This window comes from Bacteroides oleiciplenus YIT 12058, assembly GCF_000315485.1.
In the GTDB taxonomy this organism is placed as follows: Bacteria; Bacteroidota; Bacteroidia; order Bacteroidales; family Bacteroidaceae; genus Bacteroides; species Bacteroides oleiciplenus.
The window spans coordinates 654,910-770,252 of the sequence record NZ_JH992943.1; the positions used below are offsets into that span (position 1 = coordinate 654,910).

Annotated in this window: 89 protein-coding genes, 1 tRNA gene and 1 pseudogene (2 of these 91 only partly in view); 13 read left to right on the forward strand and 78 right to left on the reverse strand. The window is 43.2% G+C overall.

Annotated elements, in window-relative coordinates; all coding sequences use genetic code 11:
• The 17 genes from HMPREF9447_RS18950 to HMPREF9447_RS19030 form a co-directional block, all read right to left on the reverse strand.
• Positions 1 to 147, reverse strand: partial view of a dihydroxyacetone kinase subunit DhaK gene (locus tag HMPREF9447_RS18950; RefSeq protein ID WP_009131390.1) — the 5' end (the start) only. It extends 861 nt beyond the left edge of the window; 147 of the gene's 1,008 nt are visible here — the first part of the coding sequence; it begins with the start codon at positions 145 to 147; the stop codon falls past the left edge of the window.
• Between the two features lie 18 nt (positions 148 to 165).
• Positions 166 to 483: a VOC family protein gene (locus HMPREF9447_RS18955; RefSeq protein WP_009131391.1), complete on the reverse strand. Its 318-nt coding sequence runs from the start codon at positions 481 to 483 to the stop codon at positions 166 to 168.
• A 21-nt stretch (positions 484 to 504) separates the two neighbouring features.
• Complete coding sequence (locus HMPREF9447_RS18960) at positions 505 to 1,185, reverse strand: cupin domain-containing protein (protein WP_009131392.1); 681 nt, start codon at positions 1,183 to 1,185, stop codon at positions 505 to 507.
• Positions 1,186 to 1,218: 33 nt separating this feature from the next.
• Positions 1,219 to 2,379, reverse strand: a complete 1,161-nt coding sequence (locus HMPREF9447_RS18965; RefSeq protein ID WP_009131393.1) for a chorismate transformation enzyme, FkbO/Hyg5 family — start codon at positions 2,377 to 2,379, stop codon at positions 1,219 to 1,221.
• 15 nt (positions 2,380 to 2,394) lie between these two features.
• Entirely contained in the window at positions 2,395 to 4,227 is a 1,833-nt protein-coding gene (locus HMPREF9447_RS18970; RefSeq protein WP_044138385.1) for a YncE family protein, read from the reverse strand.
• Positions 4,228 to 4,373: 146 nt separating this feature from the next.
• On the reverse strand, positions 4,374 to 8,483 hold the full coding sequence (locus HMPREF9447_RS18975) for a hybrid sensor histidine kinase/response regulator transcription factor (RefSeq protein ID WP_009131395.1): 4,110 nt from the start codon (positions 8,481 to 8,483) through the stop codon (positions 4,374 to 4,376).
• 69 nt (positions 8,484 to 8,552) lie between these two features.
• Positions 8,553 to 10,595 carry a glucosidase family protein gene (locus HMPREF9447_RS18980; protein ID WP_009131396.1) on the reverse strand — a complete coding sequence of 681 codons (2,043 nt, stop codon included), beginning with the start codon at positions 10,593 to 10,595 and terminating at the stop codon, positions 8,553 to 8,555.
• Positions 10,596 to 10,825: 230 nt separating this feature from the next.
• Positions 10,826 to 12,994 carry an alpha-galactosidase gene (locus HMPREF9447_RS18985; protein ID WP_009131397.1) on the reverse strand — a complete coding sequence of 723 codons (2,169 nt, stop codon included), beginning with the start codon at positions 12,992 to 12,994 and terminating at the stop codon, positions 10,826 to 10,828.
• 34 nt (positions 12,995 to 13,028) lie between these two features.
• Entirely contained in the window at positions 13,029 to 15,176 is a 2,148-nt protein-coding gene (locus HMPREF9447_RS18990) for a glycoside hydrolase family 31 protein (RefSeq protein WP_009131398.1), read from the reverse strand.
• Positions 15,177 to 15,217: 41 nt separating this feature from the next.
• Complete coding sequence (locus HMPREF9447_RS18995; RefSeq protein ID WP_009131399.1) at positions 15,218 to 17,164, reverse strand: glycoside hydrolase family 97 protein; 1,947 nt, start codon at positions 17,162 to 17,164, stop codon at positions 15,218 to 15,220.
• Positions 17,165 to 17,186: 22 nt separating this feature from the next.
• On the reverse strand, positions 17,187 to 18,560 hold the full coding sequence (locus HMPREF9447_RS19000) for a glycoside hydrolase family 28 protein (RefSeq protein ID WP_044138387.1): 1,374 nt from the start codon (positions 18,558 to 18,560) through the stop codon (positions 17,187 to 17,189).
• A gap of 20 nt (positions 18,561 to 18,580) precedes the next feature.
• Positions 18,581 to 20,761: a DUF362 domain-containing protein gene (locus tag HMPREF9447_RS19005; RefSeq protein WP_009131401.1), complete on the reverse strand. Its 2,181-nt coding sequence runs from the start codon at positions 20,759 to 20,761 to the stop codon at positions 18,581 to 18,583.
• 117 nt (positions 20,762 to 20,878) lie between these two features.
• On the reverse strand, positions 20,879 to 22,453 hold the full coding sequence (locus tag HMPREF9447_RS19010; protein ID WP_009131402.1) for a DUF362 domain-containing protein: 1,575 nt from the start codon (positions 22,451 to 22,453) through the stop codon (positions 20,879 to 20,881).
• Between the two features lie 11 nt (positions 22,454 to 22,464).
• Positions 22,465 to 25,284, reverse strand: a complete 2,820-nt coding sequence (locus tag HMPREF9447_RS19015) for a hypothetical protein (RefSeq protein ID WP_009131403.1) — start codon at positions 25,282 to 25,284, stop codon at positions 22,465 to 22,467.
• Between the two features lie 16 nt (positions 25,285 to 25,300).
• Positions 25,301 to 26,698, reverse strand: coding sequence for a polysaccharide lyase 6 family protein (locus HMPREF9447_RS19020; protein ID WP_081589788.1), 1,398 nt, complete (start codon positions 26,696 to 26,698; stop codon positions 25,301 to 25,303).
• A gap of 214 nt (positions 26,699 to 26,912) precedes the next feature.
• Complete coding sequence (locus tag HMPREF9447_RS19025) at positions 26,913 to 27,518, reverse strand: OmpH family outer membrane protein (RefSeq protein ID WP_009131405.1); 606 nt, start codon at positions 27,516 to 27,518, stop codon at positions 26,913 to 26,915.
• 29 nt (positions 27,519 to 27,547) lie between these two features.
• A complete protein-coding gene (locus HMPREF9447_RS19030) occupies positions 27,548 to 27,781 on the reverse strand; it encodes a hypothetical protein (RefSeq protein ID WP_009131406.1) in 234 nt (77 codons plus the stop codon).
• A gap of 227 nt (positions 27,782 to 28,008) precedes the next feature.
• On the opposite strand from HMPREF9447_RS19030, the gene HMPREF9447_RS19035 reads away from it, so the two are divergent.
• Positions 28,009 to 29,469: an aminoacyl-histidine dipeptidase gene (locus HMPREF9447_RS19035; RefSeq protein WP_009131407.1), complete on the forward strand. Its 1,461-nt coding sequence runs from the start codon at positions 28,009 to 28,011 to the stop codon at positions 29,467 to 29,469.
• Positions 29,470 to 29,562: 93 nt separating this feature from the next.
• On the opposite strand, the gene HMPREF9447_RS19040 is transcribed toward HMPREF9447_RS19035, so the two are convergent.
• The 16 genes from HMPREF9447_RS19040 to HMPREF9447_RS27875 all read right to left on the reverse strand — a co-directional run bounded on the left by HMPREF9447_RS19040 (position 29,563) and on the right by HMPREF9447_RS27875 (position 44,485).
• Positions 29,563 to 29,973 carry a HepT-like ribonuclease domain-containing protein gene (locus HMPREF9447_RS19040; protein WP_009131408.1) on the reverse strand — a complete coding sequence of 137 codons (411 nt, stop codon included), beginning with the start codon at positions 29,971 to 29,973 and terminating at the stop codon, positions 29,563 to 29,565.
• Positions 29,957 to 30,247: a nucleotidyltransferase family protein gene (locus HMPREF9447_RS19045; RefSeq protein ID WP_009131409.1), complete on the reverse strand. Its 291-nt coding sequence runs from the start codon at positions 30,245 to 30,247 to the stop codon at positions 29,957 to 29,959. Before HMPREF9447_RS19045 ends, HMPREF9447_RS19040 begins: the two co-directional genes overlap by 17 nt.
• 117 nt (positions 30,248 to 30,364) lie before the next feature.
• Positions 30,365 to 31,309 carry an MraY family glycosyltransferase gene (locus HMPREF9447_RS19050; protein ID WP_009131410.1) on the reverse strand — a complete coding sequence of 315 codons (945 nt, stop codon included), beginning with the start codon at positions 31,307 to 31,309 and terminating at the stop codon, positions 30,365 to 30,367.
• A gap of 97 nt (positions 31,310 to 31,406) precedes the next feature.
• The gene (locus tag HMPREF9447_RS19055; protein WP_009131412.1) at positions 31,407 to 32,303 is read right to left on the reverse strand and encodes an NAD-dependent epimerase/dehydratase family protein; all 897 of its coding nucleotides are present in this window, start codon (positions 32,301 to 32,303) and stop codon (positions 31,407 to 31,409) included.
• A 202-nt stretch (positions 32,304 to 32,505) separates the two neighbouring features.
• Positions 32,506 to 33,582 carry a GDP-mannose 4,6-dehydratase gene (gmd, locus tag HMPREF9447_RS19060; protein ID WP_009131413.1) on the reverse strand — a complete coding sequence of 359 codons (1,077 nt, stop codon included), beginning with the start codon at positions 33,580 to 33,582 and terminating at the stop codon, positions 32,506 to 32,508.
• Positions 33,579 to 34,337: a glycosyltransferase family 2 protein gene (locus HMPREF9447_RS19065; protein ID WP_009131414.1), complete on the reverse strand. Its 759-nt coding sequence runs from the start codon at positions 34,335 to 34,337 to the stop codon at positions 33,579 to 33,581. The genes gmd and HMPREF9447_RS19065 overlap by 4 nt, the downstream gene beginning before the upstream one ends.
• A gap of 13 nt (positions 34,338 to 34,350) precedes the next feature.
• The gene (locus HMPREF9447_RS19070) at positions 34,351 to 35,565 is read right to left on the reverse strand and encodes a glycosyltransferase (RefSeq protein ID WP_009131415.1); all 1,215 of its coding nucleotides are present in this window, start codon (positions 35,563 to 35,565) and stop codon (positions 34,351 to 34,353) included.
• Positions 35,566 to 35,567: 2 nt separating this feature from the next.
• The gene (locus HMPREF9447_RS19075; RefSeq protein WP_044138391.1) at positions 35,568 to 36,407 is read right to left on the reverse strand and encodes a glycosyltransferase; all 840 of its coding nucleotides are present in this window, start codon (positions 36,405 to 36,407) and stop codon (positions 35,568 to 35,570) included.
• 247 nt (positions 36,408 to 36,654) lie between these two features.
• Positions 36,655 to 37,782 carry a glycosyltransferase family 4 protein gene (locus tag HMPREF9447_RS19080; protein ID WP_009131417.1) on the reverse strand — a complete coding sequence of 376 codons (1,128 nt, stop codon included), beginning with the start codon at positions 37,780 to 37,782 and terminating at the stop codon, positions 36,655 to 36,657.
• An 11-nt stretch (positions 37,783 to 37,793) separates the two neighbouring features.
• Positions 37,794 to 39,158, reverse strand: coding sequence for an O-antigen polymerase (locus tag HMPREF9447_RS19085; protein ID WP_009131418.1), 1,365 nt, complete (start codon positions 39,156 to 39,158; stop codon positions 37,794 to 37,796).
• Between the two features lie 273 nt (positions 39,159 to 39,431).
• A complete protein-coding gene (gene tnpC / locus HMPREF9447_RS19090; RefSeq protein ID WP_009131420.1) occupies positions 39,432 to 41,213 on the reverse strand; it encodes an IS66 family transposase in 1,782 nt (593 codons plus the stop codon).
• Between the two features lie 87 nt (positions 41,214 to 41,300).
• Positions 41,301 to 41,645 (reverse strand): IS66 family insertion sequence element accessory protein TnpB, encoded by a 345-nt coding sequence (tnpB, locus tag HMPREF9447_RS19095; protein WP_009131421.1) that lies wholly within the window; start codon positions 41,643 to 41,645, stop codon positions 41,301 to 41,303.
• A gap of 1 nt (position 41,646) precedes the next feature.
• Entirely contained in the window at positions 41,647 to 42,015 is a 369-nt protein-coding gene (locus tag HMPREF9447_RS19100) for a hypothetical protein (protein ID WP_009131422.1), read from the reverse strand.
• Positions 42,016 to 42,034: 19 nt separating this feature from the next.
• The gene (locus HMPREF9447_RS19105) at positions 42,035 to 42,913 is read right to left on the reverse strand and encodes a glycosyltransferase family 2 protein (protein ID WP_009131423.1); all 879 of its coding nucleotides are present in this window, start codon (positions 42,911 to 42,913) and stop codon (positions 42,035 to 42,037) included.
• A 100-nt stretch (positions 42,914 to 43,013) separates the two neighbouring features.
• Entirely contained in the window at positions 43,014 to 44,180 is a 1,167-nt protein-coding gene (locus HMPREF9447_RS19110) for a polysaccharide pyruvyl transferase family protein (protein ID WP_009131424.1), read from the reverse strand.
• Between the two features lie 155 nt (positions 44,181 to 44,335).
• A complete protein-coding gene (locus HMPREF9447_RS27875) occupies positions 44,336 to 44,485 on the reverse strand; it encodes a helix-turn-helix domain-containing protein (protein ID WP_007664324.1) in 150 nt (49 codons plus the stop codon).
• Between the two features lie 120 nt (positions 44,486 to 44,605).
• Between HMPREF9447_RS27875 and HMPREF9447_RS19115 the strand changes: the two genes are divergently transcribed.
• Positions 44,606 to 45,655, forward strand: a complete 1,050-nt coding sequence (locus HMPREF9447_RS19115; protein WP_009131426.1) for a hypothetical protein — start codon at positions 44,606 to 44,608, stop codon at positions 45,653 to 45,655.
• Positions 45,656 to 45,710: 55 nt separating this feature from the next.
• On the forward strand, positions 45,711 to 47,744 hold the full coding sequence (locus tag HMPREF9447_RS19120; protein ID WP_009131427.1) for a bifunctional DNA primase/helicase: 2,034 nt from the start codon (positions 45,711 to 45,713) through the stop codon (positions 47,742 to 47,744).
• Between the two features lie 113 nt (positions 47,745 to 47,857).
• Here the strand turns inward: HMPREF9447_RS19120 and HMPREF9447_RS19125 are convergent, their stop codons facing one another.
• Positions 47,858 to 48,115 carry a DUF4248 domain-containing protein gene (locus HMPREF9447_RS19125; protein ID WP_009131428.1) on the reverse strand — a complete coding sequence of 86 codons (258 nt, stop codon included), beginning with the start codon at positions 48,113 to 48,115 and terminating at the stop codon, positions 47,858 to 47,860.
• 207 nt (positions 48,116 to 48,322) lie between these two features.
• Between HMPREF9447_RS19125 and HMPREF9447_RS19130 the strand changes: the two genes are divergently transcribed.
• From HMPREF9447_RS19130 to HMPREF9447_RS19135, 3 genes are read left to right on the forward strand one after another with little or no spacing between them, the layout of a single operon-like run.
• Positions 48,323 to 48,856 (forward strand): HU family DNA-binding protein, encoded by a 534-nt coding sequence (locus tag HMPREF9447_RS19130; RefSeq protein WP_009131429.1) that lies wholly within the window; start codon positions 48,323 to 48,325, stop codon positions 48,854 to 48,856.
• 37 nt (positions 48,857 to 48,893) lie between these two features.
• Entirely contained in the window at positions 48,894 to 48,998 is a 105-nt protein-coding gene (locus tag HMPREF9447_RS28540) for a smalltalk protein (RefSeq protein ID WP_009131430.1), read from the forward strand.
• 4 nt (positions 48,999 to 49,002) lie between these two features.
• Complete coding sequence (locus HMPREF9447_RS19135) at positions 49,003 to 49,446, forward strand: N-acetylmuramoyl-L-alanine amidase (RefSeq protein WP_009131431.1); 444 nt, start codon at positions 49,003 to 49,005, stop codon at positions 49,444 to 49,446.
• 110 nt (positions 49,447 to 49,556) lie between these two features.
• Here HMPREF9447_RS19135 and HMPREF9447_RS19140 read toward each other — a convergent pair whose 3' ends face one another.
• From HMPREF9447_RS19140 to HMPREF9447_RS19180, 9 genes and pseudogenes are all read right to left on the reverse strand, one after another.
• Complete coding sequence (locus tag HMPREF9447_RS19140; RefSeq protein ID WP_009131432.1) at positions 49,557 to 50,480, reverse strand: hypothetical protein; 924 nt, start codon at positions 50,478 to 50,480, stop codon at positions 49,557 to 49,559.
• Between the two features lie 19 nt (positions 50,481 to 50,499).
• Positions 50,500 to 51,942 (reverse strand): MBOAT family O-acyltransferase, encoded by a 1,443-nt coding sequence (locus HMPREF9447_RS19145; RefSeq protein WP_009131433.1) that lies wholly within the window; start codon positions 51,940 to 51,942, stop codon positions 50,500 to 50,502.
• A gap of 129 nt (positions 51,943 to 52,071) precedes the next feature.
• Positions 52,072 to 53,814, reverse strand: coding sequence for a thiamine pyrophosphate-binding protein (locus tag HMPREF9447_RS19150; protein ID WP_009131434.1), 1,743 nt, complete (start codon positions 53,812 to 53,814; stop codon positions 52,072 to 52,074).
• Positions 53,815 to 53,829: 15 nt separating this feature from the next.
• Positions 53,830 to 54,687 (reverse strand): SDR family NAD(P)-dependent oxidoreductase, encoded by an 858-nt coding sequence (locus HMPREF9447_RS19155; protein ID WP_052315214.1) that lies wholly within the window; start codon positions 54,685 to 54,687, stop codon positions 53,830 to 53,832.
• Between the two features lie 68 nt (positions 54,688 to 54,755).
• Positions 54,756 to 56,102, reverse strand: coding sequence for a hypothetical protein (locus HMPREF9447_RS19160; protein WP_009131436.1), 1,347 nt, complete (start codon positions 56,100 to 56,102; stop codon positions 54,756 to 54,758).
• A gap of 47 nt (positions 56,103 to 56,149) precedes the next feature.
• The gene (locus HMPREF9447_RS19165) at positions 56,150 to 57,685 is read right to left on the reverse strand and encodes an oligosaccharide flippase family protein (RefSeq protein WP_009131437.1); all 1,536 of its coding nucleotides are present in this window, start codon (positions 57,683 to 57,685) and stop codon (positions 56,150 to 56,152) included.
• A gap of 91 nt (positions 57,686 to 57,776) precedes the next feature.
• Positions 57,777 to 57,905, reverse strand: a pseudogene (locus HMPREF9447_RS19170) (Coenzyme F420 hydrogenase/dehydrogenase, beta subunit C-terminal domain); the annotation flags it as partial.
• Positions 57,906 to 57,940: 35 nt separating this feature from the next.
• A complete protein-coding gene (locus HMPREF9447_RS19175) occupies positions 57,941 to 58,420 on the reverse strand; it encodes a UpxZ family transcription anti-terminator antagonist (protein ID WP_009131439.1) in 480 nt (159 codons plus the stop codon).
• A 36-nt stretch (positions 58,421 to 58,456) separates the two neighbouring features.
• Complete coding sequence (locus tag HMPREF9447_RS19180; RefSeq protein ID WP_009131440.1) at positions 58,457 to 59,005, reverse strand: UpxY family transcription antiterminator; 549 nt, start codon at positions 59,003 to 59,005, stop codon at positions 58,457 to 58,459.
• A gap of 644 nt (positions 59,006 to 59,649) precedes the next feature.
• Between HMPREF9447_RS19180 and HMPREF9447_RS19190 the strand changes: the two genes are divergently transcribed.
• Positions 59,650 to 61,080: a hypothetical protein gene (locus HMPREF9447_RS19190; protein ID WP_009131441.1), complete on the forward strand. Its 1,431-nt coding sequence runs from the start codon at positions 59,650 to 59,652 to the stop codon at positions 61,078 to 61,080.
• 13 nt (positions 61,081 to 61,093) lie between these two features.
• On the forward strand, positions 61,094 to 62,155 hold the full coding sequence (locus HMPREF9447_RS19195; RefSeq protein WP_009131442.1) for an endonuclease/exonuclease/phosphatase family protein: 1,062 nt from the start codon (positions 61,094 to 61,096) through the stop codon (positions 62,153 to 62,155).
• Here HMPREF9447_RS19195 and HMPREF9447_RS19200 read toward each other — a convergent pair.
• Positions 62,152 to 63,321 carry a mechanosensitive ion channel family protein gene (locus HMPREF9447_RS19200; protein WP_009131443.1) on the reverse strand — a complete coding sequence of 390 codons (1,170 nt, stop codon included), beginning with the start codon at positions 63,319 to 63,321 and terminating at the stop codon, positions 62,152 to 62,154. The genes HMPREF9447_RS19195 and HMPREF9447_RS19200 overlap by 4 nt on opposite strands.
• A 251-nt stretch (positions 63,322 to 63,572) precedes the next feature.
• Between HMPREF9447_RS19200 and HMPREF9447_RS19205 the strand changes: the two genes are divergently transcribed.
• Positions 63,573 to 64,199 (forward strand): hypothetical protein, encoded by a 627-nt coding sequence (locus HMPREF9447_RS19205; RefSeq protein WP_009131444.1) that lies wholly within the window; start codon positions 63,573 to 63,575, stop codon positions 64,197 to 64,199.
• Between the two features lie 158 nt (positions 64,200 to 64,357).
• Here the strand turns inward: HMPREF9447_RS19205 and HMPREF9447_RS19210 are convergent, their stop codons facing one another.
• The 3 genes from HMPREF9447_RS19210 to HMPREF9447_RS19220 form a co-directional block, all read right to left on the reverse strand.
• Positions 64,358 to 65,575 (reverse strand): bromodomain-containing protein, encoded by a 1,218-nt coding sequence (locus HMPREF9447_RS19210; RefSeq protein WP_009131445.1) that lies wholly within the window; start codon positions 65,573 to 65,575, stop codon positions 64,358 to 64,360.
• Positions 65,576 to 65,740: 165 nt separating this feature from the next.
• The gene (locus HMPREF9447_RS19215) at positions 65,741 to 66,427 is read right to left on the reverse strand and encodes a response regulator transcription factor (RefSeq protein ID WP_009131446.1); all 687 of its coding nucleotides are present in this window, start codon (positions 66,425 to 66,427) and stop codon (positions 65,741 to 65,743) included.
• Between the two features lie 45 nt (positions 66,428 to 66,472).
• Positions 66,473 to 68,023: a sensor histidine kinase gene (locus HMPREF9447_RS19220; protein ID WP_044138466.1), complete on the reverse strand. Its 1,551-nt coding sequence runs from the start codon at positions 68,021 to 68,023 to the stop codon at positions 66,473 to 66,475.
• A 192-nt stretch (positions 68,024 to 68,215) separates the two neighbouring features.
• On the opposite strand from HMPREF9447_RS19220, the gene HMPREF9447_RS19225 reads away from it, so the two are divergent.
• A complete protein-coding gene (locus tag HMPREF9447_RS19225) occupies positions 68,216 to 69,085 on the forward strand; it encodes a GLPGLI family protein (RefSeq protein ID WP_009131448.1) in 870 nt (289 codons plus the stop codon).
• A gap of 133 nt (positions 69,086 to 69,218) precedes the next feature.
• Complete coding sequence (locus HMPREF9447_RS19230; protein ID WP_044138394.1) at positions 69,219 to 71,759, forward strand: carboxypeptidase-like regulatory domain-containing protein; 2,541 nt, start codon at positions 69,219 to 69,221, stop codon at positions 71,757 to 71,759.
• Between the two features lie 19 nt (positions 71,760 to 71,778).
• On the opposite strand, the gene HMPREF9447_RS19235 is transcribed toward HMPREF9447_RS19230, so the two are convergent.
• The 22 genes from HMPREF9447_RS19235 to HMPREF9447_RS19340 all read right to left on the reverse strand — a co-directional run bounded on the left by HMPREF9447_RS19235 (position 71,779) and on the right by HMPREF9447_RS19340 (position 96,333).
• Positions 71,779 to 72,447, reverse strand: coding sequence for a phosphatase PAP2 family protein (locus tag HMPREF9447_RS19235; RefSeq protein ID WP_009131450.1), 669 nt, complete (start codon positions 72,445 to 72,447; stop codon positions 71,779 to 71,781).
• A gap of 14 nt (positions 72,448 to 72,461) precedes the next feature.
• The gene (locus tag HMPREF9447_RS19240; protein WP_009131451.1) at positions 72,462 to 74,339 is read right to left on the reverse strand and encodes an LTA synthase family protein; all 1,878 of its coding nucleotides are present in this window, start codon (positions 74,337 to 74,339) and stop codon (positions 72,462 to 72,464) included.
• Positions 74,340 to 74,452: 113 nt separating this feature from the next.
• A complete protein-coding gene (gene fsa, locus HMPREF9447_RS19245) occupies positions 74,453 to 75,109 on the reverse strand; it encodes a fructose-6-phosphate aldolase (protein WP_009131452.1) in 657 nt (218 codons plus the stop codon).
• A gap of 319 nt (positions 75,110 to 75,428) precedes the next feature.
• Complete coding sequence (locus tag HMPREF9447_RS19250) at positions 75,429 to 76,274, reverse strand: FAD/NAD(P)-binding protein (protein WP_009131453.1); 846 nt, start codon at positions 76,272 to 76,274, stop codon at positions 75,429 to 75,431.
• Entirely contained in the window at positions 76,267 to 77,280 is a 1,014-nt protein-coding gene (locus HMPREF9447_RS19255) for a 4Fe-4S dicluster domain-containing protein (protein WP_044138467.1), read from the reverse strand. The genes HMPREF9447_RS19250 and HMPREF9447_RS19255 overlap by 8 nt, the downstream gene beginning before the upstream one ends.
• 8 nt (positions 77,281 to 77,288) lie before the next feature.
• Complete coding sequence (locus HMPREF9447_RS19260) at positions 77,289 to 78,089, reverse strand: 4Fe-4S binding protein (protein ID WP_009131455.1); 801 nt, start codon at positions 78,087 to 78,089, stop codon at positions 77,289 to 77,291.
• Complete coding sequence (locus HMPREF9447_RS19265) at positions 78,082 to 78,543, reverse strand: hydrogenase iron-sulfur subunit (protein ID WP_009131456.1); 462 nt, start codon at positions 78,541 to 78,543, stop codon at positions 78,082 to 78,084. The genes HMPREF9447_RS19260 and HMPREF9447_RS19265 overlap by 8 nt, the downstream gene beginning before the upstream one ends.
• 13 nt (positions 78,544 to 78,556) lie before the next feature.
• Positions 78,557 to 80,557, reverse strand: a complete 2,001-nt coding sequence (locus tag HMPREF9447_RS19270) for a CoB--CoM heterodisulfide reductase iron-sulfur subunit A family protein (protein ID WP_009131457.1) — start codon at positions 80,555 to 80,557, stop codon at positions 78,557 to 78,559.
• Positions 80,545 to 81,411 carry a CoB--CoM heterodisulfide reductase iron-sulfur subunit B family protein gene (locus tag HMPREF9447_RS19275; protein WP_009131458.1) on the reverse strand — a complete coding sequence of 289 codons (867 nt, stop codon included), beginning with the start codon at positions 81,409 to 81,411 and terminating at the stop codon, positions 80,545 to 80,547. Before HMPREF9447_RS19275 ends, HMPREF9447_RS19270 begins: the two co-directional genes overlap by 13 nt.
• Positions 81,408 to 81,971 carry a 4Fe-4S dicluster domain-containing protein gene (locus tag HMPREF9447_RS19280; RefSeq protein WP_009131459.1) on the reverse strand — a complete coding sequence of 188 codons (564 nt, stop codon included), beginning with the start codon at positions 81,969 to 81,971 and terminating at the stop codon, positions 81,408 to 81,410. Before HMPREF9447_RS19280 ends, HMPREF9447_RS19275 begins: the two co-directional genes overlap by 4 nt.
• Before the next feature lie 111 nt (positions 81,972 to 82,082).
• Entirely contained in the window at positions 82,083 to 82,514 is a 432-nt protein-coding gene (locus HMPREF9447_RS19285) for a hypothetical protein (protein ID WP_009131460.1), read from the reverse strand.
• 208 nt (positions 82,515 to 82,722) lie between these two features.
• On the reverse strand, positions 82,723 to 84,471 hold the full coding sequence (locus HMPREF9447_RS19290; protein ID WP_009131461.1) for a sodium:solute symporter: 1,749 nt from the start codon (positions 84,469 to 84,471) through the stop codon (positions 82,723 to 82,725).
• Positions 84,472 to 84,508: 37 nt separating this feature from the next.
• Positions 84,509 to 85,525, reverse strand: coding sequence for an inorganic phosphate transporter (locus HMPREF9447_RS19295; RefSeq protein ID WP_009131462.1), 1,017 nt, complete (start codon positions 85,523 to 85,525; stop codon positions 84,509 to 84,511).
• 17 nt (positions 85,526 to 85,542) lie between these two features.
• Positions 85,543 to 86,190 carry a DUF47 domain-containing protein gene (locus HMPREF9447_RS19300; RefSeq protein WP_009131463.1) on the reverse strand — a complete coding sequence of 216 codons (648 nt, stop codon included), beginning with the start codon at positions 86,188 to 86,190 and terminating at the stop codon, positions 85,543 to 85,545.
• An 18-nt stretch (positions 86,191 to 86,208) separates the two neighbouring features.
• Positions 86,209 to 86,841, reverse strand: coding sequence for a DedA family protein (locus HMPREF9447_RS19305; RefSeq protein WP_009131464.1), 633 nt, complete (start codon positions 86,839 to 86,841; stop codon positions 86,209 to 86,211).
• Positions 86,842 to 87,451: 610 nt separating this feature from the next.
• Entirely contained in the window at positions 87,452 to 88,642 is a 1,191-nt protein-coding gene (locus HMPREF9447_RS19310; RefSeq protein WP_009131465.1) for a BF3164 family lipoprotein, read from the reverse strand.
• Between the two features lie 3 nt (positions 88,643 to 88,645).
• Positions 88,646 to 89,848, reverse strand: coding sequence for a 6-bladed beta-propeller (locus HMPREF9447_RS19315; protein WP_009131466.1), 1,203 nt, complete (start codon positions 89,846 to 89,848; stop codon positions 88,646 to 88,648).
• 160 nt (positions 89,849 to 90,008) lie between these two features.
• The gene (locus HMPREF9447_RS19320) at positions 90,009 to 91,160 is read right to left on the reverse strand and encodes a tetratricopeptide repeat protein (RefSeq protein ID WP_244267648.1); all 1,152 of its coding nucleotides are present in this window, start codon (positions 91,158 to 91,160) and stop codon (positions 90,009 to 90,011) included.
• Positions 91,161 to 91,352: 192 nt separating this feature from the next.
• Complete coding sequence (locus HMPREF9447_RS19325; protein ID WP_044138468.1) at positions 91,353 to 92,804, reverse strand: ATP-binding cassette domain-containing protein; 1,452 nt, start codon at positions 92,802 to 92,804, stop codon at positions 91,353 to 91,355.
• A 614-nt stretch (positions 92,805 to 93,418) separates the two neighbouring features.
• Complete coding sequence (pulA, locus tag HMPREF9447_RS19330) at positions 93,419 to 95,416, reverse strand: type I pullulanase (protein ID WP_009131470.1); 1,998 nt, start codon at positions 95,414 to 95,416, stop codon at positions 93,419 to 93,421.
• Between the two features lie 45 nt (positions 95,417 to 95,461).
• Positions 95,462 to 96,031 carry a crossover junction endodeoxyribonuclease RuvC gene (gene ruvC / locus HMPREF9447_RS19335; RefSeq protein WP_009131471.1) on the reverse strand — a complete coding sequence of 190 codons (570 nt, stop codon included), beginning with the start codon at positions 96,029 to 96,031 and terminating at the stop codon, positions 95,462 to 95,464.
• Positions 96,028 to 96,333 carry a DUF4286 family protein gene (locus HMPREF9447_RS19340; protein WP_009131472.1) on the reverse strand — a complete coding sequence of 102 codons (306 nt, stop codon included), beginning with the start codon at positions 96,331 to 96,333 and terminating at the stop codon, positions 96,028 to 96,030. Before HMPREF9447_RS19340 ends, ruvC begins: the two co-directional genes overlap by 4 nt.
• Before the next feature lie 112 nt (positions 96,334 to 96,445).
• Between HMPREF9447_RS19340 and HMPREF9447_RS19345 the strand changes: the two genes are divergently transcribed.
• Positions 96,446 to 96,519: transfer RNA gene (locus HMPREF9447_RS19345), tRNA-Ala, on the forward strand.
• Positions 96,520 to 96,578: 59 nt separating this feature from the next.
• On the opposite strand, the gene HMPREF9447_RS19350 is transcribed toward HMPREF9447_RS19345, so the two are convergent.
• The 6 genes from HMPREF9447_RS19350 to HMPREF9447_RS19375 form a co-directional block, all read right to left on the reverse strand.
• Positions 96,579 to 99,152 (reverse strand): alpha-L-arabinofuranosidase C-terminal domain-containing protein, encoded by a 2,574-nt coding sequence (locus HMPREF9447_RS19350; protein WP_009131473.1) that lies wholly within the window; start codon positions 99,150 to 99,152, stop codon positions 96,579 to 96,581.
• A gap of 13 nt (positions 99,153 to 99,165) precedes the next feature.
• Complete coding sequence (locus HMPREF9447_RS19355; protein WP_009131474.1) at positions 99,166 to 100,098, reverse strand: glycoside hydrolase family 43 protein; 933 nt, start codon at positions 100,096 to 100,098, stop codon at positions 99,166 to 99,168.
• 122 nt (positions 100,099 to 100,220) lie between these two features.
• A complete protein-coding gene (locus HMPREF9447_RS19360) occupies positions 100,221 to 101,738 on the reverse strand; it encodes a RagB/SusD family nutrient uptake outer membrane protein (protein ID WP_009131475.1) in 1,518 nt (505 codons plus the stop codon).
• A 23-nt stretch (positions 101,739 to 101,761) separates the two neighbouring features.
• Positions 101,762 to 104,878: a SusC/RagA family TonB-linked outer membrane protein gene (locus tag HMPREF9447_RS19365; protein ID WP_009131476.1), complete on the reverse strand. Its 3,117-nt coding sequence runs from the start codon at positions 104,876 to 104,878 to the stop codon at positions 101,762 to 101,764.
• Between the two features lie 284 nt (positions 104,879 to 105,162).
• Entirely contained in the window at positions 105,163 to 109,116 is a 3,954-nt protein-coding gene (locus tag HMPREF9447_RS19370; protein ID WP_009131477.1) for a hybrid sensor histidine kinase/response regulator transcription factor, read from the reverse strand.
• A gap of 194 nt (positions 109,117 to 109,310) precedes the next feature.
• Positions 109,311 to 109,994 carry an energy transducer TonB gene (locus HMPREF9447_RS19375; protein ID WP_009131478.1) on the reverse strand — a complete coding sequence of 228 codons (684 nt, stop codon included), beginning with the start codon at positions 109,992 to 109,994 and terminating at the stop codon, positions 109,311 to 109,313.
• A gap of 563 nt (positions 109,995 to 110,557) precedes the next feature.
• Here HMPREF9447_RS19375 and HMPREF9447_RS19380 point away from each other — a divergent pair.
• A complete protein-coding gene (locus HMPREF9447_RS19380) occupies positions 110,558 to 111,196 on the forward strand; it encodes an HU family DNA-binding protein (protein WP_009131479.1) in 639 nt (212 codons plus the stop codon).
• Between the two features lie 146 nt (positions 111,197 to 111,342).
• Here the strand turns inward: HMPREF9447_RS19380 and HMPREF9447_RS19385 are convergent, their stop codons facing one another.
• The 3 genes in view from HMPREF9447_RS19385 to HMPREF9447_RS19395 are tightly spaced (at most 31 nt apart) and all read right to left on the reverse strand, a layout consistent with a single transcriptional unit that may run on beyond the window.
• Positions 111,343 to 112,419, reverse strand: coding sequence for an MBL fold metallo-hydrolase (locus tag HMPREF9447_RS19385; RefSeq protein ID WP_081589789.1), 1,077 nt, complete (start codon positions 112,417 to 112,419; stop codon positions 111,343 to 111,345).
• Between the two features lie 25 nt (positions 112,420 to 112,444).
• Entirely contained in the window at positions 112,445 to 113,833 is a 1,389-nt protein-coding gene (locus tag HMPREF9447_RS19390) for an aldo/keto reductase (protein WP_009131481.1), read from the reverse strand.
• A 31-nt stretch (positions 113,834 to 113,864) separates the two neighbouring features.
• Positions 113,865 to 115,343: the 3' portion of a 4Fe-4S binding protein gene (locus tag HMPREF9447_RS19395; RefSeq protein ID WP_009131482.1), read on the reverse strand. The gene runs 27 nt beyond the window's last position; 1,479 of the gene's 1,506 nt are visible here — the last part of the coding sequence; its start codon lies beyond the right edge, outside the window; its stop codon occupies positions 113,865 to 113,867.

Sequence of the window (115,343 nt, forward strand, 5' to 3'; positions counted from 1 at the left end):
GACGGCAACTTTGTCTTCTGCCTTTGCATGCGCACGCACTATAATATTTTCTCCACCAATGGCTACCTGATTGCTGTAGGCCATCGCATATCCTTCCAAGAGTTCCGCTGTCAGGTTATCCGGATCGTTTATGAATTTATTCATCATGATTTCTTTTGTTTTTAGTTATTTATCAAACTGCATTAATTCCAGAGCAATACCTTCTTCTTCAATAAAAGCAATTGTCAGATTCTCTCCGCCCGGCATCGGTTCCACCAGCACCTTCGCGCCTTCCAATTCAGCCGCCAGGTCATCTACTTCGTAAGCAATATGCGCCACCTTCTGAATCAATTCCGGCATCCAGCTTCCTTCGTCGAAGCGCAGGTATTCTATCTTGTTCGGGCTTTCATTAAAATTAGTCAGCCATACTTTCAGTCCTTCCGCATATACTTCACCGGGTTGCGGCGTGGTGGTAGGCACTCCAAAATGATTTATCTTTCTCATGGTATTCAATTTATTCAGGTTTTACAAAGCTGCTTGACTATTGGTGAAACGCAGACCATCGTTGTCATGGTAACAAGCCCATTCATCAACAATGGCTCCTTCAGGACCGGCCATCATGAAATGGAAAGTTCCCAGTTCTTTCAGACGTAGAACATCGCCCACATTCTGTTTCACAAAATTCGTACTCTTGATAGGACCGTGAGATTCCGGAATAGCAGGAGCGTTCGGAGTCGCATCGCCTACTTCGGAGAAGTTATATACCCAACCGTGATTCACCATCCACGACTCGTGCTTGGCAGGGAAATTGGTCTTCACATGAGCATGTTCCGGAATCATCTGTCCCGGCAACAGATAAATGGCATGTGCAAAGTAACCGTATTCGGGATCGTTCACCCAGAAGATGCCACCCATACCCACATTCTCAAAATCACCCAAACCGAAATCTGTGAACCAGATATCCTTCTCCATCAATGGAGTGTAGGGCACACCATAAAATTCAAACATGTCGAGGAATGCTTTCTTGGCAGCTTCCTGGTCAAACTTACCGTCCTTGTAGAAGTCAGCATTCGTGTACTTCTTCTGATACGCAGTCTTTTCCTGTGTCATAACTTGTTCTGTTTTTTTAGTCTCTGCTGTGCAGGAGGCAAGCCCCGCACCGCAGATGGCAATGAATGCCAAGGTTAATACTTCTTTCAATTTCATACGTTCATCTATATTAATGGTTAATAATCGGCCTCAGCGGAGAATACCCATTCCCTCTATCTCTATCAGCAACTCTGAGCGGCACACATCGGTCAGCGTATAGATAGCGGGTAAATCAGGGTAGCGTTCTGTCACCGTCCGCTTCGCCTCCTCCATGTCTTCCCAGTGTTTCACATACACCCGGAAAGTGATAAGTGCGGCATCTTCCGTTGCTGGAATACCGGAACGGTTCAGGTTCTCACGAGATACCAGATACTCAATATTCTCCAGTGTCGTCAGCGCTTGTTTTGCTATCCCCACTCCTTCCAGACTTTGCTCGCCACGGATGGCTGCCGTACCGGAGACGTAGACAAAACCGTGATCTTCTTTCCACACCGCCTTGGCACGCTCAAACTTGGGAGTTGTCTTTCGCAGAAGAGCCTCGTCCGCCTCTCCCAACAACACTTCCTGCGAATAGGCATGGGCGGCCACCTGCAAGGGATTATCCACACCGCAAACCTGAACACTTTTATCCTTACAGAGCAATGCATCCAAATCTATCATGATGCCTCCCCATTGCGTACCGATACCGGTAGCTGCCGGATAACCGGTCGTCCACTCTACCCCGTGATAGAACAGAGAACGGGCGTCATTGAAGTCCTGATAGTGCTGATGACCGATTGCGTCATACGCTGTTATCTTCTCAATGTAATTCCACTGGCGTATAATGGTAGAAACCGACATACACTCTGTTTCCAGCACCCGGGCTATCTTTGAGAATACCTCGTGAGACTGTTCGCGGATAGTCTGGTGCAGCACATCCCCCGTCACTCCGCTCAGAAACAAACGCTTGCATCCTTCCCTTTCGATGGTAATGTACAGCATTTCTTCCTGATTCCGATATTCAATTCTGTCCTGTTCAGCATTGAGCAGCACCTCGTGCACTTCCATTGCCAGCCCCATTGTCTGAGGTGGCTGTGCCACATAACTCACCAGAGGATGATTTTCTCCAAATGATTCTTTCACTGCTTCCCTGATACGGACAAAACGGGCTACGTACTCTTCATTTCCTATCGGTGCACCGAATATCACCACACGCACAGGGATATAAACCGGCTTGTATTCTGTCAGCAAATCCGTCAGCATATCCTCGAAAGGAGCTTGAGCCACCTGAAAGAAACGATGAACGATTTCTATATTTTCATGTATAATCATGGTCTTAACTTCATTTTAAAGTGAATTCACATACTCCGCGAGTTCTTCGGCTTCTTTGGCTGATATCTTCTTTTCAATGCCATGTTTATGCACTGTGAACACTTCTTCCATGGTGGCAGCCCTTCCGTCAAACAAATAAGGAGCCGTGCGCCACACTTCGCACAAAGTCGGAGTGTCCCAGCCATTTTCAAACTCGATATCTTCACCAATGCGGTGCATCTTCATATCCGTATAGTAAGGCCCCGAATGGCATTCGTCACAATTGAACTTTTCATAGATTTTGCGTCCCCGCTTCGCCTTTTCAGACAGTTCACCATTCACCAGATAAGGACTGGGAACCGGCTTCAACGAAATCAGATATTCATCCACGCACTCTGCAAACTCCTCGGGCAAATCAGAAAACTGGATATGTGTAAATCCGGCACGAACAGCAATCTCAGCACGGGCACGGATGCCGGAAATCATACATGGTGGTGTGACATGAGAAAACAAAAGGCTCTTGCAGTTCTTTGAGTTGCCTATACCGTCATTCATCAAATCCCAATTCATGGCATCCATCCGCCCATCTCCCGGATGACACCCGTTGCACGACTGCCAGTTCTGGAAGCAATGTTCCGCGTCATTGAAGTATTTCTCCCCCCGTTGTATCCGGCTTTCCACACGGTTCTTTACCATAGCGATAGCCCGGACATGAGTCGTATTCAAGTCCACCACGTTCAGCGTATCTGAGAAATAGGTAGGCACCACAGCCTCGCCGTCTTTCAACATTATGCTGCGCGGCCCGTTTCCCTCCAAAGCCACACGTTTGCGAAGGCCATACAGGAATCGCAGGTCATATGCCAAAGCATCCTTTTGAGGATACGCCTCAAACTTCCGGATGAACTCCGGATAGTCTATCACACTAATTTCATGCGTGCCGGAGTGACTGACGACTATTTTATCGTCCGTACATTTCACATCCCAAATACCCGCAGCACCACGTTCCGGTTCATCCAGCAGCACAGCACCCTCGAAGTTCAGAGTGGACAAATTGACAACACTTATGGCACTGGTATTCATCCAGCCCTGTTGCAACTGTGAAGTCGGAACCTGAAAACGTCCCAAATTATGAGTAACCAATAAATAGCGCCCGTCAGGAGAAAGAGACATCCCCCGCAAAGCGTTACTTCCATTGGCCAGTTGTATATCTTTTATCTTACTGAAACTCCCTCTATCAATCACCGAAACGCAAGCGGTCACAGTGTCTACATCTGCTCGTTGCATAGGCAGGAAATTGGTAACAAACAGGTATTTACCCTCTCTATCAAAGACGGCAGACTTCGGTTCACGCAATACTTTTACTGTTCTTAATACGACTTTCCCATTCCTGTCCAACTCCGACACTGTGCCGGCAAACTGATTACAGACGTAAAGCCTATCATCATCCACCAAGGGGGCACAAGCACCGGATGCCGTCTCTACAAAAGTCTTTTCCGAAGGATTGGAAGCGGACAGGAAATAAACTCCATTCTTATGTTCGCCTGCCACTGTTGCATAAATACGGTCTCCATCCGCAGTGATTCCCGTGGGCACTTCATCCAACTCCCACTCTTGCAGGCGTTCTTTATAATCCGATGAGTAAATAGATACTTTACGGACTCCCTTCTGAGAAACAATCATTCCGGATTTATAAGGTGCGATACCCGTGATAAACAATGGACTTCCTTCCGGTTGTTCTGTAGTGTGAGTAGTGAATGCAAATAGAGATACCACTAATAATATTGGTATCATGACTGTTGTGATGCTACGACTTTTATATCTCATAGTGATTAAATTTAGCTTGTTTTTCACATCACAAAGATAGGGCATCACCCGTCTGAGGGGTATAAATAGTGTATCATTGACTTGTAATAATGTCTCAAAATGAACTGAGCAGTTTTTTTGAGACGATGGTGAGAACCGTTTGAGACAAAAAAGGCGGAAACTCCTTTCCGCCCGAAATATAACTTTTACTCTTATATCTTCTCTTTACCCGCACTATTCATCTGCACAAATTCCGTAGGGGTAAATCCATAAAATGCCTTGAATGAATTGGAGAAATAGGAATGGCTGTTGAATCCTAATAAAGTGGCCACTTCCGAGACACTCATATTGGTGTCCTTAAGATAACGCAAAGCCACCTCCAAACGTTTATTCCTTATTAATTCTGTTGGCGAGAGTTCGGATATAGCTTTTATCTTGCGGTAAAGATTGGCACGGCTGATACCGATCTGTTCGCACAGCATCTCTATTCCCAGATTCTCATCGGAGATGTTTTTCTCTATAATCTCATACAGTTTCTGCGAGAAGCGTTCGTCCGCCGAGTTGGTACTCACTCCTACCACTTCGGGCGAGAAGCGTTTGCCATACAACCGTTTCAGTTGTTCCCTCGACTGCAACAGACTCTGAATGCGGATGCGAAGCACGTCCATGCTGAAAGGCTTAATCACATAGTCATCCGCCCCCGCCTGGAAACCTTCCTTTATATGCACCACCATAGAGCGTGCAGTCATCAATATCACCGGAATATGCCCGATACGAATATCATTCTTAATCATGGAGCAAAGCTCAAGTCCGTTCCGTTTAGGCATCATGATGTCGCTCAACACCAAGTCCGGAAAGAATTGTACTGCCTTATCATACCCCTTTATGCCATTCGACGCTTCTATGACTTCATACTCATCTTCCAGAGACTTATGCAAATACTCCCGCACGTCCTTATCATCTTCTACCAGAAGAATCACCGGTTTTTTAGGCACAATGCCTCCAATAGTAGATGCCTGTGACTTTTCCATCGGCTGCGCAAAAGCCGTGTCACCGATAATTTCCATAGGTATGGAATCTGCTTCTTCCTCCGTGAAGGCCTCACGCGAAACGGGAAGCAAAATGATGAACCGCGTCCCTTCCATGCCGTCTTCACGGTCTTCGATACGAATAGCTCCCTTATGCAGTTTCACTATGGAATATACCAGACTGAGCCCGATGCCAGTCCCCGGAATATTGACTCCCGACGTCTCGGGAATCCGGTAGAAAGGCGTGAAAACCTTATCCCGTTCCTGTGGCAGAATGCCACAACCGGCATCTATAACTTCCATCCTCATATACATGGCGGAAGGAGCCACTTCCCTGCGATACTCTTCTTCCAATTCTCCGTCAGGGACATGCCCTACCGACATACGTATGTCCTTGCCGGAAGGAGTATACTTGAATGCATTGGACAGTAAATTGAACACAACTTTTTCAAGCAATGCTTTATCATACCAGGCCCGGAACTCCCGGTCTTTACAATCCAGCGTAAAAGAGATTTCATTGGTCTGCGCTATCTGGTTAAAGGCACAATATATCTCCGTGACAAACTCATAAACATTGTTCTCCGTAACCTTCAGTTCTATCGTGCCGCTTTGGTTCTTCTGCAAATCCATCAACTGGTTGACCAGCAAAAGAAGACGCTGCGCATTCTTATAGATAATGCCCAGCTTGTCCCGCAGCTCCACCCCCATATCCAGCCGTTTCATCAGTTCCTCAAAGGGGGTGATAATCAGTGTGAGCGGTGTGCGCAACTCGTGGGCGAAGTTGGTGAACAGATGCATCTTTGCCTGATGAAACTCTTCCTGTTGCTGCTTCTCTTTTTGCTCCATCCGCAACTTCTCCCTCAAACGGCGACGGGCATTGAAGTAATGGACTATCGCATAGACCACCCCTATCAGTAGCAGACCATAGAGCAGGAAAGCATACCAAGTGGCCCATAAAGGCGGGGCAATGACAATCCTCAAGGTCTTTCCCTCTTCGTTCCACACGCCATCATTATTGCACGCTTTCACCCGGAAAAGATAGGTGCCCGGACGCAGGTTGGTATAGTAAGCCGTACTGCGCTCGCCTACATTGTTCCAGTCTTTATCATACCCTTCCAGTTTATAAGCATACTGGTTCATCTCCGAATTAATGAAGTTCAGCGCTTTATAACTGATAGACAGATTATTCTGATTATGCCGCAAACTGATGGATTTTGTTTCATTGAGCAGACCATCCAGTATGCCTGTACCGTCGTCTGCCTGTACCGGATGATTATTTACCAACAGTTCTTCCAATACCACCGGCGGCACGAAGCGATTCATCGGCATATCCGGCGTATAGAAAGTAATGAAACCATCGTTACCGGTTAAGCAAAGCGTACCATCGGGCATAGCCACCCCACCCCGGTAAGTGAATTCACGCAGATGAATACCGTTGTTAAAGGGGAAGTTTTTAATCTCCCCTGTCGAGGGCGAATAGCAAGAAATGCCCTGCAACGAACTCATCCAGAGATTCCCATCCGCTCCTTCTAGAAGTTTACAGATGTCTCCGCCCATCAATCCGTCTTTCTCTGTCACCCAACGAAGTACGCCTCCCTGTTTATCCAACTGAAAGATGCCACCGCCATAAGTGGATACCCATACATCACCGGACTTGACAGGCAGTATGGAAGATATGTAATTGCTCGGTATCCGCCGCTCCCGCTCCAGGCGGGAAGAATTGAAGTTCGTCACTTCTCCTGTACGTGTATCGTAGCGATGAAGCCCTGCGGAACGCATGCCTATCAACAATACACCGGGACTTTCCTCTGCCAGGCAACGGATGGAAGAGAAATGGAGTTTTTCTCCCTTCAATCCTCTGAACTCGGTCTTCCGTTCGCCCGAAGGGGTAAAACACGTCAATGCATATCCGCCCTTCGAACTGCTCACCCACAAATTGCCATCCGCATCACGCACAATGTCATATAGAACAAGTTCCACCGGATATTTATAGAACAAGGAGAAACGGCGGGTAGCAAGGTCGAATCGATAAACCTCACCCAATGCCGTGCCGCACCAGATGCAATCATCTTCGGCATATACGGTCTTGATGACATTGGAGTTATGGACGGAATAGCTCGTTTTATCAATCAGATAGAATTCTGCTTCACCGGTGACAATATCATATTGCAACAGTCCATACCCTTCGGTAGCTATCCACAGACGTTTTTGTTTATCTACACAGGCTGAGCCGTAGATGCCGGTTTGCAAGTTCAGCGCTTTACCCGGCGCGTGATGAATGAAACGGTCGGTGAGAGAACTTAACCAGGTGACACCTCCTGCATACGTACCAATCCACAAGGTGCCGGTGTGGTCCAGACAAAAGGAATAGACCGAGAAATGCCCCAAGGCACGTCCCGGTTCATCATAGCTGGTGACCTTGTTTATCTGGTCAGTCAGTGGTGCATAGGCATAGATGCCATCGAAAGTGCCAATCAGCATCTCACCTCCCCACTCGGCAAGGCAACGGACATAGTTATTCTTCAAGCCGCTATTAGAAGAAGTATAAGAGGTTATTTTACTGTTGCGGACATCAATCCGGCTCAACCCGCCTTGCTGGCAGCCCACCCAGATGCGATGATAAGAATCTTCATAAAGAGTGGAAATGCTATTGTCCGGCAACCCTGTCCGGCGGTCGTAATGATTAATCATCCGCATCTGCTTGTTGCACTGATACACTCCGTTCGTCACCGTACCTATCCAGAAGTTTCCTGCTTTATCCTCCATCAAGGTAGTGATGGAACCATTGAAATCTCCTGCAAAGTCTACTCTTTCGAAGCGGTCCTGCTCCGGGAGGTAACGGCAAAGTCCACCACGGGTACCAATCCAGACTCTGCCGGAAGTATCGGTCAGCAGAGAAAGAATACCCGCATTAGGAAGCCCGTCGGGGACAAAGTAGTTGCGGATGTGCTCGGTGCGGAGGCACATCCGACTTAGTCCACGGCTGGTGGCAATCCACAGGTAATTCTCCCGGTCTTCACAGATGTCATTGATTTCATTGTCTGCCAAACTGAGAGAATCGCCGGGATGGTGGCGGAAGACGGTATATCCAGTGCCGTTATAGCGATTCAGTCCGTTGCGCGTGCCCAGCCAGAGGTATCCGCGAGTATCTTGGCAAATGGTCATGACAGAAAGCTGGGAGATTCCTTCGTTAAGCTTCTGGCTATAGTAGAAGGAGTATTTGGGGTGTCCTGCCCATACACTGAAAGTGGATAGGAGGCAGAGAAACAGGAACAGAAAAACTTTCGATTTCATTAAGATAGAGATATTGGTCGATGCAAAAATAAGAAAAGGAAAGAGATAATGAGGGATGGAGAGGAGAAATTACAGTTTCACCTTCAACACTGTTCCTTCCGTTATATTCTTCTTCACCACCACCTTTCCGCCTTTCAGTACTTCCACATGCAGCTTCTTCCCTGCACGGGACACGCGAATGTCAAAGTCGGAGTTGAAGGCACGAACATGATTCAGATTCATATATTCCCATTCTTGCGGCAAACGGGGTGTCATCTCGAAGCTACGCAGACCGGTGGGACGAATACCGAAAAGCCCTTCCGTATAGATACGGCAGTACAGTCCGCTTTCGGCAGAGAGATGGCGTTGGTCACCTTCGGGCCATGCTTCGATGGCATAAGGCACGTGGTCGCCTAGCAGACGGCGGTGTGAGTATTTCTTGAGGAAACTCATGCCTTTCTCCACTTCTCCGGCGGCAATGGTGCCACGCAGGGCATAGAGAGTACTGCGGTCCCAGAAGGTTTCGGTACCGGCTTGCGTCAGCAGTCCGTCGTCCGTCCAGAGGCGGGGAGAGAAAAGGGCGTCGATGGTGCCTTGGGCACGGGTGTAAATGCCTGTAACGAGGGGCATGCAAATCCAGGAACGCAGGATATCATTGCCATCATAATAACGATAGCTGTGAAAACCTTCTATCTCGTAGCCGAAGTGCTTCTCTATCGCCTGTTCCAGATTGCGGGCTTGTTCGCGATAGGCGGTCAGTTGCCGGGCAGGTACACCCAGTTCGTGCCCCAGCATAATGGCAGAGCGCAAGGCATCATAATAGAGCGTGGAAGTGCAGAGATTCGCATCGCCGGCCGGGAAACGGTTCTCCAATTCATCCGAATTGGAAGCGACTACGCCTGCCGGGGTGAGTTTGCGGTGGCAATATTCCAGACACCATTCGATGAGGGGCCAGAGTTCACGCGCTTCTTCCTTGTCTCCACGAGCCAGGGCGTAGCGGGCGGCACCATAAGCAATCATGGCACCATCTCCCCTATCCTTCGCGCCATGCCAGAAACTGACACCTTCGGAGATGATGGAGCTTGGAATAGGTTTGTATTCCGGATTCATGTAGCGGGCAAAGTGACGGAAGGAGTTCAGTGCCGACTGGTTGCCTGTCTCATAGCCCAGAAAGGGGAAGAAAGGATTGATATATTCCGCCTGGTCGTTGGCCCAGACTGCAGCATAATAAGCCTCACCACCGGGACCGTGCATCAGTCCGCCCTTGGTGCGATAGATGCTCTCGGCACCACGCAGTTTGGCAAAGGCGAACATACGGTTCAGCACGGGATCGGGGGTATCGAGCACGAGGTTCTGCCACCACTGGCTGATAAGGGCTTCGCGTGCGGCACGCTCGTTCCGGATGTCGATACGGGCAAAGGCAACATCATTCAGAGAAGACGAAACGTCCGCCAGTTTTCTACCGGAAAAGAGGGCGAAGAATTCAAGTGTCTCACCTGGTTGTAAGACGAAAGTACCCTTCTTGGAGAGCCCGGCTTCGATGCAATAAGCACCATATACACCGGCTTCTTCGGGGGTAGTATAGGCTACACGCCATTCAGGAACACGAAGGGTGATCTGGTTGGGACTGCTGTTCCTGAAAGTATACTCTTCGCAATAGTATGCGGCATTGGCCGAGGGATAGAGCACACGGGTCAGTTGTACGGTATCCCGCAGTTCCTTGCGCCGGTGGACGTAGCCGAAGCTGCTCTCTACACGCATCGTGCCATTAAAGGTGACGTCGCGCACCTGCTCGTTCAGCAGGGTTTGGTCATCCACTGTTACCAAAGCGGGGATGTTGACATCAAAACGTTGTTTCAGGTTGTTCTGTGTCTTGTTGGGTTGCATGCGGAGCATGGGGAAGACGAGGCTGCGGTTCAAGTGAAAGCGCTGCTGTGCATCCACACCATAACGGAGGACAACAGAGAGTTGCTGACCGCTCATCTCCAGATGGTCGGCGTGAGGGATATTGTTATGGATATTCCAACGGATGGAACCATCCTCAAGGATGGTCCAACGGTCCTTTGTCTGCGCCGCAGATAAGAGGCTGACAAGGATAAAGGTAAAGGATAACAGGATTCTTTTCAGGTCCATGAGATTGTTCTGTTTAGTGGTTAGTTACTATTAAAATACTGTTTGCTGACGTTTATACCTTTCTGAATGTTTATGTTCCAGTATATGAGGCTATTCTCACAGATATACTTTGCCAACCTTTTGCCACCGCATTGGCAAAGTCTTGCCATAGGCTTGGCAAAGTCTTGCCACTGCGATGGCAAAAGTTTGCCAATGCGGTGGCAAAAGGTTGGCAATATATACCCTTCCCGCTAAGGCAGTATATCTACCATCAGCACTGCACTTTCGAATTGTGCATTCAGTGGATTCTCCAATCCTTGGTTCATCAATTCAGCACCCGTCAGCACCTTGCCGTTTGCCGGGAAACGGGAAGCCACACCTATAGGCAGGCTCACTTCTTCAACGCGATACTTCTTATCGGCATCCAGTCCGCCGAGTATTACGCGGGGTTCATGTCCGTCTTTCGTCTGATAAAGATAAACCACCGCTTTCTGCTTATCCGTAGAAACATAACTCAGCGATGCCAACGGGGACTCGTAAGGAGATACCAATCGGTAAAGCTCGCCACGCATCACCAGCGGACGGATGCGCTCTTTGTAAAGTGCCACTGCAGCGGCTATCTGTGCACGTTCCTCGGCTGTCGCCTTGTCCAGTGCCAGGTCTATGCCGAATGCTCCACTCAGTGCCACGTCTATCGCCATCTTCAGATGACGCTTGCCCATGCGGGTGACGTGAGCCGAAATGGTATTTGCAGGGAAGAAGTGCGAAAAGCCCCACTGTATCTTGATGCGTCCCAACGGGTCGGTGTTATCGCTGGGCCAGAAAGAATGGAAATAAGGCATTGCGCCATAGTCCACACGTCCCGAACCGCCGGCACAAAGCATCGCCATCACGTTGGGGAAGCCCTTGGCAAAGCGGTCCATCAGGCGGTAGAGCGCCCAGTTATAGTCTATCCAGAGATGGCTCTGGTCGGTAGGCAGAAGATATGACGAACCCGGCTGAGTGATGTAGCGATTGCAATCCCACTTCACATATGTGATGTCCGGATTGGGGCGCAAGGTTTTGTCTATAATGTCCCATTCGTAGGCCTGGACTTCAGGACGGGTCAGGTCGAGTATCTCCTGATGGCGGCCGAGTATGGGTTCACGCTTGGGCTGGGTAATGATCCAGTCGGGATGTTTCTGATAGAGTTCGCTCTGCGGATTCACCATTTCGGGTTCGAGCCAGATACCGAAACCTACTTTACGTTTCAGGGCTTCGCGGGCAATGTACGACAAGCCGCGGGGCAACTTCTTAACGGAAGGTTCCCAATCGCCCAGACCATGTTTATCATCGTCGCGGGAGTAAGGACCGTTACCGAACCAGCCATCGTCCAAAAGAAAGAGTTCCGCACCCGTCTGGCGGGCTCCGTCAAAGAGTTGTTTCAGGCGGGCCTCATCGAAATCGCAGTGCGTAGCCTCCCAGTTATTCAGCAATACGGGACGGTCTTTTTCCGCATCACGTACGGCATTCGCCATTGCCCAACGGTGGAAACGGCGACTGGCTTCTCCCTTGCCTTGCTTGCTATACGTATAGAGAATGGCAGGTGTGATAAAAGTACCTCCACGCTCCAGATTATATTGCGAACCCAACGGATTCATACCGGTGAGCAGACGCAGGTTCTTGTTCCAATCTACATCGAAAGCAAACTGGAAGCTGCCGCTCCAACGCAGCGAAGCGGACAGCACTTCCCCTTCATTCTCCCGCGCCTGTCCGTCAAGGGAGAGGATGAAGGAAGGAATACGCATTTGGTGGGCGCGGATGCCTAACTTAGAGTCCAGTATCTTGACGCCTTCCGAAAGGCGTTCTTCACTCAGGGTTGCTTCACGCTTATAGTTGCCTGCGAATTGGGTAAGCCAGTATTCCTTTGCCTTTACTATAGGAGAAGCGGAGGCGAAGCGGTGCAATACGACTTTTCCTTTCTCGTTGTGGGAAACGGTATTCCATATCTCCATCATACTATTATCTGCATAGCATTTAATGTAGATGTCTACTGTAAACGGATAGGCAGGGTCTTTCAATGAAATAATGGTTTGCTCTACTCCCGGTGCCAGCGTTTCGGTGCGATGGCCTGTGTAGTGGAGCTCGGTAGAAGTGTTCCCATCTACGTGGGTGGCCTGGATAGCAGGTTCCGTCAGTACGCCATTTCCATAAGGGGGCAAGAACTCCCATTCGCGTGAAGGCATTTTAGCGGGAGGTGTTACCTCACGGGCAGCATCGCCAAAGGCCAGTTGGTAAAGTCGGTCGTCCGCACCCACCATGAAGGTAAGTTTCAATTCGCCGGATGTCACGGTGAAGAGTTTCTTCACGTTTGGATTATCTGCCGCACGCACCGCGAGGAGGCAGCAGAGGAATAAACAGGTAGTTAATAGGTTCTTCATTCTCTTTCGTAGTTAATTTTCTATGACTTCGTTATTATTCTTCCGTCATAAACTTCCAGGTTACATTGGCAACATTATTCGGCTTGCCCTTCTCCGCTTTGGAGATAGTGCCTTTCAGTTTTCCTTTCTTATCACGCGTCACCTTGATATCACGCCAGGAATAAGCTCCCTTTTCGTAGTCGAACGTTTCGCCATCATCATCATACAGACGATAAGCTCCATCCGCTTTTCCATAATGACGGATTTCCAGATTCACCTTTTCTCCGGCTTTCGGCGCATGCAAGCGTGCTTCCATAAACGGCAGGATGGCACCATCCTTCACATACACCGGAATACGGTCCAGCCCCGGAGTGACGGTGATTTTCTCACCATTGCCTACGTATTTACCGGTATAGAAATCATACCAGTCTCCCTTCGGCAACACTACCATGCGCTCCGTCTGTCCTGTAAACATCGGAGCCACCAGCAGATATTCACCCGCCATATACTGGTCCTTAATCTCTTTAGACACCGCTTCCAGATAAGGATTGTCTTCCAGATGGGCATCGGATAACTTCGCAGTGCTTCCTTGTTCGGGGTTGAAGCCCGGTTCCAGACTCATGGCACGGAACGGAGGAATACCATCGAAGTGGTAACGGGCAAACTCCGAATACCAGTACGGCATCATCTGCATACGCAACATGGCATATTCCTTTATCTGATTCTCCACTTCGGGGAATGTCCAGGGTTTCGTCCCGCTTGCCCAAGCATTAATCATTGCCATCGGCGAGAAGACAACAGACTGGAAGCGACGCAACCAATCTTCAGACGATTTGGAGCTACGCACTTCCGGAGTCCAGAGTACACCGCTGAAACCGGAGTTTATCAAAGCAGTGATGAAGTCCTGATGACTGTAATAGTCATTATAAATCACGTAGGGGAAAGAAGCGGCACCGGCATTGGATGCACGAACCAGTCCGAAGGTGCGCTGGTTGCGCTTCTTATACAATTCCGCAGTGGTGCGTTGCACCCACAATCCGTAAGTCTGGCGCATTTGTTCGGCGGCAATTCCACTGGGGAAGGTTGCCACATCCGGCCAGACGTAGCGGTCGTATCCGTCCACTTCATCCACTTTATAACCACTGACACCGATGCTCACATGTTCCTGTTCCAGCTTATCCATCCAGATTCGGCGGGCTTTCTCGCCTGCCAGGTCGGGCACAATGCCACACCACACCGTGTGCGAGCCGCTGACCGGATACATATCTTTATAAATCTTAGATTCGGGAGATACATACGGATTGGTCCACAGGTTGATGCGTACGCCCCTATCCAGCATCTCTTTCACGAAACCGGCGGGATTGGGGTAACGGGTAGCGTCCCATTCAAACGTACAAGGATATGCCTTGCTTTGCCAGCCCGGTTCCAGACCGATGAAGTCCAACGGGAAACCCCGTTGTTCAAACTCGTCCGCTTCTTTCTTCACATCTTCGGCCGTATAGAGTTTCTTTGTGCGTTGAGTGAAGCCCAGTCCCCAGCGTGGAGGCAAGGTACCGCCACCGCAAAAGAGATTATAACGACGAATGACATCCATCGGAGTGGGCCCGGCAAACAGGTAAATCTCTGTGCCTGGAGCAGGAACCAGAATGGAAACAGCATCCGAATAGGGAGCCGATGTCCACGTTTTGTCCAGGTTACGGTCTTTGGCAACCGGAGCGTTCGGACTGTCCTTGCGGGCGCCGCTGCCTGCATACACCGTCAGGTAACGGGCTGAGTTAATGAGCACGCCATATCCCTGACTGGAGATATAGAAGGGCACCGGGGCATGCGTGCGCCCGTTGTCACGTCCGCCGTAATGGTCTACATGCAGGTTCAGTATCTTTCCGCGCTGGTGCACGGTCTGGAAGTTCAGGCCGAAACCGTACAGTTGTTCCTTACGCTGCAAAGGAATGCGAAGGCTCGTCTTGCCATCCTGTATCGTACCTACAATTTCATTCGCCAGTCCGGGCAACGTCACTTCCGGCAGGCGGCTGAAACCTTCCTTCTGAGGCGTAACACCTGCTACACTCAATAACGAATACTCTTCGGGAGTACCCACAATTCCTTTCCAAACACCGGGTTCCACTTGTTGCCAAGCAATCTGTGCCTTGGCAGGGAATAACATCAACAGGGCCATCGCCCCTAAAATCAATCTCTTTTTCATTCTCTTTTCACTTTGTTATTATAGCATTACTATCGTCACTCTCATCGGATAATGCCGGCGAAGCCACCATTCGGCAATACTTTCACCTTCACTGTCCCATCCATATTCTCTACGGGCATATAGCCGAAACTGTCTTTATCCCCTCCGTCTGTAATCATCGTAAATGAACGGCCTGTACATCCGGCAGGCAGAGTAAATTCTATTTCGCGTTCTTCTTCCTTACCGCTAATACCGCCAATGTACCACACGTCGCCTGCACGACGCGCCACTACAGCATAATCTCCTGGATAACCGGCCAACAGGCAGCTTTCATCCCAGGCAGCCGGAACATCTTTCAAGAATTGTTTCGGTTGCTCCGGCAGCGAGAGATAAGATTCCGCCTTATCCGCCAGACATTGGAAACCGGATTCGAAGACAACAGCCAGCGCCAGTTGATGTCCCATGGTCGTCTTGCGTATAGCAGGTACACCCTGGCGAACTTTATCGGAGAAAGTCACCGGAGTATAGTCCATCGAGCCTACTACATTGCGTGTGAAAGGAACGGTGGCATTGTGCTGGGCAGCCTGGTCGCAACGCTCCTGACGCCCCAGAGTTTCCGCACCCCGGATAGCTTCGGTAGTCAGCATGTTCGGATAAGTGCGTTCAAAACCACGGGGCAAAGTAGCACCGTGAAGGTCAACCAGCAGATGATTGTCCGCCGCATCTTTCAGCAGTGCCGGATAAAGCTGGATAATCCGTTGCTTGTCCGTATCAAAGAAATCGACCTTGATACCTTTGACTCCTATTTCACTGATACGCTTCATCTCAGCACGACGCTGTTCTGGGTCACTCATCAGGCGATGCGCCGGTAAGGAGTCGTTGTCACGTCCCGCACCGGAGTGATACCACAACCAGACACCGACACCTTTTTGCTGCGCATACTTCACCACATCTTCCATAGTGCCACCATTGCCCATGCGTTGCCATCCGGCATCAATCAACATATATTCCCAACCCATCCCGGCACTGAGGTCTACGTACTTCAACTGTACCTTATAGTCGCGGGGAGTGCCACCATTGGACCACCAACTCCAGGAGGCGCGTCCGGCTTTTATCCAGGATTCATCCTCTACTACCGATGCAGGATTCAGATGTGAAACCATCTGCGTTTGGAATATCGTATTCAGGTTATCCCCTACGATAATAACCCGCCAGGGAGTAAACCAAGGCAATTCTGATACCGGTTCTACCGCATCCGGAATAATCGGTTCTTCTATTTCGGGGAAACGGATTTTATAGGCCTTGTCTGTTCCTGCATTATCAATATGAGTGGCAGGATATGTGCCATCCAGGTGAGCTTCTGTTATCATCATCCAGACTCCATTGGTATTGAACAGCATAGGGAATGCCCAACCACGCCCGTGTCCACATTCCGAACGGATGTCTATTTCATTTCGACAATACTGTTCATAACTCGGCTTGTGGCGTTCGTTCCAGTCATAGGGATGTATCCATGCTTTCCCATTCACGGGCACGGCAAATTCTGTATGCTCTGTCTGAATGGTATGCATCTGTCCGTCAGCTTCCGGAAATCCGTAACGAAAAGCAATGCCGTCACTGTATGCCCGCACAATAAGATTGAACTGCTTTCCTTCTTTGCTACGGAAAGTAAATGTCTGTTCACGACATTCATCTGCAGTACTCAGTTTCTTACCGGATTTCAGTTGGTAAGCGTCATGGATGTCCTTTACTGTGGAAGCAGAAACAAATTGCGCGGCTTTTCCATATTCGCAATTATCCATCATCAACCCCAAAAGAGATTTTTCCACTGCCACCGTGTCCTTATAGTAGACAGAATAGCTAAGATTCGCTTCCCCTTTCTCCTCTCTGTTTTCCAGAACGAAACGGATATTATTGTCCTTCGACACCAGCTCCCACGTATCAGGAGCCGTACAAGCGGTCATCAATACCGCAAACAGCAACATCGCTGTGTTCAATAGTTTTCTCATGGTATTCATTATTATTCACTGATTATTTATAAATCTGCATATCCCCATCTTCACAAATGATTTCCGGACGGGCATCCGGGTTCTTCAGTTCGAACGTAACGTTCTTCAATTTCAAACCTTTCACGTGACGCGCCCACACTCCGTAAGCCGGAATCTTAGGACCGAACGTTTTTACTTCGGGATACTTATCTATTGCTTCCGGAACCTGGGACAAAGCATCTTCGGGCGTACCCGTGCCCAGCAAGCGGATATGTATATTCTCCAAAGTCAGGTTTGTGATGTAATGTCCGGGAATCCCTGTAATCAGAATACCGGAAGGAGGTGTCAGCTGTGCCTTATCGGCAGCCACTGCCTTTACATTACGGATGACTACATTCTCAAAGACACCGATAGGCTGCTGAGTATCTTCATGCTTGCGGAATACACTCAGACGGGCACCTAAACGGAATAACATCGGAGTACGCACTTCGTCCATCGTAATATCGGAGATTTCCACATTACGCAAATGGGCCCCATCCACAGAGAAGAGTTTGATTCCGCCATTCTTTGTATCGTAGATATGGCAGTTACTGATTTTGATATTCTCAAATCCCCCCATGGATTCCGTTCCCATCTTGATTCCCGCCTGATTACTCTTCAGCTTCATATTCGTCACAATAATATCATCACATCCCATCTTACTGGAAGTAGTCTTGAAACAAAGAGCATCGTCACCGCTGACAATATCGCAATTGCTGATGCGCACATGCTGGCAACCGTCAATATTGATTCCATCATTGTGAGCCACACCAAAGCTGCGGATGGTGATATTATGAATATTCACATTGCGGCATTGGAAATAGTGGGAAGTCCAGGCACCTGCATACTTCAGAGTTACCCCTTCTACACGTATATCCTCACAACGCACCCAACGAAGCAGGAAAGGGCGCAATCCCCAACGTTGTCCTTCCGGACGAGTGTCAATCTTGATATGGCGTTCTTTCAAAGCCGAACCTTGCCCGTCGATGACACCCTCGCCTTCTAAAACCACATTCTTTGCATCTACCGCCACCAGCAATGCCCAACCTACATCAATGCCCAGACCTTCGGTGAAAGGATCAAGATTATCGTATGCTTTGTAGTCGGTGGTTCCCAGGATGAGTGCATCCTTTTCCAGATGCAAGGTTACATTATCTTTCAGTACAATGGTAGCCGACAGATATGTTCCAGCAGGAACGAGCACCGTGCCACCGCCCGCTTTATGGCAAGCGTCAATCGCTTTCTGAATAGCCGGTGAGTCCAGCTTCTTGCCATTACCCCGCGCACCATATTTTTTCACATTGAATGTTTCTGCTTGCAAGGCGAAGGGCAATGCAAACAACATTAGTAACAATAATAAGTTTTTTTTCATTTTCATGGTTATTAAATCTAAGTATTCTATTTAATCTCTTTCGCTATGTTCACCGAATATATTTTATTACTACGCCGTCCCGGATGTTCCAGACGTAATTCATTGGTACCCTTTGTCAGCATTACCGGAAAAACAAACTCCCTACGATTATCTCCGGTTGTAACCAGATAACCAATATTCTCACTAATTTTCTCTCCATTAATATATAGATAGGAAGGAACCGGATTAGCACCTGCATAAGATACTACCAGGTAATATTCACCTTTATGCGGAAGATTCACTTTCCAGTTCACGCTGCCCTGGGAACTCCCTTTTTCACCTTTGAATTCCACCGAACCGTCATCATTCAGCGAAGCTGAACCGTCTCTTTCCATATCCTTCGCCTGGCAAACATCTACATTCTCCAAACGGCGCACCACTACATGCTGTGAAGAGGTTACTTTCCCGTTATTCAAAGTCTCCAGACAAAAGCCGGTCGTTTTATTTACGGATAAAGAAACGATACCCTCTGCATCTTCCAACCGTTTACCATTCAATCGTACTTCATCTGCATTCGTAGTTTTATAATGTAGAGCATTCCCGTCTGCATAGAAATATTCAATTGCCGGACGCTCTTCGTCCAGTGGCACACGATACAATTCTATACCCTTACCCGTACCCAGATTACGGCTATACATCCGCTCTGTCGGATTATTCCAGTGCTCATGTACACCCAGGCTTTCTTGCTCCTTCCCGACATAAGCTATTCCGGAAGGCGGATTACCGATATTTGCAGCTTCATGCAGGAAGTTGTCAGCATTAGCACACAGGGGAAGTTCAGAATAAATAAAATCGAGTACCACGGACTCAATGGCAACCTGGTCATTGGAAGCCAGAAAACTGGAAGCCCAGCCGTCATTGAACGGAGGAAGCCGGAAGCGTACCGCTTTGCCATTATGCTTTGGGGTTACATACATGGCATCCACCAGATATACCAATGTCTTTCCTCCTATACGCTCATGAGCCATTAAATCTACAATAGAATTATAGGTTCCCATACCACGGAAGGAAGACCAGTCACGAATAGAAAGATGCAGGGGAGGCACATTGCCAATAGAGCCAAACTGATTCTTTCCGGTAGCTGTAATAGCCGTCTGCCCGGCGCTGTCACGCCATTTATCCATCGGTTCAGAATGTCTTTTCATCAACGCCATGTTAATCATATAGTCAGCTTCATAAGCCGCGCGCGCCAGACTCCTGGCACCGGCATCGGTAATCTCACTGGAGTAACGGATTACATCGGGCACAAATCCGCCCCAATTCTGATAATGGACATCAGGATAAAGCGGTTGCACATAGTCATATACGGCAGAAATACCCCGACGCTGTGCATCATATACCGTTATACAGTTCTGGGGAACTTCCATTATATCAATCAACTGACGCAATAAAGAATATACGGATTGCGGAGTAGCATCAATGATATTGGTTCCACCATTATTATTCAGATTGATTTTAATAGCAATCTTCTCTCCTTTCTTATATTCCACCGCTCCTTTACCTTTCTTATAATTAAAAGTGCGGAACAGTTCATCCCATGCTTTATCAATCGTGTTCTGGCGAGTCAGGGCGATAATAGCTCCTTCCATCATATCATCTACACGCGTCTGGCTGTTATTATCCGGATCAGAATAAAGTCCCCGTTCGCCATCCCAGGCAGCGGCCTTGGGGTCATGCGCCCATGCCACCCGCCCCGGGTGAATACCTTTTGCCACCCCCATCGGAGCATTCGGAGCATCAATAGGTGTAAAATGTCCCATATCCGTGCCATTGTCTATCTGCTGGCGTATCACTTGTCCCATCAAAGAATTATCAACGGACATTATATATAAGGTAGCGGATAACAACACACCAACCGCCAGTACAGACAATCCCATATAGAACCGGCGGGAATGCCACAAAGTCTTGAAGCGCTTCCACGCACCAACCCCCACCAGTGTGCTACTGATAAAAGCCACAAAAGATAAAGCGATAGGAGCAGCAACTTGCTGGCAAGGATATTCCATCCGGGAAGGTTTCGGCACAACGCGTATCAAAAACCATACTAAAGCAGCAAAGCCCAACAGGGGGAAGCAAATCTTCAACACAACATTCTTCTTATTTATTCCGACTATCCGGCCGCTCTTCGGACAAGTCTTAAAGAACCATTTTTTTATACTTGTATTCATCCCTATTAGATATAAAGTTTTGTTTTTCCTGGTTACAAAAATAGGGATATAAAAAAGAGACGATTATCAGTATTCCATCAAATACTTGAAAAATCGTCTCACGCAGCAAACAGAATATTATTTATGCAAGTAAACCAGTTCTATTCCAACATCTTTACCCATATTACGGCTATATTTCTTTTCTTCCGGATTATTCCAATGTTCCAGAACTCCGAGACTGACAACGCCCGTTCCATCCCTTTCCGGATCATAGAAGGTACCGGATAAGGCGTGGTCTGCCAAGGCGGCTTCTACCAGATACATATCGCAATAATCCACATCTGCCATACGCGGAAACTCCGAACTCAGGAAATCAACGCCTACTGCATCAATGGCTACCGGATCCTGCGAAGCAAAAAGCGAACAAGGCCAGTTTCCATTGAATGGTGACATCTTCCATTTGCCGGAAGGTGCGCCGTTCACCTTTTCCGAACCGTACAAGCCGTCTATCAGGAACAGCATCGTCTTCTGCCCCAAATCCTTATGAGCCATATAATCGGTAAAAGTCATGTAACGGGATTTCCCACCGCGGTCTTGGTTAAAGTTATTATGCTGGTTCTTACGGAAATCCCTGTTAATATCCGTCACCCCGTACCAGTTCTTGGCACATAGTGTCACTCCTTGTCCACCATGTCCTTTCAGCAATGCCATGTTAATCAGGTAATCAGCTTCAAGAGCACAATTTGCCAATCCCTTTGCCAGGCGACCGTTATCGGCAGAATAAGGAATGGCATCTGCCGTATAAGTCGACTTGGTACGCCCGTTTCCTCCTTCATTATCCAGATAAATGACATTCGGAAATTCCGCATGACATTTATTATAGAGGGCATCGGTTATAAAGCGGCTGGCATCAAAAACGGTGATTTGTTCCTGAGGCACTCCGCCATCATATACCAGACTACGAAGCAAAGCAAGTGTAAGGTGGGGAGAAGCATTCAATTGTTCACAATCCTCATGAGAGAAAGTATTATTCTGGTTTATCTTGATAGCAATTTTCTCTCCTTTCTTATATCCATGTTTCCCCTTTCCATGCTGTTGGTTGAAGTAAACAAAAAGAGCTTTCCAGGCAGCTTTTCCTTTCTTCTCTCCTGTCAATGATAACAGAGACTGGCCTAATAACCAGTCTGCATCCGTCTGATTGTTCCAACGGTCTTCAAACCAGAGCCCCTCTCCTTTTTCCCAGACAGCCGCACCCGGTGCATGTGTCCATACTACCCGTCCCGGATAGATTCCTTTTGCCTCTCCTACCGGATTATTCTTGCCCCATGCCATACGGGGTTCTTTCGCCGGAAGAAAGGTTTGGGCCAGCAACTCCGTACTGTTTTCTACCAGCATCAAGGTTCCGCAAAAGCAAAAAGCAACAAAAGCAAGAGCTCCCACCACTATTTTCCGATCCCGAAGTGCTTCGCGCAACTTACGCAAGCTCACCCAAGCCCCCGTAAATGAAAGCAAATACATGACGAATGCAGACATCAACGGCGCTGCAGTCTGCATACACGGATAACTGGCACGGGAAGGTTTCGGAACCACCCGCACCAGAAACCAAATGGTTGAAAAAAGACCAAGCCCCCAGAAAAGAAATATCCTCATAGCTCTGGAGGTAGACTCTCCTTTCTCGGTCTTTTCTTTGAAGTATAGATAAATACGTTTCATATCTTGGGAATTTATTTAATAACAACATCCTTACTACGGAAGGTCTTTACATGCTCCTTATCCGTAACGCCTTCTTTCACTTGCAGATTTTTTATTTCCGCACCAATGACATCATCCAGTACCACTGCATAGCGTCCATCTTTCTGTTCGGCATCTATCTTACAGTTATCCAATACAAAACCTTTCACGTGCCGTGCCCAAAAGCCAAAAGAGGGTTGGATTTTCAAATCACCTACATTATAACGTCCCACGCCTATTTCAGGTGGATAAGCTTCCGCATCCTCTGTGGGATGTCCGCCTTTCACCAGCAAATTCACATCATGGAACTGTACATTTTTTATATAACCTGTATGCTGTCCATTAGGCAGGCAGAACGTCAATCCGCCCTCTACTACCTCCGTATCCGGCAATTTGAAACCTGCAATAATAGGAGTTGCCTCATTTTGAGAACCATCATATGCTTTCCAACGGTCACCACGGAAAGAACTTCCACCATAAACTTCATCAATATCCACACCACAAATCACAATGTTCTCCACCTGGCCGATATCTGAATTCGTCACCAATAATTCTTTCCGCACACTCCCGTTTTCTGTGAAGGTAAAAGAAGCTACATCTGCCCCCAACACACGACCTCTATTGGAGATGGAAATAAAGAACGGGGCACGGGTGCGGTGCATTACCGAACGGGAATGTATCGTACCGGTCTTTCCGCTATTCAGGTAGACATTCTTGATATGTCCGCCATCGTTGGTAGAGATAGAGAACCCGGCTTTATTGGCACCCAGCACATAGATATTATCCACATACAGGTCCTGAATATCATCAGCCGTCTCCGAGCCTATCTGGAACAGGTTGCAATTGGTATCACCCACAATATTGCGCACCATATAATTACGTGCCGGGCGGGTAAAACCCAATGAACAGTCCGAACCCGGCTTTACAATATCATCCGAACTGACGCGCGAATAGATATTCGTCACCGTCACATCGTTGCAAGCCATGAAATCGTAGATATCACGTGCATTCTTGGTATGATGTTTGGCAAAATAAGTATCATGTACATGAATACCGTCCGTGCCCGTCGCCAACAGAACGAAGTGACCACCCTGATCTATATGCAGCATATTGCCGACATCATAATTCTTCTGATTATCCGATTCAATATAATAAGGTTCATCCTTCTGCGGGTCATACCACATATCTTTGCTTATATCCCAACCACCTATTTCAATATTGGTGCAGAGTTTCAAAGAAAACATCTTGTCACAACGCTTATCAGGTGCATTGTTCATCACCTTATCGGAAGTAACAAGGCTGCCATTGCCCGTGATGCGGCCTGTGCCGACAATCTTCACATTATCAATACGCTCTCCAAAGAACATTGCATTACGGAAGAACGTATGTCCCACATCCTGTTTTGTCAGATAGTTTTCCGGATCAGCATAAGGACGCGGGTCTGTAGGAGAAAGCCCCGAACGGTATGCACGATCACTAAACCAGGTGGTTTCAGGAGCATCACCACCCGGAAGTCCCTGAATCACAGCATCTGCATCCAGATGCAACCAGACATTACTCAAAAGATGGACAGTCCGCACATTATAAGTACCTGCGGTAAATCGTAAAATACCGCCGCCAAGTTCATTCATTTCTTGAATAGCCTTATTGATTGCTTCCGTATCGTCTACCAGGCCATCCCCTTTCACACCTGTAGCCTTGATGTCTTGTAAACCGGAGTAAAACCATACGACATTCGATTCACCCGGATTATCACCACCCTTTACCAGCAATTTAAATGCATATAGTTGATTAGGTTGTAACCTGCCGGCAGTAGTAAAATCATCATCCGGCAATATTTCCACCCTTACCGGAATCCAGGTCTTTCCTTTATCCTCCGATTGCAACAGAGTTACCGATTCCGCATTGCAGGGAGCTGTCCAATGAAAGGAGCAAAATGATAAATCCCAGTCTTTTTTATAAGTAAATGCACGCAAGGTATTCCGGGTTAAATCTGCCACAGTCGTCACTCCTTCAAGAGTAGCTGTAGCAACCGGACTATGAAGTTGCTCCGGTTGAGAAGTCACATAGTTTGCTTCAAATGTATAATTTCCTATTGCAGGGACTACTACACCACGAAAGCAAAGATGAATATCCGGTCCATTGGAGGGACGGAAATCCAAATCTTTAAAAAGCAACAGAGTACCTTTTTTCTCCTCTCTACGGATTTCCACATCGCCCACTTTCTTATAAGAATAGTTGGTTCCGGTCCGTCCAATGGACTGTTTGGGTAAGTCACGCAGAAGAACCTCTCCGCGTCCGATGATATTTACGGTGGTATTATCCAGCGTTACATCAATTCCTTCGGGTATACGGATGGTGACAGTAGTCATCGGGCCGCGTTGCCCTGCATAAAAATCAAGAGTCAGGGTTCCCGCAGTCTTCACCGTAAATGCACTTCGGTCCAACTCTACCATTGGAGGCAATGCTCCTTTGCGCACTCCTATGGGCAAACGCTTTTTAGCAGTCTCCTGCAAGTAGTCTCCACTTGCAGGCATGCCCTTCGTTTTTTCTTGTCCCTTTGAAGTAAAAAGACGGAAAACACCCGAACAGGAGCGGACTAATTGTTCTTTCAGCTCCGCTACCGATGGCAAAGTAGAAACCAGCCCTTCATTCTCAGCAGTATCTACCGTATAACGATAAGTCGTGCCTTCAAACAACAATAAAGAATCGCGAGTCAACTGCCAGGGATATAATTCTCCGGCCTGTACATAAGTTCCTGCCACTCCAAGTAGTAATGAAACAAGGAAAGTTTTTGATAGTCTGAATTTCATGTCTGATTCTTTAAGGTTACCGATACGTATCTATATAACTCACATTTTCTTTCATAGCCTCATACCAGGCAGGACCGACAGCATAGATACAGGCATCTATCCGTTCTTTTTCCTTTTGTCCCAAACCGACAGGGGTATCAACAGCTTCAAATCCACTTCTCACCTGTTCATAGGAAACAGCCGAAAGGGAGTTAGCATCAGGAAATGCCCACTGATTATCCAGGAATACAAAACCGGGAAGGACTTCATCCGCCCTCACAATTTTCAGTTCAGGACTCTGTCCTGTAAACAAGTTATGGGCGAAGCGTACATTGCGAGGCATCTTTTCCCCACGTCCCGAACCTAATTCCAGCGAACTGTTCAGGAAGGTATTATAAGCAATGTCCACATTCTCTACCCGATGATAAGAAGTCAACGGTTCCTCCTTCACATTTGTTTCTGCCGTGGGACGTTCATAAACTCCCACACGTACCAGCAGACCGAATGATTCTACATCCTTAATATAATTATCATAAACCGTATGTCCTTGGTTAATGATGCGGATACCCGCAGTTCCACGAAGATTGTGACCGATGAAAGTATTCGACTCTATAACATTATAGTGTCCGTGACGGCAAACCAGCCCACCGGCAGATTCATAAAACAGATTTCTGCGCAACACATTATGACAGGACTTTACGGAGATGATTTCATTCTCACCACTACACCTGAAGAATACGTTGTTCTCAACAATAGTACGGGACTCCAACTGAGACGACCAGGAGTGTCCGATACGAATAATTTCCGCTCCGTTACCACCATAGGGTTGGCGTTCGCCAAAGAAATTATGGTCTATCAAATGATTGTTCAAATGATTATCGGCACTCAGCCAAACTTGTAGAATCAAGCCTCCTACTCGCTTATTAGCAAAATAACAATGGTCTATCCGATTATTCATACCCCGCAATCCAACCCAATATTCATCCCCCTCATTAGGACGCATACCTTTCCCGGGATCATTGCACTCGTCAATTACACAGCCGGTCATCCGGCAATAGGATGCGTATACGCCTTTCTCTTTCTGGAAATCAATCATATCATGCCCTATTGCCCACGCTTTGTAGAAGAGTAAATCTTTCAGTTGCAGATGCTCCCCATATATCTTTAATCTCAACTTACCGGAAATAATAGCTCTACCGGGATTTTCAGCCCGCCAAGTTATGGGTTTACCGAAAACGCCTTTACCGGTAAAATGTATTTCTCCCAGATTATTGTACGTTCCATCTTTCAGTACGATGGCATCTCCCGCTTGCAGGTTTCCACTGCCCAACAACTGCTTCATAGCCGGAATGTCTTCCGGTAAAAAGGTATACTCCCTAGCAGTAGCAAAAAGGGAGATAGATAAGAGTAAGAGAACACAGAGTTTTTTCATCATGCTTTTCTGATTAGAATTTAAAAATTACAAGGCAAATATAAGTGATTAAAACATGAAGAGAAATAGGTTGCTTCCCGCCGGATGCAGTTTGAGAAGATAATTCAAAAGATTGGTACGCTTTTATAAACTCAGACGACAGAAAAGAAGTCGCCCCCTTGCATTGTGATTAAAATCACTCTGCAAGGGGGCGACCCTTATCTAAATAGAAACCTATTTATTTCTTTACCGGAGAAGAATAACTTGCATTCAGTCCTTCTACAATTTCCTTCGTAATGTTATAGATGCTGTCAGCATACAACAGGTTATCGAAACCGGTATTGCTGATAATCATGCTATATCCTTTCGTCTTATTATATTCTTTCAGGAAAGCATTGATAGAATCGCGCAACTGCAAACTGTTCTTTTCGTTCTCGCTCATCAATTCTGACTGCAACTTATTGCTCAGAGCCTGTAAGTCTTGTTCCAGCTTAGCAATACGGTTGTATTCCTGCTGAGCTCTTTCCTGAGACAGATAAGCATTGTTCTGCACCTTCGTCTGGAAATCCTGCTTCTGCTTGTCCAATTCACGAGCTTTCTGATTCAGTGTCAAACGAACGTTCTCACTCTTCTTTACCATACCTTCATTCAGGTCGATGCAGAAATTATATTGTGCCAGAAGCGTGTCTATTTCAACATAAGCAATCTTCATTCCAGAAAGTTCGCCTGAAGCTTGGCCTGATGTAGTTGCCGTTTGATTTTCAGCTTTACCTGCACACTGAGAAAATAAAACGATAAGTGCAAGAGCAGCCAAACCGTTTACGAGGTAGTTCAATCTCTTCATAACTTGTAAAAAATATAGTTTTATAATTATTAATTCATACTATCATTTAAGGCTTTTTCCAATTCATCGATGGAGAAACGGGGCTTCTTTTGTGCTTCGCGATCTTGCGACTGAGCACATCCGATACCTCTCTCCCGCATTGCTTTATTACCACTGACGTGCCCGTTCGGGAACTTCCCGCCTTTCACAAAAAAGACTTTCAGACCTAATAATGCAATACAAATAGCAACTATTAACAAACTTATCAATACTGTATCGAGCATTTCTACTATTTTTGTAATACGAAAACAGACTGCATTTCAGCAAAATGAAAATAAAATTTTCTTTTGCATTCAATTTGCTCTATTTTTGTGGGTGCAAATATAGGGCTTTGTATGGACTAACCCGCTTTTTTTACCATAAAAAAAGAGAAGCGGTTATAAAATAGCCAATTGATTTAACCATATTTAGCAATAAGAGGTTAAATACGAACATTCATAAAGGAATTAATATGGAAAAGAATGAACTGAAACCGGCAGGCGTTTTTCATTATTTCGATGAAATCTGCCAAGTGCCGCGTCCTTCAAAGAAGGAAGAGAAAATGATTGCTTATCTGAAAGCATTCGGTGAGAAACATAAGTTGGAAACGCTGGTCGATGAAGCCGGCAACGTCCTCATCAAAAAGCCCGCTACACTGGGCATGGAGAATCGGAAAACCGTTGTACTGCAATCTCACATCGACATGGTGTGCGAAAAGAACAACGATGTGCAGCATGATTTCCTCACCGACCCGATAGAGACTGTGATTGAAGGTGAATGGATGAAAGCCAAAGGTACAACGCTGGGAGCCGACAACGGTATCGGCGTAGCTACTGAACTTGCTATCCTTGCTGATGACAGTATTCAGCACGGACCTCTGGAATGCCTGTTTACAGTGGACGAAGAAACCGGGCTGACCGGTGCCTTTGCCTTGAAAGAAGGTTTCATGAACGGGGATATTTTGCTGAACCTCGACTCGGAAGATGAGGGTGAACTCTTTATCGGCTGTGCAGGAGGAATCGACTCCGTTGCAGAGTTTATATATAAAGAGGTGGATGTACCTGCCGGATATTTCTGTTGCAAGGTACAAGTGAAAGGTTTAAGAGGCGGACATTCCGGTGGAGATATCCACATGGGACTTGGCAATGCCAATAAGATACTGAACCGCTTCCTGAGCCAGGCTTTCCAGAAGTATGATATGTACCTGTGCGAAATCGATGGTGGTAATTTGCGCAATGCCATCGCTCGCGAAGCACACGCCATTATCGCTATACCGGAAGACAACAAACACGATCTGCGTGCCGATCTGAATATATTCGCAGCCGAAGTACAGGCAGAGTATGCCGTAGTCGATCCGACGTTACAACTCGTTTTAGAATCGGAAAATGCTTGCGCGAAAGCTATTGATAAAGATACCACCAAACGTTTGCTGCAAAGCCTCTACGCTTGTCCCCACGGAGTTTATGCCATGAGTCAGGACATCCCCGGACTGGTGGAAACTTCTACCAATCTTGCATCTGTCAAGATGAAGCCGGGCAACGTGATTCGCATCGAAACCAGCCAGCGCAGTTCTACCGCCTCTTCCAAGCAAGACATTGCCAATATGGTACGTACCGTATTCGATATGGGTGGAGCCAAAGTTAGCTTCGGTGACGGCTACCCGGGTTGGAAACCCAATCCTCACTCCGAAATACTGGAAATTGCAGTCGAATCTTACAAACGTTTATTCGGTGTAGATGCGAAGGTAAAAGCAATCCATGCCGGATTGGAATGCGGTCTGTTCCTTGATAAGTATCCTTCACTGGATATGATATCCTTTGGTCCGACTCTGCAGGGCGTACATTCTCCCGATGAACGGATGCTGATTCCTACAGTAGATAAATTCTGGAAACACTTGCTGGATATTCTGGCTAATGTTCCCGTAAAGAAATAATGAAAAAACTCCCGGCAGAATGTTAGTTATCTGCCGGGAGTTATAAAAATATTTAAGTATTTTAGAGTTCTACTTACCGTCTATTTACTATAATCATTCTCTCATAAATAAATTATCATATTTATCCGTTGTCAAATCCTTTAAGATAATATTTATGCAAGTAATTAACTCCGGCAAGTGCCTTTTAATAATCTTAAAAATATTCTCAGGATCAACATTTCCATATTCATGAGAAATTATATTCCTCAAAGCAAAAATACCCTTCCAATAGACTTGAGGATAATTAGAAAAAAGATTAGAAGATGTCCAATCATCAATTTTCCGAGCAGTTTCTCCCACAACCTGAATAAGCATGCATGCAGCATCAAACTTTTCCATATTTGCAGATGATATCAAAAAATCATGATATGAAGTTATAGTTTTATTTCGCTCTATAACTAAAGTTGATTTTTCAATAATCAAATTCAAATACTCAACAATCATTATTTTAGACGAATATTGCATCTTTCAATATATTAACTTTAAAAGATTCTCTTAATGAATCACGAAAATTAACCACATCAACTTTATAGTTCGTCAATTTTTCCAATTCTTCTTTAATAGCAACTAAAATAAAGAAATCAGATTCCTGTAGAGTAACAACTACATCCAAGTCACTTGTATCCTTTTGCTGTTTCCGAGCAAAAGAACCAAACAAGCCTAAAGTCTTAATGCCATATTTATCAGCATAATTAGCTTTAAACTTTCGCAATATATCAATGACATCTGAAGTATTCATAATTCATATCTATGCTTACTACTAAGTAATGATACAAAGATACTACAAATTATGAATTCATCAAGAAAACACCCGTCATATTTGAAATTTTATAAGCATACTAATATTGTTTCAAACTCACAGATGAAGCCTAAAGTATTTCTTCATAAACCACACATAAATGAGACTAAGCACCAAAATAGCGCATAAAAGATACAAATACCCCCTATTCCGACAGTATATATATCCTATTACTATTACAGCTTGCGTCAACATATAAACCAGTGACACCGCCACATGAGGTATTTTCAATTCATTCGCCATAAGCTGATACATGTGTTTCCGATGTGGTAAACCTATGTTTTCATGAAGCATCAGTCGGTGAACGATAGTCAAAACACTATCAACGCCATAAACAGCCAGAAGGATAATCCAGCTGAAATCCTCAGTCTTGAGAATTAACTTTCCTATCAGGAAAAGAAGTATAAAAGCAATACTTACAGAACCTACATCACCGGCAAAACATTTCGCTTTCTTACGAAAGTTGAAGAAACAAAAGACCAAAACAGAACAGAGAACCGTATAGATTAGAGCAGGTTCTACAAACTGCGTTATTTCAGTATTGATATAAGCCAGTGCAGCAAGGATAACCAGCGAATAACCACCTGTAATGCCATTGATGCCATCCATGAAATTATAAGCGTTAATGATGCCCGTACAAACAATTAACGCTACGATAATCCACCACCAGGGAAGAGTAAACAATCCCCATTGATAAAACATCAAAGCCATAGCAGTAAAATGCAACACCAACCTTAAGCCTTGGGAAATAGAACGAATATCATCCACAAAACTGATAAACGTTATCAAGGTTAAAGCTAATATGAACCAGGGATATTCCCAATGGTTAGTCAAGAAATAAGCTAATGCGCCAAAATAGAAGATGATTCCACCACCACGCAAAGTAATCCGGGTATGGGAACTTCTCTCATTGGGCTTATCGATAATATTGCACTTATCAGCTATTCTAAAATAAAAAAGTTCTGCCAGAAATAGCAGAACCAGAATAATTACATAATACATCATGCATTTTTATTAATCCAATAAAACCATATCTGAACACAGACAAATAAAAAAGCTGCTATACCTACTACAGCCATTACAATTCCAAAGCATATACTCATTCTATCTTGAAGTTTTCTAATACATTTGTTGGCTTCCACCCTAATTCACGCATTGCCTTCTCATTACTAAAAGTTAGCGACTTGGTTATTTTATTAAGTTTCAATGAGTTTAATGGCGCTTTCTTACCCAAGCAGTCCCCTATCAAAGCCATACCTTTTGCCAGCCAATAAGGAATTGATAAAGGCAGCGACTTATTCATCTGATTACAAATCAATGTTTCCAACTCTCTGAATGTTGGCTGATAGCTATCACATACATTATAGATACCTCCTTTTCTAGCCAGCAATGGAATCAGATGCGCAATATCTTGCACCATCAGTACACTTTTCCGAGCTCTACCATCTGCAATACTAAAATACCTTCCTCTACGAATCCCTGTTATCATTGCTCCCAAATTGCCCGGAGGATTAAGACCAGCTATCAAGGAAGGGCGAATTATCCCCAGTACAACATTGTGTTTCCGACACCAATTCTGCAAATATTCTTCTGCTAAACGTTTACTCATAGCATAAGGAGTAGTTCCATTTAGTGGATACTCTTCCGCTATGTCTACTCCATAGTCACAACCATATACTGCTACTGTGGAAACAAAGATAAAAGTTCTCGGTACTCCGACTTTCTCCAATGCAGTACAAAGATTCTTTGTTCCTTGCAGATTTACATCAAAAAACGCCTGTCGTTCAGCGTTCGTTTTAGGAATAGAATGGGCTTTTCCGGCGGCATGTAATACAATATCATAATGTTCGAGTAGTGCCGGAACCTCTCTAGCAATGTTTACGGTATAATTATCTTGTTGGGTTAAGCCAACAGTTATTACATCATATATTTTCTCTAAAAGAGGACGTACATTGTTGCCCAAGAACCCGGAGGCTCCTGTAAATAAAAGATTCATAAAGAAAAGAATAAAAAAAGGAATAGATTACTTCAACAAAAAAGAAGCATTTACAGGTCGCATTCGCGTGTCCCCTAAAGATAAGATTTCTTGCTCCTTTATCATATAATATTATAGTAAGTTACAACACACCCATGCACTTCTAGTATTTCTGCATTACACGGAAAGGGTTAGGATTTATTTCGATAAGCTATTATTAATGTTATATTTTCGCTTTCATATACAGTTTCTTCACGAATCGTATATCATGTTCCACCATTATCTTCACAAGTTCAGAAAAACTGGTTTTCGTTGGCTTCCAACCAAGCAAAGTCTTAGCTTTGGTTGGATCCCCCAACAACTGTTCAACTTCACAAGGGCGGAAATATTTTGGATCAACTTCAACCATCACTTTTCCGGTTTTCACATCAATACCCTTTTCATTCACTCCTTTACCTTCCCAATGTAGGTTGATACCTACCTCCCTGAAAGCAAGTGTAGCAAATTCACGAACGGTATGCATTTCACCTGTAGCTATCACAAAATCTTCCGGAACGTCATGTTGCAAGATAAGCCACATGCATTCCACGTAATCTCTGGCATATCCCCAATCGCGGCGTGCGTCCAAATTACCCAAATACAGTTTGTCCTGAAATCCCTGTGCAATACGAGCAGTAGCAAGAGTTATCTTACGGGTTACAAAAGTCTCTCCCCGGCGTTCACTTTCATGATTAAATAAAATACCATTTACTGCAAACATACCATAGCTCTCACGATAATTCTTGGTTATCCAAAAACCATATTGTTTTGCTACACCGTATGGACTACAAGGGTAAAAAGGTGTAGTCTCTTTCTGGGGGACTTCCTGAACCTTACCAAAAAGTTCCGAAGTAGAAGCTTGGTAAATCTTAGTTTTCCCCTCCAAACCAAGAATACGAACAGCTTCAAGCATACGAAGAGTTCCAACCGCATCAGCTTCAGCCGTATATTCAGGAACGTCGAAAGAGACTTTTACATGACTTTGAGCAGCTAGATTATAAATCTCATCTGGTTGTATCTGCTGGATTATCCGGATCAACGAACTACTATCCGTCATATCTCCATAATGTAGATTGACCAAGCGCTGTTGTTTCATATCACGTACCCACTCATCTAAGTATAGATGTTCAATACGCCCTGTATTAAATGAAGAAGAACGACGAAGGACACCGTGAACCTCATAACCCTTTTCTATTAAAAACTCGGCAAGAAATGAACCGTCCTGCCCCGTAATACCTGTAATTAGTGCTACTTTCTTCATAACCAATAAAAAAACTGTTTTAACTTAGGTAACAAACGATACAAAGGATATAAAAAACTAACCTTTACACCATTTTTCTTAAATGCTCTTATACATTCAATATTACCTTTTTTTATATTTGTAAGATTTTTACTTGTAGTGCCACCTAACCTCATTTTAACCAATGGTTCAGGAAGATACACCAATTCTATGTGTTCTTTCTCTATCAAACGAAGCATTAATTCAAAATCGGCAGCAAATTTAAAATCTAAATCAAATACTCCATACTTCTGATAAACTTCACGTTTCACATAGAAAGTAGGATGTGCCGGGTGCCAACCATATTTAAAAGAACGTTGCTTTCCTGAAACCCAATGACGTATAATCTTTGAGGTATCAGTCTGTGCTACATAATAAAGATCTGCATACACAGCTTCAGCCTGCCTATTATCCTTGAAAGCTTTCATCACTTTTTCTATCGCAGTCGGTTCCGCCAATAAATCATCCGAATTAATAATACCTATCACATCACCAGTAGCCATTCGGAAACCTTTATTCATCGCATCATACAGTCCATTGTCTTTTTCACTGACCCAATGCATTCTTTCTCCAAATAGAGATTCATATTCCCTTATGATATCTACAGTTCCATCATTCGACATACCATCAACAAGAATGTATTCCATATCAAAATAAGTCTGTTGAAAAACAGAACAAATCGTATCACGAAGCGTCTTGCTACTATTAAAAGTAACAGTTATAAGAGATATTTTCATTTGATAAAACAGATCACGACTCTCTTAAAAGTCGATTATACAAAGATAAATATTCTTCATATCTATCATATTGGCTATAATTATTCAGAATATGCTCTCTACAACAAGAATAATATTTCATCTTTCCTACCTCCCTTACATATTTTATAATATTAATAACCTTGTGGATATCATGAGGGGGTACAACAAAACCGGTTTGTTCGGTCACAACTTCCGGACATGCTGTAACATCATATACTATTACCGGGGTTCCACAAGCCATACTTTCAATTGTTGTTAAACCAAAAGTCTCTTCTGTGGAAAAATTAATAAATATATCTGCCAAGGAATATAATTCAATCATTTCTTGAATATTCTCTGTTTTCTGTATTCCAATTATATTTTTCGGTAGATTCAATATTTGTTTTTTACTTAATCCTACCAATATAATAACCTCATCTTCGGACAAATGAGCGGATAACTTTATAAAATCATCAAAACCTTTACGTCGATCCCACACAGTAGCTACTCCTAAAATGACAAACTTTCTATTTAATTGATACTTATCTTGTGCATTTGCAGCAAGAACCGGAGTAAAAGAATAAATATCTACTCCATTATGAATTACCTGCATAGGGTAATTTAAAAAAAACGATTGACTAACCTCATTTGCCAACCAATTTGAAACTGGTACAATTGTCAAATTAGCAACAGAAGTAAAACAATACTTTTTAAGCTGATAGTTCTTTGCTGACAAGTCAAAAAAAGCAGCCGGATAATCATTTAAATTAGGGCAATTATAACAACCTGTTTTCCATTTAGAACACGAAGCATTAGAATAATAAGCACAATGCCCTGTATATGTCCAACAATCATGAAGCGTCCATACTACAGGAGTCGTCACTGAGTGCAGATAATCAAAAAGAATTTTATAATTTATATAATATCCATGAATGTTATGTAAATGAATTATATCAGGCTTTATATCTCTTATCTTTTTTATTAGTTTGTTAGTTACTCTTTTAGATGCCAAACCATGCATATCAAAAACTCTCGATAACAAATAATGTATACAGACATCATACAGGTTTCCCACTTTATATAATTCAGATTTACTGGTATTAGCCCAGCGTCCATATACAGTATAGCATTTCCACCCCTTCAAACTTGCCATTTCTACAATACCTTCAACAATTCGTCCAGTTGAACCGGAGTTTGCTACTACATTGATAGATAAAAGTGTAGGCATATTCAAATTATATCAGCTAAGTTTCCAAATCTTCCTTTACAAAAATCAAGAAATCCACGATAGGCCCAGATCAGCTTCTTTTTCTTTTGTTGTTCTAGCAGGATAATCTTCACTAATATTTTTACTAATTGAAAAACGCACTGCAAATTCTTGTATACAGATATAACATAGCAACCATTTCGAAAGAAGTAATAATACCGAATAAGTGATGAATCCGAATATCTATATTTAATACCTAAAAAATGACCAACTCGTAGAATCCCTGGATTATGTTTTAAAACGACTGAAGGTATTTGCAAATAATCATAGCCAAACCTATGCGCTCTCAAGCAATATTCATAATCCACATAATCAATAAATAATTTTTCCAAATAAGGGCCCAATTTATAATAATTGGCAACTTGAACTAAATTTCCTGATTGCCAGATAAATCTATTTCTAATAGTTCTATTAGATATACTCTTATCATAAACAGAATATACTGGGGCCAAAAAAATAAGCTTTTCAACAGATACAGAATCTAAATATTGATAAAATCCTGTTAAACGTGAAATGAAACAACTATCTTGATCCATTGTTAATACCCAATTGCAACCTAAGCTAAGCGCATATTGAAACCCATAATTCAAAGCAATTGCGACACCATGATTACCATTCATGTCTTTATACAATATATTATTCATATCGCTTCTTTCTTTAAGTTCCTTCTTTATATCAGGCTTTGTTGAATTATCAAGAATAAGCACATGTTCAACATCTTCATAATAAGTTTGTATATTACTCAACAATGTCTCTATAGCAGGATTATAAACAACTACTATAGCAAGCACTTTCATTTTCATAAATATTTATACTATTTTTGATTAAACAAATTAATATTGTTTAAATTTTACCCAACATTCTTTTGAAGATTATTTTTGAGGATATTTTTGTCTTTATTCGTCAAATAGACTGCTATACTCCTCATAAAAACAAAAAGAGAAAACAAAATACGGGCTTCCGTGAATAACAATATTTTTTATAAAGACAAGAGTTTGTCAAAATTGGATGCCAACCATACATACAGATATCTGCAAATATTTTCTCACCCTATTGTATTACACTCTCAAACACCTCTTCCCACTTTGCCATTATAGTTTCTTGTGAGTATAACTTAGATTTTTGATAAGCTTTCGTACCCATTTGCTCACGTAGATCTTCACTTTCTATTAGCAACATTATTTTCCTAGCCAAATCATCAATATCGCCTTCACGAACTAAAAAGCCATCTACTCCATCCTCTATAATATCCTTAGGACCACATTTACAATCGTAAGAAACTACTGGAAGTCCACAAGACATAGCTTCTAAAAGAACCATGGGAAGTCCTTCATAACGAGATGAAAGAACAAATATTGAACTGTTTAAATATTCCCGCTGTATGTCCGAAGTAGGCTCATGTATCTCTATTACTTTCTCTAAATTACTTTCTATAATGCAATTATTTACATAATCACGTTTTTCCCCCGAACCAAAGATTTTTAAAACCCAAAAGGGATGATACTGAGTCACTATTCTCCAAGCATCAACAAGCCGTTCATAACCTTTCTGATAAGATAATCTTCCTACAGCAATAACGGTATGAGATTTTAAACTTGCACATTTTAATGGATAATGACTTATGAAATTAGGGATAACAACTAAATTAGAGTTAGAAATCCAATATTCCTTATCTTCATAAGTAAGACATACAAATTTATCATATTTATTTACAAGTTTCAAATCCTTTCTTGATCTATACTTATCCGCTAAACTCCAAAGCCCCTTTCTACCAAATTGTATTCGAAAAAATCTTGAAAAATGAATTTCTGCAATTTTTTTACTACCATCTTTTATACTAGGCAAAAAAGTTGCTTCGTTACCAAATGTGGAAATAACAATATCAGCTTTATTAGTCTTTAAATAAGCAGCTAATCTCTTTCTATGAATAGCCCTTTTTATCAAAAATGAAAACATTTTATAAAAAAAACCTCTATCATTATCATTTGCATAATTAATGCGCAAATCAAAAAGACTAATATCAGGATGAATTTCAAAAAAAGGTTCACGTCCTTTCTGCTCAACTGTTACAATGGAAACATCATGACCAATCTTGGCCAAATAATTAGCTTTATCAACAATAATTCGTTCCATTCCACCTGGAATGTAAGTTCCAGAAAGACAATAAATTATTTTCATTATATTTTATTTTAAATTGACTTATAAAAAGTTTGATTTTTTACATGTCCATAATTGCATATACTCCAGAACAACAACAACCAAATCAGATTTTTAAGACTATAAAAAAAAGAACCACGACACATAAAAATAGCTCCAGATAACAAAATATAATAAATAACGAAAGCGCTTTGACTACCCATCCTACTTTTCATTCTTGAAGAAGTTACAATTTTCCCCAAAAAATAGAATAAAAAAAGTACACCAATAAAACCAAATGAAAGATATATATCTCCTACTATATGTGTACCTAGTCCCAAAGGATTGCCTTCACCTAACACCCAATAACTAGTAAGAGACTCTGATCTCATATTGTATGCTGGAATATCAAATAAAAAGGATACAAATGATTGCAAAAAAGGTATAGGAGCTAATATATAAGACAAGGAAGAAATGCCATAGGTAATAGACTCATTATTTACATGATCATAAATGGCATACAAATTCCTATTACAAATAATAAAGTCTCTAGCATAATCGAATAATGCCAATTCATTATCAGATATACTAGACAATTCTCCACCACCTCGCCAATGTCCTATCAATGATAAAAATACAAAGGCAACAAAAAGAGTTACAAAAACTTTTTGAATTGACAGATGATATCGTAAACTATAATAACATAAATAAACAGACATTACACACAATGGTAATGTACGTGTGCCTGTACTAAGAAGTACCAATATAATGAAGAAAATAACTACGCTATTTTTAAATCCTTTCATAGTACAATCTACCAAACAACCAAAAAGAATAAGTGGTTGAAAAAATGTATAGGTGAAACGAAACAAAGCATTCGTATTCGCTTCCCCCTCACCAGAATATGTATCAGAAAAAAACTCAAGTCCTCCAGCAATCACAATTAGTACAAATAATATAATCTCCAAAGCAATTATTCTATCGTTCTGCTTTGTAGAAATCAAACATATAGGAATAGCTTTCTCTCCTATATTCATAACTATAAAATTCCTCGTATAACCTACGCTATAAACAGCATAAGCAACATTTGCTAATGCCGTAGCTCGCGTTATCACCTCACTACTAAATCCGCTATAGGCAAACATTGAATAATCAGGCATTATTGGATAAATGAAAACTGGATAAATGTAACTTACAAGAAAAAAGCTAATAGTAAACAAAACATTGAATCCAAGCGGCTCATTTTTTCGATCTTGAACATACAGCAAGAATGAATTAGCAACAAACAGTAAAAATAGAATAATACAATAGACTTGCGAATATTTCATAGGAGAGCCAAAGTACATCCCCAGAGAAATCAATAAAAAGAACAAGTGTAATCCACATTTCTTATTAATCAGACAAGATTCCTTATTCATAACCCGCAACTAATTCTTGCTAAATTTATGTTTTAAATCCGAAAATAACACATACAAGGAAAGTGCATGCAATTTAACAGCCCAATAATAAAGTTTCAAATGTAGAGGAACTTTATTGTTAAATAGAAAATTCTTTGAATCCAGCTCTGGGTAGATAGAATACCATATCATACGGGTATTTTTATCGTAACCATTCTATTTTCCGCCACGACAATTTTATCGGCTGTTTTTCAGCCGATAAAATAAAAATATCCGTAAGAAAATATTTTTGTTTTAACATTCCGATTGATAAAAACATGGCAGAAGGGCTTTTTTGTCGCAGTCCTTACCATGAAGAATACATTCAAACAAGTGCTTCAGGTAATCCTGAGGATCTATGTCATTAAGCTTACAGCTTTCTATCAGAGAAAAGATGAATGCCGAGTTTCCTGCTGCATCCTCACTGCCTATGTTCATACAGTTCTTGAGCAGCAGCTTTACAGGTTTCATCCTTTGCTCACAGAGGTTGTTCGATATTTCCGCCGCACCGTCCTTGAGGATATTTTTCAGGGATTTCCACTGGTTTATCGTATAGTTCACAGCCTTTCTCATCAGTTCGTTTGCCATGAGTTTAGTATCCTGCATCATCATGACCACCTTATGATGGATACGTTCAAGAATAGGTCTCGTAAGCTTAAGTCTTTTTTCCTTAATCTGCTCACCGCTGAGTTTCATTGTGCGGAACAAGTCTTCATTTCTGAACATATCACCGATAGGGTCTATTATATCCATCGCAGTTCTGTCTGATGGCAAGGCATCGACCCACAGCCTCCTGCAGTGTGTCCAGCATCCTATATGAAGCACCTTTGAGTCTTCTCCGTCGAACATCCTGTAAACCGTATATCCGTCTGTAGATACAGATCCCATAAAATGTTCAAGGAAGGTCTTTGCTACATCAGAGGCTCTGCTGCCGTTATTGTAATGATAGTAAACCAACTTGACATGCTTTGCAAAGAAAGCCCATAAATACTTTCTCCTGTAAGCCTTGCCTTCCGGTGTTTCAACTCCGACAAGCTCGGTCGTCTCGTCAACCATAAGGTATTTTGCCTGTTGTACAAACTCCTTGAAGACATCTTCCATAAACTCCCTAAGCCTGGAGATTCCGTTATGGATATAGCCGTTCAGCGTGGTATTGCTTATGTGGATGCCTTCTCTTGCAAGCAGTCTTATCTGTCTGTTCTCAGGCATACTGAAGTCATATTTCAGACAAAGCAGACGGGCAAGCAAATCAGGGGAAAAGATTCCTCCAAGGTTTTTCAAGGGATGCTCCATCGTGTTAGTGAAAGTGCCGTCTGCAAGCTTTACCCTTGCCACCTTGTACACATGCTCCACGTTATGAGCACGCACATGTTCTATAAACCTGTATTCCCACACATCAGCCATTCCGTTACGCTTCATAAGCCTTGCACCATCCGGGAGTTGGTAATAGTCTTCTATTTCATGAACAATTACCTTATCCACCTTTAGTCTGCTCTTTTCTGCACGGGGAGCAGTTTCCTTTTTCCTTGAAGGCCTGCAGTTCTGTGCAGGTACGTTACCGGAAGAGGTATTGCTGCCGGTACCGTTACCATCGGTCTTATTATCATCATCACCTTTCTTGCCAGAACCGTCGTACTCGGACTTCTCCATTGCAGACTTGTCAATGTTACGGTTGTTCAGCAGCCTTCTTTGCTCTGAGGTACGGCCGAAACGGTGTTTCCTGCTGCCCTCAAGCTGAAGCCTGAGATTGGATATCTCATTTGCCAGCATCATGTTCACCTCGTCTTTTGCCTCAAGCTGCTTTCTCATAAGTTCCATCTCTTTCCTGTAATGTTCAACCGTACTCGATTGCTTTTCGAGGGATTCTTTGAGGTCATTGATTGTATCAACCATAGCCTTGGAGTTCTCTTTGTTTGATTCTTCAATAGCCTTAAGCCTCGCAATCAGTTCGTTTACCTGTTTGCGAAGCCCTGCCTTTTCCTCATTCGCCAGACCCAGCTGGCAGCAAAGTAACTCGTATGCCCTTTCATCAATCATGATATAAAGGTACGAAAAATCAGGCAGTTACGCAAACTTTTTATCGTTTATTTTTGCATCATTTTGTTGATAATCAATGTATTAATATTAATCTTTCGGACTAACGTACATCTTGTCAACTACTATACTTTCAGTAAGATAGGCCATGTCCGACCATTGTATCCGGTAGCATTTGGAAACTTCATCAAACACAGGTTTCTTGAACTTTCCCATGACAGGACGTTTCTCGTAAAGCACATAAAAACCGCGTTCGTAATGAAGTATCTTAACGACCTTCCGGTTCCTGGACATGAACATATATACATTGGATGCATCGCTCGGGTCAAGTGACATCTCTTCCCTTATACTCTCACACAGACGGAAGATTCCTTTCCGCAAATCCACATTACCGTTAAACAGGTAATAGTTCAGGTTAGCACTCAGTCCAAGCATATCATCCTATCATTTTATTAAGCAACAGGCTCAAGTCAAGAACTGTGGTGTTTCTCAGGAACAGTGTGGCACCTGATGTCAATTGCAGTTTTACCCACTTAATCGGAGATTCACCTTCAGGTTGTTTCACCTCCAACTTTACGGTTGGACTGTTGCAAGGCTTGCCGGTTATCCGGACTTTGGCAACCTTGGGTTGCTCAACCTGAACTGTCTTGCCTAACTTTTCGCTCCATAGCTGATGACGCTGCCAGTTCATGAACTTGTCGTAATTTACTCCATAATCCGCACAGAACTCACGAAGATCCTTGGTCTCACTGCATAACTGATAGAGGTCATATACCTCCTGGTAGTTTACTTTTTCTTTTGCCATAATCATTGTTGTTTAAGGGTTACGGCGCAAAGGTAGGTTTAGGGAACATGCGTGTCAAGGCGGAAAATAGAATGGTTACATTTTTATCGCGTACTTGAGTTGAAAAATTTGCTCTACAATACAATTTCAAGATTAATAGAACATCTAAATTCTTTTCAAGTACATTTTCACGTTCAAAGAACTTCTCGACGATATTTATATTAGCACAGTGCTGTTCTTTTCTTAATAAATACTTATCAAGCCCAATCTCTTTTGTAATAGAGTTTAAGTTTACATAATAATAATACAATGGTTCACCAATATAAGCAAATCGCTGGGCATAATAGATTTGCTGAATCATTATCGCAAAATCCTCTCCATTATTAGCTGTCGGATAAATTATCTGATTGTTAGAAATAATACTCCTCCTCACTAATCCACCACATAAACTCCATAACATTCTACCGACAATTATCAACAGAACATTTTCCTTATTTAAAGTATCTAAATTGTTATGAATGTGCGAATAATTAACCCCATCAGTAGTGTAAAATTCACAAAATACAATATCACTATTGGTTTCAATCGCCCTTCTCCACATTTTATCATACATTTCCACATCTACCCAATCATCACCATCACAATGAATTATATAGTCACCAGTAGCCAGTTGCATTCCATGCTTTCGAGCGGCAGCCTGTCCACTATTTACCAATAGTTTTACAATTCGTGTCTGTTCTTTTCTTTGAGGATATTGTTCTAAAACTTCTTGTAAAATTCCTATTGAATTATCTTTTGTACAATCATCTACAAATATATACTCTATATCATCCAAGGTCTGTTCAAATAGACTTCGAGCACAACGAGAAATATACTTTTCCACACCATATACAGGTATTATCACACTAACTTTTGGCATATATAGATTTTTTTCTAATTTCAAATAATTTTCAGGTAAATTAGAAAGGATGTATTTTAATTCCCAATGTAAAGTACCTCACAGGATATGCTTATCACCGTTAGCGAGCCTCTTTCAAATGCCTCTCCATAAAACTAATAGACAGATATCTCCAATCATTCAAAATTTTATTTACCTCAGTATAATCTATAGGCTTTAAGTGCTCTTCTAACAAGTCATTAGTAGTAGAAATCAAGCGGTTTTCCAACCCCAAAACACTTAATAATGAAATAAATCTTGAAGATCCTCTCTTAGAATTCAAAATAGCTACAAACGGTTTATTAAAAATAATGGAGAACACGGTTCCATGAAAGGAATCAGTCACTACAAACTGAGCATCACGAAAACCTGCCACCCATCGGGATACAGACGGATAGGTACATTCCGATACATTACTTTCTACAACATTGGAAAAGTACTTTACAGCCCCATTCTCACAAGAAGTCAGATGTAAAGCCTCCCCTGCTCTTTGAATGATATCATTTTTCTCCTGTGTTCTGTCCAACACATAAGTAAGAAGTATATTTTCCGAACAAGGCTTATCCTCTTCTTCTATCAATTTCAAATAATCATCCTTACTTAAAAGCATTGTCGGATCTAAAACATGAACCGCATCCATCTTAAAATAATCTCGGCAAAGATGCACACCAGACTTTTCTCTAACAGAAACCGCATTAAATAATTTAATAGACTCAGACGCTATTTTCATATCCATTTTTGAATATTCATTCAAATCATCTGTACCAAATGACGCAGCATAAGCTATACGCTTCATATTCATAGCCTTTGTAAAAGATAAGAAATAGGTAGGTATATCACTCATTGTAGCCCTCCAAACCTGATCACTACCTACTACTATCGCATCAAACTGTCTCACTGCATCGATTACACTTTCATTACTTCTTGTTAATAAATCAATTGTATCAATATGAGTATTAACAAAACGCTCCGTATTAATAGCAATGCTCCTTTTAGCCTTACTTTCCTTATCAAATGAAACGAATAAATAACGATATGGATAATAACGATAATTCTTTAGAATACAGAATTGAACAGCATGATATAAAAAGCGTAAAGCCCTGTTCCACAAAGGCAGTTTTCGTACAACTCCAAGTCGATCTGTAACAACATCATGTCCCATTCCCTTCAATATTTGCTGTAAAGCGTAAGCTTGAAGCAATCCACCATAATTAGTATGCAAAGGTTGTGTAAGAATTAGTATCTTCATAAATATAAAAATAAAATATTCTACCTATATGTTTCTCTGCTACAGCTCAAAACAGCAACGCAGCAATTTCTTTCCACATCTCCCCGAACTCCTCTTCCGTAGCATACTCATGAAAAGCATTGAAGATGCGAACATAAAAACTCAGCTTAATATCTTTACCATCCCGAACTCTCGTAATAGGTGCGACGACTGATATGACAGTCCTCACAAAGCTGTTTGATACTTACTCCCAAATTAAGACGGAATTGGTTGATATACTCACCTAAATTCTCATGACCACATGATTCTTCTGTTTCTTCAAGCATGGCTCTCTATAAAATTTAATGTTAAAATTCGACAATTATATTATCAATCGTACCAACATGTTGGTACGATGCTTTTCCCCTTTCTACGTAACTTCACCGCAGATTAAAAAATAACAAGCAATGAAATCACTTAAAACAACCATTTCCATTACAGAACTGCAAAAGACAATCAAGATATGGAGAAGTCGTAAAATAACAGACTCCACTATACCCAAATTGCTCGATCTGTACTTCGGACTGACTGCTTACATGAATGACAAGCACATCTATCCGGTAGAGAACTTCTACGATATCAAGATGTCACTGAGATTTTCCACCACTCAATCGCTCATCGAAGCTGTAAAGGCAAGTCAATCTTTCAAGTTCATTGTGAACGAAGGGCAGAAACAAATAAAAGCCTTTTATTCTCCACTCTGTCATGAGGAGAATTCTAAATTAGAGACAAAAGAGGATAGCAAAACATCCCAATCATCACTAAATTTACCACAAGCTTTTGCGCAAACTCTTGCAGTGGATAATATATATAATATATATACTAAAGGGAACTCTTCTGACGAAGAGCTTTCGCCTGAAGGCGAAGCAACTTTAGAAGATAAATCTTCGAAGAAAGATATTATTACAGAAGAATCTTTGGCTGCTGCCAAAGAGTTTTTCCATCTCATCAACGGAAATTCAGCTCAGAAAGCGCAGGTTCTGACACCACTCATCAACTGGTTCCAAATGCATGAAGGACTTACCCGAAAGCACGCGTGCGAGAATCTGGTCTATCTGGTCAACGAATTGCTGATTCCCTATTTCGCAGGACAGGCACGGTTTATGAAATCAAAACATATCGGACGACTTTGCTGGTTGAGTAATCTGCTGAAGTCAGCGCACGGTCAACATTTACTGAATGATGCAGCACGAGGCAGCAGACAGAAGCGGGAACAAGTTGCCCTGGAAACGAAGAAGAATCAACGCGAAAATCATCCGGTCAATGAGTTTGAATGGACAGACCCGGAAACGGGAATGAGATTCTACGACGACAAGGATGAAGGATCGGTGAATATTCCTGCTGATGCGGAGGCAAGACCTTCCGAAAATGCGGTTTGGAATGTGCTGAGCAAGGAATGGGTTTTACCTACCACCTCCCCCTGCGGGGACTCCTCCTTCCAGAAGGAGGAGAATTGAGATAGTTCTGCTTATAAAATCTACATAAATCATAATTTATAAATCAAAAATCATAATGAAACCATTTTATTATCTTTCTGACTTCCCCGAACGTAAGAACGCGGGACAGAATTTCGTTGCCGAATGTCCCAAATGCGGGAAAAAACATCTTTCAATTTCTAAAAAAACCGGAGCCTTCCACTGCTTCTACGCCGGATGTGACTTCAACGGAAAGCTGAAGGACTTCTGGGAAGAACGGCCGTACAGCGATTCATCATTTACCGGCAACACCGGCGGAAACTATACAGGAACAAGCAAAGTTACCCGCTACGCCGGTAAAAGAAATGATGCAGCATGCAGCAACTCAACAATCAACGGAAAAAACACATCGGAAGTACCCATGATTCCCGAAGATTATAAAAAGCTCTCACCCGAAGTATTTTCCCAAATTAAATCCTTGACCAATGATCCGGAAACGAATGATCAGGATCAGTTGGCAGCAAGACGGTACCTCGCAGACCAAGGCATTTCGTTGGAAAAAGCAATCGAAGCTCATATCGGATGTCTGACACACCGCTGCTATGGCAAGGACGATGAGAAAAAAGCCACCGGAACCCAGTATCACTGCATCGCATACGTAAACTATGTGAACGGACAACCTGTAAATGCCAAATATCGTTCGTGTGATCCGTCGACTGTTAAGACAACAAGCGACGGAAACGCAATCGGTACAGAAAATCCCGTCTGTTATACCAAGTTCTGGAGCCAGGACTCACCAACCACACCTTGCGCACCTTATAATATCGACTGTATCAATCCTCTACGGGTATCCGAAGAGCATATTCCACGACTGATTGTCACCGAGGGCGAAAAAGATGTACTTACTCTGCTAGAAACCGGTTACCCCTATGCTATCAGTGTCCCCAACGGGGCTGCCAGCGATTTAGCCAAAACCTTCGAAGCCTTCGAACCTTGGCTGGATCAGGTTCGTGACATCGTGATTTGTGGAGACCGGGACTTGCCCGGACGTACGCTTATCAAACACCTTACCGACTATTTCGGAGCCCGCGGCCTGCTCACCACTCTGCCAGGCGACTGCAAGGACATATCCGATGTACTTGCTACCTATGGCAGCAATGTGGTGCGCGAAATCATCGAATCGGCAGAGGCGCAACACACCTCAGACATCATCACCGTAAGCGAACGGACTAACGAAATTCTAGACGCCCTGCATGGAGAATACGACCACGGCTACGACGTGGGATACGGACCATTGACGGATCACATTTTTCATCCCACCGATCAAGGCGGACTGATAATCACCACCGGGAAGCCCAACAGCGGAAAGACCGATTTCCTGAACGACCTCACCTGCCGGTTGATGGCCAAAACCGGACGTTACGTCTGCTATCTATCTTTTGAAGTGCCTGATAAGAACAAGCATATCGCCCATCTCATCCAGTTGATGTTGGGCAAAGTAAACACAGCCAATTACACCCGCGAGCAGTTACAACCCATAGTCAGTTTCCTGAACACGCACATGGTGCACCTCGACCTGCACGAAGTCTCTCCTACCCCGACCAATATCATTGCACGGGCAGACAGAGTGCGACGGACAGCTCCTCTGAAATATCTGATTATCGACCCGTACCTCTTCATGGAAATGGAAACGGGACGCTACAGCACCGAAACGCAAGCCATAAAAGCCATGCTGACACAAATGCAGGCATGGGGACGCAACAACAACATTTGGGTAATCATCGTGGCACATCCGCGCAGCCTGAAAAAGCAGAACGGAAAAAACGAACTGGAAGACATAGATATGTACACCATTTCGGGAAGTGCCAACTGGGCCAACCTTGCCGATTTTATTTTCTCCATCTCCCGAATCAAGGAACAGGACCGGAGTTACACCCGACTTGATATGCTGAAAGTTCGCGACCAAGACCTGTGCCAGACGGGAAGCGTACTGTATGTCCGTCAGGCTTGCGGGCGCTACGATGAACGCGAATCAGAAGAGCAGATCGTGGCGGAAACGCAAGGCAAAATCATGGCTAAAGACCAGAATCCCTGGCTGGAACAGCTTAAAGAAGTTGAGAGTGGAGAGTAAAGGTACTTGCATTTGCGGCTGCGAAGCCCGATGCTTGCGGCTCCGTCAGCCAACACTTGCACAAGTGAGCGGCAACAAAGCCGCAAGCATAAAACTCTAAACTCCCAACTTATTCAAGGTCTTCCCAAATACTCAAAAATCAGGCAGACTTGTTTAGATGTAAAAATCTGCTGGGTTGGTCGATAACCGGTTGCCAGCAAAGCGGAATACAATACCGCATTAAAACGTATCCAGCGAGACAAACGGTTGAGCGCGGAACGCTCTCCTATTTCGGGTGCATAAGCACGCGCCAATTCACTCTTGGAGTAAGGGCGCACCGACCATTCTTCAATAGCAACATCCAATTCCTGATCACTCACATTTTTCTTCATTTTCCGATAACTATTTAGATTCTTTATATGCTATAAAAGTACTAAAAAGTCATCAGATATCACTCATACTGAAGCAGGTTTATCACCTCTCAATGTCACTCATTTTCACACCTGTCAGACGTCGTATCTTTGACTTGTCGGAAAGAAGGGGAAGCCCTTCCCTGACAAAAGTCCAATTTTTAATTATTAACTTTTAATTCATCGCTTATGCCACTGAATTACAGTATTGCAATGCTCAAGAATCCTCAAAAGCAGGATGAAGAGCCCAAGGCTTATGCCAAGTCACAAATCACCGGAGAACTGACTCTAAAAGAGTTGGGACAGCAGGTAGCAAGCCAGACCACCGTTAGTAGAGCGGACGTTGCCGCCGTAATCATCTCCACTGTGGAAAATATGATTGGAGGCCTGAGAGCCGGCAAACAGGTGGACTTCGGAGACCTGGGAAAATTCCGGTTACAAATCAACAGTCGTGCGGCAGACACGGCCGAAAAATTCACGGCTGCCAATATCACCGGAGTAAATATCCAATTTGTTCCCGGAGAGGACCTGAAGGACATCTTTGCCGGAATGAGTTTCTCACCCGTACCTACACGTGCAGCAACGCGTGCATTGCTCAAAGCCCAGAAGGCGGGGCAGACCACTGTAGATATTTCCGGTTCTTCAAATTCAGGTGGAAAACCTGATGGTGGTGGTGGCGACACTGGCGGTGAAGGAGGACTCGAAGACGATCCGCTGGGATAACATATCACTTATAACTAATCACTAAATTACAATTCGTATGGAAAAAAAATCAAAATCAACCTGGAGTGTTATCATCAAAGTTGTAATTGCCGTGGCATCTGCTTTGGCAGGAGTGCTGGGACTCAATGCCTGCATGGTATAACGACATGAAAGCAGGCAGTTTTTATCAGAACTATCGGGAGGTACGCCTCCTGATAGTTCATTGTTCAGCGACACGCTGTGACAGAATTTTTTCTGTAGAAGCTCTTCGCCGTTGTCATCAGACAAGAGGTTTTGCAAGCATCGGTTATCACTTCTATATCACGCGTGACGGTGAAGTACATATCTGTCGTCCGGTTCATCAAATCGGTGCGCACGCTACAGGATGGAATGATAAAAGCATCGGTATCTGTTACGAAGGCGGACTCAATGAGGAAGGACAACCGGCTGATACAAGGACGTATGCACAGAAATGCTCGTTGCTTGATCTACTACGACAATTGAAAACAGACTATCCGAAGGCAAAAATACTGGGGCATTATCAGCTCAGCAAATCGGTTCATAAGGCGTGTCCGTGCTTTGATGCGAAAACAACATACAGTGATTTATAAAACGTAAAAACGCATATTTTATTATATAGGTAGGGCTGTCTTAGTGCAATTCTACCTATATTTATTTACTAAGTTAAGCTATCATTTTCCAATCTTAATTAACATAGTAATCAACGCTGCAAACACTCTGTAGCAATGATACGCGTGAATTTATTAGCTCCAACAATAGAAAGGTGGCAGGAATTAAAAAAATCCTCTTCCACAAAACGATCATCATTGATGTAATTATAGTATTCCAACATTGGATTCACTGATTTCATGGAATCTATGCAATCTTGCATTTCTTTTAATCCTTTGGGAGTTGTTAACTCCAGATATGTTTTATAACAAGGAGTGGAAACCACTATTAGTGTCACATGAGTATCTTTGCAAACCTTAGCTATTCTTTTCATACACGATAAATTCTCAGCTAAGGCAAGGTCAGCATTCGAATTCTTATAATCAACTTCAAAAGGTAATTTTTCTGTTTGCCAAGTCAAATTGCGCTTTGCTATATCCAAACCTTCAAAACCTAATGTATCGCAAATTCCACTTGCAAAAAAGTTTTTCGAAGAAGAGAACATCCTTCGCCCATAATTCAATTTTGAATGAAGCAGTTCCGACCAATAAATGCCCGAAATGTCGTAAGGGATATTCATATACTTCTCATACATACATTTATAAGAAGATGCATAGTCTACATCTTTACGATGAATGCATGGATAACGATAGCTTGAATATTGAAAATTATATCCTAAAGGCCATATTACGTATTGAAGATTCTTCAGTTGAGGAATGTAACGTTCTGCCAAAACCGCATCATAGTAAGTAGTCCTGCCTTGATTTGACATATTGAAGGCTCCAATATCTAAAAGTTTAGGATTTATGCCGTTTGCGACATGAGAATGGCCTAAAATAAGTAATTGTATATCTTCGCTATGTTGTTCTACATATTGTTTTTTGTAGGAGTATTCATTCAGAACAGTCAATAAATACAGTTCTATCCCCGCACAGACTAACAAGAGGAGTAACGTAAACAGCGCCCCTCGCTTCATAAATTGCTTCATTATTTAGTTAGAATTGAAAATAAATAAAATCAGTTTGGCCACCTGCAAAAAGGAGAATAAATAGTATAATCGTAAAATAGATTATCCATCTCACTGGAGTATAAAGTAATATTCCCTTCCCAGTAATCTGCAATGCGTGTTGCTTGTCACGTTGAAACCACTCTACGATGACAAGAAGTACTATATAAAGCAAGGCTGACTTTCCCCATCGTATGGAAATATCCAGTAGTGATGATGAACACATTCTACCAAGATAATCCCATGCCTGACCTATATTCTCTGCCCGAAAAATAATCCAACCAATCAATGCAAGCAAGAAAGTGAAAAGCATCTGACCAAACTCTTTCACAGAAGGCAAGAATCGTCCGGCAGCTACACTGTTTGTATATTTCCGGTTCTTTCCCCAAAGCATAAGTGGGAAGAAAAGCAGTGCATGATAAGCTCCCCAAGTAATAAACGTCCAGTTTGCACCATGCCAAAACCCACTGACAAGGAAAATAATTAGTGTATTTCTCATTACTTTCCAACGTACACAACGACTACCACCAAGAGGTATGTAAATGTAATCACGAAACCAGGTAGTCAGTGAGATATGCCAACGACGCCAAAACTCTGCAATGTCACGTGAGAAATAAGGAAAATTGAAATTACGCATCAGATTGATGCCAAACAGACGCGCCGTGCCAATAGCAATATCCGAATAACCGGAGAAGTCACCATAAATCTGAAATGTAAAAAATAATCCACCCAACAGTAGTGTGAATCCGGATTTATTGGAATAGTCTCCCCAAATCACATTGGCAGCTTCGGCACAATTGTCCGCCACTACTATTTTCTTGAAGAATCCCCAAAGCATTTGCCGACAGCCATCTACGGCTTGTGCATAGTCGAATGTGCGCGACTTGTAGAACTGTGGCAACAGGTTTGTGGCACGTTCAATCGGTCCAGCCACCAACTGCGGAAAGAAGCTGATATAAGCAAAAAAGGAAATAATATCCTTACAAACCGGTAGTTTCTTTTGATAAACATCAATGCTGTAGCTCAATGCCTGAAATGTATAGAAACTGATACCCACGGGTAAAAGGATATCTAACGTCACCCAATCCACTTGCCAACCTATATTGCGGAACAGAACAGCAAAATTTTCCGCAAAAAAGTTGTAGTATTTGAATACACCAAGAATAGAAAGATTTAGTATGATGTTGGTACCACTGACAGCTTTCTGAATCTTTCGTCGTCCTTCATACTGAACAATGAGCCGCCCACTGATATAACTAAAAAACGTGGTAAGGGCGATAAGTATCAAAAAACGCCAATCCCACCAACCATAGAACACGTAACTGGCAATTACCAGAAAAAGGTTCTGCCACTTCAATCGTTTAAATACAAACCAATAGAACAAGAAGACTATCGGTAAAAAGAACAAAAACTCAAAAGAATTAAATAACATCTTTCTTTAGATTGAACTATTATTTATAATCATGCATAAATCACTTATAAGTAGCAAAAGGCACATTTTACGAGCAAACATTAAGAATAACTACACCACGTAAAACCTCAAACCATGCTGCCCGTTCTTTCACTTTCCTAGCATTTTCTTGATAACTTCTTTTCCTCTTTCGCCCACTATACTTTTCACCGTATTCTTCAACACTCCTGTGGCCGATACATTCAGGTTATTTATTATTCTTATAGCCTCACTCTCATTCTCATTATCAGTGAACACCTCAAACAACATCGGATGTTCCGTCACATCAGGGGTAAGGAAACGCTCAAGATTCTTCAAATACTCTTCCTTGCTATCAGCCGATAAATATTCATATCCCAAATCCTCGGCATAATGCTTTACCAAACAGTGAGACTTATTACCATAGTGCCCCCCTGCCGCTATAAATTTGTCTGCTTCTTCTCCAAAAGCCGAGCCAGAATGTATGTAATTACGAAATTCTGTGCCTTTACCATTATTCACCAATAGTATACGAATATTTCGACCTACATGCCGGTTACCAACCACATTCATGTCATAGAAGAAAGCAAGATCACCTGCTACACAGAAATACAACTTATCAGGATGCGCCAATGAAGCCCCTATGAACGAAGATATATAACCGTCAATGCCGAATCCTCCTGTATTGGCATAGCCATACACCGTATCAGGAATATCAAAATAATTCCATGTACGCAATGTATTAAGAATGCCGAGAAAAAGTACACTGTTTTCTGGAATTCGACACGCTGTCTGCTGAGCAATCCAAACATTAGAAAAAGGAAGTGTATCAGGAACTTTTGCCCATGTAGCCTTCAACTCATTCATGCAAGTATCCAGATATGTGTGATGTACAGTGGACGGATTATTGACATAATGTTCGAAAAATGTCTGTTCTTTCATTTCGAACACACAGGTCAGTTTATGATAAGTATCCCGTAACTCTCCATCCGGATTGACACGCCAAACAACCTTGGGACGCATAGCGATATATCCTCCGGAGATTTCACCTATATGTACCAACAAATCAATATCAATCAAACTGCAATAAGCTTTTTCCTGAGAAGAAAGAATAGAAATAGGTACACGATATTTGCCCTTATATCCACTTGTATGATCACAGAACACCACCGCATCGTATGTTCCGCAAAATGCATCAAGTGCAACAGTTTCAGCCTCTGTAAATTTTTGGTGAGAACCAATGAAAACGGCAATCCGACCTTCGAACAATTCAGGGTATTCATCACTTGCACAGATGCGCTTAATCATGTGTGCCTTTGGTAATTCTCTCACCGAATAATCACAGCTATAAGTTGTTTCTAAATTTAAATGAACAGGTCCTCCTCCACGGTGATGAAGTTCCAGTAAAGCACGATTTATTTTCACCGTATTACTCCATTCATCCCTATCGTTACAAGTAGCAGGAATATATTCACTTAGTAATGCTACATCATTTTGCATTTGACGGCGATCAATAACTTGGGCGATGTGATGACCTATCCGGGTGATATCTTGCGTACTGGTCACAGCTAACACAGGCAATTTGCGGTAATAAGCCTCTGTGAGTCCCGGCAAATAGTTACGAGAAGCTGTTGCACCCGTACAACTTAACACAACTGGTTCGCCCGATTCTGCTGCCAAGCCGCAGGCAATATATGCAGCACTACGTTCATCTACGGATGAATAAAGTTCAAAATAACTATCCTGCTGAAGACTTGCAACAAACGTTATGTTTGTTGCTCCTGGAGAAAGCACGCATTTTTTTATACCGTGCTGTTTCAGCAAAGAAATAAGTATTTGTATGCTGCGTTCATTGCTATAATATTTTCCGTCCATATACTACATTGGATTTTAAAATGAATAATCTACGTCATCGAACGTCACGACTCCTGCTCCACCAGTCATATAAACGATGTCACCAACAATAGTACGTCCCATATCGCTCACCAACACGACTGCCATATTGGCTATTTCGCACGGCATAGCAAAACGTCCGGAAGAAATTCGGGAACGAGCGATATTATCCGTATCATCGCCCAGCAGCATCGACGTAGCAGTCGGCCCCGGAGCTATACCATTGACCACTATCCCGTATGGAGCAAGGGACTTCGCTAAACCAAGAGTCAATCCTCGTACTCCCCACTTGCTTAAGGCGTAAGCCGAAGTAGCTGGTCGCAAACTTGATGATGATGCTATGTTCAATATATTGCCACGTATGTTGTTGTCCTTCATGTAGCGTGCCACTTCTCGACTGAGGTAGAAAACACCTTTAAGATTGGTATCGAGTACAATGTCATAGCACTGTTCCTCTGAGTCGGCACCGAGTACTCCGGCATTATTCACGAGTATATCGATTTTACCCAATGCCTGCGTTATTCGTCGCAAATTCTCATGCAACTGTGTAACCTTGGAATTGTCCATCTCAAAGCCTAAGATTCGACACTCGTCCACACCACATACCTGCCGTAACTTCGTAACGGCTTCAGTGGCACTCATAGCACGACGGCTCGTTATGGCCACTGAAGCACCAGCCTTCAGGAAAGCTTCGGCAATGGCAAAACCAATGCCGCTTGTCCCCCCTGTCACCAATGCAAAGCGTCCTCTCAACAATTCGTTCGGAGCTAATTCCGTAATATTAGCCACAGTCATTGGAGCAAATAAGTTCATCATTCGCCTAATGTTTCTCTTCAGAAAAGTCTTCACGGCCATATTTATTGTCTATGGATATAGAATATTTATTGTACAACTGTAACCCCACATAAACTCATTGAACAGTTTCACATGTGCCCTTTCCCTGTAACTTTCAGGAGTACAACCTTCACATAATGCGGATATCTGTGAAGTTTGAGAATTCTCGGCACATTGCTAACGAACCGAGCCCTCTTGGAATATCTCTTATACCCTACCTTCTTGAGCCAGTGCAGTAACTTATCACAGCATGGATAAATTGTAGAATCATCGATTGAATCCACAATGTCCCAAAGCCAACACAAGTTCCGATCATGATAGCAATAGGAACGTACAAGGCGCGAAAAGTTCTTTTCATTGAAGTTTGCAAACCCCCAATCCACAGGGTTTTCGCCCGCACACAGTATATTAAGCTGCGTCCTCACGCACTTGGTACATACACAGCACTGCTCAGTGCTGTCAGCGAAGCAAGTCCATAGCCTTGTCTTTTTACCACGTGCAATGCACCACTCCAAGATATTCTTCACCTTTCGGGAACGACGCGTATAAAGCCCATCCTGCTCCCCGAAAAAGACGCCAGCGAACCTAATGGAATCCGACAATTCCGGATTCGCGCCATCCAAATTACTAGCGAGATTATCCTCCAACTGCTCAAATGCAGAACCCAATATCAGGTTACTTATGCCCATGGCATAAGCGAAAGGTGCAGCAGAAAGAATATTATTCAAGTATTTTATGCCAAACCATCCATCAAAAAGAAATGCCTCGCTGTTGAGATTAAAGGAATTCTTCAAGTCGTACTGTATCCTCGCATCATCGAAAATATTCACAAGGAAATTGTTTGTGATCAAAAGCCAATCACTTTCTGAAATGGCGGAAAACTCACGTATAAGCTGTGACTTGGCATTAAGAAAATCCCACCCTGAATTTTCTTTTTTAGTCTTTTCCACGCTCTCTATACTTGGCACACTCACAAGAACACTTCTCTTTCCAAGATTGTCTATCCCCGCATGTAGTGCATCAACACCTCCCGAAAAAAAGACAATATTGTCGAAACGGCTTTCGGGCATTTTATTCTCTACGACGGTTTTAGCCGTCACTTTGCCACGCCATTCTTCTTTGAAAGGACCATAAATTTTAGAATAAGCGGCATAAATTGTGGAAAGGTCATCGTAAAGCGTCTTGTCTATTGAAGGCACGACAAGTTTCACACCATAAAACCATGTCACAGGTATCAGGTAAAGTGTAACGGGTATTGCCAGTATTGATTCAGGAAGACCTTCCGGAGAGAAGCCGAAGCTTTCCGCATTATAATATTTCACCCACGCCTCAACCTTCTCATTTTTTAAGAGGTGTAATCCCGTATGGTCATGTATTTCGTACTTGATAATGTCATCCACTGCGACAATTTTCGTAATTTCAATTGTTTTAGTCATAATCTGTTTCTCCTAATATATTTTATTTTTTATCGTAAATGACGATATCAAATCTTACTACAAACTTTTTCCTTCAGGAGTTTTTTCACATAAAGCCGCTCCCTCTTCGCCATACCGATCACGAATACAGCCACGCAAGTAAAAGTCGCTATCGCCAGAGTTCTCACGACAAAAATACCCAAAGACGGAGTATCCTTTCCGGGCAAGACATAAACGAAAAGTGCAGAAACAAGGAATACTAACAATGACGGCAATAAGCACTCCCTAAAAAAGCGGGCGATGGGAAAAGAATATTTCGAACGCGAGTGCAAAAGCAGTGCCACAAGCACGAAAAACTTAAATATGATATTGAGCACGAAAACCGATTCGACAGCCATACCAATCTTCAAGCAGATATACGAAGAGATGAAATTCCCCAAATAGATAAAGGTCAGTGCTATCTCGAAAGATTTAATTTTCCCCTGTGCCAAAACGCCTGTAGTAAGTGGACTTACGAAACATTCAATAAGCGAATACAAAAGAATAAGCACGATGAAGCTTGTCGTGTGAGCAGGGACATCAACGAGCCATAACCTCAGTACATAATTAATGCCGGCACAAAGTGGAAGAAGGATTATCAACAAGATGCAAAAACCGTACTTCTCACTCCGGATTATAAGGGAGTGCATAGAATTCAAATCTCCGGCTGCACAGTTCTTAGTGATTTGTGGGTTAGATGCAATCATGAAATTGGAAACGAAACTATACACGGCGGCATTCACTTGCATCGCAATTCCCTGCGCAGCATTCACAGCCGGTCCGCCGAACAGGTTTAAAAGTACGCTACTTCCTTGCTCTTTCAAAACAACAACACCATTGCCTAAAAATGCCCAACCGGAAAATGCAAACATCTTGGAAAGCAGTTTCTTGTCGAATCCTCGCACAAAACGGCACTCTTCAAAATTGCGTTTGCAATAAATAGTATAAACACTACGAACAATCAAAGAAACCACTACCATACAAAAAGCATAAAGCATTAATTTGTCTGATGATGTAATCATGAGCAAATAAGCCACTAACAACTTTAAAACGACCTCCAGAATACTGATATAAGCAAATGCCTTCATCTGCTCACGGGCAATAATCAATGCATTGTAAGGGACACTGAGTAAATTGATAAAGAAACTCAACGTGGAGAATAATAGCACGTAGAGTGCAACGTCCAAGCGCTCGGAAGGTATCACCATCTTATTCTCAACAAACCATACTCCAAACGTGGCTATCAACAAAGAAATAATTAGCCCTATAACAACCTGTATGACAAGCGAAGAGGAGAAAATCCGTTGCAAACGGAAAGTAGTGACATCCGGCTGCCCCATCTCATAAGTTATAAAACGGCTGATGGCTACAGATAAGGCACCGGATAAGATACTAAACATGGCCACGAATCCACCTACCACATTGTAAATACCATAATCCTCTTCGCCCAATGCAGCAAGTATTACACGAACCGTGTACAAACCTACCGCCATTACCAACAATTGCCGGATGTAAAGAAAAAAGGTATTCTTTGCTATGCGCTTGTTGTTATCGGATACAGACATTCAGCATTATTTTAATAATCAGCTAGCGCCCTATTTTAACGCCCTCCAAGATAGCCCCCTTGCTTGTATATGTTTTCGCCATTATTGCATACCTGTCCTTGTCTACTTCTGGATACCAAAAATCTTCAATATCCGTTTTAAAAATAATCGCATCATGAGCACATACAGCACCACATGCATTGCAACCGCAACACATCATTTTATCTGTAGCATCAATCATATTTTACGACAGACTTTTATTCCCAGAGAACATCTTTATAATAAATCAACTTCCTCAAAAGGATAAGGATTCTCCTCAATATATTGCAATTCCTCAATTATCTCCACTTGCTCCAAATTCAATCGGGATGTTTCCCAAGTTGAAATTATGGCATGTGCTTCCTCAGCCAATTTTTCTTCATATACTTCACCATAACAATAAGTCAGCAGACGGACTTTCAGGAGCGAAGGCTTTAGTGTGGGAAGCACTGCAAAACTACGATCCAGAACCTTCTGAATATATTCCTGTTTATGCCCATTATCATACATTGTGGCATTGAAGGCCACCAAAAGACCTAAACACAACTCAGCTTCAGCTTCAGGAGTAGAGCCATGCTTTCCATACGAGTTCAGGGCTGATTCATAAACATCACGATTCAGACGGGTGAAATCATCGACATAAATCGGACGGTCATCCTGCCCCAGAGTGAGAAGACTGTGAGCCAGGGAAAATAAGGATGAAACTTGATCACTCATATATTTAATTATGATTTATGATTTATAACACTGAAATTAGTCGGCTATAGGCTCTACCAGTGAAGAGTGAATAAACGTTGTGGCAACAGCCATAACCCCTTCAATATTCACAACTACACGACGGTCGCGACGAATACGAACGAACTCCCCCACAGCTCCTTCGAAAACACCGCCTATAACGCGCACTTTCTGACCTTTTATCAGTTGAAGTTCGGCTGGTTCCACATAAACAATCGATTCCTCATAGGTACCAGCAACAAGAATGAAGCTGCGCATCTGACTGTCGGGAATGACAATGGGGAGACGCTGTTCGCGATCCATGATATAGCGCATGGGGATATTCATACCGGCTTTGTCCTTTAAGGCATCGATACGCTTGCGAGTAGAGCGAATGAAAACAAGATTATGCACGGCAGGAACAAGCCTACGAATGCGACGACCCTTTTTCACAATATAATCGCGACGCATGGGTATGAAATTCTCAATCTTTTCCTCGTCGAGAAAAGCTTTCAAAGCTAACTCACGGCTATAGGTGACACGCACTGCAAACCAGTGAAGATGCGGAGAATGTGAAGTGATGTTCACGTCAGAATATTCTTTGGGGACACCGGAGTAGTGAAATACTTACCGATTAATTTATGTAATGCAGTTATTTTTAAGAACTTATGTTGCATTCATATTATCTCAAAGCGTTTCGCCATCACGGTCAAAAAGCAGTGAAACAGTTATGTGAAAAAGAGATTAACGAAGAGATTAATGGAGCTATAATGTCTTTTAATCGTTCGTTTAATGTGCACTATGTTGAACACAAAGTTCAGATGCCAAAAACTATAAAAAGGAAAAGATATTAAATATATTTATCACCAATAATACAATACTGATAATCAATAATATACTTATAAAAATAGCTTTAAAAGCAAATATTTTTATTAAACATCTTGTTCATCTCAAAAATACCCTTTATCTTTGTGCACATTAAACGAACGTTTTTTATCCACCCCTATTTTACAGAAGCAATTCACTGTTATCCAGCGGTTTATTATTAAAACAAAAGCATTCAAAAATCTTCCAAGTTAAGCCAACTTTTGATATTATAAAAATCGCCCGCCAATCATATCCATCTATATATTAAGCACTTAGCAAATATTTAATTATTCCTTTAGATTTCATTTTAAATCATATAATAAAAACCCTCCCCCCCCGTTATTTAGTAAAAACCCGATAACGGCATGAGATTAAAAGCCCTGCGCCTCATATATCTATTCCCTATATTCTTCCTGTTGTCCTTCAACGCTTGTGACGACATGGACGATTATTCATCCGACCCGAAGCATACACTTTGCTTCTCGCAGGATACGCTATGCATGGATACTGTTCTCGCTGGCATTCCCACATCCACCCGTCAACTGAAAGTATACAACCCGAATAAGAAAGCATTGTTAATATCTTCCATAATTCTTGCCGATGCCGGAAAATCTGGTTTTCGCATCAATGTGGATGGCATAAAGGGAAATCAATTCTCCGATATAGAAATTGCAGGCGAAGACAGCTTGTATATTTTTGTAGAAGCGACCCTGCCTCAGCAAGACAATGCCGACATCAGATTCATAAAAGACTCTATTCTTTTTCAACTGAATGGCATCCGGCAAGAAGTAAAATTGCAAGCATACGCACAAGATGCTTTTACTTTCCGGGGAAAAGTAATTGAAAAAGATACCTTGATTACATCCCAACGTCCGATACTGATTTATGACAGTATCAGTGTTGCTCCGGATGCACACTTAACACTTGCAGCAGGCACCCGTTTGTATTTCCACGGCAAGGCAGGAATGCAGGTACACGGACGCCTGTCAGTAGAAGGTACCCTTTCCGCTCCGGTTGTTTTCCGGGGAGATCGTACAGACCGGATGTTCCCCTATCTTCCTTATGACCGGTTACCGGGACAATGGGGAGGCTTACGTTTTTACAAAACCAGTTATGAAAATCATCTGGTCTATGCGGATATTCACGGTGGTAGTTTCGGCATTCGTTGCGATTCTTCGATAACAGACCGCAGGAAACTGACATTGGAATCCTCTATCATACGGCAAGTATCGGGCAATGGACTGGAGTTGACGTCGTGTCAGGTAGCGGTAGGAAACAGTGAGATTAGTAATGCGGGAGAAAGCTGCGTCAGTCTGTTAGGGGGAGATTATACATTTACCCACTGTACACTGGCAAATTACTTTAGTTGGAATGTACGGAAAGGGGCGGCATTGCAAGTGCGGAATGAACAGGATGACACTGCATATCCGCTTTCATCGGCTATTTTCCGTAATTGTATTATTGCGGGTTCGGGCACAGACGAAATTAACGGAGGACGCTCTAAAAATGAGAATATAGCTTTCAATTATTACTTCTCACACTGCCTCATCAACTCGATAGAAGAAGAGAATGACAAGATAGTCAATGTTATTTGGGAAAAGGATGATAATTTCATGCTGATGGATAACCGTACACAGGAATACAATTTTAATCTTGGTGAAAAATCCAAAGCCATTAATTGGGGAAGAAAAGAGGATGCAAACACCTACCCAATTGACAGAAATGGACACTCCCGCCTACAGGATGCAGCACCGGATGCAGGATGTTATGAATCTATGATCTTGGCATCATACTAAAAAACAACTCTCAATGAACATTAAATTATATATTACTTTTTCATTTCTGTTCGCTCCTTTTTTCTTTCTTTGCGGACAAACGAAAAAGGACACCCTCTCTTTTCGCGTTGTCAGTTATAATGTTGAAAACTTATTCGACTGCCGCCACGATACGCTAAAAAATGACTATGAATTCCTACCTGACGCAGTACGCCACTGGAATTATACAAAATATAAAAAGAAGCTGGATAACATAGCCCGCACCATCACAGCCGCAGGCGGTTGGACTCCACCAGCACTTGTTGCCCTCTGTGAAGTGGAAAATGACAGTGTATTACGCGACCTGACTCAGCACTCGGTTCTTCGGGAAGCCGGATATCGCTATGTGATGACTAACTCACCCGATCAGCGAGGAATCGATGTGGCATTGCTTTACCAACGGGACCGTTTCAAACTGATTTCCTATCAGGGAATCCCCATACCTCATACATCCGGTAAAAAGAAATTTCGCCCTACACGGGATATACTACACGTTTATGGGATGTTATTAAACCACGATACACTGGATGTTTTTGTAGTTCATCTTCCGTCCCGTTCAGGAGGTGCCAAAGAAAGCGAACCTTACCGTCTGCATGCTGCCCGGCAGTTGAAAGCTGCGGCAGACAGCGTCTATCTCCATCGGTATCATCCGCAAATTCTTATCATGGGAGACTTTAACGATTATCCCGATAATGCATCGGTCAGCAAAATAGTCTCGGCAGAAGCGCCACCTCAAAACAAAAACAGTCTGCAACCACAAAGATTTTATCACTTACTTGCCCGTAAGGCCGCTACACAAAAAGGTTTCGGTAGTTATAAATATCAGGGCGAATGGGGTTTATTGGACCATATCATTGTCTCCGGCACGCTTCTCCAGCCGGATGCAGACTTTTGTACCTGTGAAAGCAAAGCCGATATTTTTCGTCCTTCTTTCCTATTGACGGATGATAAAAAGTATGGCGATGTAAAGCCATTCCGCACTTACTACGGAATGAAGTACCAGGATGGTTACAGCGATCACCTACCTGTATGGGCAGATTTCCGGCTCATTTATTAATCCGAATACTGATACAATTTCAAATCAAACTTCTGTACCATTACCAGCAAATGGTCGAATATATCAGACTGAATACGCTCATATTCTTTCCACACCTTATTCCGGGAAAAGAAATAAACCTGAATAGGAACTCCGTAAGTTGTCATTTCCTTCTGACTGATAATCAAGTCCAGATCCTGATTTACAACAGGTAGGCTACAAAGATAGCGTTCGATGTAAACACGGTAGAGTTGTGCATTAGTAGGCACCTCTCCTTCCGCCGGCTGATAGTCCGCCATCAAAGGCACTTCCTTTCGAATGGCATCCAACATCTCAGGAGTGCAGAACTTCAATGTGGTCATGTCGAGATAGATATTCTTATCCACACGACGGCCGCCACTCTCCTGCATGCCGCGCCAGTTCTGAAAAGACCCGTTCACTAAGGTATAAGGCGGAATGGTAGATATTGTGTTATCCCAGTTTTGTATCTTCACCGTATTGAGGGTAATCTCTTTGACGATACCATTCGCTCCCCCATTGGGCAAAGCAATCCAGTCACCGATACGCAGCATCTCATTGGCAGAAAGCTGTATGCCAGCCACGAATCCCAAAATACTGTCTTTGAAAACCAACATCAGCACCGCCGCCGAAGCACCCAATCCGGCAAAGAGCGTAGCGGGCGATTTATCTATAAGAATGGAGACGGCAAAGATGGCTGCTACAAAAAAAACAAGTACTTGCAGTACCTGAATAAAACCTTTCATTGGATGATTCTTACTGGTATCTTTCTGGTTTTGGAAATCCAAAAATACAAGCAGTAAACCATTGGTAGCAAAGGCAAGTGCTGCCACAATGTACACGGCGCAGACCTTTTGTGCTAAATCCAGCACTTCCAAGCCATGAACAAAAGCATAGGGTAACAGGAAGTAAATCAGTATTCCCGGCAACGTATGTATCAGATGGGGTACTACTTTCCGCTTCATCAGCAAGGTATTCCAGCGATGGGGTGAGCGCTTGGTATAATGCTTCATACCTCCCACAAAGATAGCTTGGCACAAATAATCCAACCCTATAGCCATAGCTATTATCAGTACGGCAATAATGGTTTCATCAAAGGTATTCGCAAACTTAGGGTCTACTCCCCAACCTACAAGGATTTTGTTCATCCATCCACCTAAAGTTGTCATATATTTACTTGTTTTATTAATAATAACGGAAAAAAGGGGGTAGTTGTTTATTTTTCCAGGTCAACCGGCAAGTGATTGTTTGTATTGATGCCATTGTGCATGCTGCTTATAAGGATAAAATAACAGTCAGTGAAGAAAAAGTGTCTGCTTTCAAAGTATGACTAAACTTTTAACATAACAAATAGTTATTATTTCAGTTAATTATCGTATATTTGAAAATTAGACTTATAGACCAACTAAAAATTAAAAGTATGACACAGATTAAAAGACTACTAAGCAGGGGGGTATTTACAATAATACTTTGCAGTGTTGCGGCATGCAGCAATGATGATAACGAGAACATTGAGGAAATCAAAGACGCAAGTTACACATTAGATGAAATAGAATGGAAGTTTGATAACGATGGAATTAAAGTCACTGAAATAGAAATACCGGAAGAAATTTACAAAAACCCAAGCAATAGTGAAATGCTGGTAACAGTTTGCTCCGTTGAAAACTTTATGCAAACATCCCAATTCTATTCTGATGACCCGAAATACTTTCAACTTTTAGTTCAAAGTCCTATAATAGAGGTCTGTATTCCTTCTGGTGAAATACCTTTTGATGATTTCTTTCACACATCGGGAGGGCCTGAAGTTCCCTTTTTACTTGAAGAATACACCTATTCTCCTCACTCTTATTCTACAAATACCAGTAAGTTACCTCCACACAGTATACTGAAATTTAATGCTACTGTCATCAAGCGTAATGTTACTGCTATTTATCGTGCCCGTTTTATAGGAAATGATTCCGGTAAACAAGTTGAGATAACAGGTAAATGGCACGGGGTTTATTATGACAGTCTAGAAAATATAATAAAAATAGAAGAAATAAAGTAGGCACCTTTACGTGGAGAAAATAAGGAGTTGGCACGAAACAAATAAGGTTCGAATAGAGGAAAACTATAATTTACTTCGTTATTTTCACAGTAAAGCGCTCACGGATACGAGCCATCAGTACAGACAGTTGATTTTATCGCTGCGGTGAAAGAAGCGGATTATCTTATTTTCTTAATGAACATTGCTTTTGCGTGTTTTGCAAGATTTGACAGCATAGAATCCGGACCATGATATAAAATGCAATTGTCCAGACAGAGGATTATATCCATTTCCATTTCGGACAAACTTGAATACATATTGGTCTGATATTTACGTCTGATTGTAGACATGTTCATAGGTTTTTTGATTATTTCGTAATAGTTACTCTCCTCATGGTCATTAATAGGCTGTGATAAATATTCCAATAGCCCGCTAGACTTCATTATCTTTGCTGCCATAGTATATAAACCATCCATCGTGACTGGTTGCTTCGGAATAGCTTTATATATTTGCAATAGTCGCTGTATCTCATAATAGCTTTGTTGCATTACCCTAGTGTATTCTGCTCTCTCTTGGGGCCCTAAGGTTGCCCACAATTCTTCAAAACTTTTTTCATGCACACGTGAACTTAAGAACGGAGTTAACTCTGGATATGTTTGATTGGCATATATATTTTGATCTTCGTTTATATCCGTAACCTGCGGTGTAGCATCATATTTCGAATGTATTGTTGCAGAAACATGATTGATGGAACTAGATCTATCCTCAGGGTTCAGAATATCTGCGGTGCAAGTTAATGTGCTTTCAATATATTTAGATGAGGGAATGGGAGGATTGAATTCCTGAAGTCCTCCATGGTTCACCTTTACATGATATTTGACTAATTGCTTCTTAACATTAACCCAATCCTTAACCGTCGCTTCGATTGCCGACTCGTGCTTGTCGTTTGCATCAGCAGTAATAGGGAAAAGATTAAAACCTCTCCCCGGTCCACCTACATTGTCATTCAGTAGATGTCCTTTTATATATTTGTATTGATTTGGCAATGTTGGATCTGTAGGAAGCACCGAACATATTTCTTTTAATGCGCCGGAGCCCGGTGGATCACCAGCAATATGATTAATAGCCAGATAAGCTGTCATTTCGATACCGACCTCACTGCCACCTATATTTTCAGTTTCCCACGTAGCATTGCTTTCCGGATCATTATAACCTTCTCTACTCAGTGGTTGCTGTATTACTTGTCTTTGAACAGCCTTTATCATGCTTTGCTGCAACTGTACACTATGACGGTTGTCGACAAATGCCAACTTTCCCTGCCGACAACTTTCACTATCTGAATTTATCGATAATGAATGTGATTTGCATTGCTCACTAGGTTTATTTATCTTACTCATAGCTTTGTATTCCCATAGGATGTTTCTTCTAATCGTATGTTTCGGAGGCGTACGAGGCGAAGATACAAAACTTTTCAATACGACTCTTGCTCCTTTGGCATATATTTTACCTATATGAAAACAGCCTGTGAGATACGTGCCCGACCAATAGATCTATGTCATAGTTTATATCATTATTTTCAGCACATACCCTTTCTTCATCAGCGACTCAATCTTCACCGCCGAATCGTTACGAAGTGCCTTGCGCAAATAAGTTATCTGTACATTCAAAGCAAGAGAATTAGCATAAGAAACACTACCCCAAGCAGTGTTTAATAATAAGTCACGATCTACGGAAAGATTAAGATTCTTTGCCAGAAGCCGCAGAATATCCGCTTGGCGGGAAGTGATGAGCACCTTATTATTTCCCGTGCGGATTTCATTCGTGCTGTAATTAAATACGGACTGGCCGAAGCGATAAGTTTCTTCTTCCACCGTATCAGAGAGTTGCAAAGTGAAGCGTTCACGGATACGAGCCATCAATTCTTCCGGATAGAAAGGCTTTGACAGATAGTCATTGGCACGGAGTTGGAAACCTTGCAGACGGTCAGCTTTGTCACTACGGTCGGAAAGGAAGAAGATGAGGACATGCTTGTCTGTTTCACGTATGCGTTCGGCAACTTCAAAGCCATTACAACCGGGCATATTGATGTCAAGTAATACCAAATCGGGCTTTACAAGCGGAAATTGTTCAAGAGCAATTATTCCATTTCCGGCATAGGTCACTTCATAGCCTTCTTTTTCAAGAAAGCGTTTCAATAACATCGAGTACTTCAAATCATCGTCGGCGAAAAGTATCTTTAAAGGCTTCATATAATTATTTGTTTTATACCACAGATTACACGGATTATCACAGATTTATTGCGGAATATTAATTTCGATCTCCGTTCCCTTGCCTATCTGGCTAGTCAACGAAATATCTCCGTGATGCGCCTCCACCAGCAACTTCACATAACTCAATCCCAATCCGATGCCCGGCAATGAGCGGTCGGGAAAATTGCTGCCACGATAGAACTTATCAAATACACGGGTTTGCTCGGAAGCCGGAATGCCGATGCCATTATCGGATACGCGAATTGTCAGTTGATGATCGTGCAACAGGCAATCCACAGCTATGCGGACGGACGTATCGGAATACTTCACGGCATTCTCTATCAGGTTACTGATGATATTGGAAACATGTACCGGGTCTGCCGTCACAAGGGTTTCTTCACTGAAATGGGTTTCAATAGAAACGTCTTTGCCTTCGGGCACATGGTAGAGGCGGATAAGTTTCTTCAGGGTTTCCTTGATATTAAATGTACGAATAGACAATTGTGTATGTTCATCATCGGCACGCGTCATGTCGCGCAACTTCGAGAGATAAGCCGAAAGGTTATCCAGTTCGGACATCGAATCATGGATTACTTCATCCATCGCTTTCTCATCCGTGCGCAAAGACTTGTCATTGAGGAAAGCAACGCACATCTTCAGAGCCTGCACCGGTCGTTTCAGTTCATGTATCATGGTGTTCACAAAACTTTTCCGGAGTTCGTCTATACGGCGTTGTTTCAAGATGGTTTTTATCTGAAACAGCAGGCAGACCCCCAACAAGAATATCAGACAAAGGCTGCCCAGAAGTTGCCAACCCATACGCACCAACACAGCATGTGCCGATATCTCGACTTTAGCTACAACAAACTGATGCTTCAAGGGATTATAAGGATAGCTCACTTCAACATATGGATTCAGCAATGTGCCCTCCCGCCTCATCACCGGATCCCACTGGAAGCTGGTATCTCTGGAAACTTTCAATCTCGTAGTAAATAAATGGGAGTCCAAACGCAAGGCAAGCAAAGAGTCAAATTGCTGCAACACAAAAGGCGCATCCAACTCCAGCTTATAAAGATTGATAATGGAGTTCAGGTTGGGAACAGCCTTATCAGGCATGGCAATCCGGAACGAATCCAGAAAAAGCACTCTCTCCTGGGGTATCAGGCTATCCAGTTTAGCCCATGTCTTCTTTTTAATTGCATTCCCTTTGATGGAATCAGCCTTGTGCGCATCGGCAGAATCATTTTGATGTATGGTGATGCTTTCAATATCCACATATTTGGCATCCGCATTATCCAGATTTCTTCCTTTCAGTGCACCAAGTATCAGTTCATTGATGGTAGTCATACCTTCCATATCCGTATACGTATTCAGATTATAGAAGAACATATTTGCCTTGTTGAATACCTTTTTAGGTTGCGGGGCGCGGATGGAATCATATTGCCCTGCTGTCTGCAAAATGCTGTTATAGATGTCATCAATCTGCTCGTCATTCATATACTGATACTGGTTGCGCAACCAATAAAGTTGTCCGCCTGTGATAAGTAGCATCGCTACGATAGAAAGCATCCATACTATCTTAATCCGTCGTTCCATAATCATTTTCTTTTTTTTAGTACCGGCAAAGGTAAACGTTAGCCCGCAAATACAAGTACACGCGAGGCAGATATTATCGGTAGCATAATATTTCAGTAATAACTTTCGACCTTTCCTGAAGCGAAAACCGCATAGATTTGCAGCATGAGAAATTGATACCAGAATGTAGAACCCACAAAAAAGTAGAAACGTATGAGTACAAAAATTATTTTCCTCAGTGTATGTCTCGCAGCATTATGCGCATCGCAGGCAAAGGCACAGATTATTGTCTCTGATGGCACTAAAGTAGTGAACGATACCATCGGCGAAGCACAACTTCTTGTGCAATATGAAACGCGCTGCATCCCCAACACTGAGAAACCGGAAAAGGCGGTGGAAGAAACCATGATGCTGGAAGTCGGCAAGAATCTTTCCAAATTTTATAGCTATACCAAGTATGTGTGCGATTCTGTGCTGGCAGTGGACTTTGCCAACAAGGCTTCGCAAGAGACCATCAATGAACACATGAAGCAATACGGAGGAAGCAAATTGAGTGAACGCACCTTCAAAGGGTATCCTGCAGGAAAAGTAACCACACTTGATGAAGTGGCAGGCATGACACGCCTCCGTTGTGAAGAGAATGAAGAACGTCCGCAATGGAAAATACTGGCTGAAAACGACAGCATTCTCTCCTACCTCTGCGGGAGAGCCGAATGCCAGTTCAAAGGACGCACGTGGACAGCATGGTTTACGGCGGATATACCAGTCAGTGATGGCCCCTGGAAACTCTGCGGACTGCCGGGACTGATATTGAAAGCCGAAGATAGCGAGGGACATTATTCGTTTACTGCAACGGGAATGGAGCAATGCCACACGTACAAACCCATTCTCTTTGACGGAAAGAAGCATGAACCGATGAATCGCAAAGCGTACGATAAAGTGCACGAAAGATATTATGCCGATCCGGTAGGATTCATCACAGGAAGCATGCCTAATGTAACCGTTACCATACAAGACGAGCATGGCAATGCAACAAAGAACCCAAAGAATGTGCCTTATAATCCGCTGGAACGGGGGAAATAGTTATCTTATAAATCTCTATTATATAAATAAAGAATAATTCTCTTATCTCTTAAAGTTTCTGTTACCAACACCCGGGTGCTAGATATGCTGGCACACGGATGTAGGTAAGTATATCTTTCAATCACTTTAGTTTATGAATAAAGTACTCCATATTATAAGTTTCCTGTTTTTTCTTTGTCTTTCCTACTCTATGCAAGCTCAAACGCTGAGTGGTATGGTAACAGACGCAGAAAGTAATCAACCGCTGGAGGCAGTCATGATCGGCGTAATGCGTGGAAATACAATGATAGACTATACACTGACAGATGCAAAAGGATACTATAGCCTGACATGGAAACACAACGGCACATTGCAACTTAGCGCCTCCTTACTGGGCTACAAAAGAGAAGTACGGAACATCAATGCCGCCGGAGCTCAGAACTTCAACCTGCAATCGGAAGCCATCGTATTGAAAGAAGTGCAGATACGTCCCGGACGCATCAATACGCGAAAAGATACTGTAAGATACGATTTGGCTCAATTCGCCTCATCCAAAGATGTGCATATCAAGGATGTACTGAAGAAACTTCCAGGTGTGGACGTAGATGAAAACGGACAGGTGAAGTACAAAGGAAAAGCCATAAACCACTACTTCGTAGAAGGAATGGACGTGACGGGCGGACGCTACAATCAGATCAATAACAATCTGGATGCAAAAGCAGTGAAGACGGCGGAAATCATGGAGAATTATCAATCAGTGAAAGCATTAAAAGGAAAGATTAACTCGGACGAAGTAGCCTTGAACCTGAAGCTGGACCCGAAAGCCCGCGATCAATGGATAGCAAACGCCACACTCGGTGCAGGATGGAGCGACGACAACAATAAGCCACTGTGGGAAGGCGTGCTAAATGCGCTACAACTGGGTAAAAGCAAGCAAAGCATCTATAATTATAAAACGAATAATAACGGTAAAGACCTCAGTACAGAGCAAATGGTATTGGCAGGAGATGCCTGGCAACAAATCCCTCTTTCCACCTTCCTGTCCCAGCTGGGCATCAGTGCTCCACTGGACAAGAAGCGGTTACTCTTCAACAAGACACACATCCTGAACGGAAACCGGATGTACAAATGGAACGACGACCGGAGCCTGCGGCTGCAAGCCGGATATACACACGATCTGATCCGTCAGCAACGCGGAAATACACAAATCTATTATCAACCGACTGACACCGTACGAATTGATGAAACGTACCATTACCGACTGATAAGCGATGCAGCAAACCTGGAACTGCGCTATGAAGATAATAATAGTCGGAACTATATATCCAACCGCTTCACCGTGGATGGAGAAATAAACCAAGGCCGTTCGGAAGAACTCCGGCAGACAATACGGACTTCGCAACTGAATGCAGGCAATTTCTTTAACCTCATCCAGAATAGGGAAAGCGGGACATGGGAGTTTCTTTCGGCTACGCGATATGCTTATCAGCCTACGTCACTCTTGCTTGAAAAAGGGAAAAGTAAGTTCGATCAACACAGCTTTTATATGGATAACAGTGCAGCTTATCTAAAGAAGTATAATGGTTTCACCCAACAATATAAGGTAGGAGTACAAGGAGAGTGGGCAGCAATGGAATATACCCCAGCAGCACAGCCCGCAGATTTCAACGCTTCCAACTTATCCCTATACCTCACTCCTTACTTCCAACTAAACCGTGGAAAATGGTTATCAAGTCTTTCTCTACCTCTAAAAGCCCAGCGATACTTCTCGCAGCAACGTTCTTTCCTTTTCTTCAACCCTTCCTTGTACGCACGTTATCAGTTGGATTATCACTGGAAGTTTTCCTTTTATGGTAGTCTGAAACGCTCAGCAGGAGACATCACCGACCTATATCCCGGACTCTATCAAACCGATTACCGCACCTGGCGAAACGGAAACGGTCTTTTCCCTACCAGTACTCAGCAAACCTACAACCTTTATGGAGAGTATAAAAACACCGTGCAAGAATTCTTCATCACCGCTTCATTGACCTACAGCCGCAGCAACCGAAATACGCTTCTCGAACAAAGCGTTTCAGAAGATGCCATCCTCTACAAGCGCCGCGAGCAGCCGAATCATACCGATAGCTGGACTCTCAGTAGCACTTTATCCAAAGGCATATATGACTGGCATCTAAAAACCTCCCTCACCATACTACTCAGCCGTAGCAATGGAGAGCAACTCACCTCTCTGCCAGGAAGTGATGGCAATCCACAAAGCCTTCTGCAAATTTATCGCTACGATTACTTAAAAGCAGAGCCTAAACTAATTTGGTCCCCTACTGAAATTTTTGAAGCGGAATACCATGCTACACTAGGTTATGGTGGCAGCAAAATAGGCAGTAATACCCGCCTCACTCCACTACTGGATTTTGTACAACGATTACGACTTACGTTCAGCATCGGACAAGTAGATTTATGTCTCTCCGGTGAGCACTACCGGAATGACTTGGGTGGAGGAACACATCTAAATACTGTATTTGCAGATGCATCTCTTATATACAAAACGAAGAAATGGCGGTTTGAAGCCAACCTCAATAATCTGTTCAATAAGAAAAAATATGCTTATACCACCTATTCGGCTACGCAAAGCTATACTTCACGGCTAAACATACGTCCACGAGAGGTAATGGCAACGGTAAATTATCAATTCTAAAAAATAAATATAATAATCTCTACAACACCATGACCGTGGAGTATATCAGTATTCCCACTATTGTCAGTCCACCTATTAATATAGGCGCATTGATATGCGGTACTTTTTTCATGGTTTTATAGCCGCTCACTTTCATGAAAATGCGATATACCAAATATGCTGCAATCAGACCTATAATTGCACCTGCCAGAAGGTCGCCCGGATAATGCACACCTAAATAAATACGCGAATAACAAGTAAGCAACGCCCAACCCATAATGAACACAGTGAGCCATCGCTTCCGGAAAAGGAACCAAACGAAGAATGCCAGTCCGAAGGTGTTGGCAGCATGGCAGGATGGAAAGCCGTAGCGACCACCACGGTATCCGTTTACAATATGTACTGCGTCGGAAATCGGATTTTCCAGATTGGCAGGACGAAGACGCTCCACATACGGACGTATCAATGTTGCTCCTGTTTGGTCGGCAATAGTAATGACGAGTGCCAGGGCAATCATGCAAAACAATGTCACTTTCCAATGGAAATTGCGCAGCATCACATACCAGATAGCAGCATACATAGGTACCCAAATCCATTTACCGCTAAAAGTACTCATGAAATAATCAAAGAACGGACTGTGCATCCGGTTGATAGAAAGAAATATATTGGTATCTATGTTGACTACCTCATTCAAAATTTCTGATATCATAATTTTGCCTTATTTTATCGTTTTGCTATATCATCGTATAATTTCTGCAGATAGGCCTTGCCCGGAAGAAGGTTCTTCCCTTTCGTACTACCCTCATCCAGTGCTACGGCATTGGCTTCACAGTTAAATATCAACTGATTATCCGGTGTCACCATACCGAAAGCATCCGGAACTGCGAAGAAAGCAAAGTGGGGAGAAGCAGGATTAAGCATATCCTTACTGAACATAAATTCCTGATGGGGCAACGACAACTGCGCCAACAACGTAGCCGCAATATCGTGCTGGGAACCATAAATATCAATGCGCCTTGGCTTACTGATGGCACCGCCCACCAATAACAAAGGTACCTGATAGCGGCTTATCGTCATATTATCCAAGTATTCGGGATACGCACCCACATGATCTGGTACCAGTACCATCACCGTGTTCTTCCATTGCGGTAATTCGCGGAAACGCTTCACAAAATCGCCTACACAACTATCCGTATAAGCAAAAGCGTTCAGACGGTCATTCGCCAAACGACGGTAAGGGACTTCAAAAGGCTCATGACTACTGGAAGTCTGCAATGTCCGAAAGAAAGGCCGGGCGTTATCTGTGGCAACACTATCTGTAGCCTCCGCTTTCAAGTCTTCCAGAAGACGATTGAAAACAAGGTGGTCATGGGCTCCCCATTTGCTCAAACGCTCTGATACAGGAAAATCTTCATCGGAAACAATAGCATCAAAGCCTGAAGACATCAGGTAAGAGCGCATATTAGTAAAGTCAGCATCACCACCGTAATAGTATTTTGTTTGGTATCCGGCATTGCGCAAACTACCTGCAATAGCGGGAAGATTCTGTGTCTTGCGGGGATACTTCATGATACTTGTCGTAGGTTGTGCGGGATAGCCACTTAAAATAGCCACCAGACCACGGTCTGTACGGAAACTGTTGGCATAGAAGTTCGTAAAGAGTACTCCTCCTTTTGCCAGGCTATCCATTTGGATGGCAATATCCGGTTCACCACCCAAGGTGCTCATCAATCTGGAAGAAAAACTTTCCAGTATGACTAATATCACATTCGGACGTTCCGTCTTGAACAAAGCCGTACGCAAAGTATCTGGAATGGCGGCCGCGCTATCCAAAACCATCGGGTCTGCCAGTTTCTTCATTAGCTCATCCGCTTGCGCTGGTTCCATAAAGCGGTATTGTTTGCCGAAATCTTTTTGTTTTGAAAGAGACTCCATCAGGCTGAAAGCCGGATTAATAGCTGCATGGTTCAAGCGCAGGTTAGGACTGAAATAGACTTTACCCGTATTCATCGTAGAAACAGTGAAACCGCCACGGATTGGAATAAAAAGCAAGCCGGTAAGTAATAACATCACACCCGATACTGACAAACGGCGGTAAGGCAGTTTCATTCTCCTCCATATGCCTCTTTGTATCCAAAGAAAAATAACATATAGTAATGATGCATATAAAATCATGGCAACAATTCCACCCATCACCTGCCATATACTAATACTTGCCAGTGCATCTTTAGGAGAAGAGAAGAAATAAAAAAGCGGTGTAGCATCCAGACGGAAACCCCAATATTCATATAAGCCTAAATCAACAATGAAAATAACAGCAAGTAGAATAGAAATGAAGAGATAATAACCGTTCCAAATGCGACGAAGTGTACTGGAAAGCGTCCAGGCGGAAGCGATGAAAAGTAATCCTGGAATAGCCGTTAAATATCCGGCAAGTGAGAGGTCGAGAGGCAAACCATTCCAGATAACCTGAAAAGTGTCTGTCCAAGAAGTATTTGCATACAAAGAACTGTAGTAAAGTATAAATAACGGTTTCTGCAGTATGAAGATACAGACGAAGAGGATATACGTCTTTATCAACCCAATAAGCCTTTCTTTCATCAGCTTTTTCTCATTTTATATTCATATTGAGCACAAAAATAGTTGTTTTATTCTATTTTTCGCCAATATTATTCAAGAAATCCGTGAAAGATAGGCTTATAGAGTATTTTTTATTATCCGTTTACACGTTTATAGTCTTCGAGGAACTTTTTCAGTCCGGAATCCGTCAACGGATGATTAAGTAGACCTTTAATAGCAGAAAGCGGGCAGGTTGCCACATCGGAGCCCACTTCAATACATTGCACGATGTGTGCCGTGCTACGAATGGAAGCTGCAAGAACCTGGGTGGTATAACCATAGTAACGATACATTTCTACAATTTTACCTACCAGTGCGATACCATCTTCACAAATGTCATCCAAACGTCCCACGAAGGGAGATACATAAGTAGCCCCTGCTTTAGCAGCCAATAATGCCTGTCCTACGGAAAAAACAAGTGTGCAGTTGGTACGAATACCTTTGGATGTGAAATATTTGATAGCCTTGATACCTTCGGCAATGCAGGGCACTTTTACTACAATATGAGGATTGAGCGCAGCAAGTTCTTCGCCTTCCTTAATCATGCCTTCATAATCCGTAGCGATCACCTCGGCACTGACGTCGCCTTGTACGATGTTACAGATTTCTACATAGTGTTTCCGCTGATTTTCGACTCCTTTGATACCTTCTTTCGCCATTAGCGAAGGATTGGTTGTCACTCCATCAAGAACGCCCATATCATAGGCTTCCCGAATCTGATCTAAATTTGCAGTGTCAATAAAAAACTTCATGGCATAAACAGTTTTTTGTGATTAAAGTGATTGGGCTGCAATTCAAACAAATTGCAAGCATATAATATTAAGAACAGATAGTCTAGTAAAATGTTTTCTGTTTATACAGTTTTATCCTGATAAAGAGGAAAAGGGCCCAATGGCGAAACCATTATTAGACACACACATGAAAATTACTTCCCATTGGGCTTTCCTCATCCTATACGGAACCAGTTAGTAAATACACTTTGCCTGAAATCACTTCGGTACGTATTTTGCTTCCGCACAGCTTTTTCCGTTTCACAACGGAAAGAAATTATTATAATTATGGATTATGGAATCAATATTCAGGGGGAATATCATTCAACTGAGCTTTCGTAAACACAGGACCGTCTTTACAGACGTACAACTTCCCTACATTACACCGACCGCACTTACCTACTCCACATTTCATCCGGTTCTCTAAAGTGGTGTAAATGTTTTCATCTCTGAAACCGAGCTTTTCCAGTACAGGAAAAGTAAATTTAATCATTACCGGAGGACCACACACCACAACAATCGTATTGGTGCTATCGGGTGCAACCTCCTCCAAAACAGAGGGCACGAAGCCCACCTGTCCTTTCCAGTCGGGAGTTTCTCCACCCGGATCGACCGTAGTAATCAAACGGACATCCGGACGATTATCCCATTCTTTCAGTTCTTCCTTATAGACTAAATCGCCTACGGACTTCGCTCCGTAGACAATGGTGATATCATTAAAGTTCTCACGTAAATCCAAGGCATTCCATATTACACACCGCATAGGGGGCAACGCGATTCCGCCCGCTACGAATAGCAGATTCTTTCCTTTCCACTCATCTATAGGGAAAGTATTGCCGAAAGGCCCTCGGAAGCCGATAGTAGATCCTTCTTCCAGTCTGGACAGTCCCATAGTTACCCTTCCCGCTTCCCGGAAAGTACATTCTATATACCCTTTGCGCGTAGGGGAAGAAGCTATGCAGAACGTAGATTCCCCGTCGCCAAACGAAGAATATTCACCAAACTGTCCGGCCTTGAAGTGGAACTCTTCTCCTTCCTGCTCGTCCTTGAACTTCAACCGGAAAGTCTTAACTCCGGGAGCTTCGTTCGTTATTTTTTCAATTATCATCCTGTAAGGAAGATAAAGGGAATATTCCTGTCTATCCATGATTTGCTATCGACATTAAATGTTCAAGTATGTTCATATCAACCGGACAAGCACGGGAACAACGCCCGCATCCGGTACAGCCTGTTTCATTTATACGCTCTGGCATATACAAAAACTTATGCAGGATGCGTTGCCTCCAACGGGTACTTTGGGTAGACCGGGGATTATGTCCGGATGTATGCTGCGTAAATAATGAAAATCCACAGGAATCCCAGCAACGAATCCGGTTGCCGGAACTTCCCCGGGCATCTTCCTGAATATCAAAACAGGCGCAAGTGGGACAAACAAATGCACAGGCACCACATCCCAGACAGCGTTCGGACTGTTGTTTCCAGACGGGACTGTCAAAAGCACCTTCCAGCTTTTCATGGAGTCGATCGAGAGGAAAACGGACAGGTACGGATGCTAAATATTTCTCTTTATCTATTCCCTCAGCTAGTACGGGGGCTTTCACAAATTTCTCAATCAGCGATTGGCCTTTAGAAGTCAGCACCTCTAGCAAGGCGCTTTGATCGGGCAATTCCGTAATCTGTATGTCACTTCCTTCTGTGTTTCCCGGACCTCCGTGAACAGAAGTACAAAAACAGGAATCATCACACTGTGCGCAACTAAAACTAATCAAAGTCATTTTAGACCGACGTACATTGTATATATCATCTTTGTAATCCCAGTTAAACACAGCGGTGAGCGGAGCAAAACCTGCCGCATCACAGGGGCGCACTTTCCAAAGAACAATCTCCGGCAAGTCTCTTGAGTCGTTTTCTTTCAAGACTATGTCTTTCCCTTCTTTCCGATAAGAGAATAACTTTTCTGCTTTCGGGAAAGCAAAGCATTTCACCGATTGGGTAGTTTGCACATAGTCATCGGCTACTTTATCATCAAAAGCCAGCGATTGAAAATCGACTTTTTTTCCGTTGCGTACAGGTGCAAATACTTTTGTCTTGCTGCATACCATCTGTCGAAGCCACTCTTCCAAAGCATACTTACTGATATGTAAATTAGTCATTGTTTCCATTAGCGTATGAAATTTTCTTTATCTTCCACTCTGAAAGTGGCAAGTACATTACCTTTACCTCCAGTATCTCCCGGTTGTTTTCCGAACTCATCCCGGATGACTTCTGCCATACTCAACGTCAACAAATGAATGGGAATACCTACCGGACAAGCTTGTGCACATGCTCCACATTCCACACAACGTCCGGCCATATGCATCACCCGGTTTATCTGCCATTCCATGTTAGTCAACGGAGCCGACCATGCTTGTATCCATTGAGGACAGTTCACTTCGACAATGCACCTATTGCAATAACATAATGGACAAGCAGCACGGCAGGCATAACATTTTATACACTTTGACATTTCATGAAGCCAGTATTGCCAACGGTCTTCCTGCGTCATGCTTTGTAGCTTTTCTATAAGAAGACGGTTGTCAGCACTCATAGTTGCAAGATAATCAGCCATATAGATCTGAATATCTTCGAAGTTACCAAATTGAACAATTTCTCCCTGAGCATCTTGTGTAAGGATTATCCATTGGTTTTGCTTCAACTGATTCTCCGAAGCTAATTGCAGGATAGTGCGCAACGCCGGAAGATTGGCTACCAGCGCAACGCTATCTGCGCCCAATAACTCCAGTTTAGTCAGATAGACTGCCAGATTATTCGGACAATACTCATCCCAGATCAACCTGCCTGCATCCTCCATATTCCTACAAAAGAATGGGCGTGCTCCATGATTGCCCTTCTCAAAGCCAATAGCCAGTTTTACAGTGCCTTCAGCGAAGAGTGATTTTACTTTTTCTACCAAATTATTCATGAGCCACCTCCTGTTCCAGATATTCGGTTGCTTTTTTATATTCTTCGTAAGGACCTAACTCCCGTATATTGGCAACTGTCTGATTTACCAATTCCGCCCACTTCGCTCCCTCGGCAGCCGACACCCAGGAATAACAGATTCTCCGAATATCGATACCCAGAAAATCAAGTAATCCACGAAAGACGATCCAACGGCGGCGGGCATGAAAATTGCCAGATGTGTAATGGCAATCATTCGGATGACAACCGGATACTATGATGCCATCTGCTCCACCAGCAAAGGCTTTCAGTAACAGCATAAAATCAATTCTACCCGTACAGGGGAAACGTACTATTTCCACATTAGTCGCATACTTCAAACGGCTTGTCCCGGTCAAATCAGCCCCTGCATAAGTACACCAGTTGCAGACAAAAGCAACTATTTTCGGTTCAAATTCAGATTTATTCTCATTCATAACTTGCTTCTTTTTAATTGTTCAACAGAGCCATAACTTCGGCATAAACCTGTTCATTGGAGTATCCTTGTATATCGATAGACTTGGAACGACAAAAAGCAACACAAGTTCCGCACCCCTGACAGAGCCCCGGATTCACTTTAGCAACTGTTTTCAACACTTTACCCGTCCGGTCTTTTATTTCTTCTCGCTCGATAGCCTGATAAGGACAGACAGTCTGGCACATAAAACATCCCACGCACGTACTAAATACGGGAGGAGCCGTACGGTTGACAACAGCAATCATCGGTTCGCGCACCAGATTGGCTTGCGAAAATAAACCAGCCACCTTCACAGCTGCGCCTGATGCCATTCCGACAGTTTCAGGAATATCTTTCGGTGCCTGGCAAGCTCCCGCCAGGAAGATACCGGCAGTATTTGTTTCCACCGGTTTCAACTTCGGATGTGCTTCTGCAAAGAACTGGTAAGGATCGTAGGAAATATGCATCTTCTGAGCCAGTTCTTCTGCTCCCTTATTTGCCACTCCTGCCGTAGCCAATATTACCATATCAGCTTCAATCTCAACCGGAGAAGCGCTGAGTAAGGTATCTACTCCTTTTACAATCAATTTTCCTTCTTTCTCGTAAATCCGTGCCACGCGGCCTCGTATATAGTTTACACCATCCTCTTCAATAGCTCGACGAACAAATTCTTCATAATTCTTGCCTCCTGCACGGATATCCATATAGAAGACATAAGATTCACCATCGTGTACTTTATGCTGATAAAGCATGGCGTGTTTGGCAGTGTACATACAACATATTTTGGAACAATAAGGAATTCCCTTAGCCGGATCGCGCGAACCGGCACAAGCCACAAAAACAATCTTCTTAGGCACCTTGCCATCTGAAGGACGGCGTATTTCTCCCAAGGTCGGACCGGATGCCGAAGCCAGCCGTTCGAATTGGATTCCAGTAATGACATCCATATATTTGCCATAACCATATTCAGGAAAGAAATCCGTATTCAGTACATTAAATCCCGTAGTGACAACAATAGCCCCTACTTCTTCTGTCATAATGCGGTCTTGCTGGTCAAAACGTATAGCTCCTGTCGGGCACGTCTTCTCACAAACTCCGCATCTTCCTGTACGGAAATGAGTACAATGCCCCCGATCAATCACCGGTTTATTAGGAACGGCCTGCGGAAACGGAACATAAATAGCTGTTCGCATACCCAGTCCAGCATTGAATTCGCTCGGTATTTTCTTTGTAGGACATTTCGTTGTGCATAGCCCGCAACCCGTACATAGTTTCTCGTCAATACTCTTCGCTTTCAGACGGATATTAGCTTTGAAATTACCTATAAAACCTTCCAGATTCTCCAGTTCAGCATAGGTATATAGCTTAATATTTGGGTGCTGAGCAACTTCAACCATACGCGGAGTCAAAATACATTGCGAACAATCCAAAGTAGGAAACGTTTCCGATAATTGCGACATATGCCCGCCAATTGAGGGCTCCTTTTCTATCAGAATCACCTGATAACCACAATTAGCAATATCCAAACTAGCCTGGATACCTGCAATTCCACCACCTATTACCAAAGCTTTCTTTGTAACAGGGACTTGTATGGGATTCAAGGGACGATTTCGTTTAACCTTCTCAACCAGGCTTTTCACAAGGTCGATAGCCTTACGAGTGGTTGCTTCTCCTTTATCATGTACCCACGAACAATGTTCACGAATATTGGCTATTTCGCAAAGATAAGGGTTCAACCCCGCCTCGGCACATGCCCGGCGGAAAGTAGGCTCATGCATGCGGGGAGAACATGCTCCGACAACAACACCATCCAGCCCATGCTCTTTGATGGCATTTTTTATAATAGTCTGTCCAGGGTCCGAGCACATATATTTATAGTCAACCGCACATGCCACTCCTTCCATATCCGCAGCAGCCCCGGCAACTTTTGCGCAATCAACAGTAGCACCGATGTTTTCTCCGCAATGGCATATAAAAACTCCTATTCTTGACATAGCTCAGCCTCTTTTAAGTTTACAATCACAAAATGACGTTCTAATCCCAATTCTTTGGGTGAAAGTCCGATTGCCAATCCCAACACCTGGGTTATATAAAGTACAGGTATTGTTATCGGTTTCGTCAAATATCGGTTGATGACAGAACGACGCATATCCAGATTGGAATGACACATCGGGCAAGCCACAATCACAGCTTCCGCCCCCCGGTCACTAGCATCTTTCAGGATATTTCCGGAGAGACGTCCGACCAAATCCGTACGCGATACGGATAAGCCTGCACCGCAGCACTCGGTTTTAAAAGCCCAGTCGATAGGCTTAGCACCTAACAGAGACATCAGTTTATCCATACTTTGAGGATCTTCCAATCGGTCAAATTTTAGAATCTTATATGGGCGAAGTAGCAAACAACCGTAGTAACAAGCCACCTGATGAACAAACGGACGCACTATCTTATCAGGCAATGTATCCATAATATATTTCTCTATAAACTGGAGCACATTCAGCACTTTGACAGTGCCTAGATAAGGCAAACCCACAACTGTCAGAATAGTATCTTTTATTTCTTCATTGTTTGCCAACTCATGTTGTGCCACACTCAAACGATTGTAACAAGAAGCACAGGGAACTACAATTTCCTCAAAGCCCTGCTTTTCAGCCAGAGCCAGCACACGGATGGGCAGGGACAAAGACAACTCCTTATTCATGGAGTGTGCCGCAGTAGCTCCACAACAGTTCCAGTCTTGTATTTCCGCCAAATCTATTCCCATTGCTTTCCCTATGGCTTTCACCGACTCATTGTATTCACAGGAAGTGCCATTCAGTGAACATCCCGGATAGAAACCTATTCTCATACTTTTCTATTTTTCCTTTTTTCAATGGTTTGAGAAAATATCTTCTTCATCTTTTGCCTGTTCTTGATACATTCCGGCAGAAGATTCAACTTCCCTTTAGTCAACATAGAGGGAACCAGATTCACATCTTGCAGTACACGAAAAGTACGTGCCTTGAATCCGGCTACCAAACCTATTTCATACAATCTTCCAGTATACTTCACCGATTGGAGGAAAGCACTGTGAAAAGCAACCACAGGTTGGGATTGTTCATTGATGCACCTTCGGTGGCGAGCTTGTTCCCGCAAATAATCCATTGCCTTCGGAATGTCTATTTCTTTAGGACACCGGGCTATGCAATTCTCACAATTCAAACAAATCCAGATAGCATTGGAACTGAGTACACGACTGTCATTTCCAGGGGTTCTCGTCTGGAGCAAACGCACCAGATAACTAGGAGAGAAATCCATTTCTTCCGCTAAAACGCACCCTGCCGTACACTTACCACATTGATAACAACGTGATATAATGACACCCACTTCATGCTCCAAGCCGTAGGAAATACATTTTTTGTTTTCCATGTCAGCATGAAATTAAATAAGAAATAATAAAGAAAAATGAACTGATAGAGGAAAAGCTAAGAAGAATGTAACATGCTTTCTACCCTATCAAAAAGCGGAAAAGAATAGGATTCAAATAAGAAGATGACCTAATGTATAAAGATAATATCCATTAGAATATTTAATGTAATTAGTGTCCGGTGAAAGCCCCTTCCATTTATTCTCCGGAAGTTGAGTATCTGCAAGACAAAGCATCTGCATCGTTGTGGCAGTATTAAATCTCAATGTCTTCGAAGGAGCGGTAGTATTTCTGAAAGAAAACAAGTCGCCTAAAAGACCATCACTAATTTCATAGTCGGACACTTCGTTATCAAAAGAATGACCACCTTTATATGATTGCTCGGAGGCAGTCACAGATGCACTCTGATTCAACCGGGTACAAGACTGCATGACTACAGCAACAACCTCTGTTTCAGGTCGAAGCTCTTGCACTTTTTGTTCAGGAGTATAATGGAATCCTAACATTAAAAGTGCACCGAATAATATGCAATAGATGTACTTCATCACAATGGCTGCAAACGTAGTAATTATCTTTTAAAAGAATACATTTTTATCGTAAAATTAAGGCTTATTTCACACTTCCCGATAACGATTATCCTATCCGAAGAAAACCATCAGAATACCAGATAAACTGTTCGGCTTTACACCGCACTTTATCCGATACTCTATGAAGGATTTCTGAAAAGGATTACATCAGTTAAAAAGAGCTTGTTTACCAGAAATAGATATAAAAGAGGATACAAATTAATACCACTCCTAACGAAGTGATTACATCCATCTTAGTCCAACTGGCTCGCGTAGCTGCCTTTTGTTCGGGACTTTGGGTGAGGAACGTGATACCTTTAAGCTTTTCTTCACTGGCTTGTTTGGTAAAGAAGCTGATAGTAACCATCAGAAGCATTGTGAAAATAAGCAAATAGATTTCGAACCACAACCAGTTGATACCCAGGAAGTGCTGAATAAACGCCGGATAATCCAGAAAATCAGAACTTCCCACTTTCGCCGGGTAAACAGCCATAATAGCCAGTCGGGCCATACCTATCAAGAAACCAACGATAAGACCTATTTCACCCGCTTTCGGAGTCACCTTCCTGGTAAATACTCCCAGAATAAATACAGCAGCAATAGCCGGAGCAATCAGTGACTGCATTTCCTGAAGGATACCGTAAAGGCTCTTACCCATCATCTGCATGACGGGAATCCATGCCACACCGAATATAACAACCGCCAAGGTAGCCATACGTCCCATCCATACCAACTTCTGTTCAGATGCTTCCGGATGATAATGCTTATAAAAGTCAATAGTGAAAAGAGTGGCAGAAGAATTAAAGTGCGCAGCCAGTGAAGTGACCAAAGCAGAAATAAAACCGATAGTTACGATACCTTTCACACCGACAGGTAACACATACCGTACCATAGCACTAAAAGCCTCATCTGTCACCATTTCCCCTTCTGCATTACTCATCAACGCAGCAAAGTCGGGACGTGCATACAAAGCAGCAGCAACCATACCAGGAATGAGGAACATGAAAACGGGAAGTATTTTCAGATAACCTGCAAAGATGGTTCCCTTGCGGGCTTCATTCATATTTCTGGCTGCAAGTACCCGCTGAACAATATGCTGGTCAGTACACCAATACCAGAAACCAATGATAGCAGCGCCTATAAATACTCCGAAACCAGGGAAACGCCCATAAAGAGGATCGCTTTCTTCAAAGTGCATCAAGTGATTAATACCATGACTGGTTCCATCTACCCCCTTATTCAAACTCTGAGCATGAGCTAGCATAGCATTCCATCCATCTACAATGGACCCGCTGCCCAAAGCGTGCAATCCGAGAAACAACACCAGGAAAGCACCGATAATCAGGATAGGAGTCTGAATAGCGGAGATTGTCATTACTCCTTTCATACCTCCGAAGATGGTGAAAACTCCCGTCAGCAATACTAAACCGAGTGCCCCATACCAGAAAGGCAACCCGAGCAAACCTTCAAAAAAGATCCCCCCGGTAATGGCTGTCACAGAAACCTTAGTCAATACATAGCTGACAAGGGTGATGAGTGAAAGTGCCGAACTTGTGTTGCGTGTAAAGCGGCGGCTCAGAAATTCCGGCATGGTAAAAATTCTACTATGCTCATAGAACGGGACGAAAAACCATCCGAGAACAAGAATCATCCAGCCCTGCATCTCCCAATGGGCCATGCCTAAACCGGTCTCGGCACCTGCGCCGGCCAGTCCCACAAGATGTTCCGAACCAATGTTTGCCGCAAAGATAGCAGCACCAATGGTAAACCATGTTTCATTACGTCCGGAAAGGAAGTAATCGTCACTTGTTTCGCCGCCTGACTTAGTAGCCTTACTCCTCCGAATGGCACGGCAAACAAACCATGCCACAAGTGCTACACCGACAATGATAATAGCCCAGTCTAACACTTCAAATTGATGTGAATTCCAATTCATAACATTGATTATTAACTAATTGTTATTTGTATCCGATTCAGGAAAACAAAGAAATAATCCAATAAACTCCAGCTGCCAAAAGACCACTCACCGGAATGGTCAGCACCCAGGCCGTCATCAGGCTCTTCGTCACTCCCCAACGGACGGCAGAAAGTCGTTTTGTAGCACCTACTCCGATAATGGCTCCGGTAATTGTATGCGTAGTGCTGACCGGAATCTTTAGAAACTCCGTGAGATATAATGTAAAAGCACCGGCTGTCTCCGCAATGACACCTTCCAGAGGTGTGACTTTAGTGATTCTGGTGCCCATTGTCTTTACAATCTTCCACCCGCCAGACATGGTTCCAAGTGAAATGGCCGTGAAACATGAAAATGCTACCCAGTCAGGCAAGTCATTAATGCTATTGATTCCCATTCCCAAACCTTGCGAGTGAGCGGCTATCATGGCAGCAGCTATAATACCCATTACTTTCTGAGAGTCATTCAGTCCATGCCCTATACTGAATAAGGCAGAAGATACGAGTTGCAGCTTCTTAAACCAGACCTCAGCAGTACTGGGACGTGCTCGACGGCAAATATAGAGTACCAACAATGTAAATCCGAAAGCAACTACCATTCCTATCAAAGGAGCCAGGAATATGAAGGCGGCAATTTTCAAGATGATATTCACTTGAATAGCACCAAAACCATGAGCCATAATGGCAGCTCCTGCAAAGCCACCGATAAGCGTATGGGAAGAAGATGAAGGAATGCCTCTCCACCAGGTAAACAGGTTCCACGTAATGGCTGCAATCACCCCCGATAATATAATCGGTAGTGTGATATACTGTTCCATCACAGTCTTAGATACCGTATTGGCTATACCGAAGCCTCCAATTATATATTTGGCAATAAAAAATGCAACGAAATTAAAGAAAGCCGCCCATATCACCGCCTGAAAAGGAGTGAGCACCTTGGTCGATACAATGGTAGCTATTGAATTCGCCGCATCGTGAAAGCCATTGATATAGTCGAATATCAGAGCCAGAATAATAATTATTACTAATAATTCCATGGTCTTGCCTTCTTTTACTATGCGTATTTTACAATCAGATTCTTCAATATCTTGCCTACATGTTCTGCTGCATCGGTTGTCTTCTCCAGCTCGTGCATAATTTCCTTAATCTTGATAAGTTCAATGCAGTCCTTTTCTTCTTCAAAAAGTTTCTTGATAAAGAGCTCATATACATCATCCGCCTGATTCTCTATATCATGCAGTTTATTGCAATATCCACGCAACGCTGCCGGTTTCTGTCGGAAAGTTTCAAGTTCATCCATAGCTTTACCAATATAAACGGCCTCTTGCTGAATCAAGCGGCTCAGTTCTTTTCCACTATCGGAAATCGGTCGGGGATTATAGATAGTGATACGCTTGGCACTACTATTTATTCCGTCAATGACATCATCCATAGTCGAAGCCAAAGCATGAATATCTTCCCGGTCGAAAGGAGTAATGAAAGTGGTGCCCAGTTCATCCAGAATTAAATGAGTCAGCTTATCCCCCTCACGTTCAAGGTCTTTAATTTGCTTATAGTAATCTGCCCGTTTCTCCGGTATATCATGTTGCAGGCTCTCCACCAGAAGAGCGGAAGATGCAGACAAAATCTCAGATAATTGTTTCAACAGAGGAAAGAACTTAGGTTCTTTTGGAGTAAAACGACTAAAAAAAGAATTTTTCATAAGAATAAATATATTTAATTATTTAAGTTTTGCCCGTATCACTTCTATAACGGCAGGCAATATGGAAATAACGATAATTGCTACAATCAGTAACTTAAGATTCTCTTGCACAAACGGAAGGTCTCCAAAGAAATATCCGGCATAACAGAAAATCGCAACCCAAAAGGCACCTCCTATCAGGTTGTACATCATGAAATAGTAATAGTGCATCTTACCCATCCCCGCCACAAATGGAGCAAAGGTGCGGACAATGGGTACAAATCTGGCTATTATGATAGTCTTGCCACCATATTTCTTGTAAAAGTCATGCGTTTTATCCAGATAACTCTGTTTGAATATCCTGGAATCAGGATTGTTAGAAAGCTTACTCCCGAAGAAATGTCCTATCATGTAATTGCAAGAGTCTCCCAACACGGCTGCCAGAAACAATACCAAAACAAGAATATTCACGTCAAGCGGCATTCCGGGCAATGCAGCTATGGCTCCGCCCACAAAAAGCAAAGAATCTCCCGGTAGAAAAGGAGTAACGACTAATCCGGTTTCGCAGAAAATAATTATGAACAATATTACATAAGCCCAGGTATGATATTCCTGTACTATGCTTATCATATATTGGTCAATGTGGAGAATAAAATCCAATAGAAAATCCATTATATATTGATTATTAGTACATAAATCACATATATACTCTACAGTAAAGACATGACCTTCCGGCTATTCTCTATGATAGAAATACATATGAATTGAAGTAAAGAGAAAGGATAAGACATAGGACTGTCTTATAAAAGAAAGGATTTAAATAATGATATGCCTTAGCGCATAAACATAGTATCTACTGGAATATTGAGTTAGAGATATGCAAGACGGAAAAGATATTCTTTTTTCTTCGAGAAGGGAAACTTTTAAGGATTTAACTATTTTAGCAATAACGGAGGAAGTGTTGAATCTTAGAAGTTGTGAAGAAGGGAGGTTACAGCGTGAAATTGAAGTAACTACATTACCAATGGCTCTGTCTGTATATTCCCCGCCATAAATAATCTTTCTACATTGCTCCGTATCTGCTTTAGAGAAGTTGCACTGCGTTTCTGTTTGCTGTAAATCTATGGCGCAAAATTCCTTGTGTTCCTTCATGCCATCGGATACTGATTCAAATCCGGATATGAGGAATACACCTAACAATACGCAAAATAAAAGTATATACTTCGCCATAACGGCTGCAAATATAATAAAATTATAAATATAGCAACCGTTTCTGTTTCTCTTATTTCTTTCCAGGTAATGTGTAGAGGAAAAGCGGATCATCGTACATGTAACAAACCTGATACAGTTGTTCCCCATCCGATATAACCCTGCCCCAATGATCAAGCTTATATCGTGCTACCGGATTACCACCCCAGTCGTATTGTTCCACGAAGATATATCCATCGCCTTTACCATTTTCGCGTGTCACTTGGATGGGAGTACGTCCGCTGTAAGTCAGGAAGAAGTAATCATCCGTAGCGGATATTCCCCAATAATAGGTTATATTATCCGGTCCTAATGTAAGTACGTCATTCTTAGCCTCCACACCATCAGCTTCGAAATTAATATCCCGCACGGTCTGGGCGGATTTATCCATCACCAGTACCTTACGGAAATACTTATAAGCATATACCATGCGATTACCAGAAGGAGAAACAATAAAATCACCTATATACGGGCTCCAAGAGCGATGTTTCTTACTGAATGCCAGATTATAGATTTGTTCTGTCTGCAAACTATCTCCTTGATAAACGGTACGAATTATAGCTTTTCCCCGGGGGATATTATCTACATAATAGAAAGTATCCAGGGAAGCCACACATATCTGACGGTCTGAATAAGAGGTACCTTTCATCGACTTGAAAGTAAAAGGACAAGGTTTCAGATTACCCACTGTATCCGTTTCATACAACTGCATAGCAGTGGTTTCATATAGATATGTACCATCAACGGATGCACAAGAAGGCACAAGATGCGGAAAGTTAAATTCATTGGGTCCATTCCCTCCCATTCCGAAAGAAGTGATATAGCTGAAATCCGGCAAACGATACCAATGAAAGAAACAGTTCAGTCCCTCATCATCTGGTCTCACCACCTCAACTGTTCCGTCTGAACGGCGGGTATATGAAACGGCAGGACGGTTCTGCAACAGGAAGTATCCGTCCCTAACCAGCATCTCCGGTTCTGCCATTTTAAAGATGGGACCTTCCTCATCCAAAATCTGATGCCTGCCGGTCAGTTCTATCAGTTGTCCGAAATCCTCCTCTTTCAGCGTTACACTACCTTCTACCAAAGGAACATCCGTTATCACTTTCCGGGTATCTGCTACAGACAGGGTATCTGTTTCGCCCTGTTGTCCCTTCTCTGCCCGCGGTTTGCAGGCAGAGAGGCACAATAGAGAGAATAATATAATATAGAGTAAGTGTTTCATTCCTTATCTTAATTTGGCATACAGAACGTAGTTATTATCATTTTCCTGAATGCTATCTACCAGCTTTTGCATACGTTCCCGGTCGGTTGTAGGAATATCCGTTGTCTCCGCCAGATATTTTTCAAGCATTTCTTTCAATGTAGCCGGCTCCATATTAGCTGCATAATAGCCGTTTGAACAATTGTACGGAAACCACTGTATAGGCATATTTCCCAAATAGTCATTCTCCACCTTATAGAAAGCACCTTTCAAGGTTCGCTTGTCTATGACGAAATCAACAGGAACTTCGGTTGTGAAATTTCTTTCATCAACTTGCTTTTCCACTGACGTACTTCCCAGAAAATGATGTGGCAGTTCTTTGTAATCATGGATAGGAATCTCTCTATTGCCAAAATTCATAGTGAAACGAGGAGTCAGACGCCCATTGGCATAATGATAAAGGCTATCCGGGCGACGTCCCCAGAACACAAAGAGAGAAACATCAAAGTCTGTACCATTCTTATTACTATATACCTCGTTACTGAAATCCGGTTTTACAGCCAAATGCCGTGAAGGTATGGTATCCACAATTTCTCCATTGAACTTCTGTGTCCAGGCCACATTAGGTAAATACTCGAAAGGTAAAAGAAATATGGAAAGCAAAGAATCTTTTGTATTCGCTTTAAAAACGCCTTTCGGCACCAAAGTAGGCAACGGAATATTCTGCACGGGCTGTCCCTTCATATCATAAGCCAACAGAGACCGCGCATTCCAGGGAAGTAAATAGATGCGTCCACCGTTCTCATCTATCTGAGCGTCATATATCATTTTATATTCACCGGGCCCTTGTCCCACAGAACCGACGTTGCAAAGGAATTTGCCGGATTTATCGAAAAGTTTAAAAGGTGTCTGGTCTTTGCCCCATACCATCATATAATTATCGGATATTACCACATTCCGCACAGGCACTAACGCTTCATCCCGATTGTCCAACTTCACAATCTGTAGTTCTTCTGCAAAACAACTCAACGGGAGTATTGCGGTATCTTTTATGGCTGCAAGATCACAAACCCATACGGAATCTCCATTTACCATTTCTACCGAACCGACTACCGGCTGCGTATCCAGCGCATAAGTTTTACGTCCCTCATTTGTACAGGAACTCAGACATAAAACGAACATCAGCCCTGCCATACATCCTGTTCTTTTCAATTGCTTGTTTTTCATGATTCTTATTTTTTCGTGTGAAACAATAAGACAAAGGTAGGTGTATAGAGAGGAATAGGCAAATAATCATATAGACAAAACCAGCAAAGCACTTTCGCACTAATCCATTAATTATAAACAAATTACCATTTAATTATTTTGAATTACTATAGACAAAACCTTAAAAACGGCGCAAGAAATCATCCAAGGTCTCATTGTTCTCCGTTAATCCCAGTTTGTCCCGTTTCATCCGTTGCTTCTTCCTACTAATCGAAGTACGACTAATACAATATATATCAGATAAGTCCTTAATACTAACATTGATTTTCACCAAACAACAGAAATAGACATCTTTCATATTTAACCCCGGAAAAGCTTCCCGCAGACGCACGGAGAATTTCTCATAACTTCCATCCACCGTCTGGCGTATATCTTCCCACTCTTCGTCGGACAATGCTATACGACGGTTCTGGATGTCACCATCTTCTCCTTCCGATGGTTCCTCTTTCTCCAGAGAAGGAATTTTATGAAATGATTTCATACGGCGGAAAAGTGACTCACGAAGTAAACTCTCCTTTTCACGCAGTTCATTCAGCTCCTCTGATTGTGTCAATAGCTGTTCGGTTTGCTTTAATCGTAAGGATTGTTCCCGCCAGAGTTGTTTATACATCTGTCTTTTGCGACGCTGCCAGACAATATAGACCACTGCAAACGCTATTGCACAGCAAAGTCCCAAAGTCAGCAATCCTATCTCCCGCCTCTGTTTATCTATTTTTAGATGATTCAGCTCATTCTCCAACTTTGCTTTTTCATACATCGTCCGACTCTCGATCCCCTCTTCCCTTTGCAACTCTTTCATAAGCTGTTCATCAGCCGAGATTGCTGCTTTAAAAGCCTGTTCATCTTTTCCTTGGGAAGAATACAGATATTGCAATCGCCGGGAGGCAGCGGTAGCCACCCAACGGTTCAATGAAGTAGCTGCAATGCGGTAGCTGATAACAGCCGAATCATATTCGTGAATACCCGCCCACAAGTTTCCTTTTGCCAAATGATAATAAGGCACCACACGACGGTCATCCATATTCTTCCTCATAGAGTCCATAAGCGATATCCCTTCCCTGTAGCGTCCGGATGTGATATAGGCATTCGCCACATTCTGGCAGAGAAGACCATACTGCCATTCTTTTGCCATACGGCTGGCTCTCAGGAAGTAAACAACAGCCTTATCCAGTTCATTCCTCGCCACATAAACAGTGCCGACATAACGGTTTACCTGTGCTTTATCCTCTTCATTCCTGAAGAAGCTTTCAGCCAGCCGCATATAAAATAGCATACTGTCTACTTTTGAAGGATTATAGGCAAGTGTTCTTCCTTTTTTGAATAGAGTCAGCCCAATTGCGAAAGAATCAGGTTTTATCTGCGACTTTTCGACAGTGGCAGACGACATCTTTCCCCCATTGCAGGAGATAAAAAAGCAAGGTATCAAAAAAAGAAGTAACAGTTTCCTCATTATTCAGGCCAGATATTAGTGGTTACGTTTTAAAAATAGTCGGTCGGTTATCGTAGCCGGAAGTTCCCTTTCATAGTGGGTAACCATAATCATTGTTTTATCCTGACGACGGCAGAACGCCTCAATTATCTTCTTCACACGGCGGCGGTTATAAGTATCCAGTCCGTGAAGCGGTTCATCCAGTATCAGCAATTCCGGGTCCTTCACAAAAGCACGTGCCAGGAGTGCCAGACGTTGTTCACCACTGGACAATTGCAGGAAAGGTTTATCCTTCAAACCGGCAATACCGAAAATATCCATCCACCATTCACAGATGGACATTTGCTCAGCTTTCGGACGTTTATACAATCCGATGCTATCGTGCAAACCGGAAGCTACGATTTCAATAGCCGGCAGGTTTTTCAGATAAGCACGGTGCATCTCGGGACTGACATATCCGATATGTTTCTTTATCTCCCAAATACTCTCGCCCGTACCCCGTTTCCTTCCGAACAAGCTGATGTCGCATGCATACGATTGAGGATTATCTGCACAGACAAGACTGAGAAGAGTTGATTTTCCCGCACCATTCTCACCGCTCAATGCCCACTTCTGCCCGCGCATCACCGACCAGTCCAACTCTTTCAGAATGGTGCGGTCGCCATAGCGGATGCTTACCTTATTCAGTTTCACCACTTCATCTGAAACATAGTTGGTGTTATCGTAAGGCAAATCAATAATGCGTTGTTGCAAGTCCTCAGGGGCAGGTACATCCGCATTCTGGAATATAGTAAGATATTGATCGCGTAGCATCATTTGTCCCACCATTCGATTGGCTACCGGCAACACTTTATTTATATAAGAGGGTACATCGTCCATCATGGAAAGTACAAGAATCAGTTGCACGGCAGAGCGTTTTGCCAAACTTTCCAACAAAGTATTCAGCAACTCACGGGTTTGTGCATCCAGGCCGATGAAAGGATTATCCATAATAAGAATGCGGGGAGCAGTCAGCAAAGCCTTCACCAACTGAAACTTACGGAGTTCACCACTGGAAAGGAGAATCATCGGTTTGTCCAGCATCGGTTCAATGCGGAACAATTCGAAAAGTTCCTGCTTCAGCACCTCATTCTTTACTTCTCCAAGCATATCGCTGACCAACGGCACATCGTCATGGTCATGGGTATTCCAGCGTTGTTGATAATAGTAATTGGCATCGGCCGAACCGTATGTGTCACGAAAAGCAAGGTATTTGATATTGTCATAAACCGCCTGTGAGGCAGAGGGAGAAAAGTCATATGTCAGAGTTCCTTCCTTCAACGGGTACTTGCCTATAAGCATATCTACCAGGAGACTTTTACCGGAACCGTTAGGACCGACGATAGCAATATGTTCATCTGCCGGAAAAGAAGCTGAAACGGGTGCGGCCAAACGAACAAGCGGATTACGGGCTACACCTCCCGTCAGACATATAGTATATGGTTGCATCATTTTAGACGTATTTTGCTTAGTAATGTGCCGCAAAGATACCAAGTTTTCCCTTTAATTACCTAAAATGAGTGGTAGTTTAATCAATTCTCCTATTTTTAAGCAACCCATATGAAAAATAATCCATATATTGGGAAACAATTTCCCAGAGAAATCTGTTTTAGTAAAAGACATGTATCAATAACATATTAGAAAGGATGGGCAAAACACTCATTAAAAGATATTGGCTTACGCTCGTAAGTGCAATAATCGTTTCCGTAAACGGCTACCTTTATTGGAGGTATGTCGGTTGTGGTGTGTACACTTATCTGACAATTTCTTCCCAAGAGCAAAAATATAAATAACATAAGATTTATGTAAAAAACGGACCAATATTAAAAAGGATAATAGCGATAGGCCCGCCAGAATATATGAACTTGAATTAGCGAATATAAACAGAGTAACCTGAAAACCGGGTATCGCTAAAGAATAACACAAACTGTAATATAAGCGCCCGAAACCCTTCTATGTATCCCGGGCAAATAATGATCGCCCCTACAGGTTACCAAACTTGTAGGGGCGACAATTATATGCTACCGGTCCCGTAACAGCCGGTGCGAAATGCAGTCTATCTTTTATTTATAGATAATCAAGGCAGATTGTGCCGGAACTATCACTTCCGAACCGTAAAGCGTGCCCAATCCATTTTCACTGATGAAACCATCCTTGCAAACCACCGTATACTTCCCTTCGGGAACAGCCAATTTAGCCGGCTCCTTGCGCGAGTTCAACGCCACAATAATGTCTTCCCAAGCATCGCCATTGGCATTTTCTTTTAAGCGGTAAGCTATCAGATTGCTTCCCTCTACCGGAAGAAACTCCAAATGCTTGCGCACCAGATCCGCATTGCCCATACGAAAAGCCGGATGGTTTTTACGCAACTGTATCAATCCCTTATAATAAGCAAATACATCCGCATGTTCGGCTTTGCGCTTCCAGTCAATAGCGTTGATAGAATCGGGACTTTCATAGCTATTATGCACACCCTTCTTATCGCGCATCACTTCTTCACCGGCTTGTATGAAAGGAATGCCTTGTGAAGTGAACACTGCTGTCTGTGCCAGCTTATCCAACTTAGCCAATTCCTGCGGCGTAATACCCGGCACACTTGCATTCAGCCTGTCCACCAGACACATATCATCATGGCAGGAAACGTAACTAATCATCTGTGTGGGTTGTTCCGCCCAAGAAGCCTTGCTATAGTTCACCGAATCATTATCCACTTGCGGATGCTTGATAGCACCGACAATGCCGAACTTGATACTCTCTTCTCCACCCGGAACCCCTGCAAGGAAAGCTCCCTGATGATTATCATTGAAGGGGCCGCGCAAACCATCGCGCATCTCATCAGAGAATGCGGCAATGCCCGGCATCCGGTAAGTATTCGCCTTCATAGCCAACGAGTCTTCCGGCATCTGGGGAGCTTTTGCCGCCCAACCTTCACCATAAATAATGATACTCGGGTCGACCACCGTAGCTGCCTTGCGGATTTCATTCATAGTTGTGATATCGTGGATGCCCATCAAGTCGAAGCGGAAGCCGTCAAGATGATACTCGTTCAACCAGTGCAATACGGATTCTATCATATATTTCCGCATCATTGGCCGGTTACTTGCCGTTTCATTGCCACAAGCGGATGCATCTGCAAAACTTCCGTCCGGCATCTGGCGATAGAAATAACCGGGAACCGTACGCTCAAAGTTACTTTCGGAAGTATTGAAGGTATGGTTGTACACCACATCCAGCACCACACGGATGCCTGCTTTATGCAGAGCCTGCACCATTTGCTTGAATTCTTTGATGCGGATGGAAGGATTATAGGGGTCGGTGGAATACGAGCCGTCGGGCACGTTATAGTTCTGCGGATCATATCCCCAGTTGTATTTATTCTCGTCCAACTTGGTTTCGTCTACGGAAGCATAATCATAAGATGGCAAAATATGCACATGCGTCACACCCAATTCTTTCAGATGGTCGATACCCGTTGCCAGTTTCTCGGGGCTCAATGTGCCTTCTTCTGTCAAAGCAAGGAATTTACCTTTATTCTGAATACCGGATGAAGGGTCGATAGAGAAATCACGGTGATGCATTTCATAGATAATCGCATCTGCCGGAGAAGCCAGTGCAGGACGTTTGTCTGCCGCCCAACCTTCAGGATCAGTCGCCTTCATATCGATGATGGCGGCACGCTTTCCATTCACTCCCACCGCTTTGGCATTGATGCCCGGAGTGTCGCCCAGCCATTTATCATTGATTTTCACATTGAACGTATAGAATTTGCCCATCAGGTCTTTCTCCACCTTAGCGGTCCAGGTTCCTTCTTTATCAGGCTCCATCGAAATGGTTTCATAAGCGTGGCCACCATCGCCCGCATCAAACAACATCAGACGTACTTCATCGGCAGTAGGTGCCCACAACGTAAAATTGGTCACTTCGGGAGTATATTCCATTTCCGCAAGGTTGCCCGAATGGACGGGGTACAACTCATAAGATGCGTACTCTTTCTTTGCCGGAGCACAGCTGACAACCGTAGCTGCGGCTACTCCAATCAAGGCAAGTTCATTCAGTTTCATGGTAGTTATTTAATGATTAATATTTAGTGTTTAGTGACAGGCGATTCATTTCTTCACTTTATCAGGGTTCTTGGCTATGAAATCTTTCCAACCACTATATCCCTTCTCCATCGTCGGGCGCCCCATTTGCAGAAAGTGGCAATAAGCGGCGGCAAGTCCATCCGTAGCATCCATAAAGGTAGGCATATCTTCCTTTGCCAGATGAAGCATGCGTTGCAGCATGTCCGCCACCTGCTCTTTGGAAGCCTGTCCGTTTCCGGTGATGGCCATTTTAATTTTCAGTGGAGCATACTCTGTGATAGGTATATCCCGGATAAGTGCGGCAGCCATCGCCACGCCCTGTGCACGTCCCAGCTTCAGCATAGATTGCACATTCTTTCCGAAAAAGGGAGCTTCAATGGCAAGTTCGTCAGGCAGATAACTCTCAATGATGCTCAGCACCCGTTCATGTATATGGCGCAGTTTGAGGTAGTGATCACCGAACTTGCGCAGGTCGATAATGCCCATTGCAATCATCTCAGGCTTTGTTCCCCGCACACGCAACACCCCGTAGCCCATAATGGTAGTACCAGGATCAATACCCAGAATTATCTTTTCCTTAACCGGTTGTATCACTCTATTACCTCCATCAGGGTAGGAAATCCAACCACTTTGTCTTTGAATACCTTCACCAGTTCTTCATTCAGCTTTGCCCCCTGGTCCAAATGCCAGCGATGTAAAACTCCCGAGCTTTCTACTTCAAACTGAAGCGAATAGCACGTACTTCCCTCTTCACGGTGGCTCAGCACGCGAACAATGCGCGGCGCACTCAGTGCTCCGGACTTCCCTACTTCGGGGATATAAAACTCTTTTATCCAAATCAGGAAGTTATCTTCCTGTCCTTCTTCTACCTGATAGGTGGTATTATAAATCAGCATAATTTTTTCTTTCACTTTGTTTCGCAAACATAGCAATTATTTCAGAATAATGCATTATATTTGCGCCACCAAAATGCGGGAATTACCGCAAACGTTAGCAAAAGAATGAAACGGGGCGTTAGCTCATCTGGCTAGAGCGCGACACTGGCAGTGTCGAGGTGATGAGTTCGAGTCTCATACGCTCCACTATAATTTAAAAGGCACAACAATAAAAAAACATTGTTGTGCCTTTGTTTTATTCTATATTATTGCAACCGTAAAACGGTGAATGAATATTCAGAAACTGATTCTTTAAATTCTCCCATCACGGTAATTTCAGATGTGATCGGTTTTAGTTTACTATCATCAGGCTTGCCATGCAATATTGTCTTTTTCACACGAGTATCAATAATGCCCAACGATTTCAAATCAATGGTAAAGTTCACGGCAACCGGCAACAGATTTACCAGTTTAATCACATATTCTCCGGTTTCGGTATTTTTCACCACAGAAACAGCAATACGCTTTCTTACCTCATCTTGCTTATTGGATAAAGTTGTGAGACTCGGCCAATATTCATCACCACTATTTTGTCCGTAAAGCTGCTGCACATAATAAGAAACGGTAGGTTTAACTTCCGTATTATTAAAGTAAATCAAATCGGGCGCCCATTGTATGCAACCTTCTTTAGCCAATAAAGGAGCATAAGAAGTAAGGCTCACTACATCTCCGTTCCGTTCTATATTAGCCAAATGCAAAGCTTCACACAAAGCTGTTTCCAGGTTACTCTTACGTCCGGGAGCATGGGCTGCATATTCACCCAAATAAACCTTTGACTGCGAACGGTCATAGCGGTCATAATAATCCTGATTATGAATAAACCATCCCGGTTTGCAATAATAATGTTCGTCTACCATCGGTAATTTAATATCCTTAGCAATACTCCATCCCTTTTCATAATCACTTCCCTGGAAAAATGGTCCTACAGTTCCCACAACGATTATCTCAGGATACCGCTTCATAACGGCCTTACATATCATGACATACCGTTCTTCGAAAACATCCGAAATCAGGTCTTCATTTCCGATACCGATATATTTCAGGTTAAAAGGCGCCGGATGCCCTGCCTCTGCACGTTTTTTGCCCCAGAATGTATTTTTGGCATCTCCATTCGCCCACTCTATCAAATCAAGCACTTCCTGAACATAAGCTTGCATTTCATCCATCGGAATACCTCCCTGCTGGCCCTGACCACCGGATGCAGAATTCTGGCAAGGTACACCTGCCGGCAACACAGGCAAAGGTTCCGCCCCGATATCTTCACAAAACTGGAAATATTCATAATACCCCAGTCCGGCTGACTGATGATACCCCCACATGTTACGTTGAGTTTTGCGGGACTCCAAAGGCCCTATTGTATTCTTCCAGCGATACATATTTGCCAATCCGTCGCCATGGGCCACACATCCACCGGGGAAACGGACGAAACGCGGTTTCAAATCTGCCAATGTCTGAGCAAGGTCCATGCGCAAACCGTTTCTACGTCCTTTAAAAGTATTCCGGGGAAAAAGAGAAACCATATCAAGAGCGATACTGCCTACAAACTGAGGAACAATTTCCAAATGTGCTTTACCTGTGCTCCGCGCCGACTGTAACACAATTTCCCGCTTTTTCCATTCCTTAGAAGATACTTTCATAAACTGCTCGCCACAAATTTCCCCTGTTTCGTCAATTAAACGAATCATTACCTTTCCACCTTTTCCTTGCAAAACACGTGAAAACATGGAAAAATAATATTTATCGCCTTCATTAAGTGCAATACCATTAAAGCCCTCATTGACCAAAGCCGCTCCCGGTTGTTCCAGCTCCAAGATTGCATAATGTGGATTATTCACATGAAGGGGAGTTTCCGAATCGACCGTGAAAGTGGCATGCTCTCCATACAGCCTCCATGCCTTTTTACTGGTCCAGGTTTTATCATTCCCCAGTTTATCACTCAGTTTATACTCAAAACCGCGGTTTTGAACCAATTCTGCATAAAGACCACCATCTGCCGCATAATTTATATCTTCAAAGAAAATGCCTACCAGCATATCGCTGATTTGCTTTTTTCCTTCAGGATGAATCGTTACAGTCGCATCGACCGGTTTCAAAGAAGCAAATCTCACGGCATCTTCCGCCATTGTTTCATCAAACTGATTCTCCCGGAAAGTGTTATATTCATAGTGCTTTATCAATCGATCTATCACATTCCAAGACACCTCATTGATAACTCCCGACTGTTCCACCCCATTAATATTGACGACTTTCCTTATATTTTTCCGCACTGATACAGACATTTGCCGAGCCGGAGTATATGTTTTAAAGTCTTTGGTAGAAACTCCATATACCTGCCCTTCGCCATTCCTAGTATCTATCCACGTGACCAGATGGTTATCTTCTGCATCTTCCGTTAGTTCCAGTAACATACAGTTTCCCTTTCCGTTCACACGCGGATAAGATTGAGGTTCCCAATGGATGAGATCGGGAGAGACTGTATAAGCAATCGTCCCCTCTTCCTCATTTACCGTAAACAGACAATGCCACCCTCCTGTTCCATCCGGTACAATTATCGGATCAATCATCCTCTTTTGCCCCATCCAAGTTCCATAATCGGACGACAAGAAACAAAAGTTTTCTCCAATCGTATGCCAATTCTCCCGGTCAACACTCCATGCAAAATGAACTCCGTTTTTGTTATATGAGAACAGATAGCCTGTTTCAGGTTCATTTGCCATTATCACATTATAATGCTGAGTCCATACAAGCAAAAACACGAAAAGTAAAACAAATCTCCTCATAAAAGCCTCATTATCAATTAAAAATTTCCAATAATCTGTTCACTTCTTCCTGTGTAACACCAATAATAGAACCATGCCGAATCTTTTCCGGAAACTCCACTTGGTCGTTGTAGTAGGGATATTTCTCATTTGTAACCCTGATCCAATTCTTGAAATCAGGAGATGTCCAAAGTCCGAAACCGGAACTTCTCCCAAAATAATCCCATACAATTCCATAACCGCCTCCGCCATTAAACGGGAAAGCAAACGGACCTTCCACATTTTCAGACGTCAGTTCATACGGATTGGTATAAGGTCCCTGAGCATTTGCCGATGTAGCAACCCATATGCCATTATTTCTGTAAATCAGATTATAGGTACTCCCTGCTTTTATGATATTTGCATCCAATATACCTGTTCCATTCAGGCTGTACAGAACTTTCGGTTTGGAATAGTTAATGAAATCTCTGGTTGTAGCATAATAAATGGAAGCCGTATTCCAATCATCGTTCAACTCCGCCGTCCAGTGGACAAAGTATATATCATTTTCCTCATCATAGGCAAACTCCGGAGCCCATGTCTTGGTAGCGCCTTCGGGTGCCACATCCACAAGGCGTTCATTCTCCCAAGTAATCAAGTCTTTAGAGTCCCACACCGTAAAAGGCCGATTTTTCCAGGAAACGGTTGCCACCAGATGGTAAACTCCATCCTTATCTTTTATAATCATCGGATCACGAATCAACTGATCGTCATAAGAAGCCTTCAAGACAGGCTTTTTATGGTTCAACACACGAAAAGTAAATCCGTCCTCCGCCAATGCATAATACATATGCTTATCGTCATCTCCCTTCATATAAGCTGCCAGATAAGCAACTTTAGAATGATCAGTTCCATCCTGACTTCGCTTGCACGAAGAAACAAAAACAAGGAAAAACATCAATACCCAAATAAAAACTTTTCTATTCATACATTTACTTTACAAGAGAATTATTGACTGAATCCCGGTTGGCTATTATAATACTACCTATTAAAAACAATCTTTTTATTCAATTTTCATAGCCAACCGGGATATTGTTAAAGCAACACAGTTTAGTTAGTATATCCCGGATTCTGTTCAAGAATACCACCCGCTTCTGTTATGGCTGTTTGCGGAATGGGAAACAATACATGGTAATCTTTTGCATTCTTACCTCGCTCAACAGCCCTGCTAATATATACTCCATGACGTATCAGGTCCTGGCGTCGCTGCCCCTCACAGAAAAGTTCGCGTCCACGTTCCTCCAACAAATAACTACGGAAAGCTTCTTTACCAACCGTTGCCGAAGCCGGAATTTCTATACCTGCACGATCTGTTATCTGTTTCACGGCATTGATAGCGCTCTGAGTCGGGCCATTCAATTCATTGTCCGCTTCAGCATAGGACAGTAAGACTTCAGCATACCGAATCACCGGATGAGCTTTCTGAATGCCGTAATTGTCATACTGCGAATCTGTGAATTTAACGGGGATGGCTCCCTTCATGATACTGCGGTTTTTATGCGTTCCGTCGGCAGCATCAAACTCACACAAAATAGTTTTCTTGCGCACATCTTTATCCTCAAAAGTGTCATAAAATTCCCATCGCATACAATACGCCTGCCATCCCGGCTTATAGGAAGAATCGTTACCTCTTATATAAGATTCACCTAAATGATTATAACCACGCTTAAAGTCACTGGGCAAGACTTCGGTCACATAGAAGTTATCATAGGCAGTATTGGAAGGAATTGACCAGATGTGTTCAGATGTCCGGTCGTTATTGAAGACATCTTCATAGTTGGAGATCAAAGAAAATCCCATACTCATAAGTTTCTCCGCATCAGCCTTTGCCTTGGTCCAGTCTTTTTGGTGCATATATAGCTTCATACGGATGCCATACGCCACAGCCTTCGACATTCTGCCCCAATTATCCGCATCCGCATTATATTTATCTGGGAATGAAGATGTTTCAAGCGCATCATTTAAGTCTTTTTCGATATATCCTACGTAAGTTTCTTCGGTAGGACGGGGCTCAATTGTGTTATCCATCAGTGTTTCCGGATCAAGCTTCACATTTACCGGTCCAAACCAGTCCAACAACGTATACATATAAAATGCTCTCAGGGTCTTGGTCTCGGCAACGAAACGACTGCGTATATCTTCTGTCGCACCGCTACTGTTGGCAATCTGATTAATTACGTCCGTTGCCCGGGCCACAAAACGGATAATATTGTAGGTGTTCGTCAAAGCTCCGCCAGAGGACGGACCAACGTTGAACTCATCATAAATGTTGCTGCTATACGTACAAACCATATCCGTAGTAATCATGCTGGACGGATAATATGCTGCAAGGTCAGCATTAAACAATGCATTATACCATCCTCCGGTTCCACCATCACCATACCCCCAGTTGGTGGTACAAGGAAGGTAAATTCCCATAATTGCCGCATCCATATCGCCTTCAGTTTTGAAGAAATTGGACGGAGACATATCCGTAAAGTTTTTCGTTTCCAGTAAATCATCACACGAAGTAAATAATGAACACCCCAGAAAAGCGCTCAGCACTGTTGTTAAAAATATTTTTTTCATAATGTTGTTTTTCTTTTTGAAGATTAGAAATTCAAATTAAAGCCGAAGGATAAGGATACAGCTTGCGGATATGGATTATCCGTAGTCAGTTCCGGATCAAAGCCCTTGTAGCCCGTAAAAGTCGCCACATTCTGTGCATCGATGAAGAAGCGGGCACCCTGAATGAATTTACTGTTCGCAAAGACCGACTTCGGCAACGAGTATCCCAATGTTACATTTTTCAGTTTCACGTAACTACCGTTCATCAAGTAGAAGTCATTGGTTCCGGAAGGATTGGAACTGTCATACGGATTGGTTGCAATGCCCGGCATCCATCCGGTTCCATTCTGGCTATTCCATACTCCGTTGATAATAGAGACGTATGTGTTTCCCGGAGCGCTACCGTTGTTGCCGATAGCTGCAGCATCGGGTATCTGTCCGCGGCTTTTCTTTCTGCCGAATGCACCATAGAAATAGAAATTCAAGTCAAATCCTTTGTAGCTAAACGTATTGCCCAGACCTGCAAACCAGCGGGGATTTTTATTACCCAGTTTGACAACATCCTTAGAATCCAATACATTGTCTCCATTCACATCCACATATTTAATGTTGCCCACATTGGCATTGGGCATATAGCTCGGAATATCTTCTTTTGAAGTAATGATACCATCTGTTTTCCATCCGTAAATGGCATCCAGTTCATCCTTCTCACTGATATAATCGGCCAGTTCCACTTCCGGATTGCGTTTTACCCAGCTTGCCTTAAAATAAGACAGATTAAAAGATGTTTCCCACTGCAAGTCTTTGGAAGTAAGGTTATCGCTGCGCAGTGAAAATTCAAATCCCTGGCTCTTTGTCTCACCGATATTGGCAGCTATACGTCCCACTGCATTGTTCGAAGGCAATTGCTGGTAGTCCAGCAAATCTTTCACACCGCGATGGAAGAATTCGATAGAACCGTTGATACGTTGATTGAACAATCCATAATCAATACCAATATTCAAGGTATAGTTGGTTTCCCACTTCAAATCCGGATTTTCAATTTGAGTTAAAGCCAAACCTGTATGAACAGTATTACCAATCAGATAGTTATAGCCTGACTTATAAAGCGACATTGAATTAGTTCCCAATACATTTTCATTACCGACAGCACCGTATCCTACGCGCAGTTTCAAATCACTGAATACGGTCCTATCCTTCATGAAAGCCTCCTCATTAATGCGCCATGCCAACGACAAACTCGGAAAGATACCCCACTTATTGTTTTCCGCAAAATAGCTGGAACCGTCCCGACGTGCGGTAAAAGTAACAATGTAACGGTCCATTAACGAATAATTCATACGAACAAACTGAGACAACTTGATACGTTCATTTCTCCATGAATTAATGGCTTGTCTGTCCTTATCCGATGCTATGCCCACATTGTCATAACCAAAAGCATCCGTAAAGAAGTCATAGGCAGCCATGTTGAATCCGTCGCTCATAGTCTTATAGTAACCGGCACCCAAAACAGCGGAGAAACGGTGAATTTCAGAGAACGTTTTGTCGTAGTTCAAAAATGCTTCAGTACTTATGTTTACTACTTTTGCATTACCCAGAGAGGCATACCCTGTATCCAGTGTTGTTTGGTTTGCCTTCACAGGAATATAAAATTTACGCACACTCGACTGGCTGTCGTAACCTCCTACCCCGCGCAATGATAATCCATCAAACAGTTTCAGTTCAAAAGTCGGCGCAATAAAAATACGCTCCGTTGTAGTCTTGTCTTCCACTTCATTAAAAGAAGCCGGATTGTTAGGGATTTTGTTATGGGAACGTGAGTAATTGCCGTTCTCATCCTTTACCGGTATGTCGGGGGCATAGGTCAGCGCATTCACCATCATATTGTCACCCTTACCGGCATTTCCCACAGACGTACTATTAGCCATCATATTAGAGTAGTTCATCTTGATGCCGGCCTTAAAAATCTTACTGAATTCCTGGTCGAGATTCATCCGGATACTATGACGCCTCATATCCGATTGCTTCAACATACCCACATTATCATAAAAGTTATAAGAGAAATAGTATTTGGTTTTTTCCGTACCACCATTCACTGATACATTCTGGTCGATGATATATCCTTGGCGGCTCACTTCATCCAACCAGTTGGTATCCGCCGTATAACCATCCACATTTTCAAAAATAGGGGTATATCCGCTGAAGTCTATCGCATTGTCACCATACACTCCCATCTTGTTGTTGTATAAGTAATACTCCTTAGTCCAGAAGTTGGTTTGTTCCCGGAAGTCGTGTGCAGCGAGCACTTTAGGATAGTCTTTCTTTACTTGGGCGGTCAATACGCTGCGGTATTCTACTTTGGGCTTGCCGTTTTTACCATTCTTAGTCGTTATCAATATAACACCGTTGGCAGCAGAAGCGCCATAGATAGCAGCAGCGGATGCATCTTTCAAGACCTCAATGCTTTCAATATCATTAGGATTGATCGTATTCAGCGGATCACGGTCCACACCCGTTTTGTAGTCAATTCCCAATATACCCGGGTCAGCAGTCGAATTGTTCTGCAAAGGCACTCCGTCCACTACATACAACGGCGAATTGTTTCCATTGGGAGACACCGCACCACGGATATTTATGGAGATTCCCGCACCCGGCTGCGCCGAACTCTGAATTGCACTCATACCTGTTACTTTTCCCTGGAGCATCTGACTTACACTGGATGAACTGACTGTGTTCAGTTCTTCTGCTTTCACGGAAGCAATAGCACCGGTGATGTCTTTCTTTCGTGAGGTACCATAACCGATTACCACCACTTCATCCAGAGTTTCGCTATCTTCACGGAGAGTTACTTTCAATGCTTTCCCATCCTGTACGGGTATTTCCTGTTTCTGATATCCTATATAAGAAAAGACCAGGACATCTCCCGCTTTCACATTCAGCGTAAAACGACCTTCAAGGTCAGTTATGGCACCATTGGCTGTGCCTTTGACAGATACATTCACACCAATCAACGGTTCATTATTGGCATCTATGACTGTACCTCTTACTGTAAGAGATTGCTGAGTGACTGACAGTACCTCGTCAGGAGTTGCATACACGCCGATAAATCCAGTTTGTAGGATTCCAGCCATACATAAGGCAAAAATTCTGTGTTTTTTCATTTCATGATAGATTTTAATTAATAAAACTTGATGCCGCAAATGTAAGCGGTCGCCCTGAACATCCTAAAACGATATCAGACCAAACACTATCAATAATCGGACACGAAGAAAAGAAAATGAAACTTCAGGAACAGAAAACGGACAAGAGAGATGCATTACATTGATAATCAACATAAAATAAAATATAAATTATTCTATTAAAAGTGCCGTACTATGTGTGGGCGAATAATTATTCGCCCACACATAGTACGGCAAAAACTGATATATTGAAAGAAAAGATATTATTATCTGGTTGCTTCTTCCATATACGCTTTCGGTGTCTTGCCATATTTATCGGAAAAACACTTCGCAAAATAAGACGGAGATGAAAAGCCAACCATATACATGACCTCATTTACCGTAAACTTTTTCTGTACCAGCAGCATGGCGGCTTTTTTCAGGCGGATAGATTTTATATAATCCACGGCAGTATTTCCTGTCAGCAATTTCAGTTTACGGTACACTTGTTTCTCGTTCAGTCCCGAAAGTTCTGCCAGTTTCTGCACGTTCAGGGCGGAGTCTTCCAGATGTTCCTCTATCAGATTCGTAATACCAGCAAGGAACTTTTCATCCGGCGTTTCTTTCATAGTCACCTCTTCCTGCCGAACATCTTCATCCCGACTCAGAGAGGCTTTTCTCACCAGCAATTCTTTATTGGCAACTATCTGATTAATCCTCGCTATCAAGTGGTCTATTTCAAATGGCTTCGGCAAGAAAGCATCCACTCCCAGTTTATAGGCCTCCAACTCCGTTTGTTTATTATCTTTCGCCGTAAGCAGTATAATAGGAATGGTGGCAGTCGACAAGTTACGTTTCAACAGGCGGCTCATTTCAACGCCATCCATAACAGGCATCATTATGTCCGCAACAATGATATCAGGCAACAGCCGGATTGCAGTTTCCAAGCCAGATTTACCATTATGAACCATCGTACACTGCATACCTTTCAGATTATCGGCAATAAACCGGGCTATCTCCATATTATCTTCCACAACCAGCACACGCAGTCCCCGTTCTTCAAACGAACCGCTCATGGAAGGAAGCAATGCAGGTTCTTCTACCTGAACCGCAGGCAACCATATAATAAAGGTGGTTCCCTTACCCACTTCCGACTCTACCTGAACCTCCCCACCATGTTGTGCCACATAATTTTTCACCATCGAAAGCCCGATACCCGATCCATCCTGATTGACTTCCCGGTTTTGCCCGGACTGGTAAAAACGATCAAAGATATACGGTAAATCTTCCCGAGGAATTCCAAAACCGGTATCAGAAACAGTTAATTTCAGCAATGTCTTTTGGAAATCTTCTTCCTTACTCTCAACCATAACGCTAATCCTGCCCCCGGACTCCGTAAATTTATAAGCATTCGACAATAAGTTATTGATAATAGATTCCAGCTTCAACGGATCAGCCTCTATATATACAGACGACACACAAGACTGAAATTCAAGAGACACTCCTTTAGCATCGCATGCCTCCTGATAAGTGGAAGTAATACTTTGCATAAATTCAACAGCCTCCATGCGGGACATTACGGAATGGGAAGAACTCCCCGAATCTTCCTTATAATTGATAATCTGAACAACCATTGAATTCAGCTTCATTGTATTTTCCTGTATCATCTGCAACAAAGCCTTTGACTGGCTGTTTCTGGTAGTACTGAGCAACTTATTGATCGGTCCCAATATCAGGCTCAGGGGAGTTTTCAATTCATGCGACATATTGGTAAGAAACTCCATCTTCATCTGCGAGAGGTCCAATGTCTTCTGTTTGTCCATCTCCGCTATATGCAGCTTGGTCTTCACCCTGTAATAGTTGATACCGGCAAAGAATAAGGCGATAACCACCCCGGCAACGAGCAACCGAAACCATACGGTATAGTACCAAGGTGCCTGAACAATGATATTCAATGTCCTTATCGTATCAATGCCATGATTTTGAGACTGTCTGCCTATTTCCAGATGATACGTCCCATAACCCAAATAGGAATATTCAATCAACGGATGATACGGATTCAAGGCTTTCCACGATTCATCCAGTTCTTTAATCCTATAAAAGTATCCGGACTGGCGTTCATTTTCGCGCAACAATTTCCCGGTAGAGAAACGGAAAGCCACACTATTTTCTTCAGGAGCTAAATTCAATTGTTTACAGTAAGCCACATCTTCATCCAGCAGAGAACGTCCGTTCAACTTCCGGGGCGGAGAAACGGGTACCCCATTCACATATATTTCCGAAATAATGGCAGACGGGTTCATGTCACGCTCATTCTTCAGGCACTCATTCGGATGAATTACCAGGCAATGATCTATCCCGCCCAACCATATCAGATGATTCCGACGGTCATAATAACAGCTTTTATACTGGGCAGCCGCCAAGTCCACAATATGTTCTATCATGTAAGTTTGCTTGTGAATCACACCTACGCTTCGACTTGTCAGAAACCAGATATAATCTCCGCACGAAGTCATACAATTGATGTCTCCGTATTCTTCCACATAGCTGTTCATATCTATCTCTTCCAGACGGTTATCTTGCGGATTTACCTTGAAAAGCGCATTTCTACGGGCTCCCCAAATTTCACCATCCTCATCACAAAACAGCGCAATGACTCCCCTGCTGGAAACTGAAGTCAACCGCGAAGGAGAATTGAGTAGCTGATTGTTACGGTTATCTATCTTGTACAGCACCCTTTCCGCATTCACCCAAATGTTTCCATCCGAATCGCTGAACATCCCAAGACATCCGTCATATTCTATCTTATGCGTCTTGTTCGTCGAGCAATAATTACATAAAGCAGGCACAAACTTATTGGTACCTGTAAGCAAACTTTCCCTTTTCACGCAGAAAAGGCCTCCCGAACAGGTAGCCAGCCAGATATTCCCTTCCCGGTCTTCACTGATTCCATAAGTCCAGATAGCATTTTTCCCACTTTCCGCATCTTCCACATTACAGAATATGAACCTCTGTTCTTTCTCATTAAACCAAGCAAAACCGCCATCCGTGCCAATCCAGACTGTTCCGCTCTTATCTTCATAAATAGTCCTGACCGTATTATTGGGAATCCGATGCTCTCCCTGCTTCTTGAAAAAGATAGATTTTCCGGTAATCTCATTATAATATCCCAATCCGTTAGTTCCCCCGAACCAGTAATTCCCGCGACTATCGTGCAGCATACGGTTTATCCAGTTTCCTTCGGTCGTGTTGATAAGGTCACTCCACTTGATTTTGAAGAAACACTTTTCCCGTGGAATAAACGAAATTCCTCCATCTACTCCCAGCCATTTATTCCCCTCCGCATCTTCAAAAAGACTCCACACACAATCGTTTAACAAGCTCCCGTCACTCTGCGTGCTATGCAAGTAATGACTCCATTCGTGCGTATCATTGTCGAAGATATACAAGCCACTATTTGTGCCCATCCAAAGCGAACCGGACTTCTCTTTCATCAAGACTTTAACGGAAATACCTTCCAACTCCGGAATACGTATTGCCCGATGTGTCTGCAAATCACATTTCAACAGCCCTCTGTCGCTGCCCAGCCAGAGAGTCCCGCTATCATAAAGCATACACAGCAACATGTCATCCTTAACCGAAAGGTTATCCAACAGGATAGGTTCTCGCTTGGCATGAGAGAGTTCAAACCTAAAGAGTCCTCTTGTATCGGTAAGCAAAATAAAAGTGTTGTCGGGCAAAAGTATATGCTGTATCATGCGGTATCCGCTCCAACTATACAAAGTGCCGGATTTCATTTGGTTAAGATCTAACCGGACAATTCTGTTTATACAAAACACCAACACCTCCTGCGAACTGATTCTGTACAATCCCGTCACTTCATCTTTAGAGAACCCCTCAATAGGAACCAGTTCCATTGTTTGCAGATTGAACAGGTATAATCCCTGTCTGCTTCCTATCAGATATTTTGTTGCAGACAACGCACAATAAACACTATATGTGCCAATACTTGGTGTCTTCTTGACGAATGATTCACCGTCGAACATCATAAGGCCGTTTGAGCCGCCCCAGATTCTTCCGATGGAATCCTGAAAAAAGAAATCGAAATGATCTATATCCAGACTTTTATTAACGAATACTTTATGTTGAGAAAGCTTTGAAAAGTCAAAAGCAGACTGACCACAAACTGATAAACATTGAAAACATGCAATGAATATAAATAATATCAAACGGTTCATCATAGTGACTAAGTTGCTGGTGTTTGATGCAAAAGTAATATTTTACTTTATCTTTTTTAATGAATTCCATGAAAAAGTTTATTCCTAAAACGAAGAGCAAAACAGACATATTCCTTTGCACAAAAAAGACATCGCCCGGCTTTAATATTAATTTATTAAAGCCGGGCGATGTCTTTTTTCATGTACCAATACCTCTGCTACTGCAATTTAAATGTCACAGGAACCGTAAATTTGCAACGTACGGGAACGCCACGTTGTTTACCCGGTTTCCATTTCGGCATAGTAGAAATAACACGGACAGCTTCTTTGTCCAGATAAGGGTCGATACCTTTGGCTACCTTAACGTCCACAATACTACCATCCTTGTTCACTACGAACTGCACAGTTACACGACCTTGCGTGCCGGTTTCCTGTGGAATGGTAGGATATTTAATGTTATCTCTCAGATAGCGCATCAGTCCCACCATACCACCATTCAAGAAATCAGGTTTTTCCTCTACCACTTCGAAGATTTCATCTTCTACCGGCACCTCTTCGTCCACCGTAGTAGCTATGTGTTTGATTTCCACATTTTCACCTGTTTCCTCGGAAGAGGCAATCGTAGTTTCTTCCAATTCTGTTTCATCATCTATAATCGTCAGAATTTCAGTAATCGCAGCAACCGGTGGTGGAGGGGGAGCAATTTCAGGTTGCTTCGAGATAGGGATTTCCATGTCCTGTTCAAATACATTCTCGGTAATACCACCGCTCGTGTCAATTCGGAGATCACGCGTCCATTCAAATGCAATGAACATGAAGGCCAGCACAATTACATAACCTACAAGTAGCCAGGTTGGCTTCTTGCTTTCCAGGTTCGCTTTGGGTGTTTTCTTGATTTCCATAGTTTCAAATTGATTATCGCATAATGTTTATTTGTTTATGAACAGAACATTATACAGATATTGTTAGTAATATGAAAAACATCAGTGGCCACTTCTGCTGTTCTAAAGATAATAAAATGTTGATTAGGTTGTTATTACAGAGGTTTTTAAATATACTTTTTTAAGAGGCATTCGGCAAAATTACTTAATTGAAAGATTATTTACGATTTGTGTTATTTTTCCTGATATTCCGCCTTTCCAACCACCGGAATACTAAAAACACAAGCCCCCCTTCCACCCTATTCAATCCCTTTATTCATCGAACTTACAGGATGGAAGGGTGTTGTGAACCCATAGCAGACATAGTGTATTGAGGTTATGCATAGGGTATTATCGTGTTTTCAATGAAGCATCAGCAGGTGTTGACGGCTGTCAGTAAGTCGGCTGACGACCGCCAACATATTTACTGACAACCGTAAGCCGACTTGCTGACAGTCGTCAATACTTGATAATGCTTTATGCAAAACTTGTTCTTCCTATATATAAATGCTACCTTTGTACCGTTACTTATAAAACGACAAACAATGGCTATCCTTTTTGAATGGTATGAGAATCCGGTACCAAACAACCAAACGGACAAAAAAACAATCCATGCACGCATCACCCTCAATGGAAAAGTAGAAACTGACGATATTCGCCACAAAATACAGGCACGCTGTTCTCTGACGGAAACGGATGTGTCGGCAGTGCTCGACGCACTCTCACACGTGATGGGCGAAGAACTGGCGGAAGGAAGACAGGTGCACTTGGACGGCATCGGATACTTTCATCCCACACTGAAATGCGAGGAAGGAATCACGATGGATACGAAACGAAAAAATGAGAAAGTGAAACTGAAAGGCATCAAGTTCCGCGCCGACCAGGCTTTGAAGAACGAGGTGGGACCGGTGAAGCTAAAAAATATCAGTCACGGAGGACACTCCAGCAAGCTGTCGAATGCGGAGATAGACATACGGCTGAAAGCATATTTTGCCGAACATCAGTTGATGACGCGTCTGGATTTTCAGCAAATATGTGGTTTCATGCGGTCGAAAGCGACGGAGCATCTGAAAAGGTTGAAAGAAGAAGGTAAAATTGAGAATATCGGACGGCGGATGCAGCCGATATATATACCGGTAGTGGGATACTACGGAATCAGTAAAGACAAAACAGTGATGAGATAGGCACAAAAACAGCCCTTCCACACGCTATGACCGATGAGTAAAGGGTTACAAGCGTGTGGAAGGGGAACAAAAAACGCTGATATCATTGCCGTTACACAACAACAATATCAGCGCGACCCACTATTTATTACAGAGATGAAAGTTTTCTATAAAGGTACGACCTCCCCAATCACGGGAACCAGCATATTCAGCGAATCTTGTTCCTGCATATTCCTTTCGTTCATCAGAGGTTCATCCCAAGGATGCTTTGCCAAGGCATATTTGGAATGATGTACCGTCAATATTCTTTTCGCTTTCAGTTCTCTGGCAGCCTTTCCCATATTCGAAGGCATCAGATGGATGTACTTCCAGTCCTCATTATATTGGCCGTTCTCCAGAATGGCAAGGTCTATATCGGGAAAGCGTTTTCCGATTTCTTCAAAATGGGAATCATATCCACCGTCTCCTGCCATATATAGCTTCTGAGACGGAGTTTCCAGCAGGAAGGACGCCCACAAGGTCTGGTTGGCTTTCAGACCACGCCCGGAGAAATGCCGTGTCGGGAGACAATAAACGGTAAAGCCGTTATCCAGTGCAGCATTTTCCTGCCAATCCAATTCCACAAGCTGTTCTTTTCTGTATCCCCAATGTTCCAGATGTTCGCCGACACCCAATCCGCAAATCACCTTGCCCACCCGGTCTTTCAGACTTTTCACAGTGCGATAGTCCAGATGGTCCCAATGGTCGTGACTGATTACCAGATAATCAATATCCGGCATATCCTCCGGTTTATAAATATCGGTTCCCTTAAACGGTTTATTGACAAAGGACACAGGGGAAGCCATGCAGAATACCGGGTCAACCAGAATCCGTTTTCCGTCTATCTGGATAAAGTAAGAGGAATGCCCGAACCAGATGAGTACATCTTTATCACGCTCCAATTTATGCAAATCCGTTTTAATGGTCGGAACTGCATCTTCCGGACGCAATCTCTCAGTCTTGCGGAACAAGAAGGAAAGCATCGCCCCAAAACGCCCTTTATCCGACGTCATCATCGGCGTCTGGTGCAGGTTAGTGAACTGACCGTCATGGTAATGGGGTGAACGCTTGATTCTTTCCAAACGTTCACCTTGGGGCAATCGGCCAAAACTCGGCTGATTGATAAAGGCGAATACGGAAATGCATATTACAGCAATGACTGCTATTATTATTCCAAACCACATACGTACTTTTGTTTTTCTCATTCTAAATTTGTTTAGGAGCTACGAGCTACAACGTTTCCTGTTTCAACTGTTCCACAAACGCATCAATGCGTCTCAGTTCCTTAGGAATATTGATACTCTGCGGACAGTGGGGCGAGCATTGGTCGCAACCGATGCAATGGCTTGCCTGACGCAGACGTGGCACACTCCGATCGTACCCTACAAGGAAAGCACGACGCGCCTGCCTGTAATTCTCATCTTGCTGGCTCTTCGGCACATTACCTTCATTCACACATTTATTATAATGTATGAGTACAGCAGGAATATCAATACCATAGGGACAAGGCATACAGTATTTACAGTCGTTACAAGGCACCGTAGGATATTTCAGCATCAATTGTGCCGTCTCTTCCAGAAACTCCTTATCATCCTCGGTCAGAGGAATCAGCGGAGAATATGTACGGATGTTATCTTGCAGATGCTCCATGTACGTCATGCCGCTCAATACCGTCAGCACCAATTCCGGAGAACCGGCAAAGCGGAATGCCCACGATGCCACACTATCCTCCGGACGACGCTGTTTAAGACGCGTCATGATATGAGTGGGCACATTAGAGAGGCGCCCTCCCAACAACGGCTCCATAATGACCGCCGGAATATTGCGCTTCACCAATTCATCATACAGATAATCCGCATTCACATTGCGTCCCGAAGCATGTTTCCAATCCACATAATTAAGCTGTATCTGTACAAAATCCCACTTCACCTCATCATGCAGGGAAAGCGCATAATCATATGTATCTACCGAACCATGAAAAGAGAATCCCAGATTACGGATACGCCCTGCCTCCCGTTCCTTCAACAGAAATTCCATCATTCCGTTATCAATATACCGTGCTTTGAAAGCCTCCGTTCCGCCACCGCCGATGGAGTGGAGCAGATAGTAATCAATATAATCCGTCTGCAAATCCTCGAACGACTTGCGATACATAGCAATGGAATTCTCACGGCTATAATTGCTGAAATTAGAGAGTTTGGTAGCAATGAACAACTTCTCACGCGGATGACGTTTCAGCGCAATACCTGTTGACTTCTCCGACCATCCCTGCACATAAACCGGGGATGTATCGAAATAATTCACCCCGTGTGCGATGGCATAATCCACTAATTCGTTTACGGCATCCTGGTCAATGATGTCCCCTTTTCCATCCGGCGAAGGGATAGTCGGCCAGCGCATACAGCCATAGCCGAGGAGTGAAACCCGGTCTTGCTGAGTCGTAGACGTTCGGTAAGTCATTTTATCCGTAGGCACCGGCGTAGTTGCACTGCCTCCGGGAAGCACTCCGTCTTTCTGCTTACAGCTATAAAGAGTGGCGGCAGCCGTAGTGGTAGCAGCACTGATACCCACTATTTTCAGGAAATCCCTGCGGTTTATATTTTTATTATGTTCTTCCATATATGTTTCTAACATTTATCACATTATCATCTTAAATCACCCTATGTCTCTCATGCCCCTCCACATAAATAGCACTGAACGGACGTGCCGGACAAAGATTCTCGCAAGCGCCACAACCGATGCAACGCTCTACATTGATGGCCGGGATTTTCGGAGACTCAGCATCATTCGCATCAGAAGGCACCATCGTAATGGCAGCAGCCGGACAATGACGGGCACAGTTTCCACAATTCACTCCGTCCGTCAGCGGCACGCAGTTCTTCTTAATCCACACGGCGTGGCCTATCTGGATAGACGATTTATCGGCCAGACTGGTGAGATGAATAGCATCCGTCGGACACACCTCGGCACACTTGGCACATTCCGGACGGCAATAACCACGTTCATAAGACATCTCCGGCTGCATCAATGTCATCAGATTGCCGGAAGGACGCAATACCTGATTAGGACACACCGACACACAAAGCTGGCAAGCCGTGCAATGCTCCGTAAAGTTGCGTACCCCTAATGAACCTGCCGGGAAAATAGGTGTCGTGCGCTTGGGAATCTTTTTATCTTCGATAACCGCCAGTCCGCCATCCACCTTCTTCTCCTGGGCCTTCAGCAAGGTGCTTGCAGCAAACACGGCCCCGGCAGAAAAGAAAGCACGGCGCGCGTTGTCCACCTGTTCCGGTGACACGCTATTCACCTTTCCGGCAGATACCGGTTGCTGTGCTTCTTTACGCGAACGTTCATAGCGGATGGCACCCTTCTTGCACTTTCCAATGCAATCCATGCAAGCCACGCAGCGACTATAATCTATTTTATGAGCTTTCGAATCAATACAGGCCGCTTTGCAGTTGCGTGCACATAGTCCACAGCCATTGCATTTACTTGTATCAATCACAGGTTTCAGTAAAGAAAAGCGTGACAGGAATCCCAACACCGTGCCCACCGGACAAATCGTATTACAATATGTACGTCCGTTGCGCCAAGCCAGCACAGCCAGAATGACAAACGTCAGGGCAGCTATCGCAAAAGTCCCCGCAGCCTTCATCCACACGTCTACGGAATAAAACATATAGCTGTCCGCACGTTCCGCCAGATAGGCAAGCAGATTATTTCCCCACTGATAAACCGGGGCAAAGAGATTGGAGGCAATCCGCCCATACGAACTGTAAGGTGCAAGCAGCGCCACCAGAGAGCCGACGCCCCCTATCAAAGCCAATATAAACACACCCAATACTCCATAGCGCAACCAATTGAGTGCAGGCGAATAAGAGTAGCGGTTCTTTTTCCGCTTTTTGCCCAGCCATGAAACCACGTCCTGAAAGACACCCAACGGACATATTACCGAACAATACACACGTCCCAAAAGCAACGTCAGCACAATCAGGGCTATCACAACCCCTACATTCAAGGCTAACAACGCAGGCAAGAATTGAATTTTAGCCATCCAGTCGAACCAACCATGCAGTGTCCCCGTGAAGTCGAGGAACAGCAGCGTAATCAGCACAAAGAAGAAAATGGC

Coding starts and splice junctions, on each gene's coding strand:
- HMPREF9447_RS18955 (WP_009131391.1), bottom strand. CDS start 483: ATGAGAAAGATAAATCATTTTGGAGTGCCTACCACCACGCCGCAACCC.
- HMPREF9447_RS18960 (WP_009131392.1), bottom strand. CDS start 1,185: ATGAAATTGAAAGAAGTATTAACCTTGGCATTCATTGCCATCTGCGGT.
- HMPREF9447_RS18965 (WP_009131393.1), bottom strand. CDS start 2,379: ATGATTATACATGAAAATATAGAAATCGTTCATCGTTTCTTTCAGGTG.
- HMPREF9447_RS18970 (WP_044138385.1), bottom strand. CDS start 4,227: ATGCCCTATCTTTGTGATGTGAAAAACAAGCTAAATTTAATCACTATG.
- HMPREF9447_RS18975 (WP_009131395.1), bottom strand. CDS start 8,483: ATGAAATCGAAAGTTTTTCTGTTCCTGTTTCTCTGCCTCCTATCCACT.
- HMPREF9447_RS18980 (WP_009131396.1), bottom strand. CDS start 10,595: ATGGACCTGAAAAGAATCCTGTTATCCTTTACCTTTATCCTTGTCAGC.
- HMPREF9447_RS18985 (WP_009131397.1), bottom strand. CDS start 12,994: ATGAAGAACCTATTAACTACCTGTTTATTCCTCTGCTGCCTCCTCGCG.
- HMPREF9447_RS18990 (WP_009131398.1), bottom strand. CDS start 15,176: ATGAAAAAGAGATTGATTTTAGGGGCGATGGCCCTGTTGATGTTATTC.
- HMPREF9447_RS18995 (WP_009131399.1), bottom strand. CDS start 17,164: ATGAGAAAACTATTGAACACAGCGATGTTGCTGTTTGCGGTATTGATG.
- HMPREF9447_RS19000 (WP_044138387.1), bottom strand. CDS start 18,560: ATGAAAATGAAAAAAAACTTATTATTGTTACTAATGTTGTTTGCATTG.
- HMPREF9447_RS19005 (WP_009131401.1), bottom strand. CDS start 20,761: ATGAATACAAGTATAAAAAAATGGTTCTTTAAGACTTGTCCGAAGAGC.
- HMPREF9447_RS19010 (WP_009131402.1), bottom strand. CDS start 22,453: ATGAAACGTATTTATCTATACTTCAAAGAAAAGACCGAGAAAGGAGAG.
- HMPREF9447_RS19015 (WP_009131403.1), bottom strand. CDS start 25,284: ATGAAATTCAGACTATCAAAAACTTTCCTTGTTTCATTACTACTTGGA.
- HMPREF9447_RS19020 (WP_081589788.1), bottom strand. CDS start 26,698: ATGATGAAAAAACTCTGTGTTCTCTTACTCTTATCTATCTCCCTTTTT.
- HMPREF9447_RS19025 (WP_009131405.1), bottom strand. CDS start 27,518: ATGAAGAGATTGAACTACCTCGTAAACGGTTTGGCTGCTCTTGCACTT.
- HMPREF9447_RS19030 (WP_009131406.1), bottom strand. CDS start 27,781: ATGCTCGATACAGTATTGATAAGTTTGTTAATAGTTGCTATTTGTATT.
- HMPREF9447_RS19035 (WP_009131407.1), top strand. CDS start 28,009: ATGGAAAAGAATGAACTGAAACCGGCAGGCGTTTTTCATTATTTCGAT.
- HMPREF9447_RS19040 (WP_009131408.1), bottom strand. CDS start 29,973: ATGCAATATTCGTCTAAAATAATGATTGTTGAGTATTTGAATTTGATT.
- HMPREF9447_RS19045 (WP_009131409.1), bottom strand. CDS start 30,247: ATGAATACTTCAGATGTCATTGATATATTGCGAAAGTTTAAAGCTAAT.
- HMPREF9447_RS19050 (WP_009131410.1), bottom strand. CDS start 31,309: ATGTATTATGTAATTATTCTGGTTCTGCTATTTCTGGCAGAACTTTTT.
- HMPREF9447_RS19055 (WP_009131412.1), bottom strand. CDS start 32,303: ATGAATCTTTTATTTACAGGAGCCTCCGGGTTCTTGGGCAACAATGTA.
- gmd (WP_009131413.1), bottom strand. CDS start 33,582: ATGAAGAAAGTAGCACTAATTACAGGTATTACGGGGCAGGACGGTTCA.
- HMPREF9447_RS19065 (WP_009131414.1), bottom strand. CDS start 34,337: ATGAAAATATCTCTTATAACTGTTACTTTTAATAGTAGCAAGACGCTT.
- HMPREF9447_RS19070 (WP_009131415.1), bottom strand. CDS start 35,565: ATGCCTACACTTTTATCTATCAATGTAGTAGCAAACTCCGGTTCAACT.
- HMPREF9447_RS19075 (WP_044138391.1), bottom strand. CDS start 36,407: ATGAAAATGAAAGTGCTTGCTATAGTAGTTGTTTATAATCCTGCTATA.
- HMPREF9447_RS19080 (WP_009131417.1), bottom strand. CDS start 37,782: ATGAAAATAATTTATTGTCTTTCTGGAACTTACATTCCAGGTGGAATG.
- HMPREF9447_RS19085 (WP_009131418.1), bottom strand. CDS start 39,158: ATGAATAAGGAATCTTGTCTGATTAATAAGAAATGTGGATTACACTTG.
- tnpC (WP_009131420.1), bottom strand. CDS start 41,213: ATGATTGATGAAAGGGCATACGAGTTACTTTGCTGCCAGCTGGGTCTG.
- tnpB (WP_009131421.1), bottom strand. CDS start 41,645: ATGCTTGGACTGAGTGCTAACCTGAACTATTACCTGTTTAACGGTAAT.
- HMPREF9447_RS19100 (WP_009131422.1), bottom strand. CDS start 42,015: ATGGCAAAAGAAAAAGTAAACTACCAGGAGGTATATGACCTCTATCAG.
- HMPREF9447_RS19105 (WP_009131423.1), bottom strand. CDS start 42,913: ATGCCAAAAGTTAGTGTGATAATACCTGTATATGGTGTGGAAAAGTAT.
- HMPREF9447_RS19110 (WP_009131424.1), bottom strand. CDS start 44,180: ATGAAGATACTAATTCTTACACAACCTTTGCATACTAATTATGGTGGA.
- HMPREF9447_RS27875 (WP_007664324.1), bottom strand. CDS start 44,485: ATGCTTGAAGAAACAGAAGAATCATGTGGTCATGAGAATTTAGGTGAG.
- HMPREF9447_RS19115 (WP_009131426.1), top strand. CDS start 44,606: ATGAAATCACTTAAAACAACCATTTCCATTACAGAACTGCAAAAGACA.
- HMPREF9447_RS19120 (WP_009131427.1), top strand. CDS start 45,711: ATGAAACCATTTTATTATCTTTCTGACTTCCCCGAACGTAAGAACGCG.
- HMPREF9447_RS19125 (WP_009131428.1), bottom strand. CDS start 48,115: ATGAAGAAAAATGTGAGTGATCAGGAATTGGATGTTGCTATTGAAGAA.
- HMPREF9447_RS19130 (WP_009131429.1), top strand. CDS start 48,323: ATGCCACTGAATTACAGTATTGCAATGCTCAAGAATCCTCAAAAGCAG.
- HMPREF9447_RS28540 (WP_009131430.1), top strand. CDS start 48,894: ATGGAAAAAAAATCAAAATCAACCTGGAGTGTTATCATCAAAGTTGTA.
- HMPREF9447_RS19135 (WP_009131431.1), top strand. CDS start 49,003: ATGAAAGCAGGCAGTTTTTATCAGAACTATCGGGAGGTACGCCTCCTG.
- HMPREF9447_RS19140 (WP_009131432.1), bottom strand. CDS start 50,480: ATGAAGCGAGGGGCGCTGTTTACGTTACTCCTCTTGTTAGTCTGTGCG.
- HMPREF9447_RS19145 (WP_009131433.1), bottom strand. CDS start 51,942: ATGTTATTTAATTCTTTTGAGTTTTTGTTCTTTTTACCGATAGTCTTC.
- HMPREF9447_RS19150 (WP_009131434.1), bottom strand. CDS start 53,814: ATGGACGGAAAATATTATAGCAATGAACGCAGCATACAAATACTTATT.
- HMPREF9447_RS19155 (WP_052315214.1), bottom strand. CDS start 54,687: ATGGCCGTGAAGACTTTTCTGAAGAGAAACATTAGGCGAATGATGAAC.
- HMPREF9447_RS19160 (WP_009131436.1), bottom strand. CDS start 56,102: ATGACTAAAACAATTGAAATTACGAAAATTGTCGCAGTGGATGACATT.
- HMPREF9447_RS19165 (WP_009131437.1), bottom strand. CDS start 57,685: ATGTCTGTATCCGATAACAACAAGCGCATAGCAAAGAATACCTTTTTT.
- HMPREF9447_RS19175 (WP_009131439.1), bottom strand. CDS start 58,420: ATGAGTGATCAAGTTTCATCCTTATTTTCCCTGGCTCACAGTCTTCTC.
- HMPREF9447_RS19190 (WP_009131441.1), top strand. CDS start 59,650: ATGAGATTAAAAGCCCTGCGCCTCATATATCTATTCCCTATATTCTTC.
- HMPREF9447_RS19195 (WP_009131442.1), top strand. CDS start 61,094: ATGAACATTAAATTATATATTACTTTTTCATTTCTGTTCGCTCCTTTT.
- HMPREF9447_RS19200 (WP_009131443.1), bottom strand. CDS start 63,321: ATGACAACTTTAGGTGGATGGATGAACAAAATCCTTGTAGGTTGGGGA.
- HMPREF9447_RS19205 (WP_009131444.1), top strand. CDS start 63,573: ATGACACAGATTAAAAGACTACTAAGCAGGGGGGTATTTACAATAATA.
- HMPREF9447_RS19210 (WP_009131445.1), bottom strand. CDS start 65,575: ATGAGTAAGATAAATAAACCTAGTGAGCAATGCAAATCACATTCATTA.
- HMPREF9447_RS19215 (WP_009131446.1), bottom strand. CDS start 66,427: ATGAAGCCTTTAAAGATACTTTTCGCCGACGATGATTTGAAGTACTCG.
- HMPREF9447_RS19220 (WP_044138466.1), bottom strand. CDS start 68,023: ATGGAACGACGGATTAAGATAGTATGGATGCTTTCTATCGTAGCGATG.
- HMPREF9447_RS19225 (WP_009131448.1), top strand. CDS start 68,216: ATGAGTACAAAAATTATTTTCCTCAGTGTATGTCTCGCAGCATTATGC.
- HMPREF9447_RS19230 (WP_044138394.1), top strand. CDS start 69,219: ATGAATAAAGTACTCCATATTATAAGTTTCCTGTTTTTTCTTTGTCTT.
- HMPREF9447_RS19235 (WP_009131450.1), bottom strand. CDS start 72,447: ATGATATCAGAAATTTTGAATGAGGTAGTCAACATAGATACCAATATA.
- HMPREF9447_RS19240 (WP_009131451.1), bottom strand. CDS start 74,339: ATGAAAGAAAGGCTTATTGGGTTGATAAAGACGTATATCCTCTTCGTC.
- fsa (WP_009131452.1), bottom strand. CDS start 75,109: ATGAAGTTTTTTATTGACACTGCAAATTTAGATCAGATTCGGGAAGCC.
- HMPREF9447_RS19250 (WP_009131453.1), bottom strand. CDS start 76,274: ATGGATAGACAGGAATATTCCCTTTATCTTCCTTACAGGATGATAATT.
- HMPREF9447_RS19255 (WP_044138467.1), bottom strand. CDS start 77,280: ATGACTAATTTACATATCAGTAAGTATGCTTTGGAAGAGTGGCTTCGA.
- HMPREF9447_RS19260 (WP_009131455.1), bottom strand. CDS start 78,089: ATGAATAATTTGGTAGAAAAAGTAAAATCACTCTTCGCTGAAGGCACT.
- HMPREF9447_RS19265 (WP_009131456.1), bottom strand. CDS start 78,543: ATGAATGAGAATAAATCTGAATTTGAACCGAAAATAGTTGCTTTTGTC.
- HMPREF9447_RS19270 (WP_009131457.1), bottom strand. CDS start 80,557: ATGTCAAGAATAGGAGTTTTTATATGCCATTGCGGAGAAAACATCGGT.
- HMPREF9447_RS19275 (WP_009131458.1), bottom strand. CDS start 81,411: ATGAGAATAGGTTTCTATCCGGGATGTTCACTGAATGGCACTTCCTGT.
- HMPREF9447_RS19280 (WP_009131459.1), bottom strand. CDS start 81,971: ATGGAAAACAAAAAATGTATTTCCTACGGCTTGGAGCATGAAGTGGGT.
- HMPREF9447_RS19285 (WP_009131460.1), bottom strand. CDS start 82,514: ATGAAGTACATCTATTGCATATTATTCGGTGCACTTTTAATGTTAGGA.
- HMPREF9447_RS19290 (WP_009131461.1), bottom strand. CDS start 84,471: ATGAATTGGAATTCACATCAATTTGAAGTGTTAGACTGGGCTATTATC.
- HMPREF9447_RS19295 (WP_009131462.1), bottom strand. CDS start 85,525: ATGGAATTATTAGTAATAATTATTATTCTGGCTCTGATATTCGACTAT.
- HMPREF9447_RS19300 (WP_009131463.1), bottom strand. CDS start 86,190: ATGAAAAATTCTTTTTTTAGTCGTTTTACTCCAAAAGAACCTAAGTTC.
- HMPREF9447_RS19305 (WP_009131464.1), bottom strand. CDS start 86,841: ATGGATTTTCTATTGGATTTTATTCTCCACATTGACCAATATATGATA.
- HMPREF9447_RS19310 (WP_009131465.1), bottom strand. CDS start 88,642: ATGAAACACTTACTCTATATTATATTATTCTCTCTATTGTGCCTCTCT.
- HMPREF9447_RS19315 (WP_009131466.1), bottom strand. CDS start 89,848: ATGAAAAACAAGCAATTGAAAAGAACAGGATGTATGGCAGGGCTGATG.
- HMPREF9447_RS19320 (WP_244267648.1), bottom strand. CDS start 91,160: ATGCTATTTTATATGCGGCTGGCTGAAAGCTTCTTCAGGAATGAAGAG.
- HMPREF9447_RS19325 (WP_044138468.1), bottom strand. CDS start 92,804: ATGCAACCATATACTATATGTCTGACGGGAGGTGTAGCCCGTAATCCG.
- pulA (WP_009131470.1), bottom strand. CDS start 95,416: ATGAAACTGAATGAACTTGCCTTGATTGGAGTAGCCGCAGCTACGGTT.
- HMPREF9447_RS19340 (WP_009131472.1), bottom strand. CDS start 96,333: ATGCTGATTTATAATACCACCTATCAGGTAGAAGAAGGACAGGAAGAT.
- HMPREF9447_RS19350 (WP_009131473.1), bottom strand. CDS start 99,152: ATGAGGAGATTTGTTTTACTTTTCGTGTTTTTGCTTGTATGGACTCAG.
- HMPREF9447_RS19355 (WP_009131474.1), bottom strand. CDS start 100,098: ATGAATAGAAAAGTTTTTATTTGGGTATTGATGTTTTTCCTTGTTTTT.
- HMPREF9447_RS19360 (WP_009131475.1), bottom strand. CDS start 101,738: ATGAAAAAAATATTTTTAACAACAGTGCTGAGCGCTTTTCTGGGGTGT.
- HMPREF9447_RS19365 (WP_009131476.1), bottom strand. CDS start 104,878: ATGAAAAAACACAGAATTTTTGCCTTATGTATGGCTGGAATCCTACAA.
- HMPREF9447_RS19370 (WP_009131477.1), bottom strand. CDS start 109,116: ATGATGAACCGTTTGATATTATTTATATTCATTGCATGTTTTCAATGT.
- HMPREF9447_RS19375 (WP_009131478.1), bottom strand. CDS start 109,994: ATGGAAATCAAGAAAACACCCAAAGCGAACCTGGAAAGCAAGAAGCCA.
- HMPREF9447_RS19380 (WP_009131479.1), top strand. CDS start 110,558: ATGGCTATCCTTTTTGAATGGTATGAGAATCCGGTACCAAACAACCAA.
- HMPREF9447_RS19385 (WP_081589789.1), bottom strand. CDS start 112,419: ATGAGAAAAACAAAAGTACGTATGTGGTTTGGAATAATAATAGCAGTC.
- HMPREF9447_RS19390 (WP_009131481.1), bottom strand. CDS start 113,833: ATGGAAGAACATAATAAAAATATAAACCGCAGGGATTTCCTGAAAATA.